The organism is Citrobacter sp. Cpo037, from assembly GCF_030332945.1.
GTDB classification, from domain to species: Bacteria; Pseudomonadota; Gammaproteobacteria; order Enterobacterales; family Enterobacteriaceae; genus Citrobacter; species Citrobacter portucalensis.
Window position 1 is genome coordinate 1 of sequence record NZ_JAOWGW010000052.1, and the last position, 86,694, is coordinate 86,694.

At 52.2% G+C, this 86,694-nt stretch carries 71 protein-coding genes, 1 tRNA gene and 2 pseudogenes; 23 read left to right on the forward strand and 51 right to left on the reverse strand.

Annotated elements, in window-relative coordinates; genetic code table 11:
• The 7 genes from OGX94_RS08705 to aspC all read left to right on the forward strand — a co-directional run.
• Positions 1-291 (forward strand): 3'-5' exonuclease (locus OGX94_RS08705; protein ID WP_286569052.1); only part of this gene is annotated, 291 nt, incomplete at its 5' end.
• A 38-nt stretch (positions 292-329) separates the two neighbouring features.
• Entirely contained in the window at positions 330-578 is a 249-nt protein-coding gene (locus OGX94_RS08710) for an excisionase family protein (RefSeq protein ID WP_182318641.1), read from the forward strand.
• Positions 579-622: 44 nt separating this feature from the next.
• A complete protein-coding gene (locus OGX94_RS08715; RefSeq protein ID WP_257661543.1) occupies positions 623-1,915 on the forward strand; it encodes a tyrosine-type recombinase/integrase in 1,293 nt (430 codons plus the stop codon).
• 194 nt (positions 1,916-2,109) lie between these two features.
• Entirely contained in the window at positions 2,110-3,312 is a 1,203-nt protein-coding gene (pncB, locus tag OGX94_RS08720) for a nicotinate phosphoribosyltransferase (RefSeq protein ID WP_257661542.1), read from the forward strand.
• Between the two features lie 166 nt (positions 3,313-3,478).
• On the forward strand, positions 3,479-4,879 hold the full coding sequence (gene asnS, locus OGX94_RS08725) for an asparagine--tRNA ligase (protein ID WP_020996514.1): 1,401 nt from the start codon (positions 3,479-3,481) through the stop codon (positions 4,877-4,879).
• A gap of 600 nt (positions 4,880-5,479) precedes the next feature.
• Positions 5,480-6,556: a porin OmpF gene (ompF, locus tag OGX94_RS08730; protein WP_003831952.1), complete on the forward strand. Its 1,077-nt coding sequence runs from the start codon at positions 5,480-5,482 to the stop codon at positions 6,554-6,556.
• Positions 6,557-6,739: 183 nt separating this feature from the next.
• Positions 6,740-7,930, forward strand: coding sequence for an aspartate transaminase (aspC, locus tag OGX94_RS08735; RefSeq protein WP_003831950.1), 1,191 nt, complete (start codon positions 6,740-6,742; stop codon positions 7,928-7,930).
• Between the two features lie 53 nt (positions 7,931-7,983).
• Here aspC and OGX94_RS08740 read toward each other — a convergent pair whose 3' ends face one another.
• The 7 genes from OGX94_RS08740 to cmoM form a co-directional block, all read right to left on the reverse strand.
• On the reverse strand, positions 7,984-8,631 hold the full coding sequence (locus OGX94_RS08740; RefSeq protein ID WP_257661541.1) for an MBL fold metallo-hydrolase: 648 nt from the start codon (positions 8,629-8,631) through the stop codon (positions 7,984-7,986).
• A 28-nt stretch (positions 8,632-8,659) separates the two neighbouring features.
• Positions 8,660-9,208, reverse strand: a complete 549-nt coding sequence (gene mepK, locus OGX94_RS08745; RefSeq protein ID WP_257661540.1) for a peptidoglycan L,D-endopeptidase MepK — start codon at positions 9,206-9,208, stop codon at positions 8,660-8,662.
• A gap of 177 nt (positions 9,209-9,385) precedes the next feature.
• Positions 9,386-11,137, reverse strand: a complete 1,752-nt coding sequence (gene ldtD, locus OGX94_RS08750) for a L,D-transpeptidase (RefSeq protein WP_155848021.1) — start codon at positions 11,135-11,137, stop codon at positions 9,386-9,388.
• Positions 11,138-11,404: 267 nt separating this feature from the next.
• Positions 11,405-15,865: a chromosome partition protein MukB gene (gene mukB / locus OGX94_RS08755; RefSeq protein WP_003831942.1), complete on the reverse strand. Its 4,461-nt coding sequence runs from the start codon at positions 15,863-15,865 to the stop codon at positions 11,405-11,407.
• The gene (gene mukE / locus OGX94_RS08760) at positions 15,865-16,569 is read right to left on the reverse strand and encodes a chromosome partition protein MukE (protein WP_003035809.1); all 705 of its coding nucleotides are present in this window, start codon (positions 16,567-16,569) and stop codon (positions 15,865-15,867) included. Before mukE ends, mukB begins: the two co-directional genes overlap by 1 nt.
• Positions 16,550-17,872, reverse strand: a complete 1,323-nt coding sequence (gene mukF, locus OGX94_RS08765) for a chromosome partition protein MukF (protein ID WP_003831939.1) — start codon at positions 17,870-17,872, stop codon at positions 16,550-16,552. The genes mukE and mukF overlap by 20 nt, the downstream gene beginning before the upstream one ends.
• Positions 17,865-18,668, reverse strand: coding sequence for a tRNA uridine 5-oxyacetic acid(34) methyltransferase CmoM (gene cmoM / locus OGX94_RS08770; RefSeq protein ID WP_003035803.1), 804 nt, complete (start codon positions 18,666-18,668; stop codon positions 17,865-17,867). The genes mukF and cmoM overlap by 8 nt, the downstream gene beginning before the upstream one ends.
• A 135-nt stretch (positions 18,669-18,803) precedes the next feature.
• Here cmoM and elyC point away from each other — a divergent pair, with 135 nt between their 5' ends.
• Positions 18,804-19,568 carry an envelope biogenesis factor ElyC gene (gene elyC, locus OGX94_RS08775; RefSeq protein ID WP_063940617.1) on the forward strand — a complete coding sequence of 255 codons (765 nt, stop codon included), beginning with the start codon at positions 18,804-18,806 and terminating at the stop codon, positions 19,566-19,568.
• A 93-nt stretch (positions 19,569-19,661) separates the two neighbouring features.
• On the opposite strand, the gene OGX94_RS08780 is transcribed toward elyC, so the two are convergent.
• The 13 genes and pseudogenes from OGX94_RS08780 to OGX94_RS08840 form a co-directional block, all read right to left on the reverse strand.
• Positions 19,662-20,555: a YcbJ family phosphotransferase gene (locus tag OGX94_RS08780; protein WP_003831934.1), complete on the reverse strand. Its 894-nt coding sequence runs from the start codon at positions 20,553-20,555 to the stop codon at positions 19,662-19,664.
• 165 nt (positions 20,556-20,720) lie between these two features.
• On the reverse strand, positions 20,721-21,467 hold the full coding sequence (kdsB, locus tag OGX94_RS08785) for a 3-deoxy-manno-octulosonate cytidylyltransferase (RefSeq protein WP_003831932.1): 747 nt from the start codon (positions 21,465-21,467) through the stop codon (positions 20,721-20,723).
• Complete coding sequence (ycaR, locus tag OGX94_RS08790) at positions 21,464-21,646, reverse strand: protein YcaR (RefSeq protein WP_003035793.1); 183 nt, start codon at positions 21,644-21,646, stop codon at positions 21,464-21,466. Before ycaR ends, kdsB begins: the two co-directional genes overlap by 4 nt.
• Before the next feature lie 51 nt (positions 21,647-21,697).
• Positions 21,698-22,930 carry a winged helix-turn-helix domain-containing protein gene (locus OGX94_RS08795; protein ID WP_063940618.1) on the reverse strand — a complete coding sequence of 411 codons (1,233 nt, stop codon included), beginning with the start codon at positions 22,928-22,930 and terminating at the stop codon, positions 21,698-21,700.
• A 41-nt stretch (positions 22,931-22,971) separates the two neighbouring features.
• Positions 22,972-23,949, reverse strand: a complete 978-nt coding sequence (gene lpxK, locus OGX94_RS08800; RefSeq protein ID WP_191221639.1) for a tetraacyldisaccharide 4'-kinase — start codon at positions 23,947-23,949, stop codon at positions 22,972-22,974.
• Positions 23,946-25,694: a lipid A ABC transporter ATP-binding protein/permease MsbA gene (msbA, locus tag OGX94_RS08805; RefSeq protein ID WP_003831926.1), complete on the reverse strand. Its 1,749-nt coding sequence runs from the start codon at positions 25,692-25,694 to the stop codon at positions 23,946-23,948. Before msbA ends, lpxK begins: the two co-directional genes overlap by 4 nt.
• 36 nt (positions 25,695-25,730) lie before the next feature.
• Positions 25,731-27,996, reverse strand: a pseudogene (locus OGX94_RS08810) (ComEC family protein).
• Positions 27,997-28,202: 206 nt separating this feature from the next.
• Complete coding sequence (gene ihfB, locus OGX94_RS08815; protein WP_003035780.1) at positions 28,203-28,487, reverse strand: integration host factor subunit beta; 285 nt, start codon at positions 28,485-28,487, stop codon at positions 28,203-28,205.
• A 159-nt stretch (positions 28,488-28,646) separates the two neighbouring features.
• Positions 28,647-30,320 (reverse strand): 30S ribosomal protein S1, encoded by a 1,674-nt coding sequence (rpsA, locus tag OGX94_RS08820; protein WP_003035776.1) that lies wholly within the window; start codon positions 30,318-30,320, stop codon positions 28,647-28,649.
• A gap of 113 nt (positions 30,321-30,433) precedes the next feature.
• Positions 30,434-31,117 carry a (d)CMP kinase gene (gene cmk / locus OGX94_RS08825; protein WP_003831921.1) on the reverse strand — a complete coding sequence of 228 codons (684 nt, stop codon included), beginning with the start codon at positions 31,115-31,117 and terminating at the stop codon, positions 30,434-30,436.
• A 171-nt stretch (positions 31,118-31,288) separates the two neighbouring features.
• Positions 31,289-32,572 carry a 3-phosphoshikimate 1-carboxyvinyltransferase gene (aroA, locus tag OGX94_RS08830; RefSeq protein WP_286569060.1) on the reverse strand — a complete coding sequence of 428 codons (1,284 nt, stop codon included), beginning with the start codon at positions 32,570-32,572 and terminating at the stop codon, positions 31,289-31,291.
• Between the two features lie 69 nt (positions 32,573-32,641).
• Positions 32,642-33,730 carry a 3-phosphoserine/phosphohydroxythreonine transaminase gene (serC, locus tag OGX94_RS08835; RefSeq protein WP_257661538.1) on the reverse strand — a complete coding sequence of 363 codons (1,089 nt, stop codon included), beginning with the start codon at positions 33,728-33,730 and terminating at the stop codon, positions 32,642-32,644.
• 212 nt (positions 33,731-33,942) lie between these two features.
• On the reverse strand, positions 33,943-34,635 hold the full coding sequence (locus OGX94_RS08840) for a DUF421 domain-containing protein (RefSeq protein ID WP_257661537.1): 693 nt from the start codon (positions 34,633-34,635) through the stop codon (positions 33,943-33,945).
• Between the two features lie 136 nt (positions 34,636-34,771).
• Between OGX94_RS08840 and ycaO the strand changes: the two genes are divergently transcribed.
• The 4 genes from ycaO to pflA all read left to right on the forward strand — a co-directional run bounded on the left by ycaO (position 34,772) and on the right by pflA (position 41,187).
• Positions 34,772-36,532 (forward strand): 30S ribosomal protein S12 methylthiotransferase accessory factor YcaO, encoded by a 1,761-nt coding sequence (ycaO, locus tag OGX94_RS08845; protein ID WP_020996515.1) that lies wholly within the window; start codon positions 34,772-34,774, stop codon positions 36,530-36,532.
• 404 nt (positions 36,533-36,936) lie between these two features.
• Positions 36,937-37,794, forward strand: a complete 858-nt coding sequence (gene focA / locus OGX94_RS08850; RefSeq protein ID WP_003831909.1) for a formate transporter FocA — start codon at positions 36,937-36,939, stop codon at positions 37,792-37,794.
• A 59-nt stretch (positions 37,795-37,853) separates the two neighbouring features.
• A complete protein-coding gene (gene pflB, locus OGX94_RS08855; RefSeq protein WP_003035753.1) occupies positions 37,854-40,136 on the forward strand; it encodes a formate C-acetyltransferase in 2,283 nt (760 codons plus the stop codon).
• A gap of 310 nt (positions 40,137-40,446) precedes the next feature.
• Positions 40,447-41,187 (forward strand): pyruvate formate lyase 1-activating protein, encoded by a 741-nt coding sequence (gene pflA / locus OGX94_RS08860; RefSeq protein ID WP_003035751.1) that lies wholly within the window; start codon positions 40,447-40,449, stop codon positions 41,185-41,187.
• 118 nt (positions 41,188-41,305) lie between these two features.
• On the opposite strand, the pseudogene OGX94_RS08865 reads toward pflA, so the two are convergent.
• Positions 41,306-42,727 (reverse strand): annotated as a pseudogene (locus OGX94_RS08865) (amino acid permease).
• A 213-nt stretch (positions 42,728-42,940) separates the two neighbouring features.
• Positions 42,941-44,089, reverse strand: coding sequence for an MFS transporter (locus OGX94_RS08870; protein WP_003831907.1), 1,149 nt, complete (start codon positions 44,087-44,089; stop codon positions 42,941-42,943).
• A 385-nt stretch (positions 44,090-44,474) separates the two neighbouring features.
• On the opposite strand from OGX94_RS08870, the gene ycaC reads away from it, so the two are divergent.
• Entirely contained in the window at positions 44,475-45,101 is a 627-nt protein-coding gene (gene ycaC / locus OGX94_RS08875) for an isochorismate family cysteine hydrolase YcaC (protein ID WP_257661536.1), read from the forward strand.
• A gap of 110 nt (positions 45,102-45,211) precedes the next feature.
• On the opposite strand, the gene OGX94_RS08880 is transcribed toward ycaC, so the two are convergent.
• From OGX94_RS08880 to lrp, 8 genes are all read right to left on the reverse strand, one after another.
• Positions 45,212-46,075, reverse strand: a complete 864-nt coding sequence (locus OGX94_RS08880) for a dimethyl sulfoxide reductase anchor subunit family protein (protein ID WP_003831906.1) — start codon at positions 46,073-46,075, stop codon at positions 45,212-45,214.
• 1 nt (position 46,076) lies between these two features.
• The gene (dmsB, locus tag OGX94_RS08885) at positions 46,077-46,694 is read right to left on the reverse strand and encodes a dimethylsulfoxide reductase iron-sulfur subunit DmsB (protein WP_003831905.1); all 618 of its coding nucleotides are present in this window, start codon (positions 46,692-46,694) and stop codon (positions 46,077-46,079) included.
• Positions 46,695-46,704: 10 nt separating this feature from the next.
• Positions 46,705-49,149, reverse strand: coding sequence for a dimethylsulfoxide reductase subunit A (gene dmsA / locus OGX94_RS08890; protein ID WP_257661535.1), 2,445 nt, complete (start codon positions 49,147-49,149; stop codon positions 46,705-46,707).
• Positions 49,150-49,385: 236 nt separating this feature from the next.
• Positions 49,386-50,678, reverse strand: a complete 1,293-nt coding sequence (gene serS, locus OGX94_RS08895) for a serine--tRNA ligase (protein ID WP_003831902.1) — start codon at positions 50,676-50,678, stop codon at positions 49,386-49,388.
• Between the two features lie 92 nt (positions 50,679-50,770).
• Positions 50,771-52,114: a replication-associated recombination protein RarA gene (gene rarA / locus OGX94_RS08900; protein WP_286569063.1), complete on the reverse strand. Its 1,344-nt coding sequence runs from the start codon at positions 52,112-52,114 to the stop codon at positions 50,771-50,773.
• A gap of 10 nt (positions 52,115-52,124) precedes the next feature.
• On the reverse strand, positions 52,125-52,736 hold the full coding sequence (lolA, locus tag OGX94_RS08905; RefSeq protein WP_003831898.1) for an outer membrane lipoprotein periplasmic chaperone LolA: 612 nt from the start codon (positions 52,734-52,736) through the stop codon (positions 52,125-52,127).
• A 111-nt stretch (positions 52,737-52,847) separates the two neighbouring features.
• Entirely contained in the window at positions 52,848-56,873 is a 4,026-nt protein-coding gene (ftsK, locus tag OGX94_RS08910; protein WP_257661534.1) for a DNA translocase FtsK, read from the reverse strand.
• Between the two features lie 134 nt (positions 56,874-57,007).
• On the reverse strand, positions 57,008-57,502 hold the full coding sequence (lrp, locus tag OGX94_RS08915) for a leucine-responsive transcriptional regulator Lrp (RefSeq protein ID WP_002439523.1): 495 nt from the start codon (positions 57,500-57,502) through the stop codon (positions 57,008-57,010).
• A 547-nt stretch (positions 57,503-58,049) separates the two neighbouring features.
• On the opposite strand from lrp, the gene trxB reads away from it, so the two are divergent.
• The 5 genes from trxB (at position 58,050) to infA (ending at position 63,874) form a co-directional block, all read left to right on the forward strand.
• Positions 58,050-59,018 carry a thioredoxin-disulfide reductase gene (trxB, locus tag OGX94_RS08920; RefSeq protein ID WP_003831889.1) on the forward strand — a complete coding sequence of 323 codons (969 nt, stop codon included), beginning with the start codon at positions 58,050-58,052 and terminating at the stop codon, positions 59,016-59,018.
• A 114-nt stretch (positions 59,019-59,132) separates the two neighbouring features.
• Positions 59,133-60,899 (forward strand): heme ABC transporter permease/ATP-binding protein CydD, encoded by a 1,767-nt coding sequence (cydD, locus tag OGX94_RS08925; protein WP_003831887.1) that lies wholly within the window; start codon positions 59,133-59,135, stop codon positions 60,897-60,899.
• On the forward strand, positions 60,900-62,621 hold the full coding sequence (gene cydC / locus OGX94_RS08930) for a heme ABC transporter ATP-binding protein/permease CydC (RefSeq protein ID WP_257661533.1): 1,722 nt from the start codon (positions 60,900-60,902) through the stop codon (positions 62,619-62,621).
• A gap of 44 nt (positions 62,622-62,665) precedes the next feature.
• Positions 62,666-63,370 carry a leucyl/phenylalanyl-tRNA--protein transferase gene (gene aat, locus OGX94_RS08935; protein WP_257661532.1) on the forward strand — a complete coding sequence of 235 codons (705 nt, stop codon included), beginning with the start codon at positions 62,666-62,668 and terminating at the stop codon, positions 63,368-63,370.
• Between the two features lie 285 nt (positions 63,371-63,655).
• A complete protein-coding gene (gene infA, locus OGX94_RS08945; RefSeq protein ID WP_002211347.1) occupies positions 63,656-63,874 on the forward strand; it encodes a translation initiation factor IF-1 in 219 nt (72 codons plus the stop codon).
• A gap of 79 nt (positions 63,875-63,953) precedes the next feature.
• Here the strand turns inward: infA and OGX94_RS08950 are convergent, their stop codons facing one another.
• Positions 63,954-64,865: a LysR family transcriptional regulator gene (locus OGX94_RS08950; protein WP_003831675.1), complete on the reverse strand. Its 912-nt coding sequence runs from the start codon at positions 64,863-64,865 to the stop codon at positions 63,954-63,956.
• A gap of 108 nt (positions 64,866-64,973) precedes the next feature.
• Here OGX94_RS08950 and OGX94_RS08955 point away from each other — a divergent pair, with 108 nt between their 5' ends.
• The 3 genes from OGX94_RS08955 to OGX94_RS08965 all read left to right on the forward strand — a co-directional run bounded on the left by OGX94_RS08955 (position 64,974) and on the right by OGX94_RS08965 (position 66,765).
• Positions 64,974-65,834 (forward strand): pirin family protein, encoded by an 861-nt coding sequence (locus tag OGX94_RS08955; protein ID WP_003831674.1) that lies wholly within the window; start codon positions 64,974-64,976, stop codon positions 65,832-65,834.
• A 16-nt stretch (positions 65,835-65,850) separates the two neighbouring features.
• Entirely contained in the window at positions 65,851-66,528 is a 678-nt protein-coding gene (locus OGX94_RS08960; protein ID WP_032939929.1) for an isochorismatase family protein, read from the forward strand.
• 149 nt (positions 66,529-66,677) lie between these two features.
• Positions 66,678-66,765: transfer RNA gene (locus tag OGX94_RS08965), tRNA-Ser, on the forward strand.
• Between the two features lie 151 nt (positions 66,766-66,916).
• Here the strand turns inward: OGX94_RS08965 and rlmC are convergent.
• The 10 genes from rlmC to OGX94_RS09015 form a co-directional block, all read right to left on the reverse strand.
• A complete protein-coding gene (rlmC, locus tag OGX94_RS08970; protein WP_257661531.1) occupies positions 66,917-68,044 on the reverse strand; it encodes a 23S rRNA (uracil(747)-C(5))-methyltransferase RlmC in 1,128 nt (375 codons plus the stop codon).
• A 41-nt stretch (positions 68,045-68,085) separates the two neighbouring features.
• Positions 68,086-68,574 (reverse strand): YbjO family protein, encoded by a 489-nt coding sequence (locus OGX94_RS08975; RefSeq protein WP_003035378.1) that lies wholly within the window; start codon positions 68,572-68,574, stop codon positions 68,086-68,088.
• 59 nt (positions 68,575-68,633) lie between these two features.
• Entirely contained in the window at positions 68,634-69,479 is an 846-nt protein-coding gene (gene potI / locus OGX94_RS08980; protein ID WP_003831669.1) for a putrescine ABC transporter permease PotI, read from the reverse strand.
• On the reverse strand, positions 69,476-70,429 hold the full coding sequence (potH, locus tag OGX94_RS08985) for a putrescine ABC transporter permease PotH (protein ID WP_257661530.1): 954 nt from the start codon (positions 70,427-70,429) through the stop codon (positions 69,476-69,478). The genes potI and potH overlap by 4 nt, the downstream gene beginning before the upstream one ends.
• A gap of 9 nt (positions 70,430-70,438) precedes the next feature.
• Positions 70,439-71,572 (reverse strand): putrescine ABC transporter ATP-binding subunit PotG, encoded by a 1,134-nt coding sequence (potG, locus tag OGX94_RS08990; protein ID WP_003831665.1) that lies wholly within the window; start codon positions 71,570-71,572, stop codon positions 70,439-70,441.
• Positions 71,573-71,710: 138 nt separating this feature from the next.
• The gene (potF, locus tag OGX94_RS08995; RefSeq protein ID WP_003831664.1) at positions 71,711-72,823 is read right to left on the reverse strand and encodes a spermidine/putrescine ABC transporter substrate-binding protein PotF; all 1,113 of its coding nucleotides are present in this window, start codon (positions 72,821-72,823) and stop codon (positions 71,711-71,713) included.
• Positions 72,824-73,256: 433 nt separating this feature from the next.
• Entirely contained in the window at positions 73,257-73,733 is a 477-nt protein-coding gene (locus OGX94_RS09000; protein ID WP_003831662.1) for a type III secretion system chaperone family protein, read from the reverse strand.
• 90 nt (positions 73,734-73,823) lie between these two features.
• Positions 73,824-74,726, reverse strand: a complete 903-nt coding sequence (gene rimK, locus OGX94_RS09005) for a 30S ribosomal protein S6--L-glutamate ligase (RefSeq protein WP_003831660.1) — start codon at positions 74,724-74,726, stop codon at positions 73,824-73,826.
• A 59-nt stretch (positions 74,727-74,785) separates the two neighbouring features.
• The gene (gene nfsA / locus OGX94_RS09010; RefSeq protein ID WP_048235739.1) at positions 74,786-75,508 is read right to left on the reverse strand and encodes a nitroreductase NfsA; all 723 of its coding nucleotides are present in this window, start codon (positions 75,506-75,508) and stop codon (positions 74,786-74,788) included.
• Positions 75,492-75,782 carry a DUF1418 family protein gene (locus OGX94_RS09015; protein ID WP_003831656.1) on the reverse strand — a complete coding sequence of 97 codons (291 nt, stop codon included), beginning with the start codon at positions 75,780-75,782 and terminating at the stop codon, positions 75,492-75,494. The genes nfsA and OGX94_RS09015 overlap by 17 nt, the downstream gene beginning before the upstream one ends.
• Before the next feature lie 172 nt (positions 75,783-75,954).
• On the opposite strand from OGX94_RS09015, the gene OGX94_RS09020 reads away from it, so the two are divergent.
• Entirely contained in the window at positions 75,955-76,218 is a 264-nt protein-coding gene (locus OGX94_RS09020; protein WP_003035358.1) for a GrxA family glutaredoxin, read from the forward strand.
• Positions 76,219-76,252: 34 nt separating this feature from the next.
• Here the strand turns inward: OGX94_RS09020 and OGX94_RS09025 are convergent, their stop codons facing one another.
• Positions 76,253-76,633: an inner membrane protein YbjM gene (locus OGX94_RS09025; protein ID WP_003035356.1), complete on the reverse strand. Its 381-nt coding sequence runs from the start codon at positions 76,631-76,633 to the stop codon at positions 76,253-76,255.
• A gap of 269 nt (positions 76,634-76,902) precedes the next feature.
• Between OGX94_RS09025 and OGX94_RS09030 the strand changes: the two genes are divergently transcribed.
• The gene (locus OGX94_RS09030) at positions 76,903-78,588 is read left to right on the forward strand and encodes an aspartate:alanine antiporter (RefSeq protein ID WP_003831652.1); all 1,686 of its coding nucleotides are present in this window, start codon (positions 76,903-76,905) and stop codon (positions 78,586-78,588) included.
• Positions 78,589-78,876: 288 nt separating this feature from the next.
• Here the strand turns inward: OGX94_RS09030 and OGX94_RS09035 are convergent, their stop codons facing one another.
• The 9 genes from OGX94_RS09035 to OGX94_RS09075 all read right to left on the reverse strand — a co-directional run bounded on the left by OGX94_RS09035 (position 78,877) and on the right by OGX94_RS09075 (position 86,626).
• Positions 78,877-79,092, reverse strand: coding sequence for an ogr/Delta-like zinc finger family protein (locus OGX94_RS09035; RefSeq protein ID WP_058842448.1), 216 nt, complete (start codon positions 79,090-79,092; stop codon positions 78,877-78,879).
• Positions 79,093-79,159: 67 nt separating this feature from the next.
• Positions 79,160-80,260 (reverse strand): phage late control D family protein, encoded by a 1,101-nt coding sequence (locus OGX94_RS09040; RefSeq protein WP_286569067.1) that lies wholly within the window; start codon positions 80,258-80,260, stop codon positions 79,160-79,162.
• A complete protein-coding gene (locus tag OGX94_RS09045; protein ID WP_000980407.1) occupies positions 80,257-80,742 on the reverse strand; it encodes a phage tail protein in 486 nt (161 codons plus the stop codon). Before OGX94_RS09045 ends, OGX94_RS09040 begins: the two co-directional genes overlap by 4 nt.
• Positions 80,739-83,804, reverse strand: a complete 3,066-nt coding sequence (locus OGX94_RS09050) for a phage tail tape measure protein (RefSeq protein WP_286569070.1) — start codon at positions 83,802-83,804, stop codon at positions 80,739-80,741. Before OGX94_RS09050 ends, OGX94_RS09045 begins: the two co-directional genes overlap by 4 nt.
• Entirely contained in the window at positions 83,797-83,916 is a 120-nt protein-coding gene (locus tag OGX94_RS09055; protein WP_001397628.1) for a GpE family phage tail protein, read from the reverse strand. The genes OGX94_RS09050 and OGX94_RS09055 overlap by 8 nt, the downstream gene beginning before the upstream one ends.
• 14 nt (positions 83,917-83,930) lie before the next feature.
• Positions 83,931-84,233 (reverse strand): phage tail assembly protein, encoded by a 303-nt coding sequence (locus tag OGX94_RS09060; protein ID WP_001397629.1) that lies wholly within the window; start codon positions 84,231-84,233, stop codon positions 83,931-83,933.
• A gap of 54 nt (positions 84,234-84,287) precedes the next feature.
• Positions 84,288-84,803: a phage major tail tube protein gene (locus OGX94_RS09065; RefSeq protein ID WP_286569072.1), complete on the reverse strand. Its 516-nt coding sequence runs from the start codon at positions 84,801-84,803 to the stop codon at positions 84,288-84,290.
• A 9-nt stretch (positions 84,804-84,812) separates the two neighbouring features.
• Positions 84,813-85,985 carry a phage tail sheath protein gene (locus OGX94_RS09070; protein ID WP_060855072.1) on the reverse strand — a complete coding sequence of 391 codons (1,173 nt, stop codon included), beginning with the start codon at positions 85,983-85,985 and terminating at the stop codon, positions 84,813-84,815.
• Positions 85,986-86,068: 83 nt separating this feature from the next.
• Positions 86,069-86,626, reverse strand: a complete 558-nt coding sequence (locus tag OGX94_RS09075) for a recombinase family protein (protein WP_048233364.1) — start codon at positions 86,624-86,626, stop codon at positions 86,069-86,071.
• Positions 86,627-86,694 lie beyond the last annotated feature (68 nt).

Consider the following 86,694-nt stretch of genomic DNA (forward strand, 5'->3'; position numbering starts at 1 on the left):
CATTCTGATAACCCAAAATATTTAAAAGTTTGGGGCAATGGAGCTACTTTCGACAACGTTATATTGCGCGGCGCATATGAACGCGCCGGCCAGGTTTGCCCGTGGCAATTTTGGAACGATCACGACGTCAGAACCATCGTCACATTAGGCAGAGTTGTGGGTTTCGATCCAAAGCGAGATATGCCATTCGATGGGGTTGCACATAACGCACTGGCCGATGCGCGACATCAGGCAAAATACGTGTCCGCGATCTGGCAGAAATTGATTCCTACCACCAGCAGCGAGCTTTAATTTCCCCTGGGTGCAGCCAGGGTAATGGATAAATAACCATGAGCAATATTTTCCAGTTAGCCCCCAACGAGTGGGTTTGTGAAAGCGTTCTTATCGCGGTTACCGGGCTCAAGCCCGGAACCATCACCCGCGCCAGAAAAGAATCCTGGATGCTGGGCCGCGAGTACCTGCACATTTCACCAGACGGCAATCCCAAGCCTTCTAGCGAATGCATGTACAACAGAAAAGCAGTTGATCAGTGGATCGAAGCTCAGAAAAAAAATCAACCGGGTGCGCATCGGACATGAAAAGAAGTACACTCGCCGGTGCTCCTGGACGTCAGGAGGGAATAATGGCTAATGCATCGTACCCGATAGGCGTCGAAAACCACGGCGGTTCACTCCGCATCTGGTTTCTATATAAAGGCAAAAGAGTCAGGGAAAACCTCGGTGTCCCTGATACTGCAAAGAATCGCAAGATAGCCGGCGAGCTTCGATCTTCTGTTTGTTTTGCGATAAGGATGGGGAATTTTGATTATGCAGAAAAATTCCCAAACTCACCGAATCTTGTCCGGTTCGGTCAGGATAGTAAGGAAATTACTGTGCTGGAACTTGCTGAAAAATGGTCAGAGTTGAAGCGAATGGAAATCAGCTCAAACACCATGAGTCGGTACGAATCCATCATAAAAAACATGCTTCCACGCATTGGCGAAAACAAAATGGTTTCTGCAGTGACCGCCGAGGATTTGCTGTATGTGAGGAAAGAGTTGCTGACAGGTTTTCATGTCATGAAAAAGGATCACCGGACACAGGTTAAAGGCCGGAAGTCATCCACAGTCAATAATTACATGATGCTAATGGCCGAGATCTTCCAGTTCGGAACTGATAACGGTTATGCAAAAGAAAACCCGTTTAGCGGAATTAACCGCCTCAAGAAAGCTAAGGGTGAACCCGATCCACTCACGTCAGACGAGTTCATCAGGTTTATCCAGGCATGCGGCCACCAGCAGATGAGAAATCTCTGGTCACTGGCAGTCTATACCGGAATGAGGCATGGGGAGTTGTGCGGTCTGGCATGGGAAGATATCGATCTCCATGCCGGTACCATTACTGTAAAACGCAACCTTACCCAGACGGATGAGTTCACCCTGCCAAAAACAGACGCAGGCACTGACAGGGTGATTTATCTCATTCAACCAGCTATTGATGCCCTGAGGAATCAGGCCCAGCTTACGCGCCTTGGCCGGCAGTATGAGGTTGAAGTGAAATTGCGGGAATATGGCCAGTCAGTCATACATCCATGCACTTTCGTTTTCAGCCCTCAATGCGTAAAACGTGGACCTCGGACAGGATATCACTACGCGGTTAATTCGATTAATAAAATTTGGGCCCCAATAGTTAAGCGCGCAGGCATTCGTTATCGTAACGCCTACCAATCCAGGCATACGTATGCATGCTGGTCATTGTCAGCCGGGGCAAATCCAAATTTTATTGCAGCTCAGATGGGGCATGCCGATGCCCAGATGGTGTACAAAGTTTACGGTAAATGGATGTCAGAGAAGAGTGCTGAGCAGGTGTCGTTGCTCAACCAAGCGCTTTCGCGTTTTGCCCCATCCATGCCCCATGAGCTTTTAGCAGCACAGTAGAATTATTGAAAATCATAATGTTAGTAGCACTATTACTACATTTTCATAACACGTGGCACGAATTGCCCTCGACCAGAAAGAGAGCTTATGGTGTGATCGGGGTTCAATAAATCGCTAAACAGGGTATACTCCAGCGGTTTTCTTAGTTGTTTATTGTACTAAACGCTCCCGTGAGAGGATGCTACTGCGCACCTATGACACAATTCGCTTCTCCTGTTCTGCACTCGCTGCTGGATACAGACGCTTATAAGTTGCATATGCAGCAAGCCGTTTTTCACCACTACTACGATGTACAAGTAGCGGCTGAATTTCGTTGCCGTGGCGATGACCTGCTCGGTATTTATGCCGATTCTATTCGTGAGCAGGTGAATGCTATGCAGCACCTGCGACTGCAGGAGGATGAGTACCAGTGGCTCTCCGGCCTGCCTTTCTTTAAAGCTGATTACCTTACCTGGTTACGTGATTTCCGCTATAACCCGGAACAGGTTTGCGTCACCAATGATAACGGCAAGCTAAACATCCGCTTAACCGGTCCGTGGCGTGAAGTGATCATGTGGGAAGTCCCGCTGTTAGCGGTGATTAGCGAACTGGTACACCGTTACCGTTCACCTGAATCAGGCGTCCCGCAGGCACTCGATGAGCTGGAAAGCAAACTAGTAGAATTCTCTGCTTTAACGAAAGATGTCGATATGTCCCGCTTCCATTTGATGGATTTCGGTACGCGTCGTCGTTTTTCGCGCGAAGTACAGCAGGCTATCGTTAAACGCCTGCAGCAAGAGCCCTGGTTTGTTGGCACCAGTAACTACGATCTGGCCCGCCGCCTGTCATTAACCCCAATGGGTACGCAGGCGCATGAGTGGTTCCAGGCTCATCAGCAAATCAGTCCTGAACTTGCCACCAGCCAGCGCGTAGCCCTGGCAGCCTGGTTAAATGAATACTCTGATCAACTCGGCATTGCATTAACCGATTGCATCACTATGGACGCATTTTTACGCGACTTTGGCGTTGAGTTTGCTACCCGCTATCAGGGTCTACGCCATGACTCAGGCGATCCGGTGGAATGGGGTGAAAAAGCCATCGCCCATTATGAAAAACTGGGGATTGATCCGCTGAGCAAAACGCTGGTCTTCTCAGATAATCTCGATCTGAAAAAAGCGATTGAACTCTACCGCCACTTCTCTTCCCGCGTACAGTTGAGTTTTGGTATTGGGACACGGCTAACATGCGACATTCCGCAGGTTAAGCCACTCAATATTGTGATCAAGCTGGTGGAATGTAACGGCAAACCGGTGGCGAAGTTATCTGACAGCCCGGGTAAAACCATCTGCCACGATAAAGCATTTGTTCGTGCACTGCGCAAAGCCTTCGATCTCCCGCATATCAAAAAAGCCAGTTAAGCCTTCCAGGGAGCCATTTTGGCTCCCTTTTTCGCGTTTATTTCCGAAATCTTTCACTCCAGCTACGAATTCTGCTTGTCTGATTGCAGATGCCAGGTAACATAGGTATCCCCCCATTACGGGTGGACATGTGTTTATATATCCGACTATTAACAGAGAGAATATTATGAGCGTTGTGCCTGTAGCCGACGTACTCCAGGGCCGCGTAGCCGTTGACAGCGAAGTCACCGTGCGCGGATGGGTGCGTACCCGCCGAGATTCAAAAGCTGGCATCTCCTTCCTCGCCGTTTATGACGGTTCCTGCTTTGATCCTGTACAGGCCGTCATCAATAATTCTCTGCCCAATTACAATCAGGACGTACTGCGCCTGACGACGGGTTGTTCAGTTATCGTAACGGGTAAAGTCGTTGCGTCTCCTGGACAAGGACAGAGCTTTGAAATTCAGGCCACTGAGGTTGAAGTAACGGGCTGGGTTGAAGATCCTGACACTTACCCAATGGCAGCTAAGCGTCACAGCATTGAGTATCTGCGTGAAGTGGCGCACATGCGTCCGCGTACCAACATGATTGGTGCGGTAGCGCGTGTACGTCATACGCTGGCGCAGGCTCTGCATCGTTTCTTCCACGAGCAGGGTTTCTTTTGGGTATCGACTCCGTTGATCACCGCTTCCGATACGGAAGGTGCCGGTGAAATGTTCCGTGTTTCTACGCTGGATCTGGAAAACCTGCCGCGTAACGATCAGGGTAAAGTCGATTTCGACAAAGACTTCTTTGGTAAAGAGGCCTTCCTGACCGTTTCCGGTCAGCTGAACGGTGAAACCTACGCCTGCGCCCTGTCTAAAATTTATACTTTTGGCCCGACGTTCCGTGCAGAAAACTCTAACACCAGTCGTCACCTGGCAGAGTTCTGGATGCTGGAACCAGAAGTGGCTTTTGCTGACCTGAACGATGTTGCAGGCCTGGCTGAAGCGATGCTGAAGTACGCGTTTAAAGCCGTACTCGCAGAGCGTGCGGATGATATGAAATTCTTCGCTGAACGTGTCGACAAGGACGCGATTTCACGCCTGGAACGTTTCATTGACGCTGACTTCGCGCAGGTGGATTACACCGACGCGGTAAGCATTCTGGAAAAATGCGGTAAACAGTTCGAAAACCCAGTTTACTGGGGTGTGGATCTGTCTTCTGAGCATGAACGTTACCTTGCTGAAGAGCACTTTAAAGCGCCGGTGGTAGTGAAAAACTACCCGAAAGATATCAAAGCGTTTTATATGCGCCTTAACGAAGACGGTAAAACCGTTGCTGCAATGGACGTACTGGCCCCGGGAATCGGTGAAATCATCGGTGGTTCTCAGCGTGAAGAGCGCCTGGACGTGCTGGATGCCCGTATGCTGGAAATGGGTCTGAACAAAGAGGATTACTGGTGGTATCGCGACCTGCGTCGCTACGGTACCGTTCCGCATTCCGGCTTCGGATTGGGCTTCGAGCGTCTGATCGCTTACGTCACCGGCGTACAGAACGTCCGTGATGTTATTCCGTTCCCGCGTACTCCACGTAACGCCACCTTCTAAACGTGCGTTATTGTTTCGAAGGCCAGCATTGCTGGCCTTTTTTATACCCTTTTCGTGTTATCTGGATACCCATCTCACGTTAAACACAACCTTTCAATCTCCTCCACCTGTTACGTAATATTTCACCGCAATACATTTGCACAAAAAATAATCAGCAATTTTATTGTGGATTAGCATTTTCTGATTAAATAGTACATTTTTCAGCCTCTCGCACGGCACTCCAGACGTCCAAAAATCGTTACCTGTAAAATCCGAACTTTCCGGCAGAACGGAGAAAAAATGACCTTAGCAAAATTAAACATAAGAAAATCATATAAATAGAAATAAAAACGAGAATTTTAAGCGCAGGGGCATCCGAAGTTTGACGCTGTTCACAAAGTTGCACAAAAATAACATTTTGTTACACATTTTTTCTTTTTGAAACCAAATCTTTATATTTGTAGCACTTTGACGGTAGCGAAACGGTAGTTTGAATGGAAAGATGCCTGTCAGACACATAAAGACACCAAACTCTCATCAATAGTTCCGTAAATTTTGATTGACGGAATTTATTGGCGGCAGTGGCAGGTGTCATATAAAAACCGATGAGGGTAATAAATAATGATGAAGCGCAATATTCTGGCAGTGGTTATCCCTGCTCTGCTGGTAGCCGGGGCAGCTAACGCTGCAGAAGTTTATAACAAAGATGGCAACAAAGTAGACGTATACGGTAAAGCCGTTGGTCTGCATTATTTTTCCAAGCACAACGGTGATAACGCCTACGCTGCTAACGGCGATCAGACATATGCCCGTCTTGGTTTCAAAGGGGAAACTCAGATTAACGACCAACTGACCGGTTACGGCCAGTGGGAATACCAGTTCAGCGGCAATAACGCAGAAGGCGGTGACGATGCCCAGAAAGGCAACAAAACCCGTCTGGCGTTTGCTGGTTTGAAATTTGGTGACGCAGGCTCCTTCGATTACGGTCGTAACTACGGCGTTGTATACGATGCTCTGGGTTACACCGATATGCTGCCAGAATTCGGTGGTGATACCGCTGCTTCTGACCAGTTCTTCTCCCAGCGTAACGGCGGTCTCGCAACCTACCGTAACTCTAACTTCTTCGGTCTGGTTGAAGGCCTGAACTTCGCTGTACAGTACCTGGGTAAAAACGAACGCTCTAGCAGCCCAACCCGTTCTAACGGCGACGGCGTTGGCGGTTCCGTAAGCTACGAAATGGATGGTTTCGGTATCGTGGGTGCTTACGGTGCAGCTGACCGTACCAACGCGCAAGAGCAGCTGGCCTATGGCCGCGGCGCGAAAGCTGAGCAGTGGGCGACCGGTGTTAAGTACGATGCGAACAACATTTACCTGGCAGCGAACTACAGCGAAACCCGTAACGCAACCCGTATCTCTAACGGTTACGCTAACAAAACTGAAGACGTACTGTTGGTTGCTCAGTACCAGTTCGACTTCGGCCTGCGTCCGTCCCTCGCCTATACCAAATCTAAAGGTAAGGACATCGAAGGAATCGGCGACGTAGATCTGGTGAACTACTTCGAAGTAGGTGCGACTTACTACTTCAACAAAAACATGTCCACCTATGTTGATTACATCATCAACCAGATCGATTCTGACAACAAACTGGGCGTAGGCTCTGACGACACCGTTGCAGTGGGTATCGTTTACCAGTTCTAATAGCAGACCTCTTTGTTAAATGCCTAAAAAACAGGACTTCGGTCCTGTTTTTTTATATCTGCTAGCGGATTCTTGCGTCTTAAAAAAACACCTCAGCTTTTCGTCAGTAACGGTTGGCATTTTGTAAATCTACCGTTAACCTGATAGCGGACTTCCCTTCTGTAATCACTATGGAACCTCGTCATGTTTGAGAACATTACTGCCGCTCCTGCCGACCCCATTTTGGGTCTGGCTGATTTGTTTCGTGCCGATGACCGCCCTGGAAAAATAAACCTGGGGATCGGTGTATATAAAGATGAGACAGGCAAAACGCCGGTACTGACCAGCGTTAAAAAAGCCGAGCAATATATACTGGAAAATGAAACCACCAAAAATTACCTTGGCATTGACGGTATTCCAGAGTTTGGTCGCTGCACTCAGGAATTACTGTTTGGTAAAGAAAGTTCGCTGATCAACGATAAGCGTGCACGTACCGCACAAACCCCTGGCGGCACTGGTGCACTGCGTGTGGCAGCTGATTTCCTGGCAAAAAATACGTCGGCTAAACGCGTATGGGTGAGCAATCCAAGCTGGCCGAACCATAAGAGCGTCTTTAACTCTGCAGGCCTGGAAGTTTGTGAATACAACTATTACGATGCAGCAAACCACTCGTTAGATTTTGATGCGCTGCTGGCAAGCCTCAGCGAAGCGCAGGCTGGCGACGTGGTGCTATTCCACGGCTGCTGCCATAACCCTACCGGTATCGATCCTACGCTGGAACAGTGGCAAACGCTGGCTCAGATGTCTGTCGAAAAAGGTTGGTTACCGCTGTTTGACTTCGCATACCAGGGCTTTGCCCGTGGCCTGGAAGAAGATGCAGAAGGTCTGCGCGCATTTGCGGCTCTGCACAAAGAGCTGATCGTTGCCAGCTCCTACTCCAAGAACTTTGGACTGTACAATGAGCGTGTAGGCGCCTGTACGCTGGTTGCTGCCGATGCTGAAACCGTTGACCGTGCGTTCAGCCAGATGAAATCAGCCATTCGCGCTAACTATTCCAACCCACCAGCACACGGTGCATCCGTAGTGGCCACGATTCTGAGCAACGACGCGCTGCGTGCCATCTGGGAACAGGAACTGACTGATATGCGCCAGCGCATTCAGCGCATGCGTTTACTGTTTGTGAATACGTTGCAAGAGAAAGGTGCAAACCGCGATTTCAGCTTTATCATCAAACAGAACGGCATGTTCTCGTTTAGCGGCCTGACCAAAGAGCAGGTTCTGCGTCTGCGTGAAGAGTTTGGTGTCTACGCTGTCGCTTCCGGACGCGTAAACGTGGCAGGAATGACGCCAGACAACATGGCGCCACTGTGCGAAGCGATTGTCGCTGTACTGTAATCTATCGCGCACAAAAAAGGCCGCAATAGCGGCCTTTTTATTTATTAAACGAATTACCAGACAGGCATTTCATCTTGCAGGAACGGGTTATGTAAGCGTTCATTACCCAGCGTAGAGAGTGGGCCGTGACCCGGAATAAACGTTACGTCATCGCCTAACGGCAATAGTTTACGTTTAATCGAATCGATTAGTTGGCTGTGATCACCGCGCGGGAAATCGCTGCGCCCTACGCCACCTTTGAAAATCACGTCACCAGAAATCAGTAACTTTGATTGCTCATCAAAGAAGACCACATGTCCCGGTGTATGACCCGGACAATGCAGAACCTGTAACGTCACGTTGCCAACGCTTATCCGGTCACCTTCATTCAACCAGCGATCGGGCGTCAGCGGCTCACAATCTCCCAGGCCAAACATGCGGCTCTGAGCAGGGAGTCCCTGTAACCAGAACTCATCTTCTTTTTCCGGACCAATAACCGGTACACCATAATGTTGTGCCAGTTCAGCCGCCGCTCCAACATGGTCAAGATGACCGTGAGTAAGCAGGATCTGCATTAGCGTCAGACCGCTGGCATCCACTTCCTGTTTGATTTTCTCGGCATCGCCGCCGGGATCGACCAGCGCGGCCAGACGACTCTGCTCACACCAGATTAGCGAGCAGTTCTGGGCGAATGCAGTGACCGGAATAATACGATAGTTCATACAGCTCCTGTTTCATTAAGCTTATGGATCACCAGTGCCGTGCAGGGCCGGTGTCAATATGCACAAAGTTACTGCTGGGGTAGTATCCTACACCACCTGCGCGCATAGATAACGCAGCTTTGCGAATATTACTTAATGCGATGCCTTCAATATGGAAATCCATGGCCTGACCTTTAGTGTGGTAGCTTTTCTTAGCCACACCACGGCTACGTGCACGGAGTTCATTATTGGTATCGATAGAGCGATAGCCTGAAATCAGCTGTACGGGTTTACGCGTGCCCAGCAGGCCCTGCAGACGGAAGAGTTGATCAAACAGTCCCGGGTCAATGGATTTCACTTTATTGGCCCGAAAATCACGGAAAAAGTGGTTAAGCTTTGCTAATTCGTCCTGAATATAGCCCCTGCCATCAAAAAACTCTGCTTTTATTGACTCACCGGTATGCAGGTTATTCAGAGTCAATATACGCGGACGTGGGGTAGAGAGTGTTGCAAACGCAGGCGAAGGCAAGATGGCAGCGCCGAGGGCAATACCACCAAGCGCCAGCAGTTTGCGGCGATTAGCGTCAAATTTGTCCATGGTATTAAGGTCTACAAGGTCAATGTTATCGTATGTATGCTCTAGCGCACGCGGGAAACCTTATCTGGCTAAGTAGTCCACGTCAAGGCTCCCAACCCCAGGAAATACGGGGCTCACAGCCATTTTGCCCCGTTTCCAGCATAACTTACGACAATCATTTTCCTCGAACTGCTTCATTTATCTGATTAATTGCTCGGCTTTTGACACAATTTGTGCGCTGGATCGCGCTGTCAGATCGTAATTGTAAATATCTGTACGATACTGCGTGCGCCCATCAGGGCCGACAAATGCGGTCAGATAGTAGAGGTTGACCGGAATATTCTGACGAATATTCACGTACCGCGTATCCCCTTGCTTCAGGGCATCCGAGATGCGCGTATCATTCCAACCCGCGTCCTGTAGGAGCATATTCGCCAGCTCAGATGCCTTGTTCACACGCACGCATCCGGAGCTTAACGCCCGCGTATCTTTCTGGAACAGATTGTGGTTCGGCGTATCGTGCAGATAAATAGCGTCCGAACTCGGCATATTGAATTTATAGCGTCCTAGCGAGTTACGTGCGCCCGGAGCCTGCTGAAAGCGGAACGGCAGATTGGACGCAGTGATGGTCGCCCAGTCAACCTGCCACGGATCTATCGTCTCTTTACTGTTCCAGCCGCGCATTACGGTATAGCCGTGACGTTCAAGATATCCCGGATCATTCCATAACTTAGGCAGAATATCTTTACGTGCCAGCGTCGGCGGAACGTTCCACGGTGGGTTAACGACCACGTTATTCAGCGCACTGCTCATCATCGGCGTTTTACGATCGGGACGCCCGACAATAACTCGCGAGGCCAGCACCTGATTGCCATTCTGATAATAAACCAGCGAATAGGCAGGAATGTTCACCATGATACCGGTAGACAGCTCACTCGGCAGCAGGCGCAAGCGCTGAATATTTAACGCTAGCACGCCCGCACGCTGAGCAGGCGTCACGTTCAGCCAGTCACGTGTGGCTGGGCCAATCGCGCCATCTGCGCCAAGTCCCTGCCACGTCTGAAAACGCTTTACCGCATCAACCAATTCACGATCGTAGGTACCACGCCCTTCTTTGCCAGACGTACTGACGGCAGGCTCCAGCATCCCGGTTCGACGCAAAATTTCACGCAGCGCGGGGATGTCATTACTCCACTCCCCCGGACGCAGCGTTGCTGTACTGGTGAGTTGCGGCCAGGGACGTGAATCGCCCACCAGCTTGAGCAGTGATTCATGCATGGCTGCATACTGCGGATGTTGAGGCGAAAGGCTGGCCACAAATGAAGTCAGTTGACCGTTATCCAGTGCGACCTGCCACTGGTTGATGACGGAAATCGGCGGCGTCGTTAGCGCATAGGGCTTATCGCTGTAAAGCCAGCGATTACCTTTGACAGGGATGTTAGCGATAAAGTGCAAATACCCCATCATCGCATCAGAGAGCACGATGTCTCTCGCCTGACCGGTTACTGCCGGGTCAGTCAGAAGTGCAACCCAGGTAGTGAACTGCGGCTGAAAGCCGGCAATTGCGATCTCGGCTAACTGTTGCTGAAATGCCTTTACCGCATCACGATTTTCCCACATCGGCTTCATTTCGCGTGCGGCATACAGCAGTTCCAACTGGCTCATGTAAACCGGCGTATAACCTGCTGGCAGTTGAGAGTGTATTTCGGCGCGGGCTTTATCGACAGACACGCCTTCTGGCAGCGGTTGAATACCCGCCATGATAGCCGTCGCAGAAGATTGAACCTGCGGCTGCGATAACGCTGTTGGCTGTTCACTGACGGTCGCAGAGCTATCGCCAGGGATCATTTCAGGCTCATCGGCCTGCGCATTGAACAGTGGAGCGAATGTTACGGCCAGGCACAAACTGATTGCCGACAGCCGACGACCACACATTTTATTAAGCAACATCCCTTGCCCCCTGTTTTCTTTATCATACTCTGAATAGCCAGGCCGTCTGTATTCCCCTTTATTTTGACGAGGGTCGGACCTGTATAACGCCAATACAAACTGAAGTATGACGAGCAAGCCTGTGACGCGTTAGGCTCACCTTTAGTATATAAACATCAAAAACTTTTTGCCTAACCTAATGTAAAGAAGTCTAAAGAAATTACACAAGGCATGAAGTCTTTTCGGAAAAAGATAAGGCGGCCATGTAGCCGCCTTTTTACTTATTACTTAGCTTGCCTGCGAGGAGGCATCTTCAGTCCCCGGCAGCGGTTCCGGTAACTGAGGCGCAAATCCGCGCAGCCCCACCACGTGAACGTGTTCAGTGTTCTGGAAGACTTTACGCACCAGTTTGTAGGTGGTGCCTTTCTCTGGGCTGATGTTTTCCGGCGCAGCGATAATCAGCTGCATCTGCAAACGCTCACACAGCTCAAACAAGGTCGCAATAGAACGCGCATCGAGTCGTGCAGCTTCATCAAGGAACAGCAGGCGGCAAGGAGAGATATCTTTCCCGCGCAATCTGCGGCCTTCATCTTCCCAGCTTTGCACCACCATCACCAGAATAGACATCCCGGTCCCGATCGCTTCCCCCGTTGACAACGCACCAGACTCAGCACGCAGCCAGCCGTCAGAGCCACGGTTAACCTCAACTTCCATTTCCAGATAGTTACGATAATCCAGCAGCTCTTCACCAATGGTTTGCGGCGTGCGTTGCCCCATGTCTATCTGCGGATTCAGACGCTGATACAGCTTCGCCAGCGCTTCTGAGAAGGTCAGGCGATTGCTGTTAAACAGATCCTGATGCTGTTCATGCTGCTCTGAAAGTACGTCCAGCAAGGTAGCATGTGTTTCACGCACATTGACGTTCAGGCGAACGCTGTTGACCTGGCCAAACGACACGCTTTGCAGCCCCTGGTTCAGCATGCGAATACGGTTCTGTTCACGCTGAATAGTCTTACGAATAATGTTCGCCACGCTGCGTGAGCTGATCGCCAGCTTCTGTTCGCGTGAGGTTAACTCTTCCGTCAGACGGCTCAGTTCGATCTCCATCTGTTCAATGGCTTCAACCGGATCGTCGGTACGAATAATATCCTGGCGAATACGTTCGCGCAGATGCTGGTAAACCGCGACGAAGAACTGAATTTTACGCTCTGGACGTTTTGGATCTTCAGACAGACGCAACACATCGCGCAGGTGCTCGTTATCTGCAACCGCCAGACGTAGCGCACCGAGCGCCTTATCCGACATCGAACGCAGTTCGTCACCGGAAAGATAGGCCAACTCGCGACGGTGCAGACGACGTTCTACACCGTTATCTTTCACCATCCGCATGACTGCACACCAGCCGGCTTTGGCGGTGACTACTTGCTCGCGCATTTCATGATAATCACGTTCCAGCTTGCGCAGTCTGCGGGTCAGGTTTTCCATCTCCGCTTCGCAGAAGGTCAGCGCTTTCTCAAGTTGGTTGCGGCGTGCACGGTTGTTGCTGAGCTGCGCATGCAGTTCGTCACGGCGGATACGCGCGCGCTCTTCAGCACCGCTGTCCGCACGAACGCCGATATCCTGCAGTTCACGTTGTAAATCGTTAAGCAGCTCTTTTTTGGTGTCATAAGAGCTTTTTAGCGATGCCATCACCTGGTTGTACTGGCTTAACTGTGCGGCGTGGCTGCGCAGCGCTTCACGAGCGCGGGTACGTTCGGCTTCCGCCTGTTCCAGGCGTTCACGCAATTTTTCGTTCAGATCGCTATTGCCGCTCAGCATTTCGGCTGAGTCGGAATAACTAAAGTGCGCCCGACGCTGTACGACTTCGGTCAGCGCAAAAGCCTGCTGACGCGCATCGCGCTGCATCTGCTGGGAATACGCATAGTCTTCCTTCAGCTGTTCAAACTGCTCAGGGTCATTTTGCAGAACCGAAACGATAGGTTCCAGTTTCGCCAACTGATTGCCATGTTGCTGTACAAAACGCGCGGCTTCCTGAGCTTCATCCAGACGCTCGCGAATTTCGTCAACGCGATCGGCCAGCGTATCATCTGCCAACAGATTCAAGCGCGGCAGCAGGCGGTTCAGCGCAGAGACGCCCTCTTTCGCCTGTTCAAACTGCATACGGCTTTGCTGGTTATCATTTTCATGATTGGTCAGCGCACGTTCCAGTTCAACGCGACGGCTATTCAGCTGGCGAATTTCCGCTTCTGGATCGGCTTCAAACGCCACCGACAGATGGCTGCCGATAAAGCGACTGAACGCCTGATGCAGACGTTGGGTTTTCTGGACGTCAAAGGAGAGCGTGGCGAAACGTTCAGACAGTCCTTCACGCTCGGCATGCAGGGTTTCGATACGGCTTTCACGTGCTGCACGCCCAAAAATAGGCACCGTCGGGAAGCGAGAATAACGCCACTGACGCTCGGCAGTTTTCACCACCACCGCATTTTCCAGTTCATCAACGCTGAAGACGCTGTCATCAAACGACTGCGGATCCCCTTCGATGAAATAGAGATCTTCCGGGCAATCCGTCAGCCCTTCAAGCTGTTCGGTAATCAGCGACAGATCCGGTACCACGATGGCATGGCGCGAAGGACCGTACAACGCAGAGAAGTACGGTGCATCTTCAAGGCTAACGTCATCATAAATTTCTGACAGCAGCACGCCGCCAAAGCGTTCCGCTAGCGCGTTCAGACGCTGATCTTCCGCCCCGCCCGGCTGACTTAAACGTTCAATCTCTTCATCAACCGCATTTTTACGTGCACCGACTTCATCACGCTCAACAATGGCCTCACGCTCGCGCTCCAGCAATTGTTGCAGATACTCGGTCACATCCTGGCTGGAGGTAAACTCTTCCCCACACTGCTCGCTAAGCTGGTTCAGGCTATTTTGCGCAGCCAGCCAGACGGGTGCCCGTTTCATCAAATGCTGAATACGGGATTGTAGCTGTTCCTGCTCCTGACGCAGCGTCATACGCTGTTCGCTGGCAGACGAGACGCTGTCCGACAAGGCGGCGATGCGCGCTTCCAGCTCCTGGTGCAGTGCTTCCAGCTCCTCGATATCGAACTGTTTACCCTGTCGCTTGCAGAATTCGGCCAGCAGACGCTCGGCATCCTGCTGTTCGCGCAGACGCTGCTCCAGTTCGCTCAGTCGCATACGCAACGGCTGAACCTGTTCTGCCAGGTGGCGCTGTTCCACGCCTTCGCGCAGCAGTTCACGCGCCACGCTCCAGGCTTCACCGCGCGCCAGCGGGCCGTTGATAGCCGCCACCAGCTGATAAGCCTGTTCGAACTGGCTATGCGCGGTTTGCGCCACGCTCATTTTTTGTTCTAGCGTCAGCAGCTTTTCAGTGGCTTCCTGCTCTTTGGCCTGGAAAGTCTCCAGCCATTCGGCGGCGCTGTCGGCTGTCAGGTCCGGTAAGTGGCAGAGCTCTTTCGCCCGGTTTAGGGCCTGGATCGCCTGGGTATACTGGATGGCTCGCGTCTGCTGGACGTCCAGCGCTTGCTGGTAATCGGCAAGCTGGCTTTTCAGCTCATCCACTTCCAGCTCAGCGGCTTCTGCGCGGGCTTCGTTTTCATCCTGGCGGTCAACGGCTTCCGCGACCACCTCGTTTTGTTCTTCCAGACGGACCTGCAGTTCTTCGAGATCCGCCTCATAGCGTTCAATTTTTTCCTGTTGACGCAGCGCGGTTTGCACCAGATTCAGGTGATCGCTCGCGGCCTGGTAATCAGCTTCCAGATCGCCTTCCGCACCGTTGTGCTCACCCAATTCACGCGCCATATCCACGTGTTTGTACTGCTCTGCCGCCAGCTGCTTGCGAGAGGTATACAGTTCACGACGATATTCCAGTGCTTTATCCAGATGGATACGACGTTCATTGGCGTGGCGCATATAATCTGCGGCCACATAGTTGGTCGCTTCACTGATTAAATGCTTAAACAGGTCGCGGTCAGACTGGGTTACGCGAATCGCTTCCAGCGTCATACGGTTTTCACGCAGCGCGGCTTCCATATCCTGGAACGCTTTACGTACGCCGCTGTTTTCCGGCAGCAGGTAGTCACGAAGTGAACGGGTAATGGCGCTGGAGATCCCGCCGTACAGCGAGGCTTCAATCAGACGGTAGAATTTACTACGATCGGACGCGGAGCGCAGACGACGGGCAATGATGCCCAGATCGAACATCAACGAGTGATAATCGGTTATTGAGTTGAACTGCTTAAACTGCACGCCTTCCATCTCATCAAGCTTCTCTTTCAGCTCAGGTAGAGACAGTACGCGCGCCTGGCGTTCGTTCAGCGTTTCCGTCACCAGTTGGGTTGGCTGTACCGACATCGGCAGCCCCTGAATGGCAAACGGTTTGATATCCACTTTGCGATCGCGACCAGCAACCTGTTGCAGACGCACACCCACGACTACGCGCTGATGACGCGAGTTGAGGACGTCGAGCATTGAATAACAAACCCCTGCTTTCAGCTTACCGTGCAGGCCTTTATCACGTGAACCGCTGGTTGCACCGGCTTCGGTGGTGTTACGGAAATGCAGCAGGGTTAAGTCCGGAATGAGCGCCGTAACAAATGCCGCCATGGTGGTGGATTTACCCGCACCGTTACCACCGGACAGCGTGGTGACCAGCTCATCGAGATCAAACGTACGGGCAAAAAAACCATTCCAGTTAATCAGCGTAAGTGAGCGAAATTTACCGCGTTCAATCATTATTCTTCTTCTCCACTGTCCGGCTGATTCTCTTCGGGCTCATCGTTGAGCTGCAGACGGTTCTCGACCGCCATCGCTTCACCATCACGAATTAAGCGACGCTGGGCTTCACGCGGATCGTCGCCGCTACGCACATCCGCGCCAAAGCGGAAGACAGATTCCGTAATACGGAATTTGCTGCTGTCGTGGCCCAGAAACCACACCATGCCTAAGCGGCGCAAGCGGTTGAGCGAAGAACGCACTTTTTCCTGTAGCTTCTGGCGGTCAACGTCAGAACCGGTTGAACGGTTGTTCACCAGCTTCAGGAGTTTCGCTTCGTCTGCCAGCGTTAGCAGCTCGTCGTACAGCTCTTGCTGGGTAAAAATCCCTTCGTTCGCCAGGCGTTCCGGGCTGAGATAGAGATAGCAAAGAATTTTACCCACCATCATGTCCAGTTCAGACAGAACCGAACGCGGAATGAGCGTCGTTGAACGCGGACGAAGGTAGAAGAACCCTTCCGGCGCACGGATCAATTCCACGTTATAGCGGCTGTAAAACTCTTCAAAATATTCCTGAAAATCCATCAGGAAGGCATGATTATCCAGTTCATCCAGACCGATATGGCGGCCCGAACGTAAGGCGCTATCCAGCGCCGGAAATAACGGATTCGCCAGCGCCTGCGCCAGCTTTACCGGCATCACTTGTTCAATATTTGTCAATGACATGCGCCTGTACCTTGGCTCCGTAATCATTAATCGGCTGCCATTTGGCTGGCAGTCCGGTGAAGTCTGCTTGCGCTACGCCAAGGCGTACCGCCTGATCGATAACAATACGCGCGACGTCGAAATGACGCGCACGTGGGTATTGCGCCAGATACTCGCGCACTACCAAACCGAGATCCAGTGGTGTTTGTCTGGATTTGTAGATAGCCAGCTGTTCTTCGATGATCGCCGCCAGCTGTTCACGGATCTCGTTAAATTCTTCATATTCCAGATCTTCCGGAAGTTCACCGGTGACCTCTTCGTCACGCAGCACCATCTCCTCGTCACGCATATCCAGCAGACGATCGGCGTTGGCATAGGTCAGCGCCCATGGGTCGTCAAAGTAGGTCTGCACGGACTGACGCAGACGCTGGGCGAAGACGCGGTTTTTATCCATATCGATCGCGGTACGGATAAATTTATGAACGTGACGATCGTAGCCGATCCACAAGTCAATGGACTGCTGGCCCCAGCTAATAATGCGGTCGAGCTTGCTTTGTAAATCAAACACCAGCCGATCGACAAAATGCAAATCGTCATGCGTCATCGTGGCGTCCTGGATGCGTAACAGGTTAGCCTGCAGCTTATCCCCTGCCGCTTCCAGCGTATCTTGCAGCTCACGCAGCGTACCAGATGTTTCTGACAGCAGCATTTCACAGCTGGAAATCGCCGCCCGCCAGTCTTTGTTTAGCAACTGTGCGATGTCGTCTTTTACCTGCTGCTGCTGTTCATCCATTATGCGCTGGGTCAGATCTATACTGTCGAAAATCTCCGCCACCGAGTATTTCAATGGCGCATAGACGTTGCGATGCCAGTGGAACTCATCACCACCTTCCGCTGCCGCATCAGCCGCGCGCTTCAGTTCGCCTGCCACAATTGACAGCTGCATAGAAAGACGCAGCGTAGAGAATTCGCGCTGACGAATATAGTAATCTGTGATGCCAATCCCGAGCGGCGTTAAACGGTAAATGGCGTTGCCTTCAGCCTGCTCGCTGGTAAAGCGGTTCAGCAGACGTTGACGCACCATATCGTTGATCGCGTTGTTGGCGCGGACGCCGATGGTTTCGCTGGTTTGCTCAAACGCATCACTAACATGGCGGAACGCATCCACCAGTTCACCTTCACTCATCTCACCGTCAAGTCGCTCACCGTTCAATGTGGCGACCGCCAGCAGGAACGAAAGTCTGTCTACCGGCAGAGAGATGGAGAAGTCATTTTTTCTGGCCCAGGCAACCAGTTCGGGGACTGTCTGGGAAAATTCACTCATAGGTTATCCTTGCATCTGCGGCTCGGGCCGGACGTTTAATCGCGGTGACATGAATATAGCGCCCAAGGCTGATATACGGTTCCTGGCGGCAATAACGTGTTTCTATTTCTGTTAAAGCATCAAAACAGTCATGCTGTTTTTGTTTATCACGCAGATAATCATGAAACACCCTCACGCCCGTTTTTCCGGTTATCTCCCAGCCAATCTCCTCCAGCCAGCCATAGACCTGCTGAGGGTCACGCGGAAAATCAGGAGACAACGTGCGCCGTTTCTTTTTATACATTCCCTGCTGTACATAGCCGAAATTACCGACCAACACATTACGCATCAACAGACCGTTTGCATTGTAGAACATCAGCGATAAAGCACCGCCCGGGCGTAACATCGACCACAATGTTTTTAAGACGGCTTGCGGATCGGCCACCCATTCCAGCACAGCATGAAACAATATCAGATCAACCTGAGAATCCAAATGCTGTGGGATGTCCTGAGCGGCACAATGTATAAAATGCATGTTGTCGCTCACACCTTGCTCTTCTGCCGCCCGTTGCGCTCGCGCCACCATCTCAGCAGAAAGATCGCACAAGGTGACGTGATGGCCCCGCTGCGCCATCAGAATGGCTGTCTGCCCTTCTCCGCCACCCGCATCAAGCACACGCAAAGTTTGGCCCGCATAGTCGGCAAGAAGTTTGTCCAGATCCTGCCAGAGGATCGTCTGACGAAGCTGACCTTTGGTGGTGCCGTAAATGTTACGGGAAAACTTCTCTGCAATGTCATCAAAATTGCGATCCCGCATCGGGCTCTCCACATGCTGGCTTTAGGGTGACTAAGTAAAACCGCTATTTTGTCACACCCACGCCGAGAATGAACCTTCCTGGTGTAATATCCCTGCTGATCCCCTGCTGTATGGTTAAAAAAGGAACCAAAAAGGATGCTTTTTACGCTGAAGAAAGTGATTGGCGGTATGATGCTGCCACTTCCGCTAATGCTCATTATCATGGGTATAGGCCTGGCGCTGCTCTGGTTTAGCCGCTTTCAAAAAACAGGGAAAATGTGCATTAGCCTGAGTTGGCTGGCACTGTTACTTCTAAGCTTGCAGCCCGTCGCCGACAGTCTGCTGAAACCGATTGAGGATAGCTATCCAACCTGGCAGGATACACAAAAAGTGGAATACATTGTGGTGCTGGGCGGAGGGTATACCTGGAATCCTCAGTGGGCGCCAAGTTCAAACCTGATCAGCAACAGTCTTCCGCGTCTGAATGAAGGTATTCGCCTTTGGCGTGCTAACCCGGGATCGAAGCTTATCTTTACCGGTGCTGCGGCAAAGAGCAATAACGTCAGTACTGCAGAAGCGGGCGCCCGCGTAGCGCAGTCACTGGGTGTGCCGCCCGGTGATATCATCACGCTGGATAAACCCAAAGACACCGAAGAAGAAGCCGCAGCGGTGAAGCAGGCCATCGGCAGCGCGCCGTTCCTGCTGGTGACCTCCGCATCGCACTTACCACGAGCAATGATTTTCTTCCAACAGGCCGGACTACATCCGTTGCCCGCACCAGCCAACCAGTTAGCGATTGACTCACCGCTTAATCCGTGGGAGCGCGCGATCCCCTCTCCCGTCTGGTTGATGCATAGCGATCGTGTTGGTTACGAAACGTTGGGGCGAATCTGGCAGTGGCTAAAGGGATCGGAACATTGACAGTAATGTTGCCTGATGGCGACACTAACGCGTCTTATCAGGCCTACGTGTTCAGCGCAGAATTGTAGGCCGGATAAGGCGTTCACATGTTCATCAGGCGAGCCACGGCAGCAGTGATTTCGTGGCCAGGTCAAAGTTAGATCGATTAAAACGTCCGGTGTTGACCAGTTGCGCCACCTCATCCCATAACACATACAGCCAGCGCCGCCAGATGAAGGACTCAGCCACTGGCGCGCGTTGCAGGTATTGCCAAAGCAGGCTTTCCGCCAGCGCGTTATCCATTAAACGGAACAATTCATACTCTCTGGGTGCCCACAGCATCAAACCCGGTCCGACCATCGCCAGAAGCTGATCGCTACGGGCGTCTTTGAGCATGCTACGTAAACTAAAATTACCGTGGATTAGCACGCAGTTATCATTGAATCCTTCAAATAAAGCGGGCAAACACTCACGGGTGCGAAACAGGATCCGCTTATCCTGCATCGTCAGCCCGGTATTGTTGAACTGATTTAACGTGGTCCACAACACTTCAACACGTTGGCGATACCAGGATGGCCAGATATTCTCTTGCGTGTTATCCACCATTCCCACACAGCCACGGCTATCCTGTCGATGCCATGACAGCAGACCTTCTACGATCTGATCTTTTAAATGTTCCCAGCGTTCGGGCGTTCGGGCTGGCGCTTCCACCGGCACGCCACGTAAACGCTCAAGCAGTAACACATCAGGACCGGGATGCTCTTCGTGGGTTAAGACCCCGTAAATGACGGGCATACGCACCGTACCGCTGCGCGCCAACATGGAGGTTTTCCAGGCCAGCTGCTGCGCCATACCTGGCGTGGTGAAACTTCTCGCCATCAGCGGCATCGGATTTCCCTGGCTGTCGTACAGTGACCACAGGGCCGTATCCACTTTTTCATTCACGCATTCTATGCGACTGAGTTTTTCGCCCAGCAGGTGGCTGAGTTCGGCACGCAACTGTTCCATTTCAGATTGCCCTCATAAATGCTACTGCTTTCATAATGAGCGTCGTGCAGACAGATGTCACCCGGATGAGATCAATTGATGAAAAGAAAAGTGGAGGGAAAGCGCAACGATACGACACTCCTCCCAAAAATACGCCTCAATATGGGAGGAGTGCCGTGAGAAAAACTAATGCATTTCGGCGCGAACGCGCTCAAGATCTTCGGCAGTGTCTACGCCGGTACCCGGGACTTCTTTTGCGACGGCAACGTGAATTTTTTCGCCGTACCACAGCACTCGCAGCTGCTCCAGCATTTCGATATGCTCAAGCGGGCTTGGCTGCCAGTTAACATAGCGGCGAATAAAACCAGCGCGATAGCCGTAAATGCCCAGATGGCGCAGGAAGGTGTCTCCCACCGTTTCCAGACTTTTGGCGAAACGATCGCGATCCCATGGGATGGTCGCGCGTGAAAAATAGAGAGCATATCCTTCTGCGTCCAACACGACTTTTACCGCATTCGGATTAAATGCCTCTTCGGCACTGTGAATCGGAGCCGCAAGAGTCGCCATACCGACCTGACGTTGCGCCAGATTCTCAGCCACCTGGCGAATAATGACCGCCGGAATCATCGGCTCATCACCCTGTACGTTCACAATAACGGTATCATCGCTAAAACCACATTTCTCGACGACTTCCGCCAGGCGCTCCGTACCAGACTGGTGATCGGCGCGAGTCATGCACACTTCGCCACCCACCGCTTCTACCGCGCGAGCGACATCCTCGTGATCGGTGGCAACGATGATACGTTCAGCGCCAGATTCACGCGCACGCTCCAGTACATGCACGATCATCGGCTTGCCGTTGATATCCAACAGCGGCTTACCCGGCAGACGTGTGGACGCATAACGCGCAGGAATAATGACCACAAAACTCATGATTTACTCTCATCAGCAGTCAGAACACGGGCTTCGGTTTCCAGTAACACGGGAATGCCATCACGCAGTGGGAAAGCAAGGTTATCCAGTTTACAAATCAGTTCCTGTTTTTCCTGGTTAAACCAGAGTTTGCCATTGCATACCGGGCAGGCAATGATTTCAAGCAGACGATGATCCATAGTTCCTCCAGATGGACCGGATTGTGAATCCGTAAATATTAACATAATCGCTTAAAGGGCTGGGTCTATTTCCCAACCATGGCGTGCATCAGCAAATAAACCTTCAGGATAACGTCCCAGCGTCACGCGTGTTGCCTGTTGCCAGCGGGCAAAATCGTCAATCGCCTGAAACAATCCTTTTTGCAACGTTACTCCAGGCTTAACCCCATCCTGTAACCACAGCGAAATAACGTCCAGCACACCCGTTTTACGGTGCATTTTGGCATCCATCCTCCCAACCAACTGTCCACGATGCAGCAACGGCAAGACAAAATAACCATACTGACGTTTCGGTGCTGGCGTATAACACTCCAGCCGGTAGCTAAAATCGAATAACTGCTCTGCCCGTTTACGATCCCAGACCACCGGATCAAAAGGTGATAATACTGCACTGTGGGTCGCCGTTAATTTGCCTGCCAGCGCCTGTTCAAGCAGCGGCTGAAGGTGGCTATGCAGCCACAAGGCTCCTAGCCCCTCAACGTCGACAGGAATAATCTGCCGCTGTTCCGCCCGTTCGTTGCACCAGTTTTTTAGCGCCGGGCGCTTCAGGCGGTAGTAGTCTGCCAGCCACTGTTCGCGAAAAATCCCCAGGCTACGGGCGCTGTTATCCAGCATGGCGCTTTCAGCATCTTCCTGCGAAAGCAGGTCGCGTTCATCATCCCAGTGCGGCATGACGCGATGGGTTAGATCATACACTCGCTGGAAATTACGCCGTTCCACCACCATGACTTTCCCGGCAGTGAACAGCCCTTCAAGATGACGCTTCTGCGGTTTCCATTCCCACCAGCCGCTGGTCCCTTTGCGTGGATGCTCAAAATCAGCTGAGCGTACCGGCCCATTATGCTGGATGTGCTGGAGCAGTTGCTCAATCTCATGCGCATGTTCTTTCATCCACGCCACTTTATATTTCCAGCCCATATTCTCCGGGGCCAGCATGCGGTGACGTATCAGCATAAAATCGCTGCGCGGCAAAAAACAGGCCTCGTGCGCCCAGTATTCCATCAGTTCGCCCTGCTGTAACGAGTCGTCCAGCCATTGGGGGGAATAATCGCCTAAACGACTAAACAGCACCAGGTAAGGACTGCGCGCCACAATATTGATGGTGTCGATTTGCAGTAACGACATGCGCGAAATGGTCGCGAGAATATCTGCCGGGGTTGCCCGGCGGCGTGTTTTTTTCAGCAGACCTTGAGCAGCAAGGTGAAGATGACGGGCATCCATCAGAGAAAGGCGCGGCAACGACATTTATGGCCTCATAAATGATTCGCTGCCGCAGCGTGAATCAGTTAGCGAGTCAGCGAGATTAAGCTATTCAGCAATACATCAGGCCGATCGCCTGACAAATGTGCATCAACAGGTAAATACCACCAGTTTTCATCGGCAAATGCCCGGCACTTAACCGCATCTTTTTCCGTCATTACCAGCGTTTGCCCGGCGTCTACAAACGCACTGACGTCACTGTAGGTCAGAGACTGATGGTCTGCCAGCGCTATAGTTTTTTGCACGCTGGCACCACATGCTTTCAGCGTGGCAAAAAAACGCGGTGGATGACCAATGCCCGCCATGGCGACAATATTGGACAATTGCGCCACATCACGGCGTTCACCGGTACGTAAATTAACGGCCAGCCCCGGTTCAAGTCGCATAGGGATTTCCCCTGGCTGCGCAACGCCACCGTTAACAATAGTCGCATCCACCGATTTAAGGCGACCTGCACGTTCCCGCATTGGACCAGCGGGAAGCCACCAACCGTTGCCAAACCGACGTTCGCCGTCAATGACCACGATTTCAACATCTCGCGCCAGACGATAGTGCTGTAGTCCATCGTCCGTCACAATAATCTGCACATCGTGTTGGGCCAAAATGGCTTTTACCGCATCCGATCTTACCGGGGATACCGCTACCGGCACGCCGGTACGTTGGGCGATCAGCACAGGTTCATCGCCCGCTTCTGCGGTAGTAGTATCAGCGGTTAGCAACAGCGGGTAAGCAGTCGCTTTCCCGCCATAACCACGCGACACCACACCCACGCGGATCCCGCGTTGTCGCAGTTGTTCAACCAACCAAATCACCACCGGCGTTTTACCGTTTCCGCCCGCGGTAAGGTTTCCGACCACCACAACCGGGACTGGCGCGCGCCATGCGCGTTTAAGCCCCAACTTGTAGCATAAGCGGATCGCGCCACTCACCAGGCCATACAGCCAGGAGAGTGGAAGTAACAATCGCCACAGCGGCGATTCACCAGACCAGATACGTGCGATCATTGACCAAATTGCATTTTGTGTAATTGTGCATACACCCCGCGCTGCTCAATCAGCTCGCTATGGGTCCCGCGTTCGACAATCAGACCATCCTCCACCACGATGATTTCGTCGGCTTGTTCAATGGTTGAAAGACGGTGAGCAATGACCAGAGAAGTACGGTTTTTCTGTAGCTCATCCAGCGCAGACTGAATCGCGCGTTCAGATTCAGTATCAAGAGCCGATGTTGCTTCATCAAGGATCAGTATTGGGCTGTCACGCAACAAGGCACGGGCAATAGCGATACGCTGACGTTGTCCGCCGGAAAGCAGGACGCCGTTTTCACCAATCACCGTATCCAGGCCATTGTCCATCTTGTTGATGAAATCCATAGCGTAGGCCATCTGTGCCGCTTTTTCGATCTGCTCACGGCTGTACATATCGGTACGCGCGTAGGCGATATTGTTGGCAACCGTATCGTTAAACAAGTGCACATTCTGCGAAACCAACGCAACCTGATCGCGCAGTGATGCCAGGGTATATTCGCGCAGATCGTGTCCGTCCATCAGAATCTGCCCTTCATCAACATCGTAGAATCGCGTAATCAGGCTGGCGAGAGTGGATTTCCCTGAGCCCGAACGGCCAACCAGAGCAACGGTTTTACCCGCTGGAATATTCAGGTTGATGTTACGCAGAGCCGGTACTTCACGTCCCGGATAAGTGAAAGTCACGTTGCGGAACTCGAGATCGCCGGTAGCACGATCGATCACACGTTTACCTTCATCTTTCTCCTGTTCGCTATCCAGAATCGTAAATAAGGTCTGGCATGCCGCCATACCGCGCTGGAACTGCGCGTTAACGTTGGTCAGAGATTTCAACGGACGCATTAATGCGATCATTGAGGAGAAGACAACCGTAATTGTACCTGCTGTCAGGTTTTCCATTACGCTTGGGAAGCTGGCCGCATACAACACGAAGGCCAGTGCCAAAGACGCAATCAGCTGGATGATAGGGTCGGAGATAGAAGAAGCAGAAACCATCTTCATGCCCTGCAAACGCATCTTGTTGCTGACATTATCAAAGCGCTTGGTTTCAACTTCCTGACCACCAAAAATCAGAACTTCTTTATGGCCTTTCAGCATCTGCTCCGCACTGGTCGTAACCTGCCCCATGGTGTTTTGCATGTTTTTACTGATGCTACGAAAGCGCTTGGAAACCACACGGATTGCCACTGACACAATTGGCGCCAGTACAATCAGGATCAGCGACAGCTGCCAGCTGTAATAGAACATCATGATAAACAGGCCAATGATTGAGGCCCCTTCACGTACCACGGTGATCAGCGCGCCGGAAGACGATGACGCAACCTGTTCTGAATCATAGGTAATACGTGATAACAATGTCCCTGTAGACTGTTTATCAAAAAAGGAGACGGGCATGCCCATCATATGACCAAACAGGCGGCGGCGCATGGTCATGACCACTTTGCCTGACACCCATGAGATACAGTAGCTGGAGACATAGCTGGTTAAGCCACGAACTATCATCAGCCCAATGACCACCAGCGGCATCCACAGCAGCACCGAGCGATCCGTTTTACCAAAACCATCATCCAGTAATGGTTTAAGGAGCGATAACATGAAGGTATCGCTGGCCGCGTTAAGGACTAACGCTATACCCGCCACGATCAGACCCGATTTAAAAGGCGCTATGGTTGGCCATAGTCGGCGAAACGTCTGCCACGTAGAGAGATCTTTATCGTTATGCATTCAAAAAACCAGCATTTGTTAGAATAGCCGCATATTCTACCCGTTATCCTCCGACACGCCAAACCACTGATGATACCAACGAGGTAAAATCTGATCCCGCATGCTGCGTATGCGCCAGTTTTTTTTGATAAAAATCCAGCGTAATCTGTCCCTGATGGGGGGTATCCAGCCATTGATAATTTTGTTGCCGATAACGTTGCTTCACTTTCCAGGACGGCAGACGCCAGGCGTTGTAACGGGATGCAGAGGCGAGTGCGACCTGCCCGTCAACCCGCTGAATGAGTGCCAGTGATGATGAAGTATTGCTGCCATGATGTGGAACCTGCATCACCGTCGACTGAAGGTGCTGCCAATAGTGACTTAGCATTTTTTGTTCAGCAGGAGATTCGATATCGCCGGTCAGCAGAATACTCTGATATCCGTCATCGACCTTAACCACACAGGAGTGGTTATTCCCCTGGTCTGTATTTCCACGCACAGGCCAGTGCGCACTGAAGGTTAACCCTTGCCATTGCCAATGCTCTCCGCGAAAACACGGGAGATGACCTTTCCAGCTCAGCGGACTTCTTACCCATAGCGACGGCCAGGCTTGTTGTAAGGAGTGCAACCCGCCGCGGTGATCCATGTGCTCATGGCTTAAAATAATCCCTTCTGGCTCCAGATTATGCCAACGCAACCAGGGAATAATCAGATGTTGTGCGCTATCGCCTTCAGGCCATGCCAGACCGGTATCGTAAAGCAGCGCTTTCCCATTTCGCGCGATCACCATCGCCAGCCCCTGCCCGACATCCAGCATATGCACTTGCCACACATCAGTACGCGGTGCACGCCAAAGCGGCCCACTCAGCAAAAGGAGCACAGAGAAACAGACCACCGGTAGCGTACGCAAGATATTTAGTCGCCATGCGATAATCATCATTCCGGGTAAAAATGCGAGCCATTGCCAGCGTGCATCAATATTGATCCACCCTTCAGGCAGACTTCTGAGCCCCCAAAATAGCAGCGCCAGAGAACGATCCGCCAGATACCACAGGCTTGATTCAACCATCACCGTCCCGGCTAAATGCATGATCATGCCTGCTAATATCAAGGGTACGGAAACAAACGTGACCAAAGGGACGGCAAACAAATTAGCCAGAAACGAGGTCAGACTAAAACCGTGAAACATTGCGATTTGCACGGGAAGAAGCAGAAGCGTAATACCCAATTGCAGATGAGCCAGCGCCAGAAATTGACGTCCAGCACGCGACAGCGGCCAGTCCGGGAGCGGTACCCATTGGTACCAGAACAGCAGTGCTGCAACGGCGGACGCAGACAACCATAGGCTTTGCGAAAGAACAGCAACAGGATCCACCACCACGATGGCTGCCAGACAGCAAATCCAGACCGACCATCCACTCCACTGCCTGCCGCTAAGTCTCAGCGCCCCCCAGACTAGCAGCGCAACAACCGTTCGTAATGCCGGGGGTTGCAGCCCCGTCAGCCAGGCATAAAATGTGGCGCAGACAATTCCACCCACTAATGGCATCTGCCAGCAAATCCACCTTGTTGGCATAAAAAATTGTCCAGCACGTATCAATCCTGCGGTCAGTAATGCAGCAAACGCAATATGCAGCCCGGAGATAGCCATCAAATGAGCCGTGCCGGTATCACGCATAATTGTTTTCACCTCTTGTGACACAGACAAGCGCTCCCCCATTCCCAGACCCAGTATGACCTGCTGCCAGGGATAGTCGGTGAGTGCCGTTTTCAGCGAGGCGAGATACCGCGAACGCAAACTGCATTGTGGTGTGATTACCGAAGCCTGCAAGAATCGTCCCGTCAGCGGTTGATGCTGCGCCAATGCGTAACGCTGGCTATCAAATCCGCCTTCGTTTAATTGACCGTGTACAGCGCGGACTTTCAACGTCATCGCCCATGTCTGACCCGCACAAACATCACCGGGTAAATACTGCCCGTACAAGACGATTCCTTGCGCAGGAAAGATTTGTTTCCCCTGAAGGTGAGTGATCTGGCCGTAGTGCGTTGTCATATTGTCAGTTCCGGTTATCCGCACAATGGCTTGCTGGGTTTTCGCAGGCAGCGTATTACCTGCCCACATAGCCTCTTCCGCGGCCAGGATTCCCCAAAGAAAAAACAGCAGGGTTAGTCCGGCGGAACGCATATATTTGTAGGGGAGAAAACAGAGCAGACATGCCAGACAAAATACAATGCCGATACACAACATGCCTGGCAGCATGGGTAATAGCATGAGTGGGAGGATACCGAGTAATGCGCAGGTACTCACCGTTGTTATTTTCATCAATCACCTCCCTGTTACAGGGAGTGTGCAGTACTCTTCGACGGTTGTCTGGCATCAATTTATCGTTATACGGCCTGAGTTCCGCAGACATTTAGTGATGGTTGTAACGTACAAATTAACTGGGATGAGGATTCCAGGATAGGTGGACAGAAATGAAAAAAGCACCCATTTGGGTGCTTTTCTCGGCGTTAAGTCTCGCTAAAAACTTAACCGTAAATATTGGCGCGATCGCGCAATTCTTTACCTGGTTTAAAGTGCGGAACGTATTTCCCTTCCAGATCCACTTTATCGCCGGTCTTCGGATTACGTCCGGTACGTGGTGCGCGGTAATGCAAAGAGAAGCTGCCGAAACCGCGGATTTCAATACGCTCGCCCTGCGCAAGAGTCGAGGCCATATGTTCCAGCATCTCTTTAACTGCATCTTCAACCGCTTTCGCGGGAATATGAGGTTGCTGGGTTGCAAGTCTTTCAATCAATTCTGACTTGGTCATGATTCCTCCGGTTCCTTAAAGGCATAATTAGCTGCTGCATTGATTAAGGGCGGCCGTAGCCGCCCTTTGTCATTGATTACAGGACGAATCCTGTAATCTGTCAAGCTACTCGTCACCCTTTGTGCCGTTAACAGCACAAAGGATTTAGAGCACTCGAAATTACTCGCCTTTAGCTGCTTTGAAAGCTTCAGCCATTGCGTTGTTAGAGAAGTTAGCATCTTCCTGTTTGTTAACAGTTGCGATTGCATCTTTCTCATCAGCTTCGTCTTTAGCACGAACAGACAGGCTGATTGCACGGTTCTTACGATCAACGCCGGTGAATTTAGCTTCAACGTCGTCGCCTACGCTCAGAACCAGAGTTGCATCTTCAACGCGGTCACGTGAAGCTTCAGAAGCGCGCAGGTAACCTTCAACGCCGTCAGCCAGTTCTACGGTTGCGCCTTTAGCGTCAACTGCAGTGACTTTACCGTTTACGATTGCGCCTTTCTTGTTCAGTGCAACCCAGTTGTTGAACGGATCTTCTGCGAGCTGTTTAACGCCCAGAGAGATACGCTCACGCTCTGCGTCAACCTGCAGAACAACTGCTGCGATTTCGTCGCCTTTTTTGTATTCACGAACTGCTTCTTCGCCTGCAACGTTCCAGGAGATGTCAGACAGGTGAACCAGGCCGTCGATGCCGCCGTCCAGGCCGATGAAGATACCGAAGTCAGTGATAGACTTGATTTTACCTTCAACACGGTCACCCTTGTTGTGGGTTTCCGCGAACTGCTGCCATGGGTTGTTTTTGCACTGCTTCAGACCCAGGGAGATACGACGACGTTCTTCGTCGATATCCAGAACCATAACTTCCACTACATCGCCAACGTTAACAACTTTGGACGGGTGGATGTTTTTGTTGGTCCAATCCATTTCGGAAACGTGAACCAGGCCTTCAACGCCTTCTTCGATTTCAACGAAGCAGCCGTAGTCGGTCAGGTTGGTCACGCGACCAGTCAGTTTGGTACCTTCCGGATAACGCTTAGCGATAGCTACCCATGGATCTTCGCCCAGCTGTTTCAGGCCCAGAGATACACGAGTACGCTCGCGGTCGAACTTCAGCACTTTAACAGTGATTTCGTCGCCAACGTTTACGATTTCGCTCGGATGCTTAACGCGTTTCCATGCCATGTCGGTGATGTGCAGCAGGCCGTCAACGCCACCCAGATCAACGAATGCACCGTAGTCAGTGAGGTTCTTAACGATACCTTTAACTTCCATGCCTTCCTGCAGGTTTTCCAGCAGCTGATCGCGTTCTGCGCTGTTTTCGGATTCGATAACGGCACGACGGGAAACAACAACGTTGTTACGCTTCTGATCCAGCTTGATTACTTTGAATTCAAGCTCTTTGCCTTCCAGGTGCAGCGTGTCGCGGACCGGACGAACGTCTACTAGGGAACCCGGCAGGAACGCGCGAATACCATTCAGCTCAACAGTGAAGCCACCCTTGACTTTGCCATTGATAACACCAGTAACGGTTGCAGCTTCTTCGTAAGCTTTTTCCAGCGTGATCCAAGCTTCGTGACGTTTAGCTTTTTCACGGGACAGCAGGGTTTCACCGAAGCCGTCTTCTACTGCATCCAGAGCAACGTCAACTTCGTCACCAACCTGGATTTCCAGCTCGCCCTGGGCGTTTTTGAACTGCTCTGCCGGAATGGCGGACTCAGATTTCAGACCAGCGTCAACCAGTACTACGTCTTTGTCGATAGCAACAACAACACCACGAACGATGGAACCCGGACGGGTTTCGATTTCTTTTAAGGATTCTTCAAACAGTTGAGCAAAAGATTCAGTCATGTTTAATCTTCAGGTTTCATATTTAACGTCCACCTGGCTCCATGCCGGATGGGGTTGTTTAACATACCCGCTGTCAATCCATTGCAACGGGGGTACTGCAAATTCGGTCGCACTTAAGCGAGAGCCAGTTTTTGGCGCGCGTATTGTAACGCTTTTTCAATCACTTGCTCAATGCTTAATCGGGTTGAATCCAAAACTAAAGCATCAGCAGCGGGAACCAGCGGCGCTACAGCACGATTACGATCGCGATAATCGCGTTCTTCGATCTCGGCCAAAAGGCGTTCAAAGTTAACACTAAAGCCCTTCTCCTGCAACTGTAGCATACGTCTATGCGCACGTTCTTGCGAGGAGGCGTCCAGAAAAATTTTCACCGGCGCATCCGGGAACACCACGGTGCCCATATCACGTCCATCAGCAATCAGACCAGGGGATTCGCGAAATGCGCGTTGACGACGTAATAACGCTTCACGCACGCGGGGAAACGCCGCAACCTGAGAGGCGGCATTCGCTACTTCCTGAGTACGTATTTCACCGCTGACATCTTCACCTTCAAGAATGACTTCCAGGTTGCCGTCTGTTGAGATAAAACGCACATCAAGGTGTGAGGCAAGCGGTACCAGAGCATCTTCAGATGTGACATCAACATGGTGATGTAACGCTGCGAGCGCCAGTACGCGGTAGATCGCGCCTGAATCTAACAGATGCCACTGCAATGCTTCCGCCATTGCCTTGCACAAGGTGCCTTTACCTGCACCACTTGGGCCATCAATGGTAATAACCGGGGCAATTGCCGTCATCTTTTTCTCCTTAAAAGGGCGTACATTAACGTGAACGCCGCGCATTATACGCGCCAACGCCAACGATCGTTATCTTTGTGTGAAAAATGCAGAATCATTGAAGCTGAGTGTAGAATAAATAGGCAATCGGAGATGTCAGAATGTGCCGCACCCGAAAGTGCGGCAATAAAATCAGGCAGATGTACTAATACGAGCCAGCTGTTCGAAATAATCCGGGAAGGTTTTGGCGGTACATTTTGGGTCAAGAATGGTCACCGGCGTGTCAGACAGCGCCACCAGCGAGAAACACATCGCCATGCGGTGATCGTTGTAGGTCGCGATGTCCGCAAATTGCAATGTTGCAGGCGGGGTGATGCGGATAAAGTCATGCCCCTCTTCCACTTCCGCGCCCACTTTGCGTAACTCCGTCGCCATCGCGAACAGACGATCGGTCTCTTTGACGCGCCAGTTGTAGATATTACGTAATGTCGTGGTGCCTTTAGCGAACAGCGCCGCCGTTGCAATGGTCATCGCCGCATCAGGAATATGGTTCATATCCATATCCACTGCGTTCAACTCGCCGTGAGTACAGGCAATAAAATCGTCTCCCCATGTAATGGTTGCACCCATTTTCTCCAGTACATCGGCAAAACGAATATCACCCTGCATGCTGTTGCGGCCAATCCCGGTAACTTTTACCGTACCGCCTTTAATAGCACCCGCCGCAAGGAAATAGGAAGCGGAAGAAGCATCACCTTCAACCAGGTATGCACCCGGTGACTGATACTGCTGCTGCCCCTTCACGACAAAGCGCTGGTAGTTTTGATTTTCAATTTCAACACCAAACGTTTTCATCAGGTTCAGTGTGATATCAATGTAAGGTTTGGATACCAGGTCACCTTTAATTGCGATCGTCGTATCCTGCGGCGCCAGCGGCGCAGTCATCAGCAACGCAGTGAGGAACTGGCTGGAAACGCTACCGTCTACCTCAACCTGGCCTCCGGTAAAGCCACCGCGCAGACGTAAAGGTGGATATTTTTCCTGCTCCAGATAGTCAATTTTGGCTCCGCCCTGGCGCAGCGCATCAACCAGATGGCCAATCGGGCGCTCTTTCATGCGCGGTTCGCCCGTCAGCACGATGTCATTGCTGCCCAGACATAACGCTGCGGCCAGCGGGCGCATTGCGGTTCCGGCGTTACCAAGGAACAGCTCAACTGCACCTTCTGCGTGCAACACACCGCCATTGCCAACTATCTCGCAGCGGGTACGATCGGCAGAAAGGGTATAGCTAATCCCTAACGCATTCAGAGCATTGAGCATATGGCGAACATCATCGCTGTCCAGCAGATTGGTCAGGACAGTGGTGCCATTGGCTAATGCAGCCAGCAGCAAAGCGCGGTTAGAAACACTTTTGGATCCAGGCAGATTGATGGTGCCATCCACCCGCGCAATGGGTTGTAACGTCAGGGATTCCATGAAACTCGACTCTCAAAAACAGACATAAAAACCCCACAGACGAGCTGTGGGGATGAAAAGTACAGCAGATTAGCCGCGGCGGCGTTCGAAATCGACCATGAAATCGGTCAGTGCTTTAACACCTTCAAGCGGCATGGCATTGTAGATGGACGCACGCATACCGCCGACTACACGATGCCCTTTCAGCGCGTGCAGGCCCGCAGCAAAAGACTCTTCCAGGAACAGTTTATCCAATGCGTTGTCAGCCAGCTGGAACGGTACGTTCATGCGTGAACGGTTGGATTTCGCCACATCGTTACGGTAGAAATCGCTGTTATCGATTACGCCGTAGAGCAATTCCGCTTTTTGCTGGTTAATTTTATCCATCGCATTAACACCGCCCTGCTTTTTCAGCCATTTAAAGACCAGGCCAGACAGATACCAGGCAAAGGTTGGCGGCGTATTGAACATGGAATCGTTGTCATTCAGCACGGTATAGTCGAGGATTGACGGGCATGAGACATGAGCTTTACCCAGCAAATCTTCACGGACGATGACAATCGTCAGGCCGGCCGGGCCGATATTTTTCTGTGCCCCAGCATAAATTACGCCATAACGGCTAACGTCAAGCGGTGCGGAAAGAATGGTAGAGGACAGATCCGCCGTGACCACAACGTTGCTGGCAAAATTCGGCGTTTCATCGATCGCAATGCCATCAATGGTTTCGTTCGGGCAATAGTGCAGGTATGCCGCGTTATCAGAAAGTTGCCATTCACTCATCGGCTTAACAGCACGCAGGCCGTCCACGGTGACTTTGGCATCAATAACGTTTGGCGTGCAGTATTTTTTCGCTTCTTTAATTGCGCTGGCGGCCCAATAACCGGCATCGACGTAATCCGCGGTGGTTTTATCGCCCAGAATATTTAACGGTATACCCGCGAATTGCCCACGACCACCACCATGGCAGAACAACACTTTATAGTTGGAGGGGATGCTGAGAAGATCGCGAAAATCCTGCTCCGCTTCCTCTGCGATCTGGATGAACTCTTTGCCACGGTGGCTAATTTCCATCACTGACGTGCCAAGACCGTTCCAGTCACAAAGATCCTGTTGAGCCAGTTTAAGTACTTCTGCCGGTAACATTGCCGGACCTGAACTAAAATTGAAGACCTGAGCCATTTCCCCTCACCACGTTGTGTTGTTGTCCAATCAACATCCTGTCATTGACGATAATCCGGTGACAGACATTGGTATAAGTTATTCCTGTGGATATCGGTTTTATCATTCAGTGACACGCGCCGCAATGGGTAAAACTGGCAAGGGTAAAAATGTGTCATCGGTCACACAACAGAATCTATCGGATTGACGGGTAAAAACCGAGATTTTTGCTGTCAGGTAACCCGTTTTGCCCGACTGGCCTTCGACCATTCTGGATTTGCACAGCGCGGACATAATTGATGATCTCCGGCGCTCATTTGCACCACTTCGCTACAACGTATGCAGGCATAGTCCCCTGCTTCAGGTATTACTTTAAATCGTTGCGTACAACGTTTAGGCAGAATACTGAGCCCCGGCTTTACGTCTTCATCAGCAAAGAAGTAGACGCTGATTTGCCCATTCGTCTCCAGAATAGCCAGTTTCACTTGTCCCAATTGCTCCACGCCGTTCAAACGCAGTTCCATAAAAAATTCAAATTCCGTCATATTGGCGCTATTGAGCTTTGACCATGCCAGCTCGCCGTCTTCAATGATCACGACGGGTTTGCCCTCCAGCAGGTCCTCCATTTTTTCACTATGTGCCATTAGCCACATTACCAGCCGATACAGCACAGCAAGAGTAATAAAGACCACCAGCACCGGCAGCATCGGAACATCGTCATAAAACGCCACGTCTCCCGCAGCGGAACCCAGCGTAAGGATGATAAGGACTTCAAAAAGCGACATCTGGCGTACGCCACGACGTCCGGTGATTTTTAAAAACAGAAAAACCAATATAAAGGTGTAAAGGCTGCGTAGCGCAACTTCCCCCAGAAAATCCATGGGCACCTTATCAAGCGCCATACGGTGTAAATCGAAAGCTTCCATTAATATGCTCTAAACGTGATTGGCTGTAAGAAAGCATAGCCAATGCTTTTATTTACGCATGGGCTCCGGCGACGATAGCGCCGTTCATTGAAAACCCGTATCATTGCGCGCTTTCCGTACGACAAAAGTGATTTTCATGACGCAAACATTTATCCCCGGCAAAGATGCCGCTCTGGAAGACTCCATCGCTCGCTTCCAGCAAAAATTGCTCGACCTCGGTTTTCAAATTGAAGAAGCTTCGTGGTTGAATCCCGTCCCTAACGTCTGGTCTGTACATATTCGCGACAAAGAATGCGCGCTGTGCTTCACCAACGGTAAAGGCGCGACAAAAAAAGCGGCGCTGGCTTCTGCGCTGGGCGAATACTTTGAGCGTCTGTCGACTAACTACTTCTTTGCGGATTTCTGGCTGGGCGAAACTATCGCCAATGGCCCGTTCGTACATTACCCGAACGAAAAATGGTTCCCGCTGACTGAAGAAGACGATGTTCCAGAAGGTTTACTGGATGCGCGTCTGCGTGCGTTTTACGATCCAGATAACGAACTGACCGGCAGCATGCTTATCGATCTACAGTCTGGTAATGAAGAACGTGGCGTCTGCGGCCTGCCGTTTACCCGCCAATCTGATAACCAGACCGTCTACATTCCGATGAATATTATCGGCAATCTGTATGTTTCTAACGGCATGTCTGCGGGTAACACACCTAACGAAGCTCGCGTTCAGGGCCTGTCTGAAGTCTTTGAGCGCCATGTGAAGAACCGTATTATCGCCGAAAGCATCAGCCTGCCGGAAATCCCGGCCGAGGTGATGGCGCGCTATCCGGCAGTGGTGGAGTCCATCGCCACACTGGAAGCGGAAGGTTTCCCAATTTTTGCCTACGATGGCTCGCTGGGCGGCAAGTATCCGGTGATTTGCGTTGTCCTGTTCAACCCGGCCAACGGTACCTGCTTTGCCTCCTTCGGCGCACACCCGGATTTCGGCGTTGCGCTGGAGCGTACCGTGACTGAACTCCTGCAGGGCCGTGGTCTGAAGGATCTTGATGTCTTCACCCCACCGACCTTCGACGATGAGGAAGTGGCAGAACATACCAACCTTGAAACTCACTTCATCGATTCCAGCGGTCTGATCTCCTGGGATCTGTTCAAGCAGGATGCCGACTATCCGTTCGTTGACTGGAATTTCTCCGGCACCACGGAAGAAGAGTTCGCCACCCTGATGGCCATCTTCAATGCTGAAGATAAAGAAGTGTATATCGCTGACTATGAGCACCTGGGCGTTTACGCGTGCCGCATTATTGTTCCGGGAATGTCTGACATCTATCCGGCAGAAGATCTGTGGTTAGCCAACAACGCTATGGGCACCCATCTGCGTGACACCATTCTCTCGCTGCCAGGCAGTGAGTGGGATAAAGAAGACTACCTCAATCTGATTGAACAGTTGGATGAAGAAGGTTTTGACGACTTCACCCGCGTGCGCGAGCTGCTCGGTCTGGCGACCGGTGCGGATAACGGTTGGTACACCCTGCGTATTGGCGAGCTTAAAGTGATGCTGGCGCTGGCCGGTGGCGATCTGGAGCAAGCCCTGGTGTGGACCGAATGGACGATGGAATTTAACGCCTCCGTCTTTAGCGCGGAACGTGCAAACTACTATCGCTGCCTGCAAACATTGTTGCTGCTGTCTCAGGAAGAAGACCGTCAGCCGCTTCAGTATCTGAACGCATTCGTCCGCATGTACGGCGCTGAGGCGGTTGAAGCGGCAAGTGCGGCACTGAGTGGTGAAGCGCCGTTTTATGGACTTCAGCCAGTAGACAGCGATCTGCACGCATTCCCGGCACATCAGTCTCTGCTGAAAGCCTATGAGAAATTGCAACGCGCGAAAGCGGCACACTGGTCAAAATAGTGACAAACAACTTGCCTCGAGTAGGCTAAATGTATTGTCTGAGCTATATTACGGGGCGCTTAAAGCGCCCCGTTTTTTATTTTGGTCAAACCAAAAAATAAATGTAAAGGCAAGGTTAAATATTAGTAGTTGATATTAAAAAAATTAGCTTATTAATGTGGTTTTTTATCTCAATTACTCCATTTTAATTAACCGTCCCATAGGAGGCTGAAAGAAAAAATTCAACTCACTTTATAATTTTTAAAATTTATTTTTATATGGATAATCAACATGTTACACCGTAATCGCATAAAAACCATGCGTCTTACGGGCCTATAAGCCAGGCGAGATATGATCTATATCAAATTCTCATCTATAATGCTTTGTTAGTATCTCGTCGCCGACTTAATAAAGAGAGAGTTAGTGTGAAAGCTGACAACCCTTTTGATCTTATTCTACCTGCTGCAATGGCCAAAGTTGCCGAAGAAGCAGGCGTCTATAAAGCAACGAAACATCCGCTTAAGACGTTCTATCTGGCAATTACTGCCGGTGTATTCATTTCAATTGCCTTTGTTTTCTATATCACCGCCACAACCGGCACTGGTACTATGCCTTTCGGCATGGCGAAATTAGTAGGTGGTATCTGCTTTTCCCTGGGGCTGATCCTTTGTGTTGTCTGCGGTGCAGACCTCTTCACTTCAACCGTACTGATCGTCGTTGCTAAAGCCAGTGGTCGTATTACCTGGGGTCAGTTAGCGAAAAACTGGCTTAACGTTTATGTCGGCAACCTGATTGGCGCCCTGATCTTTGTGTTACTCATGTGGCTTTCTGGCGAGTATATGACCGCCAACGGCGCATGGGGGCTCAACGTTCTGCAAACAGCCGACCACAAAGTGCACCATACTTTTGTTGAGGCAGTGAGCCTTGGTATCCTGGCTAACCTGATGGTGTGTCTGGCCGTATGGATGAGCTACTCGGGCCGCAGCCTGATGGACAAAGCGTTTATCATGGTATTACCGGTCGCAATGTTTGTTGCCAGCGGTTTTGAGCACAGTATCGCAAACATGTTTATGATCCCTATGGGTATTGTAATACGCGATTTCGCCACCCCGGAATTCTGGACCGCAGTTGGGTCTTCTCCGGAGAATTTTTCTCACCTGACCGTGATGAATTTCATCACCGATAACCTGATTCCGGTTACGATCGGTAACATTATCGGCGGCGGTTTGTTGGTCGGGTTGACATACTGGGTCATTTATCTGCGTGGTAACGATCATCATTAATCTGTTGATGCCCATTACACGCAGTAAATAAAAAATCCACTTAAGAAGGTAGGTGTTACATGTCCGAGCTTAATGAAAAGTTAGCCACAGCCTGGGAAGGTTTTACCAAAGGTGATTGGCAGAATGAAGTAAACGTACGTGACTTCATTCAGAAAAACTACACTCCGTATGAGGGTGACGAGTCCTTCCTGGCTGGCGCAACTGATGCGACCACTGCACTGTGGGACAGCGTGATGGAAGGCGTTAAACAGGAAAACCGCACTCACGCGCCTGTTGACTTTGACACCTCCGTTGCTTCGACCATCACTTCTCACGACGCTGGCTACATCAACAAAGCGCTCGAGAAGATTGTTGGTCTGCAGACTGAAGCTCCGCTGAAACGTGCGATCATTCCGTTTGGCGGCATCAAAATGGTTGAAGGTTCCTGCAAAGCGTACAATCGCGAACTGGACCCGATGCTGAAAAAAATCTTCACCGAATACCGCAAAACCCACAACCAGGGCGTATTCGATGTTTACACCAAAGACATTCTGAACTGCCGTAAATCCGGTGTTCTGACTGGTCTGCCAGATGCGTATGGCCGTGGCCGTATCATCGGTGACTACCGTCGCGTTGCGCTGTACGGTATCGACTACCTCATGAAAGACAAATACGCTCAGTTCGTCTCTCTGCAGTCCGATCTGGAAAACGGCGTAAACCTGGAAGCAACTATCCGTCTGCGTGAAGAAATCGCTGAACAGCACCGCGCTCTGGGTCAGATCAAAGAAATGGCTGCTAAATATGGCTGCGATATCTCTGGTCCGGCTACCAACGCTCAGGAAGCTATCCAGTGGACTTACTTCGGCTACCTGGCCGCAGTTAAATCTCAGAACGGTGCAGCAATGTCCTTCGGTCGCGTATCCACCTTCCTGGATGCTTACATCGAACGTGACCTGAAAGCAGGCAAAATCACCGAGCAAGACGCACAGGAAATGATCGACCACCTGGTCATGAAACTGCGTATGGTTCGCTTCCTGCGTACTCCTGAATATGATGAACTGTTCTCCGGTGACCCGATTTGGGCAACTGAATCAATCGGTGGTATGGGCGTTGATGGCCGTACTCTGGTTACCAAAAACAGCTTCCGCTTCCTGAACACCCTGTACACCATGGGTCCTTCTCCGGAGCCGAACATCACTGTTCTGTGGTCTGAAAAACTGCCTCTGAACTTCAAGAAATTCGCCGCTAAAGTGTCCATCGACACCTCTTCTCTGCAGTACGAGAACGATGACCTGATGCGTCCTGACTTCAACAACGACGACTACGCTATCGCTTGCTGCGTAAGCCCGATGGTTGTTGGTAAACAAATGCAGTTCTTCGGTGCGCGTGCAAACCTGGCGAAAACCATGCTGTACGCAATCAACGGTGGCGTTGATGAAAAACTGAAAATGCAGGTTGGTCCTAAATCTGAACCGATCAAAGGCGACGTTCTGAACTTCGACGAAGTTATGGACCGCATGGATCACTTCATGGATTGGCTGGCTAAACAGTACGTCACCGCGCTGAACGTTATCCACTACATGCACGACAAGTACAGCTACGAAGCATCTCTGATGGCGCTGCACGACCGTGACGTTATCCGCACCATGGCGTGTGGTATCGCTGGTCTGTCCGTTGCTGCTGACTCCCTGTCTGCAATCAAATATGCGAAAGTTAAACCGATTCGTGACGAAGACGGTCTGGCTATCGACTTCGAAATCGAAGGCGAATACCCGCAGTTTGGTAACAACGACTCTCGCGTTGATGACATGGCGGTTGACCTGGTAGAACGTTTCATGAAGAAAATTCAGAAACTGACTACTTATCGTAACGCTATCCCGACTCAGTCTGTTCTGACCATCACCTCTAACGTGGTTTATGGTAAGAAAACTGGTAATACCCCAGATGGTCGTCGTGCTGGCGCGCCGTTCGGACCGGGTGCTAACCCAATGCACGGTCGTGACCAGAAAGGTGCTGTTGCCTCTCTGACCTCCGTTGCTAAACTGCCGTTTGCTTACGCTAAAGATGGTATTTCTTACACCTTCTCTATCGTTCCGAACGCTCTGGGTAAAGACGACGAAGTTCGTAAGACCAACCTGGCTGGTCTGATGGATGGTTACTTCCATCACGAAGCGTCCATCGAAGGTGGTCAGCACCTGAACGTGAACGTCATGAACCGCGAAATGCTGCTGGATGCGATGGAACATCCGGAAAAATATCCGCAGCTGACCATCCGTGTTTCTGGCTACGCAGTACGTTTTAACTCCCTGACTAAAGAACAGCAGCAGGACGTTATTACTCGTACCTTCACTCAGACCATGTAATTGGTTTTGACTGAAATCGTACTTTAAAAAGCGTACAATAAAGGCTCCACGTAAGTGGGGCCTTTTTAATAGCCTGCTTTGTCAGCTATCTATACTTATATACTCGATGGATTTCGAGGTGCATTGAGGCGGCAACGGAGTGAATCCCCTGGAGCGTACAGAAGTAGGTGACTGGGGTGAGCGAAGGAAGCTAACAAAGATGCAGCTTGAAAGACGAAAAGTATGGATAGCAGCCAAAACAGACTCGACACAGTTAATAACTGTGCACTAACACTGGCCCCGGATGGGCCACACCTGGAGAAACACCGCAATGTCAGTTATTGGTCGCATTCACTCCTTTGAATCCTGTGGCACTGTTGATGGCCCGGGCATCCGCTTTATTACCTTCTTTCAGGGCTGCCTGATGCGCTGCCTGTATTGCCATAACCGTGACACGTGGGATACACACGGCGGTAAAGAAGTCACCGTCGACGAATTAATGAAAGAGGTGGTGACCTATCGCCACTTTATGAACGCATCCGGCGGCGGCGTGACGGCGTCTGGCGGCGAAGCTATCCTGCAAGCTGAATTCGTACGTGACTGGTTCCGCGCTTGTAAAAAAGAAGGTATTCATACCTGTCTGGATACCAACGGTTTTGTTCGCCGCTACGATCCGGTGATCGATGAGTTGCTGGAAGTCACCGACCTGGTCATGCTCGATCTCAAACAGATGAACGATGAAATCCATCAGAATCTGGTCGGCGTATCTAACCATCGCACGCTGGAGTTCGCGCGTTACCTGTCAAACAAAGACATTAAAGTGTGGATCCGCTATGTTGTCGTACCTGGCTGGTCTGATGACGATGACTCCGCACACCGCCTCGGCGAATTTACCCGCGATATGGGTAACGTTGAAAAAATCGAGCTGCTGCCTTACCACGAGCTGGGCAAACACAAATGGGTGGCAATGGGCGAAGAGTACAAACTGGATGGCGTCAAACCACCGAAGAAAGAGACCATGGAGCGCGTGAAGGGCATTCTCGAGCAATATGGACATAAAGTGATGTATTGAGTTTTAGCCACCACCAAACGGCTGCCCTGAACGGCAGCCGTTTTGCTATCTAAGCGACAATATTTGAGTCGAAGGCGCGGTTAACAGGAGAAAGCGACGCTATCTCCTGCCCTCGTCTTTAGCGCCCTCTTCTCGCCAGTAGCGGGAAAATCAATCCCAGTCCAACCAGCACAAATGGCGTCACGATATTCAGCGTGAGCTGGAATGTCCACTCAGGGGTAAAGGCTTCCATTTTCGGGAAGATCCCGGTCAGACAGGCAAATGCGGTAAAGGCAAAGCACCAGATCCCCACGGTCATCGCAAGCGAGCGGTTGCGAATAAAGACATATTCCGATTTATATTTTTGCGCCAGGCGAATAACGGCAATGAACGCCACAAATACCCATAAATAACGCAATGGCATCACGACAGAGTTAAGATTCAATAGCCATTTATACAGGTTGTTCATGTCGCCAATTCCCAGTGTTGGCAACATAATCAGAATCGCTACCAGCACCAGCGTCAGAATATAACCATTGACCGGCGTACCGGAAGCGTTGGTTTTACACAGACTCTCGGGAATATATTTACGATCAGCATCACCCAGAAGAACTTTAAGCGGTGCATCAATAGAAAATACCAATGCCGCAATCTGTCCCAGCGTATTGGCAATCGCGTAAATAACCATCAGCGAATTACCCATACCATAATACTCACCCAATTTCTGGAAGGCGTAATATTGACCATTCGTCATCAGGTCATCTGGAATATGCCGGGAGTCAAACATCATTCCCATAGCCAGCGACCCGAGAATCGCGCATACCGCTACCATAACAGCCAGAACGAGCATCCCTTTTGGAAATTCTTTGCCCGGATTACGTGTCTGATTAACGTATGGCGAAATTTTCTCCGCACCGCCCACGGCAAAGACCAGCATGGAGATCGTAGTAATGTAGGTAAAATCGATGTGCGGGATAAACGATTCCTAGGTGATATTGGTTGTCGCTATTTGCACATCCGTAATTGCAGGCGCGGTTACCGCCATCACGACATACAAAATGGACATCACAAACATCGCGATGCCAGCAACTGACCCAACAATTTTCAGTGACTTCATGCCACGGGACGCAACCCACATGAAAAAGACAAACAGCGCCAGCGTCAGTCCCTGCAACGCCACGACGGTGTACTCTTTAATCAACGAACCATCGCCCTTCAGCGCCCATCCCAGCGCAATCAGAATAGCCTGCGGTTTTTGCGCCAGATAAGGTATATGCACAACCCAATAGGTCCAGGCAGCAAGATAGGCCAACCCTGGCCCCATGGTATGTTTAATCCAGGTACTGACGCCGCCTTTACCCTCTTTAAAGGTTGAGCCAAGCTGCCCGACGATCAACGCATAAGGAATAAAATAGAGCGCGAAAATAAATATCCAGGAGGAGACAACAACCAATCCCTGATTAGCATAGTTGTTGACGACGTTACCAAAACCCCAGACGGTAATAAATGACATCAATGCAATGTTGTACCATCGCAATTGTTTTTCCTGCACACCAGCCATACGCAATCCTTTGTGGAAGCTTTTTGATTATCAATATATGAGGCGTGGGATTATGCGCGGTAAAATGAGCGAGCGGAAACGGCAGGATGTAAAACTATAACCTTCTGCACACTTTATTTTCAGGACAGACATGTGCAATTAAATAATGCAGGTTCCCATAAAGCATACATAAACAGTATGTATGGGAACCTGTTCATATTCTGTTAAATCAGGTCAAATGTGCGCAATAGAATTAGGCGTATGGCCCGTCTTACGCAACAGCATCAGTAAATAAATAAACGATACGCTGGCGATCATGATAAACAGCAGGCTATCTGAATAATTCTGCATCAGCATCGCAGTAAATGAAGGTCCCAGCAGGCTGCCCACGGTATAGCTCAATAACAATGCCTGATTCATGGCGACCAGCTGATGATGTTCCACCTTTTCACAGGCCCAGGCCATCGCGACCGGGTAGAGGGTAAAGCCTGCCGCACCCAACATAAACAACGCGGGCGCCATCGCCGCCTGGTTCAGCATGGCGATACTCCCGACGATCACCACGAAGACCTGGACGCGTAAAACCAGCAGACGTCCCAGCTTGTCCGCCAGACGGCCAATCGGCCATTGACCCAGAATACCGGCACTTACCAGGACCGCCATCCAGAAACCAATGCTGGCGTTGCTCACCCCCTGATGGTTGAGATACAGCGGCATCAGGCCATACAAAGACCCCAGCACGATCCCGGAAATAATGCAGCCATTAACGCCCAAGCGCGCCTGACGCAACCTCAGCATGGAGACAATAGGCGTAGACTGCTGTTCATCGCCCTGCTGATTAGCAATGCGCGTAAAGAGCAGTGGCAAAACACCCGCCAGGATAGTACCCGTCACCCACGGCAGGACGTTCATCAATTCTGTTGATACTTTACTAACCAGCAGTTGGCCTAAAAACGTTCCCACATAATAGATCATCATATAGGCGGCAAGTAACCGTCCACGATTACGGGACGTCCCGCTGCACATCAGCGCGCTTTCCACGACCACCCAGATCATGGCGCAGCCAACACCGGCGATAAAACGCCATGTCATCCAGCTCCAGAATCCCACCATAATCCCCAGCCCGACACAGCCCGCGGCGAAAATAAGCGAGGCGATGTAATAGCTGCGATTAAAACCAAGGTGTTTTATTAAATAACCTGTCAGCAACGTCCCTACCAGATTACCGGTAAAGTAAGACGAGCTCACCACGCCTACCTGCCAGGTGGGCAGATTTTCATGGGCGAGCCAAAGCGGGACGAGCGTGTTTAACACGGCGATCGCCAGGGTCAACAGAAGTAGCCCGCACAGCAATAGCATGACGGGACGGGTATACGTGGACATGAATAAAAACCGTGAGGAAGTTCAAATTTCATGCGCATCATGCCACTGCTAAAAACATTGTCAATCGGCGGAATCAGAGGGCTGAGGCGCTTTCTGGTCGATCGATTTGCATTACTGATTCTTAATGTGAATAGATAAAAAACACAAAAACACATCTGCTTGTTTTTATTGATCTAAAACAAAAATCTCGCGTTACGTTCAGTCGAAAAATTTCATGGACTCCCCTTACTTTTATTTCTTACTAAACTCTATGCGGGATGCTGAGCTGCATTGTCTTCAAAATAGAACAGTGAGTTCCTATTTATCTATCTAATCCAAATATCGTTCTTTTCGTAGACTTAAACTCATCAAATTTCCCCCACTGATACTGAACAGGAGAAATACCATGACTAAACCTTACGTAAGACTTGATAAAGACAATGCGGCAGTACTGCTGGTCGACCATCAGGCTGGCCTGCTCTCTCTGGTTCGGGATATCGATCCCGATAAATTTAAAAACAACGTGCTTGCGCTCGGTGACTTAGCAAAATACTTCAACCTCCCAACCATTCTGACAACCAGTTTTGAGACAGGACCAAACGGACCGCTGGTACCGGAACTGAAAGCTCAATTTCCCGATGCGCCCTACATTGCTCGCCCAGGAAACATTAACGCATGGGATAACGAAGATTTCGTGAAAGCAGTAAAAGCGACCGGCAAAAAGCAGCTGATTATCGCTGGTGTCGTGACGGAAGTTTGCGTCGCTTTCCCAGCGCTCTCGGCTATTGAAGAAGGTTTTGACGTCTTTGTTGTCACCGATGCTTCAGGCACGTTTAATGAAATTACCCGCAATTCAGCATGGGATCGGATGTCTCAAGCAGGCGCTCAATTGATGACATGGTTCGGAGTAGCATGCGAACTGCACCGCGACTGGCGCAACGATATCGAAGGTCTGGCGACGTTGTTCTCTAATCACATTCCGGATTATCGCAATCTGATGACCAGCTATGACACGTTAACTAAGCAGAAGTAAAGACTGGGGCAAAACCCTGGCCTGACATGTAGCCGGATAGCGCGCAGCTTTAAGGCCTACGGATATTGTAGGCTTGATAAAGCACGAGCCGCCATCCGGCACATTATGGATTAACTCGCCACCGCCATACCGACGGTCATATGCAGCCCGTAGAACACGCCACGACCAATCAGCTCACCGACTAACAGCAGAATAAACGCGACAGAAAGCAACGGAACGGCAGGCTGGTAACCCTTCACTTGCGGTACTATCCAGCAGCATAGCGCTAAGGCCAGTGCCACAATCCGCCACGCCATCAGCGAACCGTAATCCGGAACCAGCGCAGAGGCCTGTTGAATCGAACTGTGGATTGTCGCCAGTTCAGTCCCCTGCATTACCGACATGATGGCGCTCACGACCAGAGCAAGCACTGATATAGCCGGCAGCAGACGCATCGCCCAACCATCCACGCCAGCAATTCTCAGTAACAGATATCCCAGCAGCGGACCGCCCATAAACATCGTCAGGAAGAAGCCCAGCGGTGTCCAGACGCTGTACCAGGTCGGTACGGTATCGATGGTGTTATACACGCGCACCATCATCCAGACAAAAACCACACCCAGCACCATGGTGACAACTAACCACAGATTGCGTAATGCGGGCGACATTTTCTTCAACATAGCCAGCAGCCAGCCGATACCGCCAACGGCAAAGAAGAGTGAGCCGCTGGCAATTTCGTTACTCAACGCAGATGACCCAACGCGATTGAGTGAGTTAAAGGCGCGCATCGGTGAGCCCAAATGGAGCATGGAAGCAATAAATCCAATGCCCATTAATACCCACAGCCCAAACATGCAGGTAATTACGCGTTGCTGCGATTCTGGGCGTAAGCCCCCTTTCATCAACGCCAGCGCCAGAACGATAAAACCGCCAACCACACACTGCCCGAAGACCGTGAAGATCATCAGCGGCCATTCATGCCATCCACTTCCCATCTTACACCTCCTTCGGATTAGCCAGATAACCTGTGGTATCGCCGGTCGGGCGGCTATTGGCGTTAGGTTTGATAACAATGCTCGGTTTGGTAAAGTGCGCGCCCGGCAATGGCGCAACCGCAGCCAAAGTACCGTGTTTTTTGCGCAGTTCATCAATTGGGCCAAAATCCAGCGCACGCAGTGGACAGGACTCGACGCAAATAGGTTTCTTACCTTCAGCGACGCGCTCATGGCAACCATCGCATTTGGTCATATGTCCTTTGTCAGCATTATACTGTGGTGCGCCGTAAGGACAGGCCATGTGGCAATAGCGACAGCCGATGCACACATCTTCATCGACAACGACAAAGCCATCTTCACGTTTGTGCATCGCACCGCTCGGACACACTTTGGTACAGGCCGGGTCTTCACAGTGGTTACACGCAATGGAGAGGTAATAGGCAAAGACGTTCTGATGCCAGACGCCGTTGTCTTCCTGCCAGTCACCGCCCGCGTACTCATAAATGCGGCGAAAGCTGACTTCAGGGGTTAAATTTTTGAAATCTTTGCACGCCAGTTCGCAGGTTTTGCAACCGGTGCAACGGCTGGAATCAATAAAAAATCCATACTGGGTTGTCATCGGTTACTCCTTACACCTTTTCAACCTGAACAAGGTTCGTGTGTGATGGGTTCCCCTTCGCGAGAGGAGACGGACGCTGGGTCGTCAGGACGTTAATACAACCGCCCTGGTCCACGCGTTTTGCGTCCGGGTCATACCACGCCCCTTCGCCCAATGCCACCACGCCAGGCATCATACGCGGCGTTACTTTCGCCTCGATGTGCACTTCACCACGATCGTTAAAGATGCGCACCTTGTCGCCGTTGTTAATGCCGCGTCGCTGTGCATCCATCGGGTTGATCCACATTTCCTGACGGCAGGATGCTTTCAGAACATCCACGTTGCCATAGGTCGAGTGGACGCGAGACTTATAGTGGAAGCCGGTCAACTGCAGAGGGAATTTCTCCACCAGCGGATCGTTTAAGCTCTCAAAGCCTGGGGTATAAATCGGCAGTGGATCAATCACATCACCTTCCGGCAGTTCCCAGGTTGACGCGATCTCGGCAAGCTGCTGCGAATAAATTTCGATCTTACCTGACGGCGTGGTCAGCGGATTGGCGTTAGGATCCTCACGGAACGCCTTGTAGGCCACGTGATGTCCCTGTGGGTCGCGCTGTTTAAAGATCCCCTGCTTGCGGAATTCTTCAAACGTTGGCAGTTCAGGAATGGCTTTTCGCGACTGCTCGTACAGATGACGCATCCACTCTTCCTGAGTACGACCTTCTGTAAACTGCTGCTCAACACCAAGGCGTTTCGCCAGCTCACTGGTCATCTGGTAGATAGTCTTGCATTCGAAGCGTGGTTTGATCGCCTGATCGGTGAAAATCACATACGACATATTTCCGCAGGAGGCATCCAGTGCGAAGTCCATCTGCTCCGAAGCGGTGCAGTCCGGCAGCAAAATATCCGCGTATTTCGCCGAGGAGGTCATATGACAGTCGATAACAACGATCATCTCGCACTTCTTATCATCCTGTAGGATTTTATGTGTGCGGTTGATATCAGAGTGCTGGTTAATCAGACAGTTACCGGCATAGTTCCAGATCATCTTAATCGGAACATCGAGTTTATCTTTACCACGAACACCGTCACGCAGCGCCGTCATCTCCGGACCTCGCTCAATGGCGTCCGTCCACATAAACATAGAGATGCTGGTTTCGACTGGGTTTTCCAGCGTAGGCATACGTTCAAACGGCAAACTGTATGAGCCCTCACGCGCCCCGCTGTTGCCGCCGTTAATCCCAACGTTACCGGTAAGGATTGCCAGCATAGAAATGGCACGGGTCGCTATTTCACCGTTAGCATGACGCTGCGGTCCCCACCCCTGACTGATATATGCCGGTTTAGCGCTACCGATTTCACGGGCCAGTTTGACGATTCGATCAGCAGGAATACCGGTAATTTGCGCTGCCCATTCCGGGGTCTTGGCGATACCGTCTTTGCCCTGCCCAAGAATATACGCCTTATAGTGACCGTTTTTCGGTGCGTCGGCCGGTAAGGTTTTCTCGTCGTAACCCACGCAGTATTTATCAAGGAACGGTTGATCGATCATGTTTTCGGTGATCAGCACATACGCCAGACCATTAACCAGCGCCGCATCGGTACCTGGGCGGATCGGGATCCATTCATCTTCACGACCCGCGCCGGTATCCGTGTAGCGAGGATCGATAATAATCATGCGGGCATTGGATTTTTGTCGCGCCTGTTCAAGGTAATAGGTTACCCCACCCCCGCTCATACGGGTTTCACCTGGGTTATTCCCGAACAGAACCACCAGCTTGCTGTTTTCAATGTCGGACGGGCTGTTACCGTCTGCCCAGCCGCCGTATGTGTAGTTCAACCCGGCAGCGATTTGCGCTGAAGAGTAGTCACCGTAGTGGTTCAGGTAGCCGCCACAGCAGTTCATCAACCGTGCCACCAGTGTTTTGCCTGGCGGCCAGGAGCGTGTCAGGGTGCCGCCCAGCGTACCTGTGCCGTAGTTCAGGTAGATAGACTCGTTGCCGTAGTCTTTGATAAGACGCTGCATATTGCTGGCAATGATGTCGTAGGCTTCATCCCAGCTGATGCGCTCAAATTTCCCTTCACCACGTTTACCGACGCGTTTCATCGGGTATTTCAGACGGTCGGGATTATAAACGCGACGACGCATGGAGCGACCACGCAGACAGGCGCGTACCTGGTGCAAGCCGTCATAGTTGTCATCACCGGTGTTGTCGGTTTCAACATACTTTATTTCACCGTCTACCACGTGCATACGCAGAGGACAGCGGCTACCACAGTTCACCGTACACGCGCTCCATATGACTTTCTCATTGGCCTGTGTCGGATTAAGGGCTTCTGCAGCATTTGCAATACGGGTAAATGGCAGGGTAAACGCGCTACTGGCCGCCGCCAGTCCGCCTATCGCCGTCGTTTTCACCAAACCTCGGCGACTAACCTCAGCTGCCAGCATGGCATCGGGGATCTTAGTTTTCATAGTGGCTCACTCTGCTGCTCACAATAAACAAAAGAGAAATACTCGTTATGTAGATTTTTATATATCGTATATGTCGATATACAGACTGGTAGATACCGAATTTGCGAAAAGACAGAGATAAATACTGACTTTCATTCGAAGGCAGTATTACTCCTATGGAGGTAGGCGTTATTGTCCGACGTCAAACGGGCATAAAAAAAGCGCCCTAAGGCGCTTTTTTAGCAAAGAAAGGTAGCTTAGCCGATAAATTCCAGGCCATTCATGTACGGGCGTAACACTTCCGGAACCTGAATACGGCCATCAGCCTGCTGATAGTTTTCCATCACCGCAACCAGCGTACGTCCAACCGCCAGACCGGAACCGTTCAGCGTATGTACTAAACGGGTCTTTTTGTCGGATTTGCTGCGGCAACGCGCCTGCATACGGCGAGCCTGGAAATCCCACACGTTGGAGCAAGAGGAGATTTCGCGATAGGTGTTCTGCGCCGGGATCCACACTTCCAGATCGTACGTTTTGCATGCGCCAAAGCCCATGTCGCCTGTGCACAGGATGATCTTACGGTACGGCAGGCCCAGCAGCTGAAGAACCTTCTCGGCATGGCCGGTCATTTCTTCCAGCGCGTCCATAGAGTCTTCCGGGCGAACGATCTGCACCATTTCAACTTTATCGAACTGGTGCATACGGATCAGACCACGGGTATCACGACCGTAAGAACCTGCTTCAGAACGGAAGCACGGCGTATGCGCGGTCATTTTGATCGGCAGCGCATCTTCGTCAATGATTTCGTCGCGAACCAGGTTGGTCAGCGGAACTTCTGCCGTTGGGATCAGCGCATAGTTGCTGCTGTCAGCTTCTTCATCCAGCGGACGGGTGTGGAACAGATCGCCAGCAAATTTCGGCAGTTGCCCTGTTCCGTACAGCGTGTCATGGTTAACCAGATACGGAACGTAGTTTTCGCTGTAACCATGCTGCTCGGTATGCAGATCCAGCATGAACTGAGACAGCGCACGGTGCATGCGCGCGATCTGCCCTTTCATCACGACGAAACGAGAGCCGGTCAGCTTAACCGCAGCGGCAAAATCAAGACCCGTGTGCATTTCACCCAAGGTAACGTGATCGCGCACTTCGAAATCAAACTCACGCGGAGTACCCCAACGGCTGACTTCAACGTTGTCATTTTCATCTTTACCCACCGGAACGTCGTCCGCTGGCAGGTTAGGAATGGTCAGCGCAATGTCGCGGATCTCGGCCTGTAAGGTATCAAGTTCAGCTTTCGCGGCATCCAGCTCTTCGCCCAGTTTGTTCACTTCCAGACGTAAAGACTCGATATCTTCCCCGCGCGCTTTTGCCTGGCCGATGGATTTCGATCGAGAGTTACGCTCTGCCTGCAGGTTTTCAGTTTGTACCTGCAGAACTTTACGACGCTCTTCAAGAGCGCGCAGCTTATCTACATCCAGCTTAAAGCCCCGGCTTGCCAGTTTTTCTGCGACTGCGTCTGGCTCATTACGCAGCAGATTGGGATCGAGCATGCTTATCCTGTGCTTATCGAATTAAAATAGGAGAAAGTGACCACAGCCTGCGGTCACAGGGATACAGAGACAACATTACCGCAACGATAACACTAACGGTAGCGTTTTATAGGGCTATTTTGATCCTGTCCGGCGAGCCAGGCGAGCTTTTCGCCAATCTTGCCTTCAAGACCTCTGTTTGTGGGGTGATAATAGCGCGTTTGTGCCATTTCCTGCGGGAAGTACTCTTCTCCGGCGGCATAGGCATTTGGTTCATCATGGGCGTAACGATACTCCTGACCATAGCCCATTTCTTTCATCAGCTTAGTTGGCGCATTGCGCAGATGGACCGGCACGTCGTAATCCGGACGTTCGCGGGCATCAGCCAGCGCGGCTTTGAAGGCGGTGTAAACCGCATTACTTTTCGGCGCGCAGGCCAGATAAACAATCGCCTGAGCAATCGCTCGTTCACCTTCCGCGGGTCCCACTCGGGTAAAGCAGTCCCATGCGGAAATTGCCACCTGCATGGCGCGAGGATCGGCATTGCCCACATCTTCAGAGGCAATTGCCAGACAGCGACGAGCAACATACAGCGGATCACCACCTGCACTAATGATGCGCGCATACCAATAAAGTGCCGCATCCGGGGCGCTGCCGCGAACCGATTTGTGTAATGCGGAGATGAGATTGTAAAAGCGATCGCCTTTATTATCGAAACGCGCGCTGCGTTCACCGGCAATTTCAGTGAGCAACTTGGCCTTCAATACGCGCTTGCCAGAATCATCAACTTCGGCCATATCGGCCATCATTTCCAGCGTATTCAGCGCTCGCCGCGCGTCGCCATTCACCAGTTCAGCAATCGCCCGACGCGTCTCTGGCGGCAGTACGATATCCTGGCCGCCGTAACCACGGGTTTTGTCTGACATCGCCTGGTCCAGCACCTGTTCAATATCGTCGGTGGTTAACGACTTCAGTAAATAAACACGCGCACGCGACAGCAGTGCCGAGTTCAGTTCAAACGAGGGGTTTTCTGTGGTGGCGCCAATAAACGTGATGGTACCGTCTTCAATATGCGGTAAAAACGCATCCTGCTGGCTTTTATTAAAACGGTGAACTTCGTCCACGAACAGGATGGTACGTCGACCTGCGTTACGATTCTGACGCGCACGCTCAATCGCTTCACGAATTTCTTTTACGCCAGACGTAACCGCCGAAATTCGTTCAACATCGGCGTTGGCGTAACGGGCAATAACTTCGGCTAGCGTGGTTTTCCCCGTCCCCGGCGGCCCCCATAAAATCATGGAGTGCAGGTGCCCGGCCTCGATGGCGCGCGGCAAGGGTTTACCCGCAGCCAGCAGATGCTGCTGGCCGATGTACTGCGCTAAATTTTCTGGCCGCATACGTGCGGCCAGTGGCTGAAAGGTATTATCAGAAAAGTCGAGCGACAGATTGCTCACTCACACGCCTCTACTTACGTTGATCGTCAACCGTTACACCTTGCGGCGGGGTAAAGGTAAATTTCGAAGGTTCAATCGCACCATTTTGCTGGGATTTCAGCTGATAGCTGCTGCGCTGATCGTCTTGCTCAACGGCACTAAACTGGTGGATCGTCCCGTCCCGCCCAACATTGATAGTAAACTGCTTCAGGTTACCGCTGCTGGTTTTTGGCGTCAGCACGAAATCGTCGCCGTTTTGCTTAATGTTGTACTGTTGCCAGTCGCTGGCCTGGTTACGCGCAATCAGCATAAACGGCGTGTTACCCGTGGCGTCTTTCAACCAGGTCGCAGTCGCCTGCTCAACAAACGGGTTAAAGAACCACAGCGTTTTACCATCGGAAACCAGGATGCTCTCGTCAGGCTGCGTCATATGCCAGTTAAACAGATTAGGGCGTTTAACCCATAAGTCGCCCTGACCTTCCTGCACCGCCGCGCCGCTACCGTCCGTGACCTTCTGAGTAAAGCTGGCATGGAAGCTACTGACTTTATCCAGACGGCTTTTCAGGTCGCTGGCAGCGTCAGCCCAGACGCTGCTCACCACAAAGCTAGACAGTAATGCACAGGTGATTGCGATTCTTTTCATCGTTATTCCTCAAAATACGTCACTCCCAACGGGGAGATCCCTCTGCTATCCATTTCAGGCCAAAAATCAGCATGAGGAAAGTAGAAAATACTGAATTACTTAACTTTGCAATCATTCGAAGGGCGGCGGAGCCAGCACTTCACGATTACCATTATGCCCTTGTTCGCTGACTATTCCCTGCGCTTCCATCTGTTCGATGATGCGCGCCGCTCGGTTGTAACCGATACGGAACTGACGCTGGACGCCGGAGATTGAGGCTTTGCGTTTCTGAGTAACAAAGTTCACCGCCTGATCGAACAGCGGATCCAGTTCTTCTCCACCATCAAAGCCGCCACCGCCGCCTTCGCTTTCGCTGTCAGAGGTAATGCCATCAATGTATTGTGGACGGCCGCGCGCTTTCCAGTCTTGAACTACCGCGTGAACTTCTTCATCGCGTACAAAGGCGCCGTGTACACGTACAGGGATCGTCGAGTTTGGTGCAGAATAAAGCATGTCACCCATACCCAACAGCGATTCCGCGCCGCCCTGGTCAAGGATGGTACGCGAGTCAATTTTACTGGACACTGTAAAGGCGATACGCGTCGGGATGTTCGCTTTAATCAGACCGGTGATAACGTCAACTGATGGTCGCTGGGTTGCCAGCACCAGATGGATCCCCGCCGCACGCGCTTTTTGCGCCAGACGAGCGATCAGTTCTTCCACCTTTTTGCCAACGGTCATCATCAGGTCAGCGAATTCATCCACCAACACCACGATATACGGCAGTTTTTCCAGCACCGGATGCTGAACATCCATGCTGTCGCCCGGCTTCCAGTATGGGTCTGGAATCGGACGTCCCATACGGGCGGCTTCAGCAATCTTATCGTTATAACCGGCAAGGTTACGCACGCCAAGCGCCGACATCAGTTTGTAGCGACGTTCCATTTCATTTACGCTCCAACGCAAGGCATTGGCGGCATCTTTCATGTCGGTCACAACTTCAGTCAGCAGATGTGGAATACCTTCATAAACAGAAAGTTCCAGCATTTTCGGGTCAATCATGATAAAGCGAACGTCTTCCGGCTGCGCTTTGTACAGCATGCTGAGGATCATGGCGTTCACCCCAACAGACTTACCGGAACCGGTTGTCCCTGCCACCAGCAGGTGCGGCATTTTAGCCAGATCGGCCACCACCGGTTCGCCTGCAATATCTTTGCCCAGCACCACAGTCAGCGGAGATGAGTTATCACGGAATTTAGCGTTATCCAGTACTTCACGCAGATAAACGGTTTGACGTTTTTTGTTCGGTAACTCCAGTCCAACATACGGTTTGCCTGGAATAACCTCGACCACACGTACCGCCGCGGTCGACAATGAACGCGCCAGATCTCGTGACAGGTTAGAAATACGCGCCGCTTTAACCCCTGGAGCCAGATTAAGCTCAAAGCGGGTAATCACCGGGCCAGGAGAGTAGTTCACCACATCGGCTTTAATGCGGAAATCCGCCAGACGCGCTTCCACCAGACGTGCCATTTGTTCTAGTGCGAACGTATCTATCGGCTCAACTTCGCTCGGCGGCGGCGTGAGCAGATCTAACGATGGCAGCGGCGTGCTTGGACGGTGCGCCGGACGACTATCCCCATTACGCATCAGCAGCGGATGGATCAGACTATCCTGCGGCGGCGGTGTAACAGGCCGCGCTGGCTGCTGATAATGCTGCTGCGGTGCAACTGGCTGCGCTGGCTGTTGATAATGCTGCTGCGATGCAACTGGCTGCACCGGTTGCTGGTAGTGCTGCTGCGATGCAACTGGCTGTGTCGGTTGCTGATAGTGCTGCTGCGGTGCAACTGGCTGCGCCGGTTGCTGATAATGCTGCTGCGGCGCAACTGGTTCCTGGTACTGCGGCGCGGGCTCCGGCATTACGCCAGGCGTAAACAGCGGCTCATGCGGCCCCTCATCCACCAGCGTTTTCATTGGCGAAAATTCAAAGTCATCGAGGGAGAATGGATTCGCTCCGGCAGGCTGTTCACCGGAATAACGCTGCTGCTGAGAAGACGCAAACTGGCGAGCAAGCTCCGCTTCTGCGGCTGAATCTTCGTCATCAGTCTGGTGGGTATCGTCCTGATACTCTTCGCCATAACGATGCTGCTGCGACTGAGCGAACTGACGTGCCAGCTCGTCCTGCTGCATTGCATCCATTTCATCGTCACTGTACGCATCTGTATCAAGCTGCTCTTCGCGCGCTTTCTCTTCAGCCATACGCTGTGACGGCAGTTTTATGCCATATGAAGCCAGCTCACGACGAGTAGGCACGCGCACACGATTCGGACGCGGCAACTGCGGGCCAATGCCCTCTTTCACCTGCGGACGCGGCGTACCGCTGCCTGCAAGGCTAAAGACAGGTGCTGCGGCAGCGGCACTCGCCCCTAACGCGGCGCTTTTTACGCCAGCGGCCAGCGGTGCAACGGCAGCAACAGATTCAACGGGCGGTATGGATGCAGTCGTCGGCATAGACGGCGTAGACGGCTTAACACGCTCAGGCTCCTGAGCAGGTTCTGGGATCGGTTGATACCATGCGGCCAGTTGCTCACGCTCACGCGCACGTTTCTCTTCGACTTCTTCAAAGTAATAGAGCGGCGGACGAGTCGGTTTAACTTCTTCAACCACCGGCTCAGGTTCCACCACTGTTGGTTGTTCAACCACAGGCTGCTGGAACGTAGTGCTCTGTTGAAAAGTTGGATCCTGCTGATAAACAGGTTGCTGCACAGGCTCCGGCTGATAACCAGGCTGCTGGAATGCGGCGCTCTGTTGAGAGGTCGGATCCTGTTGATAGACAGGTTGCAGCACGGGCTCCGGCTGATAAACAGGTTCCGGCTGCGGCGCGACAGGCTGCGTATAAACAGGTTCAACGGGCTGCTGTGCGTAATATTGCGGCTGCGGACTCTGCTCCACAACCGGTTGTTGCCATGGCTCATACGGCTGCTGCACCGGAGGTTGCGCGTACTGGGCTGGCTGCGGATAACCTTCAGGCGCTGGTGCAATCGCGGCATCACCGGTTTGCGGGCCAGGCACGGGTTGCCAGGCCACAGTTGGGACCGGTTGCTCCATAACAGTGTTGGTCACGGGAGACGTTTGCAGCAACGGATCAACCGGTGCGCTCCAGGCCTGAGCGGCCGTTGTAGCTGCAGCTGCTGCAGCTACAGGCTCGGTCACCGAGTGGCCGTTAAGGAGCGGATCAAGTTCGTCATATTCAGGCAGCGTCGCGCGATTACCGGAAAACAGCACATCATTAGGATCGGCAACCACGCCACGGGCGCTGTATTCAATTTCGTCTTCATCATCCATGCGTTTGCCGGAGAACAGCGCCGCATCGGTATGACGACCAAGCGGGTTGGTAAATTTCTCAGCCAGACGTTTACGGCGCGCTAACGCACCGCGCAGGATACGAGCTCGGCGCGATTCATGGGGTTTGCCATCAGCGGCGTCGACAGACTCTTCTTCGTCTTCATACTCTTCGTCATCGACCCAAGTATCGTCGCGGCGGGTACGGTTGCTGGCAAACGTCAGGATATTGAGTAACCAGCCGCCCAGTTTTTCCGCAATGCTCACCCATGACCAACCGGTGAACAGCGTTAATCCCGCAGCCCAAATGCACAACAACGTCAGCGTGCCGCCGCTGCTGTGCAGCAATGGTTGTAGCGTGGTGCTGAGCAGACTGCCGATCACGCCGCCAGAGGCGAAATACCAGATGTCATCGGCGTTAATTGCGGCCAACCCGCAGGAAGTGAGAATCAGCGCCAGAACGCCAATAATGCGCAGCGAGACGGCAAAATAATCGACGTATTCGTCGCTGGCCTGATGTCGCCAGGCAAACCAGCAGCCACCGACAATGATGACGGGGATAGTGTAGGCCATGACGCCAAAAATAAAGAACAGCGTGTCCGCCAGCCATGCTCCAGGTATTCCGCCCAGATTATGGATAGGCTCATGCCACGCGGTTTGCGACCAACTGGGATCCGAAGGGTTAAAGCTGAGTAAGGCAGCCATCAACCAGACGGCAAAAAGGGCAATAAGGATCAGTAGCGCTTCCAGAAGTCGGCGCCCGCTGCTTAACTTCGTCAATGTGACGTCTTTGTCTTCAGTGTATTCCTGGCTCAAAAACGGCTCTCCAGGTTTCGGGCTTTTCCTGCCCGATGCTAAAACGGACAACAGCACCGGGTTGCCCCGGCACTGTTGCTGTATGGATTAACAGGAGTGTAATCAAACTGCGTCGATTTTGCACCTGTTCCGTGTTAGCGCGTCTTAATTACCAGACGATTGCTCTGTTTGACTTCTTCCATTACTACATAAGTACGTGTGTCATTCACGCCAGGCAGACGCAGCAGGGTTTCCCCCAACAGCTTACGGTATGCTGACATATCCGGTACGCGTGTTTTCAGCAAATAGTCGAAATCACCGGAAACCAAATGACACTCTTGAATTTCTTCAAGTTTTTGTACCGCAGAGTTAAATTGTTCAAACACATCCGGGGCGCCACGATTCAGAGTAATCTCAACAAAAACCAGAAGTGATGCATCCAGATAATGTGGGTTTAACAGCGCTGTATAGCCCTGAATGAAACCCTGTCTTTCCAACCGACGCACACGCTCAAGGCAGGGCGTTGGTGAAAGTCCCACACGTTTAGAAAGCTCGACGTTAGAAATACGCCCATCCTTTTGCAGCTCATTAAGAATGTTACGATCGATACGGTCGAGATCTTTGCCAGGGCGCTTCTTACTATCTACCATTATTATTGTCTCTCTGTATTCCTTCCCTACTCCTGCCTGACTCTACCAACATCACTGTTCAGAGTCGCTACCCATCAAGATAAACCGCAACCCAGAGGGATTTTCGGTTCGCAATGTCTGGGTTTATGGTGAGAAGACCGTTGCCTGTCGGCGGCTATCGACATCACGAATGGCATCTGTCCACACCATGCGTAGATTTCGCTAACACGGTAAACATGGTATCTACATGCATGATTATGCAGCACATACATGACACAGTTTTTTTCTTCCTTGAATGTTTTCGCAAAACAGCAGGGGATTGTCAAAGCAAAACATCGATTTTTAGTACAACATGCCAGTTATTCATTCGCAGTGATGGAAAATCGTCATTTTATCACCTTATAACTGACCGAATTTAAGTAGAAATCGTTATAGTATTACGACTAATTCTGCCGTTCATCGGTTCCCGCTATTACACATATTGTTAACAAAATCGCCATACTCTTTTTTTACGCCTGTAAATTCCCTACAATCCTGCTCATTGCCTGCTAACAACTATGAGGATCTCATGGGCGCAACCAAACACAGTAAACTTCTTATTCTGGGCTCTGGCCCTGCGGGGTATACCGCTGCGGTCTACGCTGCACGCGCGAACCTGCAACCGGTACTGATTACCGGTATGGAAAAAGGTGGTCAGTTGACCACAACAACAGAAGTGGAGAACTGGCCTGGCGATCCGCACGATCTCACAGGCCCATTGCTGATGGAACGCATGCACGAACATGCGACCAAATTTGAAACTGAAATTATTTTTGATCATATCAGCAAAGTTGATCTGCAAAACCGCCCTTTCCGTCTGACCGGCGACAGCGGTGAATACACCTGTGACGCACTGATCATCGCCACCGGTGCGTCAGCACGCTACCTGGGTCTGCCTTCAGAAGAAGCCTTCAAAGGCCGTGGCGTTTCCGCCTGCGCGACCTGCGACGGTTTCTTCTACCGTAATCAAAAAGTTGCGGTGATCGGCGGCGGCAACACTGCTGTTGAAGAAGCGCTGTACCTGGCGAATATCGCATCTGAAGTGCATTTGATTCACCGTCGCGACAGCTTCCGCGCCGAGAAAATCCTGATCAAGCGTTTGATGGATAAAGTCGAAAACGGCAACATCGTGCTGCATACCCACCGCACACTGGAAGAAGTGACCGGCGATCAAATGGGCGTAACCGGACTGCGCCTGCGCGATACGCAAAACACTGACAACGTCGAGTCACTTGACGTTGCAGGGCTGTTTGTCGCTATCGGTCACAGCCCGAATACCGCCATTTTCGACGGTCAGCTTGAACTGGAAAATGGCTACATCAAAGTTCAGTCCGGTATTCATGGTAACGCCACCCAAACCAGCATTCCGGGTGTATTCGCCGCCGGTGACGTGATGGACCATATTTATCGCCAGGCGATCACTTCAGCAGGCACCGGTTGCATGGCTGCGCTTGACGCAGAGCGTTATCTCGACGGTCTGGCAGACGCTTGCAAATAAGTTTTACAAATCAGTAACAAAAGTAAAAAAGGCGACTATAAGTCGCCTTTATTTTTGCCTCGTTGTAACATTGTCCTGCCCAAAAATTCCAATAACTCACCTGCTAAGCGTGCAATGAATAAAACCCGTCAAAAAGAGCTGACCCGCTGGTTAAAACAGCAAAGTGTAATTTCCCAACGATGGCTGAACATTTCACGCCTGTTGGGGTTCGTGAGCGGCCTGTTAATTGTCGCTCAGGCCTGGCTCATGGCCCGAATTCTCGACCATATGATCATGGACAATATCCCCAGAGAGGCGCTTCTGCTCCCTTTCATTGTGCTGGTATTGATTTTCATCCTGCGAGCATGGGTCGTCTGGTTACGCGAACGCGTCGGGTTTCATGCTGGCCAACATATCCGCTTTGAGATTCGCCGCCAGGTACTTGACCGTCTGCAACAAGCAGGTCCCGCCTGGATACAAGGCAAACCAGCCGGGAGCTGGGCTACGCTAATCCTGGAACAGATTGATGACATGCATGATTACTATGCACGTTATCTGCCGCAAATGGCGCTGGCCGTATGCGTCCCCTTATTGATCGTGGCAGCGGTATTCCCGTCAAACTGGGTAGCCGCCCTTATTCTGCTTGGAACTGCCCCGCTGATCCCGTTGTTTATGGCGATGGTTGGTATGGGTGCAGCCGACGCTAACCGCCGCAATTTTCAGGCTCTTGCTCGCCTCAGTGGCCATTTTCTCGATCGCCTGCGGGGTATGGAGACGCTAAGAATCTTTGGTCGCGGTGAAGCTGAAACAGAAAGCATCCGCGCAGCGTCACAAGATTTCCGCCAGCGCACCATGGAAGTCCTGCGTCTGGCGTTTCTGTCATCCGGTGTCCTTGAGTTCTTTACCTCCCTGTCCATCGCACTGGTCGCGGTTTACTTCGGTTTTTCCTACCTCGGTGAACTCGATTTTGGTCACTACGGGACAGGCGTCACATTGGCTGCTGGCTTCCTCGCGCTCATTCTGGCGCCGGAATTTTTCCAGCCCCTGCGCGATCTGGGCACGTTTTATCACGCCAAAGCGCAAGCCGTTGGTGCCGCGGATAGTCTGAAAACCTTCATGGAAACCCCGCTTGCACATCCTGAGCGTGGCGATATTGAGCTGACAACAAAAGACGCAGTTTCAATTGAAGCAGAAGATCTGGTCATCACCTCGCCGGAAGGTAAAGTGCTTGCAGGTCCGCTCAACTTTACCCTGCCAGCGGGCCAACGCGCGGTGCTGGTTGGCCGCAGCGGTTCCGGCAAAAGTTCGTTGCTCAATGTCCTGTCCGGTTTTCTCTCTTATCAGGGTTCGCTGCGGATTAACGGCTTTGAGCTGCGCGACCTGTCGCCTGATTGCTGGCGCAAACAGCTGTCCTGGGTTGGACAAAATCCGCAGCTCCCTGCCGCCACGTTGCGCGATAACGTGCTGCTCGCTCGCCCCGATGCCAGCGAAGAACAGCTGCAGGCCGCACTCGACAGCGCCTGGGTCAGTGAGTTTTTACCACTTCTGCCACAGGGTGTGGATACACCAGTAGGCGATCAGGCTGCTCGACTTTCTGTCGGACAAGCGCAGCGCGTTGCCGTGGCTCGCGCCTTACTCAATCCATGTCAGTTGTTGCTGCTTGACGAGCCCGCCGCCAGCCTTGATGCACACAGCGAACAACGCGTGATGCAGGCGTTGAAAGCAGCGTCACGCCGCCAGACCACGCTGATGGTGACACACCAACTTGAAGATCTTGCCGACTGGGACGTTATCTGGGTGATGCAGGACGGACAGATCGTTGAACAAGGCACTTATGCCGAACTTAGCGCAGCCAACGGGGCGTTTGCGACATTACTGGCACATCGTCAGGAGGACATCTAAATGCGCGCTTTGCTACCTTATCTGACGCTGTATAAACGTCACAAATGGATGTTAACCCTGGGGATCGTTCTGGCGATCGTCACACTGCTGGCAAGTATTGGTTTGCTGACGCTTTCCGGCTGGTTCCTGTCGGCTTCTGCTGTGGTGGGTGTCACCGGAATTTACAGTTTTAACTATATGCTCCCTGCTGCCGGGGTACGCGGTGCGGCAATCACCCGAACCGCGGGCCGCTATTTCGAGCGGCTGGTCAGCCACGATGCGACGTTCCGCGTGCTGCAACATTTGCGTATTTATACCTTCAGCAAACTGCTGCCGCTCTCCCCTGCTGGCCTGTCCCGTTATGGACAAGGTGAATTGCTTAACCGAGTAGTGGCAGATGTCGACACGCTCGATCATCTCTATTTGCGCGTGCTCTCCCCGCTTGTGGGCGCTTTTGTCGTCATCATGGTGGTCACGCTGGGGCTAAGCGTTCTCGATTTCACGCTGGCTATCACTCTCGGCGGTATTATGCTGCTGACCTTATTTATCCTGCCCCCACTCTTTTATCAGGCAGGTAAAAGCACCGGGCAAAGCTTGACGCATTTACGTGGGCAGTATCGTCAGCAGTTAACATCCTGGCTGCAGGGCCAGGCTGAACTGACCATCTTTGGCGCCAGTGAACGTTACCGCGCCCAAATGGAAGCCACCGAGTTGCAGTGGCATGAAGCCCAACGACGTCAGTCTGAATTAACGGCGCTATCGCAGGCGGTCATGCTGTTAGTCGGCGCACTGGCAGTGGTTGTGATGTTATGGATGGCCTCCGGCGGCGTGGGTGGCAATACCCAGCCTGGCGCGCTGATCGCGCTGTTTGTCTTCTGTGCGCTGGCCGCGTTTGAAACATTAGCACCCGTCACCGGCGCGTTTCAGCATCTCGGACAGGTTATTGCCTCTGCGCTGCGCATCACCGAACTGACCGAACAGCAGCCAGAAGTCACCTTCCCGGATGCCAGTTCTCCAGTTTCTGAGCAGGTCACTCTCACGCTACGCGATGTTTCATTCAGCTATCCGGGGCAAGCACAAAAAGCGCTCGACACCCTTTCGCTGCAGGCTCAGCCCGGTGAACACATTGCGATTCTCGGTCGCACCGGCTGCGGTAAGTCAACGTTACTACAATTGCTGACCCGCGCATGGGATCCGCAGCACGGCGAAATTCTGATTAATGAGCAGCCGATTTCAGCCCTCAGTGAAGCCACGCTGCGCCAGAGCATCAGCGTCGTGCCACAGCGCGTGCACCTGTTCAGCGCGACGCTGCGTGATAACCTGCTGCTGGCAGCACCGCACGCCAGTGATGACACATTATCCGCAATGCTGTGCCGCGTCGGTCTGGACAAACTGCTAGAGGGTGATGGACTCAATGCCTGGTTAGGCGAAGGCGGTCGTCAGCTTTCTGGCGGCGAACTCCGTCGTCTGGCTATTGCCCGCGCCTTATTGCACGATGCCCCACTGATGCTGCTGGATGAACCGACCGAAGGGCTTGATGCCACAACAGAAAGCCAAATGCTTGAATTAATTGGCGATGTCATGCGCGATAAAACCGTACTGATGGTGACACATCGTCTGCGCGGCTTGTCACGTTTTGATCAAATAATAGTGATGGACAACGGACACATTATTGAGCAAGGTAATCACGCAGATTTGTTAGCCCGGCAGGGGCGTTATTACCAGTTTAAGCAACGTCTGTAAGCTATTATTGAACGATCAAACTCGCGTAGTGGAGTTTCGCTGTCATGCGCCTGGTGCAATTGTCCCGCCATTCTATAGCCTTCCCTTCACCGGAAGGCGCTTTACGCGAGCCTAACGGTTTGTTGGCGCTTGGCGGCGATCTCAGTCCAGCTCGACTGTTAATGGCCTACCAGCGCGGAATTTTCCCGTGGTTTTCACCTGGCGACCCCATTCTTTGGTGGTCGCCCGATCCACGCGCCATTCTTTGGCCCGAGAAATTTCATCTCAGCCGCAGCATGAAACGTTTTCATAAAAACTCGCCTTATCGCGTGACGCTCAATTACGCGTTCGGTCAGGTGATTGAAGGCTGCGCGAACAACCGGGAAGAAGGCACCTGGATAACGCATGATGTAGTCGACGCCTACCATCGCCTGCACGAGCTGGGCCATGCGCACTCCATTGAAGTATGGCGACAAAATGAGTTAGTGGGCGGTATGTATGGCGTGGCGCAAGGTACGCTATTTTGTGGCGAATCAATGTTCAGCCGTCAGGAAAATGCGTCCAAAACCGCACTGCTTGTTTTTTGCACTGAATTTATCCGTCAGGGCGGAAAATTAATCGACTGCCAGGTATTAAACAGCCATACAGCTTCGCTGGGCGCTGTCGAAACCCCACGTCGGGAGTACCTTGAACACCTGAGCAGACTGCGCCAGCAGCGGCTACCGAGCCATTTCTGGGTTCCCAGGACGTTATTTTCGCCTCAGGAGTGAATGTTTTCGGCACATTTTTTGTCGGGGTGTTATAATTGTCGCGCAGAGTTGGTTTAGCCCATTACCCCGCCGCCGTTAAGGAACAGTTCGCGTCAGGCAACGCCTATCGTTTATCTCCTCGTTCCCTTACACGTTGCGCTTTAAGTGCGGCTTTGCCGTGTGTGGTTAGAGTAATGCGCCAAACCCGATTTGCTGTGTTTTAAACGCACAAATCTTTACTTATTAAAAGAACTTCGGCATTATCTTGCCGGTTCAAATTACGGTAGTGATACCCCAGAGGATTAGATGGCCAAAGAAGACAATATTGAAATGCAGGGTACCGTTCTCGATACGTTACCTAATACCATGTTCCGCGTAGAGTTAGAAAACGGTCACGTGGTTACTGCACACATCTCCGGTAAAATGCGTAAAAACTATATCCGCATCCTGACGGGCGACAAAGTGACTGTTGAGCTGACCCCGTACGACCTGAGCAAAGGCCGCATTGTCTTCCGTAGTCGCTGATTGTTTTTAACGCCCGAATGGCGTCCAGATAATAAAAGGTCGGTTTAACCGGCCTTTTTTGTGGGCCAAGGTCAGGTATTTAATCCTCAATCATCCGCGCATATTCTTCCGTTAAGAAATCCACTAATGTGCGTACTGACGGCAATAATCCCCTGCGTGATGGAAAGACTGCGTGAATTATTTCTCGCTTCGGTTCCCAGCCGTCGAGCAATGCCACCAGTTCACCCGCAGCTACTTGATCTTTTACCATCAGCTGTGGAAGTTGAACTACCCCCACACCGGCAACTGCGGCTTCACGTAACGCCAGCATATCGGTGGTGATCATACGCGGCGTGAAATGCACCTCCGCACGTGCGCCCTGCGGCCCGAATAACTCCCAACGATGCACATGTTTACCCGTCGCCAGACTCAGGCCCGGCCAACGCGTCAGCTCCGCCGGAGAATGTAGCGTTCCCATTTGCTCGATTAACTGCGGGCTGGCATACAAACGATGCCCCCTGTCCGCCAGCACACGCATCACCAGGTCGCTATCCTCAAATGGTCGGGGCCTGACGCGAATCGCCACGTCCAAGCCCTCTCCAACAACGTCCACGCGGCGGTTAGTAGCCTCCAGTTGCACTGATACGTCAGGATAACGCGCCATAAAACGGGCAAGCATCGGCCCGATATGCACATGCAGCAGCGTGACCGGACACGTCAACTTCACCACGCCACGCGGTTCAACCTGTAACGCGGCAATCGCATCCTGCGCTGCCTGCGCTTCCACCAGCATCGCCTTACAGTGTTCGTAAAAGGTTTGCCCAACTTCCGTCACGTTAAACTGGCGGGTGGTTCGCTGAATCAGTCGAACTCCCAGCGTCTCTTCCAGTTGCGCTATCCGTCGGCTTAGTTTTGATTTCGGTTCATCAAGCGCCCGACCCGCCGCCGCGAATCCCCCTTCCTCTACAACATGCACAAACCATGCAAAATCATTGAGATCTGGCTTCGTCATCTAATTGTCCTATTTATGAGACAGTGAGGACTATTTTAGCTACTACTCAGCTCGCTGTCATGAATATAAGCTTATTCACATCAAGATAACGCCACAGAGGAGACACATATGAAACAAGTAACAGGCGTCTACACCGCACCTCGCCCGCACTGGGTTGGCGATGGATTTCCGGTTCGCTCGATGTTTTCTTACCAGTCTCATGCTGAACAGCTAAGTCCGTTCCTGCTGCTGGATTACGCCGGTCCACATACGTTTACGCCGGGTAACGAAAAACGCGGCGTAGGCGAACACCCTCACCGTGGTTTTGAGACGGTGACCATCGTTTACAGCGGCGAAGTTGAACACCGTGATTCAACCGGTCGCGGCGGCATTATCGGCCCCGGCGACGTGCAGTGGATGACCGCAGGAGCAGGAATATTACACGAAGAGTTCCATTCACCTGAATTTACCCGTCAGGGTGGCGAATTGGAAATGGTACAGCTGTGGGTCAATCTGCCAGCAAAAGACAAAATGGCCGTTCCGGGTTACCAGGGCATCAGCAGCGATGTGATCCCCACTGTCGCCCTGCCTGATGAAGCAGGGAGCGTTCGTGTGATTGCGGGCAGCTATCAGGATACAAAAGGCCCGGCACATACCTTCTCGCCGCTGAACGTCTGGGATATGCGTTTGCAACGTAATCATCAGCTCACGTTGTCCCAGCCGGAAGGATGGAGCACTGCCCTGGTGGTATTGAAAGGGAATATCACCGTAAACGGCACTACGTCTGCCAGCGAAGCACAACTGGTGGTGCTGAGCCAGCAGGGGAAAACGCTGCATATTGAAGCCTCCAGCGACGCCAGCGTGCTGCTGCTTTCTGGAGAACCGTTGAACGAGCCGATTGTAGGTTACGGTCCGTTTGTAATGAACACGAAACAAGAAATCGCTGAAGCCGTACGCGATTTTAACTCCGGCCGCTTTGGCCAAATCTGAATCGAAGGAGAAGAATATGTCCAGTCCTGCAAACTTTAATGGTTCACGTCCAGTCATCGATGTGAATGATTCCGTCATGCTGCTTATCGATCATCAGAGCGGGCTGTTCCAGACCGTCGGCGACATGCCAATGCCAGAACTGCGTGCGCGTGCCGCCGCGCTGGCTAAAATGGCGACTCTGGCGAAGATGCCGGTGATTACCACGGCATCCGTACCGCAGGGACCTAACGGCCCGCTGATCCCTGAGATCCACGCCAATGCGCCGCATGCCCAATACGTGGCGCGTAAAGGCGAAATCAACGCCTGGGATAACGAAGATTTCGTGAAAGCGGTCAAAGCAACTGGTCGTAAAACGCTGATTATCGCCGGTACGATTACCAGCGTGTGCATGGCTTTCCCGGCTATCAGCGCGGTTGCGGAAGGCTATAAGGTTTTCGCTGTGATCGACGCTTCCGGTACTTACAGCAAAATGGCGCAGGAAATCACCCTGGCTCGAGTTGTTCAGGCTGGCGTTGTGCCGATGGATACCGCCGCCGTCGCTTCTGAAATTCAGGGCACATGGAACCGTGAAGACGCCGCCGAATGGGCTGAAGTGTATACCAAAGTCTTCCCGGCTTATCAGTTGCTGATCGAAAGCTACAGCAAAGCTCAGGAAGTCGTGACCAACGGCGAAAAACTGGACTCTCAGCGCTAATCCAATCCTCTGCGCCTGCCTGGGCGGAGGAATATGTATAATGCGTAACCAAACGAGAGTTAACACGTAAATTCTGCTTGACCGTTTTAGCGCAACTCCCTATAGTAGCGCCCCGTTGCCCCCCAAGCGGTCAGGCAGCAATACAATATGGTGAGGTGTCCGAGTGGCTGAAGGAGCACGCCTGGAAAGTGTGTATACGGCAACGTATCCGGGGTTCGAATCCCCGCCTCACCGCCATATTTTAAGAAGAGCTCGTACGAAAGTACGGGCTTTTTTTTTCGCATGTTGCATTTGCCGGATGCGGCGCAAGCACCTTATCCGGCCTACATTGCTACAGCCCTGAATATCTCCGTAGGCCTGATAAGCGAAGCGCCATCAGGCATGGCAGTTATTGTCGGCTGAGCAGCGTTAACACTTCATAGTGCGCGGTGTGTGGGAACATATCGAAAAGTTGGACGCGTTCAATGCGATACCCGGGCAACTCACAAATATCCTTCGCCATGGTTTGCGCATTACAGCTGGAATAAATGATAAAACGCGGTGCCATGCGGGAGAGAAAATCGCACAGCGGCTTTCCAATCCCGCGACGCGGCGGGTTCACCAGCACCAGGTCAGGTACTTCGCCCTGAGCGGTAGCAAACTGGGTTGAATCCAGTGCCTGAAAATGCAGATTCTGCAATCCAAGCTCCTGCGCTGACTGCTTCGCGCAGGTAATCGCTTCTGGCGCGATTTCAATCCCCGTCAGTTTCATCTGCGGTGTGGCGCAGTGCAGACCAAAGCCCCCGACGCCGCAAAAGAGATCCCACATGTGATTAACCGGAAGCTGACGCACCCAGTCGCGCGCCGTGGCATATAACTGCCCCGCCACCACCGGGTTGGTCTGGAAGAAACTCTGCGGGCGGATCCACAACGGCACATCGTTAAAGCGTTCCGCCAGTGCCTGTTGTTCAGTCAGGAAGATTTCGGTCTCCCCTTCCATAATCGCCATATGCACCGGCTGAATATTGGCGGTGATCACTTTTAACTGCGGCAGCTGTACCTGTAACCATGGCAGCGCCGCGCGCAGTTGTGCCAGTTTTGCGTCAGAACGCAGGACAAAACGCAGCATCATACCGCCGTCGTACCGGCTTTCCGTTAACAGCAGATATTTCAGTTCCCCGCGTTTGCGCGCCACGTTATAGGGCGTCAGCCCCGCCCGAGCGATAAACGGCTTAAGCGCGGCAAATACGGGCGCAAAAGACTCAGGATAGAGCGGACAGTCGCACAAATCCTCAGGCGTACCGTCACGATGCAGCATTCCCAGCAGCGGTTTTTCCACGCTGCCGCTGACCACCATTTTAGCTTTATTACGAAACGCGCTTTCCGGACCACTGATCGGCGCGCACCATTCTCCGACCGGACGCTCGGCAAGCAGATTCTGCAGATCGGCTGTTTTAGCGAAGAGTTGATCGGCGACAGGCTGAGTTATCCACTGACAGGAGCGGCAGCGCTCGGCGTCATATAGTGCGCACTGCATACAAAAACCTATAAATTAACAGGGGGCCAATATTATACACGTTATTGCAAACGGAAGAACCGCCTGCTGGACGCAGGAACAAACAGTAACAGCAATACCAGCATATCCGGCAGTTTTTGCATTACCAGCGTATGCAGGATTTCGCGTCGGGACTCCCCCGCAATACTGAATAGTTCTGGGTATCCGTAGCCCAGCGAAGCAGCCCACAGATAGACGCTGGCGATAATCTGGGTCAACAGATAGATCCAGCGTGCCCAGTTCCGTCCTTTTACCAGCGAAAATGCGCAGTAAATTTCGATAAATAGCAGCACCAGACTGCCCAGAAACACCAGCGTCAAATTCCAGGTCTGCACGCTGCGATGAATAAACTCACTGGTTCCACGAAACCCAAGCGTATTAAAAATCATCAACAGATCGAGACAGCGGATCATGATAATAGCCAGCGCCGCCACCTGCACCAAAGCAGGGACGTTTAAGCGAGCATGTGATGTGGATGATTTCTTAAAAAATCCCAACGCGTCGTCTTCCATGAAAACGGCGCAACCACCACAGCTGCGCCGTATAGACAGGTTGGCAGATTTTAGTTTTTTCAGCCGCGTCTTGCACGTTGGATATCGCGGATCCGTTGTTTTTCTGTTCGCGCCATCAGATACCACGCGATAAATCCGATAATTCCTACCACACCAAGGATCAGCGTCGCCAGCGCGTTGATCTCCGGGTTCACCCCCATACGTACGCTGGAGAACACCAGCATCGGTAACGTTGTGGCGCCAGGACCAGAGACAAAGCTGGCAATAACCAGATCATCGAGCGACAGCGTGAAGGCTAATAACCAACCGGAAATCACCGCCGGCATAATCATCGGCAGGGTGATGACGAAAAAGACCTTCAGCGGCGTGGCGCCGAGATCCATCGCAGCTTCCTCAATGGAGTGATCCAGTTCGCGCAAACGTGAAGAAATCACCACCGCCACATATGCCGTACAGAAAGTGACATGCGCCAGCCAGATGGTCAGCATGCCGCGATCCGCTGGCCAGCCGATGGCGTGAGCCAACGCAACAAACAGCAGCAGCAGCGACAAACCGGTAATAACATCCGGCATGACCAGCGGCGCGGTGATCATAAAGGCGAAACCATTTGAACCACGAAAACGACCAAAGCGCACCATTACCACGGCGGCGATGGTGCCAAGGATTGCCGCCATCGTCGCAGCACCCGCAGCAATCGTTAAACTCATGCCGACGGCGCTTATCATCGCGCTATCGTGGAAAAGCTCACCATACCAACGGGTTGACCAACCCGCCCATACCGTCACCAGCTTCGAGCTGTTAAACGAATAGATAACCAGCATTAGCATCGGCGCATACAGGAAGGTAAAACCCAGCACCAGGATAAAAATACGCCACGGCGAGCGAACGACCGGTAAGTTATTCATCCGTGTTCCCCCACGCTTTTTTGCTGATATTTATGGAACCACATGATTGGCACAATCAGTAACAGCAGCATAATAATGGCGACAGCAGAAGCCACCGGCCAGTCGCGGTTATTGAAAAACTCCTGCCAAAGCACACGGCCAATCATGATGCTATCCGGGCCGCCCAACAGTTCCGGGATCACAAACTCGCCAACAGCCGGAATAAATACCAGCATTGACCCGGCGATAATACCGCCCTTGGTCAACGGCACAATCACGCTAAAGAAGGTCTTCAGCGGCCGGGCACCTAAATCCAGCGCCGCTTCCACCAGCGAGTAATCGATACGGGTCAGCGCGGTATAAATCGGCAGCACCATAAAGGGCAAATAGGCGTAAACAATACCGATGTAGACCGCCAGATTAGTGTGCAAAATCGTCAACGGTTGGTCGATGACGCCCAGCCACATCAGGAAGTTGTTCAGCACGCCGTTGTTTTTCAGGATCCCCATCCAGGCATATACGCGAATTAAAAACGAGGTCCAGGACGGCAGGATCACCAGCAACAGCAGAATATTACGCGTTGAGGGTTTACTGTGCGCGACGGCCCATGCCAGTGGGTATCCCAGCAGCAGGCAACAGATTGTCGAAATTCCCGCCACCTGTAACGATTGCAGGTAGGCCTCGAAATAGAGCGGATCGTCCGTTAACTGCAGGAAGTTGGCTAAGTTGAGTGTGATGGATAGCTGATCATCAGCCCATGAAACGAGGTCCGTATAGGGAGGAATAGCGCGCGCCATTTCAGCCAAACTGATTTTGAAGACAATCAGAAAAGGCAGCAGAAACAGGAGCAGCAGCCACACATACGGCAGCGCGATCACCAGCTTGCGCCCGTGCTTCATTTGCAGCCGCGACATAAACAGCGTGAATCGCCCTGCTTTATCCACGCGTGCCGGAGGTTCAAGTGTACTCATCTTCGCTCCTTAAACCGTCAACACCACACAGCTGTCCGCATCCCAACATAAACGGACTTCGTCACCCCAGGTTGGTAATCCCTTGCGATAACGATGCTCATTTTGTAGCTGGGCGCTCAACATCTGGCCGCTTTTCAAACGTACGTGGTACACCGACAAATCACCCAGATAGGCAATGTGCACCACTTCGCCTACCGCGAAGTTATAACCCTCTGGCGGAGGGGCTTCGCAGAGCATGATTTTTTCCGGACGCAGCGCAACATACACCGGGACGTTATCGACAACAGAAGCATCGGCGTCCACTTTCAGCGGATGTACCAGACCAGGAGACTCAATCACCAGACCATCTTCCTGGCGTTCTTTTAGCAGTCCCTCAAAAACGTTTACCGAACCGATAAACTCTGCGCTGTAACGCGTAGTCGGATGCTCATAGATCTCTTCCGGCTCGCCAATCTGGACAAATTTGCCACGGTTCATGATCGCAATACGGCCCGCCATCGTCATGGCTTCTTCCTGATCGTGTGTCACCATCACGCAGGTCACGCCGACGCGTTCAAGAATATCCACCACTTCCAGTTGCATGCGGTCTCGGAGTTTTTTATCCAGCGCCCCCATTGGCTCATCCAGCAGCAGCAGTTTTGGACGTTTTGCCAGGCTGCGCGCCAATGCCACGCGCTGACGCTGGCCGCCAGAAAGCTGATGTGGCTTGCGTTTGGCGAACTCCTGCATATGCACGAGTCCCAGCATCTCATTCACCCGACTGGCGATTTCAGCCTTCGGCAGTTTGTCCTGCTTGAGGCCAAAGGCAATGTTCTGCTCCACCGTCATGTGCGGAAACAGGGCATAGGACTGAAACATCATATTAATCGGACGCAGATAAGGCGGGACATGCGCTAAATCGACGCCATCAAGCATGATTTGCCCGGTAGTCGGCAGTTCAAATCCCGCTAACATGCGCAGCAGAGTCGATTTGCCACAGCCGGACGCGCCGAGCAGAGCAAATATTTCACCTTTGTAGATAGTAAGATTGACGTCATCAACGGCGTGCTGACCGTCAAATGACTTGGTCAGATTGCGAATTTCAAGCAGCGGGGTCAGCGCCTTGCGGATTTTCGCTTGTGGGCGTGGGGTTGCATCATTCACTCAGGTGCTCTCCGGCATAAAACAAAGAAACGGTGCAAATAACGCACCATAACGGTGCGTATTGCCGGGTTATATGTGTCCGGGCTCAACACTGCCCGGCAGGCAAAAATCCTACCGGGTCATGTCCCAAACATCGGTTTATTTCCCGCTTTTTACCTTCGTCCATGCGCGGGTACGTACACGATCGATCTTCGGATCCTGTACTTTCAGTGTGAACAGCTTGGCGCGAACATCCGCAGGCGGGTAGATACCCGGGTTGTCACGAACCTCAGGGCTGACCAGTGCTGTCGCTTCTTTGTTGGCATTGGCATAGAACACGTGGTCGGAAATATGCGCAATCACATCAGGGCGCAGCAGGTAATTGAGGAACTGATAGGCTTCATCTTTGTTTTTCGCATCAGCAGGCATCGCGAATACGTCAAAGAACGCCATTGCACCTTCTTTAGGAATTGAGAAGGAGATATTGACGCCATTTTTCGCTTCTTTCGCACGGTTTGCCGCCTGCCATACGTCCCCTGCCCAGCCAATCGCGACGCAGGTATCACCGTTTGCCAAGTCGTTAATATATTGCGAGGAGTGGAAGTAGCGAATATTTGGACGCAGCTTCAACAGCAGATCGGTTGCTGGCCCGGTGTAATCATCCGCTTTGGTACTGTTTGGGTCTTTACCCAAATAGTTCAGCACCGTGGCAAATACCTCTTCTGGCGCATCGAGGAAAGAGACGCCGCAGCTTTTGAGTTTTTCCAGATTTTCCGGTTTGAGGATCAAATCCCAGCTGTTAACCGGCGCATCCGGCCCAAGCACCGCTTTAACTTTATCCACGTTATAGCCAATACCGGTCGTAGCCCACATGTACGGCATCGCGAACTTGTTGTCCGGATCGTGTTTACCCACCAGCTTCAGCAGTTCAGGATCAAGATTTTTCCAGCCCGGCAATTTGCTCTTATCCAGCGGCTGGAATACGCCCGCAGTCAGTTGACGCTCAAGGAAGCTGGCAGAAGGAACGACAAGGTCAAAGCCGGTACTGCCAGCCATGAGCTTACCTTCCAGTACTTCATTGGAATCAAATACATCATAGATAACTTTAATTCCGGTCTCTTTTTCAAAATTAGCCACCGTATCCGGGGCAATATAATCAGACCAGTTATAAATATGCAGCGTTTTTTGTTCAGCAGCGAGCGTGCCGGCAGAGATGGCCATCAGAGCACCCGCAACCAGGCCTGATAACCATTTTTTATTTAAGGCGGTCATAATCTCTTTCCTTCTGAAAGTTCGTTAACAAACGAACAAAAATGTCACACTCTAATGATATGCAAGAAACGTGCATATTCTTTCATGCAGCACCGATGAAAAGAGAGACCTCTCCTCATGCCGCTGTTGCTCGCTGGCATCCGCCTATGCATTCAACACACATTGTGGCCACAGGTCAGGTCACAAGGGACTGTTTAAATGATGACGTTGGTAAGCTTCGCAAGAATAACTTTAGCCAGGAATTGTGGATATAGCCCAGATTAAAAAACGTCTTTTATCAATTTTTTATGCAGGAATTGTCTATGACATAAAGCGGAAGGCGCTGAATCGAGGTGAATAATTCTTTAATGAAAGGTTAAATGCAGAATAAAAACAGGCAATACGCAACCGCTCTGGCAGCGGCTGCGCAATATATGTCCAGATTCAGGAAGAATTAATGGAGGAAATGAATTTCAGCGGTGCTGTTTTGCGCATCTTCTTCAGCATTAAATAACAGCTGATGCGCTCCGGCTTCGAGGATCACCATCGATATTTGCTCTTCGCTCTGGCGAACAAAACATTCAAACTGCTCAAACGTTACGCCCGGCGTAACGGATAAAGACTGGCAAACCACCAGCTTTGGCAGATTATCATCCTGCATATCCAGAAAAGCTTTCACCGTCAGTGAACTGGCATTGATCGCAGACAGATCGGCTGCCAGTGGCAGCAGTGCAGAAGGTCTGACTTCCGCCATCGCAGAAAACAGAATGACGTTATCGACCAAATCAACTTTTGCATCAAAGATGCCGTCAAAATTCTGCATGTGTGGCAAGTGCAGCGCCTGACAGGTATCGCATTCAAAAAAACTCATGCCCAGGTCGTCGAGCCATTGACGCAACGTATCCAGAGTGGGAACGACCAGTGATGTCATAATAATGTGCGACCTCTATTGATGAAAAAAATACCGGCACAGCTTACGCAAAAAGAGCGTGTCATACCACGATCGCAATCGATATTGCGCTTAGCCGCCGATTTTAAGACAAAATTCAGGAGTAGCATGGCGCTCGATCCACTGGATCATTTTCGCGGCAATGTCTATCCCGGTAGTTTTCTCCACGCCTTCCAGCCCCGGAGACGCGTTGACCTCCATGACCAGTGGCCCTCGATCAGCGCGCAGAATATCAACGCCTGCAACGTCCAGGCCCATAGTCCGGGCGGCTTTGAGCGCAATTTCTCTTTCGCGCGGCGTGATACTCGCAATAGTCGCCACACCACCGCGATGGAGATTAGAACGAAAATCGCCCTCTTTAGCCCGTCGTTCAATGGCGGCCACTACTTCATCGCCCACCACGAAACAGCGAATATCGCGCCCCTTCGCTTCTTTGATATATTCCTGAACCAGGATATGGGCATTCACCCCACGAAACGCATCTACCACGCTTTCTGCAGCCTGCCGCGTTTCCGCCAGCACCACGCCAATACCCTGGGTGCCTTCAACCAGTTTCACCACCAACGGCGCACCGCCAACCATGTCAATCATGTCGCTGGTATCGTCCGGAGAGTGAGCAATTCCGGTGATGGGTAAATCAATTCCCTGACGCGCCAGCAGCTGTAGAGAACGCAGCTTATCGCGCGCTCGCGTAATCGCTACCGATTCATTCAACGGATAGCTACCCAGCATCTCAAACTGGCGCAGCGCCGCCGTCCCATAAAAGGTAATCGCGGAACCAATCCGCGGGATCACCGCATCGAAATGAGGAAGCTGACGGCCCTTGTAATGAATAGAGGATGCCGCTGGGCTGATGTTCATATAGCAAGAAAGGGGATCGATAACTTCAACCAGGTGACCGCGCTGCATCGCCGCTTCACGCAGGCGTTTACAAGAATAGAGCGTTCCGTCCCGGGACAAAATGGCAATTTTCACCCTGCACCTCTCTGAATGACCTGGTAAAAGCTGGCGTATCATACACTGGGTTAAAATCTTTAGCGCGTGGCCCATCCCTGTTTATGCAAATATTCCAGGATAAAGGGGCGACTTTCTTTAATGATGGTACGGCGAATATGATCGCTCCAGGTGTCGCGGCGGGTATTGCTGCCTCGGGTCAGATAGTACTGCGCGAGCTGCTCATCATATTGCGCCAACACATCGCTGTTGAGTGGCTGATATTGATTTTCGTGCACCACAAGCGACGCGGGCAGCCGCGGCTTGATATCCGGGTTATCCGCAGGCCAGCCGAGGCACAAACCAAAGAGCGGAAGAACATGTTGCGGAAGCTTCAGCAGTTCGGTGACCGGCTCAATATTGTTACGCAGGCCACCAATAAACACGCCGCCAAGTCCCAGCGACTCTGCCGCCGTCAACGCATTTTGCGCCATCATTGCGGTATCAACCACGCCCAGCAGCAGCTGTTCCGCCAGCCCAAGTTGCGCGTCAGGGCAAATCTGCAAATGACGATTAAAATCAGCGCAAAACACCCAGAACTCAGCGGCCTGTGCCACATGCTTTTGGCCGCCAGATAAGGTAGCCAGCGATTCGCGCAGAGATTTATCCGTTATGCGAATGATCGTCGTGCACTGTAGAAAACTGGAGCTTGACGTTCCCTGAGCGGCGGCAATAATCGCCTCACGCTGTGCATCCGAAATGGCATCATCAGTAAAATGGCGAATGGAACGGTGGCTGCGGAGTAAATCAATGGTTGGAGTCATCTCTTTTGTCTCTGTCTGAATCAGTTGAATCACCGGGTGTGCGAGACATCAGTTGCGGTGCCAGCAGTTGAGCAACACGCCACATCAACGCCACCGCAGCAGGGAGCATCAGCAGTACGCCCAGAAATATCATCACCACGCAGGCTAACGGGCTGTTAAGCGGTGCGGGCAAGGTGAGGTAATCGTTAAGCGATAGCAGTGCCAGCGATAACAAAACCATCCCAATTATTTCCAGCATCAATACGCTTTTGGGTAATACACCAATTGTGCGCATACGCGGCCTCCCGGCGAAATGGCTTCCATTATAAAACGTTCCGGCTTGCCGTGTTTAACAGATATAGCTTGAGGATATCAAAGCAACAGGCTGAACCTGCTTTCCATCCGTCACAAATCGCGGCATCATAACCAGTATTGCCATCCGGCCTGATAAGTTCGAGGAGAAAGAGATGTTTGCCGTTATTTTTGGTCGCCCAGGGTGCCCGTATTGCGTGCGCGCAAAAGAATTAGCAGAAAAATTAAGCAGTGAGCATGACGATTTTAACTTCCGCTACATTGATATCCATGCTGAAGGAATTACCAAAGCAGATCTGGAAAAGACGGTAGGTAAGCCAGTTGAAACCGTTCCGCAGATTTTTGTCGATCAAAAACACATCGGCGGCTGCACGGATTTTGAAGCTTGGGCAAAAGAGAACATGAATCTGTTCGCCTGATAGCGGTTTCTACGCCCTCACCTTGAGGGCGTCATCAGTTCTTTTTCCGCCGTTGATGCTGATTGAATAAGCTACTGATAAATAAAAAACATAATGCGCCAAGCGCGCACCAAAACACCGCACTAAACAACCACGCCAGCTCTTGCCACAATGAACGCGTCGGCATAAAAACGAACCGCATCAGTAACAGGCAGCACGGCGCCGCCAACATTGCACCAAGCAGGGGTTTGAGCACTTCCCGACGATGGGAAAAAAAGCTTGCTGCAGCACCAGGTAAGATAAAAAACAACAATCCGACCTCAGGATGCCCTGCCGCTCTGAATGCCCCTTTCACGTTCAGCGTTAATGAAAGACACACCACAATAAAGAGCACAAAGCAGCAGACCGCACTCGCCCAACTTTGCTTATGTTTCAATCGTTCCTCCTGACACATTCTCTATCGAACACTCTTTTCGCCCGCAGGCGTCCAGTCAGATAAAGTAACTCGGCATTCCATGCCAAAAACACACCCACACGATTCTTATAGCCGTTGATACGTAATGAGATTAAACTAACCGCATATATTGTTATGCTGCATTATTCGGGGCTGTGTACGATGCTATCGCCCCTTAATTTCTGGCAAAAACATTAGCGTAAATTGCCATTTCTTTCAATAGCTTACTAGTAAACAAGAAGTTAGTCTCCGTGAATATAAACGTCGCAGATTTGTTAAATGGGAATTACATCCTGTTATTATTTGTGGTCCTGGCTCTGGGCCTGTGTCTGGGCAAATTACGTCTGGGTTCAGTCCAACTCGGTAATTCCATTGGCGTTTTAGTGGTCTCCCTATTATTAGGTCAGCAGCACTTTAGTATTAACACCGATGCATTAAATCTCGGCTTTATGCTGTTTATTTTTTGCGTCGGCGTCGAAGCCGGTCCCAACTTTTTTTCGATTTTTTTTCGCGATGGGAAAAATTATCTAATGCTTGCCCTGGTGATGGTCGGTAGCGCAATGCTGATCGCGCTGGGGCTGGGTAAGCTATTTGGCTGGGATATCGGCCTGACGGCGGGCATGCTGGCTGGCTCGATGACCTCAACGCCGGTGCTGGTCGGCGCGGGTGATACCTTGCGCCATTCAGGAATGACAGGGACACAACTTTCAAGCGCTCTCGATAACCTGAGCCTGGGTTACGCCCTCACCTATTTGATTGGTCTGGTCAGCCTGATTGTTGGTGCGCGCTATTTGCCGAAACTGCAGCATCAGGACCTGCAAACCAGCGCCCAACAAATCGCGCGTGAACGAGGTCTGGATACCGACGCTAATCGTAAAGTGTACCTCCCGGTGATCCGCGCCTATCGCGTTGGCCCTGAGCTGGTGGCATGGGCCGATGGTAAAAATCTGCGCGAACTGGGTATTTATCGCCAGACCGGTTGTTACATTGAACGCATCCGTCGCAACGGCATTCTGGCCAACCCGGATGGCGACGCGGTATTGCAAATGGGCGATGAGATAGCCCTGGTGGGTTATCCGGACGCCCATGCTCGCCTCGATCCCAGCTTCCGTAACGGTAAAGAGGTGTTCGATCGCGATCTGCTCGATATGCGCATCGTCACTGAAGAAATTGTGGTAAAAAACCACAATGCCGTTGGTCGTCGCCTGGCCCAGTTGAAACTGACCGACCACGGTTGTTTCCTGAACCGCGTGATCCGCAGCCAGATTGAAATGCCTATCGATGACAACGTCGTGCTCAATAAAGGCGACGTGTTGCAGGTCAGCGGTGATGCTCGTCGCGTGAAAACCATTGCCGATCGTATCGGCTTCATTTCAATTCACAGTCAGGTGACCGATCTGCTTGCCTTCTGCGCCTTCTTTATCATCGGTCTGATGATCGGGATGATCACATTCCAGTTCAGTAATTTCAGCTTCGGCATCGGGAATGCGGCTGGACTGCTGTTCGCTGGGATCATGCTGGGCTTCCTGCGTGCCAACCATCCCACATTTGGCTATATCCCGCAGGGTGCGCTGAATATGGTGAAAGAATTTGGCTTGATGGTATTCATGGCAGGCGTCGGTTTAAGCGCAGGCAGCGGCATTGGTAATGGCCTGGGCGCCGTCGGTGGTCAAATGTTGATTGCCGGCCTGGTGGTCAGCCTGGTTCCAGTTGTCATCTGTTTCTTGTTTGGTGCTTACGTATTACGCATGAACCGCGCCCTGCTGTTTGGTGCCATGATGGGCGCACGTACCTGTGCTCCGGCAATGGAAATCATCAGCGACACCGCACGCAGCAACATCCCTGCGTTAGGTTATGCAGGGACCTACGCGATTGCCAACGTTCTGCTGACATTAGCGGGGACACTCATCGTCATCGTATGGCCTGGTCTTGGTTAGCACTGAAATTTTCCCTTAATTGAAAAATTTTTTGCAGGTAAGCAGAACTTTTCTTCAAGGCGTCAGTCATAACTATTGCCACTGCTTTTCTTTGATGTCCCCAATTTGTGGAGCCCATCAACCCCGCCGTTTTGGTTCAAGGTTGATGGGTTTTTTGTTGCCTGAAATTCATCCCCCTTCCAATCAACCACTTAGATAACTTCTTTTTCATGTGTGGCGACAAAATGGCGACAGCGCTTTTGTTATGGCGGCACCAGACGTACAAAACCCGCCAGCGGCGGGTCAGTATTAGTAAGCAAATTGTTCCTGCATACCCTTTGGATGAGGCGGTGCTGCGCTGATTTTTTGAGGACGGCATACTGAGCGCACAAAAGTCTCATGCGTCACGAAAGTATGCCCGCATTCGATGTTAGTGCACTGGTTGTAGCGTTCTTTGGTCTCATTGGAAACCTGGAAGCTGCTTCGGGTATGTGCAGCCTGCCCGCACATAGGACAATTCATCATAATAATCAGCCCTCATTATTAACCAGTTCGCAATAATGATACATCATTGTTCGCAATTTGGAACTAATCATTCCATTGCGAACTCATCTATTTTCACTTCAAGCTCCATGCTGGTCGTAAATCCATTATCCGGGCTGACAGAATGCGTCAGGGTGGTAATGGTCCATTCTGCATCATCGATCGGCTGCTTAAACCCCGCCACCTTCACCGGCATTTCCGTATAGAGATCAGCCCGCCCCTCAGCGAGCTGCAGGGAAAATGAAGCAACCCCACGCTGCAGGCGTTCCCACTGCATTTTTGCTGCGCGCTCTGCATTGCTCCGATTGGCATAGGTACGATTAAGAACCAGCACGTTTTCATCCGTTCCCACCAGATAATCTCCCTGTTTTGCTTCCGGCTCTCTGGGTGTGGTGGTTTTCTTTCGACGGCGCTTAACACTGGTTGTCTCTTTTTTCCTGGGTTCACGCGTATGCAACCAGCTGGCAATAACACCGGTATAGGCACCACGATCAGCAAGGGTGAACCGATGACCGTCACCGGCTTTGCGCGTGATGGTGATAACCGGCAGCGGCTTGCCGCTTGCCGTTCTTCCCTGTCCCTGCCGGATAAACAGCAGGTTCCCGTCCTTAACGGAAGCAATCGCCCCATACTGTCTCGCCAGTTTCACCAGAAAACTTGCATCGCTTTCATTGGTCTGGTCCAGATGATCCAGTGCCTTATCCGTCAGGTCTTTACCCAGCGCCACTTTGAGGTTATGCCGGGCGGCGATTTCCTTTACCACCTCCCCCACCGTTGTCTGATGCCATGATTTTTCGCGCCGTGTATTGAGGGTTTCACGGAAATCTGCGCTACGCGCCCGGATGGTCAGCCGGTCAGGGGCACCGCTGTGTTCAATTTCATCCACAGTAAAAGCCCCTTTAGGGAAAAGCGGCTGGCCTTTCCAGCCCAGCGCCAGCTGAATCACTGCCCCACGTCGCGGCAGGGCGATCAGCCCGTCGGCGTCGTCCAGCTCCAGATCAAGCTGGTCCGCTTCAAAGCCCCGGTTATCCGTCAGCGTCAGACTCATCAGACGGGTATCCAGCACGGTCGTCACGTCCTTACCTTCAATGACGATACTGAAAGCCGGGCTTTTGCTGTTCAGATTCAGAAGATCAGAATTAACGTTCACTGCAGCAATCCTCCTACCGTGTTCTTAATCCCCCCAATCGCAGAGGCAGCAGAGTCCTGCAGGTTGCTGAGCTGGTCACTCAGGCTCCCGAACATGTCAGACAGCGATTCATCAACCCGTTTGAGGGTGATCGTAAACTCAATGCGCCTTGGCATTCCACTGGCAAAAAACTCCGTCTTTGTCTGGCTCAGACTTTCAATAACAAACATGCCGTAAATGGTTCCGCTGCCTTCAATTAAAGGCCAGGCTTTGCCCTGCTCTGCCATCAACTCCAGCGCCAGCAATGACAGCCTGCCTCCGGTCACTTCCGGCAGCAGAACCCCGGAGAGTGTCAGTGAATCGTTATCCGGGCCAAGAAACTGCGTTGACGGGCGGCGGTTCACCCGGCTGTTGGCTGCATGTCGCCAGCTGCGCTGATACTGCAACTCCTGATAAGGGACAGTGCGCAACATAAATACATATAAACCCAGCACCATCATCATGATTCATACCCCCCCTGATCGCTGAAATTGCTGCGCGCTTTTGCCCTGGCCCTGCGTTCCCGCTCGTCAAGCTGCCGTGCCACTTCACGGGCAATATCCTGCACACTCTGTCCCGGCTGCGCGACGATATGAATGGGCGCATTTATCTCATAACGAATAACTGACGGCGGGCTGTCAGCCTTAACAGATTGTGTCTGGTATGCCCTCGCAGGCAGGCTGAACGGATGAAGCGGAGCCGCTTCTGCAGGTGTCGCAGCTACCCCCATCACACCTGCAACGACAGAGGCCAGCGCAGCAGTACGCCGCCTGCTGGTGACATTTGCCGGTCCGTTCACAATTTCAGGGCCATTTTCTCCAACAATGCCAAACTGCCCGCGTGGAATGATCCCGCCCGTGTCGTACATCCCCGCGTAAGCCGGGAACCCGCCGGGCGGCAGCACCACTTTGCCGTCACTGTTCACCGTGGCGGACTGCTGCTGCGTGACCTCCACAGGCAGTTTCGCCTTTGCCGCCTCCTTACTGACAATACCGAGTTTTTCCAGCAGCCACGACACACCAGATTTAAGTGATTCCAGCGGGTGCATCACCCTATTCAGACCTTCCGCCAGCGCCTCACCAAACCGGCGCCCCATTGCAGCTGCGCTGTTCAGTTCTTCGGAAGTTGATTTAACCGGCGTAAGTAAATCACTGAACCAGCCCCACAATGCCTGCACCCTGTCACCAATCCACTGAAACACGGGTCTGAGCGGCTCAAAGGCGGCGCTGATGGGCGCAGCAGCGGCTTTGAACCCTTCCACCACGCCCCCCAGAAATGCACTGATGGGCTGCCAGTATTTCCACACAACCAGCGCCACACCAGCCAGCGCAGCCACAACCAGCCCTATCGGGCTGAGCAGCGCGCCCAGCAGACCAGAAATGCCAAACAGCGCGCCGCGAAGTAATGCCAGCGGACCAGAAACAAGAAAACGCAATACGCCACCGGCAGCTGTCAGCCCACCCCGCAACGCCGCCAGCGGGTTCATCACCATACCGATAACATTACGGATGCCTGACATACCTGTACGGAACACGGCAAGCGGCGCACCTGCCACCGTTTTCAGTGCATTACCCGCTATTCCGGCTGAGCGACGCAGGGAATTAAGCGGGGCACTCAGCAACCCGACACTGCCACCGGATGACGCCATCCCCCGACGCAACAGGGAAAGTGGCGCACCTGCCAGCCATGACAGGGCACTGCCAGTACGTGTTACTGCTGCAGCAACGGAAGGTAATGTTTTTACACCCAGCACAGACAGGCCAAACCGAATCACCGCAATCGGCCCCAGCACAGCAGCCACCGCCACGGCAAGTGTACCCAGCCCGACAGTGACAGCCGCCGTAGCCGCCGCCACTTTCATCAGCGAGCCAGCCAGCACGGGATTCTGCTCCACCCAGCGACGCAGCGCCCCGGTCACGCCCTTAACCATGCCCATAATATCCATCAGCGGCTGGCGCAACGTTTCCCCCAGGCTGCTGAAAGCGTTCTGCGCGCCCGTCTTAACCAGCAACCACTGCGCAGACAATGAATCCTTGTTAATGTCGGATTCTTTCTGCATGGAGCCATTAGCACCACTGCCTGATGTGAGTTTCAGCTGACGCTGCAGCTCCGGCAGGTTGTTAGCCAGCTTTGCCGCATCATCGCCAAACTCTTTACCAAAAATCATTGTCATGGCTGACAGGCGTTTATCCTGCGGCAGATTGTTGACCTTCTCCAGAACCCGCTGAATGGTGCCCATGGCATCGGTGGTCATCTGCTTTTCAATCTCCGCAGGATTGAGTTTCAGCAGGTTCATACCTTCAAAGAAGCGCTTACTTTGCATGGTGGCAATGGACAGTTCACGCACCATGGCATTAGAGGCGCTGGCGGCAATTTCCGGGGCAGCCCCAAGAGAAAGGAATGTTGAACCCAGCGCAGCAGCCTTTCGGAAGTCAAGGCGGTCAGCCACGCCCCCCATACGCTGCAGGACGTTGATAATGTCCCCTCCCTTTGACATGGCGTTATCGTCCAAGTAGTTCAGCGCATCGCCCAGTTGTTCAATATTGCGCGTCGGCACTTTATAGAGCTGCGCGATTTTCCCCAATCCTTCCGCCAGCTCATCGGCGGGCAGCTCAAAGGCCGTTGCAGCTTTTGCCGCCGTGGATGCAAAGGCCAGCAAGTCACGTTTCTGGTCCTCAAAGGGATCGTCCTGGTTGGTCACGCCCATACGCGCGCCCCCTTCAACCAGCGCGGCATAATCTATAGCGCCATTCTCCATCGGCAGCTGCTCACTGGCAGCCTTAATGGCATCCTGCATGTCATTAAATTGTTTTGTACGGTTGCCGTTATCGTCACGAAGCCCGTTTACCTGCTTTGCCACGCCTTTCATAGCATCTTCCATACTGGCGTAGCTCTTAACTGCAGCCATAACCGGCGCGCCCATTGCCAGCCCCGCTGCCGTAGTGGTGGCCCCGGCTCCGGCTATGCGATCCCGAACCTCAAGACGGCGCGAATACTGATCACGAACCGCATTCATTCTCGCCTGCTGTTCACCCAGGCGTTTCAGGGATTTTTGCTGTCGCTCCAGTGCCAGTCGGGTTTCATCGGCGTTCTGCCGTAGCTCACGCTGTGCGCTGCTCAGTTTCTTTGTATCAAGCCCTGCCTCATTCAGCGCAAGGCGCTGACGCTGCACTGACTGACGCAGCCCGTTATATTTTCCCTGTAAATCGGTGACGCGATTTTTAGCCTGCTCAAGCAGTCTGGCCTGTGCTGCCGTCGGGCGGTTGGTCGCAGTAAACTGCGTGGCGAGTTTTGCCGCTTCTTCGCGGGCGGCTTTAAGGCTGTTACCTGTGACTGCCAGCTGCGCGCTGGCCTTACGGAAGCCATCAATTCTGCCCGCCTGAGAATCTAACTCTTTCAGCCGGGCGCGGCTTTGCTGAATAGCGGCAGCCAGCTCTTTTGAGCTGGCCTGCGCGGATCGAAATGGGCGGGTGAGCTTGTCAACCGCATTCAGGATCACCTGCAGACGCAGGTTATTGTCACTCATCGCTGGCCCCGCTTCTCTGAATCGCTTTGTGCCGCCACTCCAGCACCTCTGTCAGCGGCATAACGTCAGTGATGGACGGCGACCAGTGAAAGATGGTGGCGATATCCGCCACCAGGTCATCAATCGTCAGGCTGTCGGTAAACCGGCAAGCACCGACTTCTTCAACAAAAAAGTCACCACCTCGACCGACAGCGCGGTGAGATCGGCGGGGTCCAGTTCAGCCATTTCCTGTGCGGTCAGCGTCGGGGTGGAAATACGCGGGATCACTGTCATCATGGCCCCCACGTCCATATCCATAATGGCCTGCAGGCGGGTGCCGCGCAGCGCACCGGACTGAGGCTTACGCAGCACAATTTCGGTGATTTGGGTTTTACCGCGCATGATGGGCGTATCCAGTTGTACGGTTTTTTCAGTCAGCTTGTCGTTCATGTTCGTTTCCTGTTAATCAGATACTGGCGCGGATCACCGCGCCGTTAAGTTAAATCAGAGGCCAAGGGCGTTACGGTGCGCTTCCATCAGGTCCACGCCGTCAACGATTTCAATCATGTTGACCACATCAACCTCATAGAGCACCTCGCCGTTAATGGTCAGCTTCGCGTAACTGTTGGTGCTGCTGACTTTGGTGGCGCTACTTTCTCCGGTTTTCCACTCGCCGGAATCCACCTCTTTATGACGCCCGCGCACAATCAGCTCAACGGCCTGCACTTCGCCGGTATCGTCACGCTGAATAGAGCCGGTGAAACGTAGCTGGATGCCATCAACGGTTGCCTGGCCCATCTGCTTGAATAACAACAGTTCGGTGCCGCCGATTGAAAATTCCGTGTCCAGTGCGCCGTCATCCAGTCCCATATCCACATCCACCGCGCCCGGCATACCGCCGCCGCGATACTTCTCAAACTTTCGTGTGAATTTCGGCAGGGTCAGGGACTCAACGATCCCCTGCCAGTTGTTCCCGTCGTTGAACAGGTTCAGGTGTTTTAACTTGCGTGGTAATGCCATGTATCCCCCTTATGCACTGACACGGCTGGCAAAATCGACCAGGTAGCGATCGGTGATGCGCTGGCGCAGCATCAGATTTTCAAGCGGCGGCACAGGCGTGTAGTCGTAGTCGATGGTGAGTTTCCCGGCTTTCAGGGAGTCTTTATCGTTCACTGACTCATCCAGCCAGCAATCCGCCCCGATGAGGTATCCCTGATTCACCAGGCTGCGTAATTTGGCGCGAATACCTTCGATAATGTCGCGGGCCAGTGACGGATTCAGTGGCTTATCCACCGCCCACATATGCCCCTCTGCAATCGTGTCAGCCAGCACCTGCGCCGTGCGGGTGTAGTTCTCAAACGCAAACAAGGGATCGTCACTGAGGCAGCGGGAACCCCAGAAGCGGAACCCGTCTTTACAGATCAGCGTGGTGACGTCGTTCTGGTTCAGCAGTCCCGCATCCGTTGCCGGGTCCTGCAGATCCCAGAACACATCAGCGGAAATACCGGTGACGCCATTCACACCCACGTTGGACAGGGTTTTGTGCCAGCCGGTCTGTTCGTCGATTTTGGCGCGCAAACCGAGCGCACGGGCGGAGGCGTAAGCCGTTGCATCGGCTTTTAGCACGGTGTCAAAGTTGATGAAATCAGGCCAGATCAGCATCCCTTCTCGCTGACTGAAATTGTCCCGGTAAGCAATGGCTTCCTCCACCGTCTTGCAGCCATAGGCAGACAGGTAGGCAAACCCACGCAGGCTCTGCGCAACACTCATCAGCTCAGTGGCTACCGCCTGCGTGTCGTGCCCCGGCACACCGAGAATGCGCGGCTTAACTTTCAGCTGCGACTGCGCAGAAAGCAGCGCTTTCATCCCCGTTTTTTTACCGTCGGAGGTGACGCCACCGATAATATTGGAGGTGGTTTCCGCTTCGGTTTCGCCCTGCGCCACGCGCACAACAACCGTCACGGGTTTTGACTGATCGGCAATCGCATCCAGCGAACGGGCCAGCGTGCCCGACTCGCCTGCTTTACCGCTGGCCTCCAGCACATCCGTCAGCAGAACCGGCTTATTGAGAGGAAACACGGACGCATCAGCATCATCGCCGGTGCAGACCATGCCCACGATAGCGGTGCTCACCGTGGTGATAGATCGGGTGCCCTCGTTGACTTCAACAACGCGCACCCCGTGGTGGTAATCCTGAGCCATAGCGGCGAACCTCCTGATTGGAATAGGCTTCGCCCTATGTTGTATTGATTACGTCACGCAGACAGCTGCGCGGCGTTGTCCTGTTAATCACACAATGTCGCAGGATATTTGCGGTATAACGTCGAGATCCCCACATCAAAAATTAAAGCAACCCGCTGCCGTGTTTCACCTGCAGCAAGTAACCTGCCAGCCTGTGCCCATTGCTCTGGCGTCAGTTTTGGTCTTCGCCCTCCAATCCTGCCTTTAGCTCTTGCGGCTTCCAGTCCCGCACGGGTTCGTTCCACTATCAACTCGCGTTCCATCTCCGCCAGTGCCCCCATAACGTGAAAGAAAAACCGCCCCATTGGCGTACTGGTGTCTATGCTGTCAGTCAGACTACGGAAATTAACTCCGCGCTGCCGGAGTTCTTCTATCAGGGTAACAAGGTGTCGCATGCTTCTTCCCAGCCTGTCGAGCTTCCATACAACCAGCGTGTCTCCCTCTGATAACGTCCTGAGCAACCTTTTTAGCCCTGGCCTGTCTGCTGTTTTTCCGCTCATTTTGTCTTCAAAAATTAGCTCACATCCTGAGCGTTCCAGAGCATCACGCTGCAGCGCTGTGTTTTGCTCACTTGTTGATACGCGCACATAGCCGACTAACATTTGTTTTCCCTTATGCAAAAGCCCAAATAATGCCAGCCAGACGGGAAAACAGCATTTTCTTAAACGTT

Excerpts from the sequence above, each read along its gene's own strand:
- serS (WP_003831902.1), bottom strand. The coding sequence starts at position 50,678 with ATGCTCGATCCCAATCTGCTGCGTAATGAGCCAGACGCAGTCGCAGAA.
- OGX94_RS09020 (WP_003035358.1), top strand. The coding sequence starts at position 75,955 with ATGTTTGCCGTTATTTTTGGTCGCCCAGGGTGCCCGTATTGCGTGCGC.
- ycaO (WP_020996515.1), top strand. The coding sequence starts at position 34,772 with ATGACGCAAACATTTATCCCCGGCAAAGATGCCGCTCTGGAAGACTCC.
- OGX94_RS08715 (WP_257661543.1), top strand. The coding sequence starts at position 623 with ATGGCTAATGCATCGTACCCGATAGGCGTCGAAAACCACGGCGGTTCA.
- OGX94_RS09060 (WP_001397629.1), bottom strand. The coding sequence starts at position 84,233 with ATGAACGACAAGCTGACTGAAAAAACCGTACAACTGGATACGCCCATC.
- serC (WP_257661538.1), bottom strand. The coding sequence starts at position 33,730 with ATGGCTCAGGTCTTCAATTTTAGTTCAGGTCCGGCAATGTTACCGGCA.
- infA (WP_002211347.1), top strand. The coding sequence starts at position 63,656 with ATGGCCAAAGAAGACAATATTGAAATGCAGGGTACCGTTCTCGATACG.
- mukB (WP_003831942.1), bottom strand. The coding sequence starts at position 15,865 with ATGATTGAACGCGGTAAATTTCGCTCACTTACGCTGATTAACTGGAAT.
- OGX94_RS08710 (WP_182318641.1), top strand. The coding sequence starts at position 330 with ATGAGCAATATTTTCCAGTTAGCCCCCAACGAGTGGGTTTGTGAAAGC.
- aat (WP_257661532.1), top strand. The coding sequence starts at position 62,666 with ATGCGCCTGGTGCAATTGTCCCGCCATTCTATAGCCTTCCCTTCACCG.
- trxB (WP_003831889.1), top strand. The coding sequence starts at position 58,050 with ATGGGCGCAACCAAACACAGTAAACTTCTTATTCTGGGCTCTGGCCCT.
- pncB (WP_257661542.1), top strand. The coding sequence starts at position 2,110 with ATGACACAATTCGCTTCTCCTGTTCTGCACTCGCTGCTGGATACAGAC.
- dmsB (WP_003831905.1), bottom strand. The coding sequence starts at position 46,694 with ATGACAACCCAGTATGGATTTTTTATTGATTCCAGCCGTTGCACCGGT.
- OGX94_RS09045 (WP_000980407.1), bottom strand. The coding sequence starts at position 80,742 with ATGATGATGGTGCTGGGTTTATATGTATTTATGTTGCGCACTGTCCCT.
- rpsA (WP_003035776.1), bottom strand. The coding sequence starts at position 30,320 with ATGACTGAATCTTTTGCTCAACTGTTTGAAGAATCCTTAAAAGAAATC.
- pflB (WP_003035753.1), top strand. The coding sequence starts at position 37,854 with ATGTCCGAGCTTAATGAAAAGTTAGCCACAGCCTGGGAAGGTTTTACC.
- rlmC (WP_257661531.1), bottom strand. The coding sequence starts at position 68,044 with ATGCAGTGCGCACTATATGACGCCGAGCGCTGCCGCTCCTGTCAGTGG.
- OGX94_RS08780 (WP_003831934.1), bottom strand. The coding sequence starts at position 20,555 with ATGGAACAGTTGCGTGCCGAACTCAGCCACCTGCTGGGCGAAAAACTC.
- ihfB (WP_003035780.1), bottom strand. The coding sequence starts at position 28,487 with ATGACCAAGTCAGAATTGATTGAAAGACTTGCAACCCAGCAACCTCAT.
- OGX94_RS09035 (WP_058842448.1), bottom strand. The coding sequence starts at position 79,092 with ATGATGAATTGTCCTATGTGCGGGCAGGCTGCACATACCCGAAGCAGC.
- cmk (WP_003831921.1), bottom strand. The coding sequence starts at position 31,117 with ATGACGGCAATTGCCCCGGTTATTACCATTGATGGCCCAAGTGGTGCA.
- OGX94_RS09075 (WP_048233364.1), bottom strand. The coding sequence starts at position 86,626 with ATGTTAGTCGGCTATGTGCGCGTATCAACAAGTGAGCAAAACACAGCG.
- potI (WP_003831669.1), bottom strand. The coding sequence starts at position 69,479 with ATGAATAACTTACCGGTCGTTCGCTCGCCGTGGCGTATTTTTATCCTG.
- msbA (WP_003831926.1), bottom strand. The coding sequence starts at position 25,694 with ATGCATAACGATAAAGATCTCTCTACGTGGCAGACGTTTCGCCGACTA.
- OGX94_RS09050 (WP_286569070.1), bottom strand. The coding sequence starts at position 83,804 with ATGAGTGACAATAACCTGCGTCTGCAGGTGATCCTGAATGCGGTTGAC.
- mukE (WP_003035809.1), bottom strand. The coding sequence starts at position 16,569 with ATGTCATTGACAAATATTGAACAAGTGATGCCGGTAAAGCTGGCGCAG.
- cmoM (WP_003035803.1), bottom strand. The coding sequence starts at position 18,668 with ATGCGGGATCGCAATTTTGATGACATTGCAGAGAAGTTTTCCCGTAAC.
- mepK (WP_257661540.1), bottom strand. The coding sequence starts at position 9,208 with ATGGACAAATTTGACGCTAATCGCCGCAAACTGCTGGCGCTTGGTGGT.
- asnS (WP_020996514.1), top strand. The coding sequence starts at position 3,479 with ATGAGCGTTGTGCCTGTAGCCGACGTACTCCAGGGCCGCGTAGCCGTT.
- OGX94_RS08740 (WP_257661541.1), bottom strand. The coding sequence starts at position 8,631 with ATGAACTATCGTATTATTCCGGTCACTGCATTCGCCCAGAACTGCTCG.
- lolA (WP_003831898.1), bottom strand. The coding sequence starts at position 52,736 with ATGAAAAGAATCGCAATCACCTGTGCATTACTGTCTAGCTTTGTGGTG.
- OGX94_RS09000 (WP_003831662.1), bottom strand. The coding sequence starts at position 73,733 with ATGACATCACTGGTCGTTCCCACTCTGGATACGTTGCGTCAATGGCTC.
- OGX94_RS09015 (WP_003831656.1), bottom strand. The coding sequence starts at position 75,782 with ATGCGCACAATTGGTGTATTACCCAAAAGCGTATTGATGCTGGAAATA.
- potH (WP_257661530.1), bottom strand. The coding sequence starts at position 70,429 with ATGAGTACACTTGAACCTCCGGCACGCGTGGATAAAGCAGGGCGATTC.
- ldtD (WP_155848021.1), bottom strand. The coding sequence starts at position 11,137 with ATGTTGCTTAATAAAATGTGTGGTCGTCGGCTGTCGGCAATCAGTTTG.
- nfsA (WP_048235739.1), bottom strand. The coding sequence starts at position 75,508 with ATGACTCCAACCATTGATTTACTCCGCAGCCACCGTTCCATTCGCCAT.
- kdsB (WP_003831932.1), bottom strand. The coding sequence starts at position 21,467 with ATGAGTTTTGTGGTCATTATTCCTGCGCGTTATGCGTCCACACGTCTG.
- OGX94_RS08975 (WP_003035378.1), bottom strand. The coding sequence starts at position 68,574 with ATGGAAGACGACGCGTTGGGATTTTTTAAGAAATCATCCACATCACAT.
- ycaC (WP_257661536.1), top strand. The coding sequence starts at position 44,475 with ATGACTAAACCTTACGTAAGACTTGATAAAGACAATGCGGCAGTACTG.
- OGX94_RS08795 (WP_063940618.1), bottom strand. The coding sequence starts at position 22,930 with ATGTCGTTGCCGCGCCTTTCTCTGATGGATGCCCGTCATCTTCACCTT.
- cydC (WP_257661533.1), top strand. The coding sequence starts at position 60,900 with ATGCGCGCTTTGCTACCTTATCTGACGCTGTATAAACGTCACAAATGG.
- pflA (WP_003035751.1), top strand. The coding sequence starts at position 40,447 with ATGTCAGTTATTGGTCGCATTCACTCCTTTGAATCCTGTGGCACTGTT.
- OGX94_RS08955 (WP_003831674.1), top strand. The coding sequence starts at position 64,974 with ATGAAACAAGTAACAGGCGTCTACACCGCACCTCGCCCGCACTGGGTT.
- potF (WP_003831664.1), bottom strand. The coding sequence starts at position 72,823 with ATGACCGCCTTAAATAAAAAATGGTTATCAGGCCTGGTTGCGGGTGCT.
- OGX94_RS08960 (WP_032939929.1), top strand. The coding sequence starts at position 65,851 with ATGTCCAGTCCTGCAAACTTTAATGGTTCACGTCCAGTCATCGATGTG.
- OGX94_RS08870 (WP_003831907.1), bottom strand. The coding sequence starts at position 44,089 with ATGTCCACGTATACCCGTCCCGTCATGCTATTGCTGTGCGGGCTACTT.
- elyC (WP_063940617.1), top strand. The coding sequence starts at position 18,804 with ATGCTTTTTACGCTGAAGAAAGTGATTGGCGGTATGATGCTGCCACTT.
- lrp (WP_002439523.1), bottom strand. The coding sequence starts at position 57,502 with ATGGTAGATAGTAAGAAGCGCCCTGGCAAAGATCTCGACCGTATCGAT.
- aspC (WP_003831950.1), top strand. The coding sequence starts at position 6,740 with ATGTTTGAGAACATTACTGCCGCTCCTGCCGACCCCATTTTGGGTCTG.
- OGX94_RS09070 (WP_060855072.1), bottom strand. The coding sequence starts at position 85,985 with ATGGCTCAGGATTACCACCACGGGGTGCGCGTTGTTGAAGTCAACGAG.
- ompF (WP_003831952.1), top strand. The coding sequence starts at position 5,480 with ATGATGAAGCGCAATATTCTGGCAGTGGTTATCCCTGCTCTGCTGGTA.
- lpxK (WP_191221639.1), bottom strand. The coding sequence starts at position 23,949 with ATGATCGCACGTATCTGGTCTGGTGAATCGCCGCTGTGGCGATTGTTA.
- OGX94_RS09065 (WP_286569072.1), bottom strand. The coding sequence starts at position 84,803 with ATGGCATTACCACGCAAGTTAAAACACCTGAACCTGTTCAACGACGGG.
- OGX94_RS08950 (WP_003831675.1), bottom strand. The coding sequence starts at position 64,865 with ATGACGAAGCCAGATCTCAATGATTTTGCATGGTTTGTGCATGTTGTA.
- OGX94_RS08840 (WP_257661537.1), bottom strand. The coding sequence starts at position 34,635 with ATGGAAGCTTTCGATTTACACCGTATGGCGCTTGATAAGGTGCCCATG.
- dmsA (WP_257661535.1), bottom strand. The coding sequence starts at position 49,149 with ATGAAAACTAAGATCCCCGATGCCATGCTGGCAGCTGAGGTTAGTCGC.
- aroA (WP_286569060.1), bottom strand. The coding sequence starts at position 32,572 with ATGGAATCCCTGACGTTACAACCCATTGCGCGGGTGGATGGCACCATC.
- OGX94_RS08880 (WP_003831906.1), bottom strand. The coding sequence starts at position 46,075 with ATGGGAAGTGGATGGCATGAATGGCCGCTGATGATCTTCACGGTCTTC.
- mukF (WP_003831939.1), bottom strand. The coding sequence starts at position 17,872 with ATGAGTGAATTTTCCCAGACAGTCCCCGAACTGGTTGCCTGGGCCAGA.
- cydD (WP_003831887.1), top strand. The coding sequence starts at position 59,133 with ATGAATAAAACCCGTCAAAAAGAGCTGACCCGCTGGTTAAAACAGCAA.
- ycaR (WP_003035793.1), bottom strand. The coding sequence starts at position 21,646 with ATGGATCATCGTCTGCTTGAAATCATTGCCTGCCCGGTATGCAATGGC.